Genomic DNA, 87,995 nt, shown 5'->3' with positions numbered 1-87,995 from the left:
GGCCCCGACGCACCCATCATCACCACCGACGCCCGCCACCGCGCCGACGCCAAGAGCGCCCTCATCACGCTCGTCGAACACGCCCTCATGGCACGCCTGCGGTAGGCGACGACGCCTCCTCGGACAAGGCCCCCGTACGCGCGCAGCGTGCGGGGGCCTTTCCCGTACCGCCGCGGGGGTCTCTCCCGGACCGCCGCTCCGGGATCGCCGGGACGGCCGCGGCCGGACATGCGTGAGGCCCCGCACCCGGGTCGGGTGCGGGGCCTCATGTCGAGAGCCGTGGCGGGACTCAGCCCTGCCAGCTGTGCGGCGCGCGGAAGCCGGGCGTGCGCTCCAGGCGGCGCCAGCCGGCCGTGGAACGGGCCCCGCGGGCGGCCGGGACCTCCGGGGTGGAGGCGGCGCGGGCCAGGAGGATCGCGGTGATCGCGGCCAGCTCCTCGGGCTCGGCGTTGCCCTTCTCGACGCGCAGCAGCATGTCGGTGCTCATCGGTGGCTTCTCTCCCTTACTGCGGCGGGTTGCCGTGCTTGCGGGACGGCAGGTCGGCGTGCTTGTTGCGGAGCATCGCGAGGGCGCTGATCAGCGTCCCGCGGGTGTCCGCCGGGTCGATGACGTCGTCGACGAGGCCGCGCTCGGCCGCGTAGTACGGGTGCATCAGCTCGGCCTTGTACTCCTTGACCATGCGGGCGCGCATGGCCTCGGGGTCCTCGGCGTCGGAGATCTGCTTGCGGAAGATGACGTTGGCCGCGCCCTCGGCGCCCATGACCGCGATCTCGTTGGTCGGCCACGCGTACGTGATGTCGGCGCCGATGGACTGGGAGTCCATGACGATGTACGCGCCGCCGTAGGCCTTGCGCAGGATCAGCGAGATCCGCGGGACCGTGGCGTTGCAGTAGGCGTAGAGGAGCTTGGCTCCGTGGCGGATGATGCCGCCGTGCTCCTGGCTGACGCCCGGCAGGAAGCCGGGGACGTCCAGCAGCGTGATGATGGGGATGTTGAAAGCATCGCACATCTGGACGAACCGGGCGGCCTTCTCGGACGCCTCGATGTCCAGGACGCCGGCGAGGTGGCCGGGCTGGTTGGCGACGATGCCCACGACCTGGCCGTCCATCCGGGCCAGGGCGCAGATGATGTTGCGGGCCCAGCGCTCGTGGATCTCCAGGACGTCGCCGTCGTCGACGACCTCCTCGATGACCTTGAGCATGTCGTACGGGCGGTTGCCGTCGGCGGGAACGAGGTCCAGCAGGACGTCGGAGCGCCGGTCGGCGGGGTCGTCGGTCGGGTGCAGCGGCGGGTTCTCGCGGTTGTTCGACGGGAGCATCGTGATGAGGTAGCGGACCTCGGCGATGCAGGTCTCCTCGTCGTCGTACGCGAAGTGCGCGACGCCGGAGGTCTCGGCGTGCACGTCGGCGCCGCCGAGCCCGTTCTGGGTGATCTCCTCGCCGGTCACCGCGCGGACCACGTCCGGGCCGGTGATGAACATCTGCGAGGTCTCCCGCACCATGAACACGAAGTCCGTCAGCGCCGGGGAGTACGCCGCCCCGCCCGCGCACGGGCCCAGCATCACCGAGATCTGCGGGATGACCCCCGAGGCGCGGGTGTTGCGCTGGAAGATGCCGCCGTAGCCGGCGAGCGCGCTGACCCCCTCCTGGATCCGGGCGCCCGCACCGTCGTTCAACGACACCAGCGGGGCACCGGCCGCGATGGCCATGTCCATGATCTTGTGGATCTTCGTCGCGTGGGCCTCGCCCAGCGCACCGCCGAAGATCCGGAAGTCGTGCGCGTACACGAAGACCGTGCGGCCCTCGACCGTGCCCCAGCCGGTGATCACACCGTCCGTGTACGGCTTCTTCGCCTCCAGACCGAAGCCGGAGGCGCGGTGCCGGCGCAGCTGCTCGACCTCACGGAAGGAGCCCTCGTCCAGCAGCAGGGCGATGCGCTCGCGGGCGGTCAGCTTGCCCTTGGCGTGCTGCGCCTCGGTCGCCCGGTCACTGGGGCCGCGCCGCGCCTGCTCGCGCAGGTCGTACAGCTCGGCCACGCGCCCGCGGGCGTCCGTCGGCTCGCTCGGAGTCTGGTCCACAACGGTCATGTACTGACCTTACGAAGCCGACCAAGAAAAACCTTCCGTTGATTCCGCACAGTCTCGGGAGCTATCCGCTGTACGGCCCGGACAGTAGCCCGATGGGATGCATGGACATCACCAGTACGGACCAACGGCGGTTGTGGGCACCGCACAAAACGGCGTGTCGGCTCCTCGAAGGTTGAAATTTGAACGGAATGGGTCTAGCGTCATTCTCGTTGAAACTTCAACAACAACGGATCACCCCCACACCGAGGAGCACGTCATGGGTCTGTTCACCCGCCGCACCCAGCAGAACACCGCCGCCGTCGCCACCCTGGACGTCGACCCGGCCCTCGCCGCCCTCACCGGCGACTACGTCATCGACCCCGCCCACAGCAGCATCGGCTTCACCGTGCGCCACGCCATGGTGACCAACGTGCGGGGCACCTTCACCGGCCACGAGGGCAGCCTGCACCTCGACGGCGCGGACCCGTCCCGCTCCACGGCCTCGATCGACGTCACGATCGCCTCCGTGGACACCGGCATCGCGGACCGGGACACCCACCTGCGCAGCGCGGACTTCTTCGACGCCGAGACCTTCCCGCTGATGCGCTTCCGCTCCACCGGGGCGCAGCAGCTCGGCGGCGACCTGTACCGCATCACCGGTGAGCTCACCATCAAGGACGTTACGCGCCCGCTCTCCATCGACCTGGAGTTCAACGGCGCGGCCACCGACGTCTACGGCAGCGAGCGCGTCGGCTTCGAGGGCACGGCCGAGATCCTGCGCTCCGACTGGGGCCTGACGTGGAACGCCGCGCTGGAGGCCGGCGGTGTGATGGTCAGCGACAAGGTGAAGCTGACCTTCGACATCTCGGCGATCAAGCAGGCCTGACCCGGCACGAGGACGTAGCGGCGACCGGGGCGGCTGGAGACCGCCCCGGCCGGGGGCGGCTAGAACCCGCCCCCGCCGTCGAAGCCGCCGCCCCCGCCGAAGAAGTCGCCGCCGCCGAAGTCCGAGCCGTCGAAGTCGGCGCCGGAGTACTCCCCGCCCTCGAAGCCGCCGCCGTCGCCGTACCCGCCGCTCCAGTCGGAGGCGTACGCGGGGCTCGCCATCATCGAGCCGAGCAGGGTGCCGACCAGCATGCCGGGCAGGATGCCGCCGCCGAAGTAACCGCCGGCCCACGGCCCGTACGCCGGGCCCGCGTCGTAGTAGGGCCGCCGCCCCTGAGCCGTCTCGACCGTGCGGACCATCGGTTCGTCGCCCTCGCGCAGCCGGACCGCGTCCGCCGTGCAGACCGGCACCGTACGGGCGGCCCCGCCGGCCGGCGCCCACGCGGCGTCCTCGGTGCTGGGCCCGTGCCGCGGGTCGAAGAAGCAGGGCAGCCGGCGCTCGGGCAGCGCCCGGCCCTCCCGGCGGGCGGCGAGCACGGCCAGCGCGTGGCGGCCGTCCTCCAGGGCCTGCGTGACGCCGGTGACCTCCTGCGGATGCTGGACGCCGCCCATGATCTGCTTGGCCTTGTCGTAGGAGTCCAGGGCCCGCTCGTAGTCCCCGCGCATGGCGTCGTCCGCGCCGGGCTCCGAGGGGTGGAAGTCCAGCCGTTCGAGCTCCTCGCCGAAGGCCGTGATGTCCTCGTCGACCACGACGCGCAGCTTCTCGATGGCCGCGCGCTCGGCGGCTTCCTTCCTGCGGCGCTTGCTGCGGACCAGGGTGTACGCGCCGCCGCCACCGATCAGGGCCACCGCCCCGAGGCCGACCAGCGCGCCGGTGGACACGCCACCGCCGTCACCGGCGCCGGTGGCGCCCCAGGAAGCCGGTGCCCGGCCCTTGACCTGCGGCAGGGCCTGGTCGACGAAGTTGTTCAGCTCGGTGACGGCGTCCACGGGACCGCCGGCCTTCACCGCGTCGGTGAGGTTGCGGACGGCGTTGGTGGGCATGACCGAACGGTCGGCGCCCGCGTTGAACCCGTCGCCCAGCCGGATCGCGTACAGCCCGCTGATCCCGGTCTGTGTCCGGACGGTGCGCAGCACGCTGTCGGCCGGGAACTCGGTGGCGGTGGGCAGCACGGCGACGAACACCGGCTTGCCCGCGTCCTTGATCTTCCGCGCGAGCGCGTCCGCCTGCGCCGGGGGCAACTGCGCCTCGGCGCGTGGATCGACGTAGACCGGGCCCTCCTTGAAGGCCTCCGCGACGGCGGCGGGGCCGGTGGCCGCGGCCGCCTGCGGGGCCGCCGCGAGGGCCCCCGCCGACAGGGCCAGCAGCAGACCGGAGAGCACGGATATCAGCCTGGTCCTCATGCCTACGACGCTACCGGAACCGGGCCTTTCCTGTGTTAACGGGACATAAGGGCACCCGGTGCCGGTGAGCTGCGACGACGTCGGCGCGCGGGACCCCTACTCGGCCGGTTCGACCCCCGCGTGCAGGAGGCCGTAGGTGATGGCGTCCTCCAGGGCCTGCCAGGAGGCCGCGATCACGTTCGGGGCCACGCCCACGGTGTTCCACTCGCGCACGCCGTCCGTCGTGGCGATCAGGACGCGGGTCGTGGACTCCGTGCCGTGCTTGCCCTCCAGGATGCGGACCTTGTAGTCCACCAGCTCGAACTTGGCCAGCTGCGGGTAGAACCGCTCCAGGGCGACCCGCAGCGCGCGGTCCAGCGCGTTGACGGGGCCGTTGCCCTCGGCCGTCGCGACGATCCGCTCGCCCTTGGCCCACAGCTTCACCGTGGCCTCGTTGGCGTGCGTACCGTCCGGGCGGTCCTCGACGATCGCGCGCCAGGACTCCGTACGGAAGTACTTGCGGGCGCGGCCCTCGACCTCGGTGCGCAGCAGCAGCTCGAAGGAGGCGTCGGCGGCCTCGTAGGTGTAACCGGCGAGCTCGCGTTCCTTGACCCGCTCGACCACGCGGGAGACCAGCGCGCGGTCCCCGCCGAGGTCGACTCCGAGCTCCTTGCCCTTGAGCTCGATCGAGGCGCGGCCGGCCATGTCGGAGACCAGCATCCGCATGGTGTTGCCGACCCGCTCGGGGTCGATGTGCTGGTAGAGGTCGGGGTCGACCTTGATCGCGGAGGCGTGCAGGCCGGCCTTGTGCGCGAAGGCCGAGACACCGACGTAGGGCTGGTGCGTGGACGGGGTGAGGTTGACGACCTCGGCGATGGCGTGCGAGATGCGGGTCATCTCGGCCAGCGCGCCCTCGGGCAGGACCCGTCGGCCGTATTTGATCTCCAGCGCGGCGACCACCGGGAACAGGTTGGCGTTGCCGACCCGCTCGCCGTAGCCATTGGCGGTGCACTGCACGTGCGTGGCCCCGGCGTCGACGGCGGCGAGGGTGTTGGCGACCGCGCAGCCGGTGTCGTCCTGGGCGTGGATGCCCAGCCGGGCGCCGGTGTCGGCGAGCACGGTGGCGACCACGGCCGTGACCTGCGCCGGGAGCATGCCACCGTTGGTGTCGCAGAGGATGACCACGTCCGCGCCGGCCTCGTACGCGGTACGGACCACCGACTTGGCGTACTCGGCGTCGGCCCGGTAGCCGTCGAAGAAGTGCTCGCAGTCGACGAACACGCGCCGGCCCTGCTCGCGCAGGTAGGAGACGGTGTCGCGGACCATGGCGAGGTTCTCGTCGAGGGTCGTGCGCAGCGCGAGCTCGACGTGCCGGTCGTGGGACTTGGCGACCAGCGTGATGACCGGCGCGCCGGACTCCAGCAGGGCTCTGACCTGCGGGTCCTCGGCCGCCGAGCCGCCGGGGCGGCGGGTCGCGCCGAACGCGACGAGCTGAGCGTGCTTGAAGTCGAGCTCGCGGGCGCGGGCGAAGAACTCGGTGTCGCGGGGGTTGGCACCGGGCCAGCCGCCCTCGATGAAGCCCACGCCGAACTCGTCCAGGTGCCGGGCGATCGTCAGCTTGTCGGCGACCGTGAGGTTGATGCCCTCACGCTGGGCGCCGTCACGCAGGGTGGTGTCGAAGACGTGGAAGCTGTCGCCCGGGCCCCGGGTCGGCGTGGTCGCCTCTGTCGTCGTCATGCTGATCTGACTCCTGTCGGATGAGTGGCTCCGGATGCCCGCCCCAGGGGAGGCCGCCGCCACTGCCCCCATCATCGCGCGCACCCGTCGCCCCGGCCGGAATGGTGCCGGGAAACGAAAAGACCTCTCGCGGGTGCGAGAGGTCTGCGCGCGGGTCTGGGGCACGATGGCCGCCGCCGCGAAGTTCTTCCACGGTTCAGCGGCCACTGCGGACCGGCGCGCTGCTGCCGATAATCATGGACGGAGCAAGCACATCCGCAGTGTGGCACAGCGCCCGCCGCGCGCGGACATCGGTCTCACCATTCGGTCAGGCGTCCGGGGACCCGCCGGAGGCCCGGGGAGCGAGCGCGTCGGTGAGGTACGCGCGCACGTGGTCGAGGATGTCCTGGCGGGAGACCGTGGGCAGCCCGACCGCCAGCTGGATGCTGAACCCGTCGAGCAGCGCCCGGGTGCGCGCGGCGAAGCGGTCGGCGTCCACCGGCTGGAACTCGCCGCGCGAGATGCCCTCGGCGAGCAGCGCGACCAGGTCGCGGTGCCAGGCGCCCTCGATGGCGGCCTGGCGGTCGCGCTCCTCGGGGCCGGCGTTCTGCGAGCGGTTCCAGACCTCCAGCCACAGGGTCCAGTGCGGGTCGCGGGCCCCCTCGGGGACGTACAGGTCGACGTACGCCTCCAGGCGCTCGCGCACCGGGCCGCGCCGGGCGAGCAGGGCGCGGCGCTCGTCGCCGAGCGCGGCCTCGCTCCACTCCAGGGTCTGCAGCAGGAGCTCGTCCTTGCTGCGGAAGTAGTAGAGGAGGTGGCCGCTGCTCATACCGACCTGGCGGCCGAGCCCCGCCATGGTCAGGCCTTCCAGGCCGCGCTCGGCGATCGTGGCCATGGCGGCGACGAGGACGTCCTCGCGAGGCGGCGCGTTCTTCCGCGCGCGTACTCCACCCGCCGCCATGGGCCACTCCTTGCCGTTCCGCCTCCGGTGCTTCTCAGACCTTCGGCTGCTGCTGGGTGATGCAGTGGATACCGCCACCCCCGGCGAAAATCGTACGTGCGTCGACCAGGGTGACGGTGCGGTCGGGGAAGAGACCGCGGAAGATCTCGGCGGCCTCCTCGTCGCGCGGGTCGTCGAAGGAGCAGAGCACCACGCCGTCGTTGCACAGGAAGTGGTTGATGTAGGAGTAGTCGACCCATTCGCCGTCCTCCTCCAGCACGGTGGGCGCCGGGATCTCCACGACCTCCAGCTGCCGCCCACGGGCGTCGGTGGACGCGCGCAGGATGGCCGCGATGGTCGTGCAGCGCTCGTGGTCGGGGTGGGCCGGGTCGGGCTGGGTGTGCACCATCACCACGCCGGGGCGGGCGAAGGCGGCGACGATGTCCACGTGCCCCTGGGTGCCGTAGGTGCCGTAGTCGCCGGCGAGGCCGTACGGCAGCCAGATGGCCTTGGTGGTGCCGAGGTGGGCGTGGATCTCGGCCTCGACCTGCTCGCGGGTCCAGCCGGGGTTGCGGCCCTGGCCCAGCTGCACGGTGTCCGTGAGCAGGACGGTGCCCTCGCCGTCCACGTGGATGGCGCCGCCCTCGTTGACGAGCGGGGTGCTGTACGTCCGGGTGCCGGCCAGGTCGGAGACATGCCGGGCGATCTTGGAGTCGTGCTCCCAGCGGGCCCACTCCTGGGCGCCCCAGCCGTTGAACGTCCAGTCCACGGCGGCGAGGCGGCCTGCGCCGTCGGTGACGAAGGTGGGCCCGATGTCGCGCATCCAGGCGTCGTCGAGCTCGCGCTCGACGAGGGTGACCGGGTGCCGGTCGCCGTCGCCGACCACGGCGCGGGCGCTCTCGGCGTCACCGGGCGAGACGACCAGGGTGACGGGCTCGTAGGCGCTCACCGCACGGGCGACGGCGGCCCAGGCGCGGCGGGCCTCGTCGAGCTCCTGGTCGTTGGTGAAGGTCGGGTTGGGGCTGGGCCAGGCCATCCAGGTGCGCTCGTGCGGGGCCCACTCGGGGGGCATGGAGAATCCGTCGGCGGCGGGGGTGGTCGGCTGGGTCATGGCGGGAATCCTTGGAGGAGGGCTGAGCCGGTGTGCGGGCGGGGCCGGCGGCTCAGAGGAAGTACAGGCGGTTGAGGGTGACCGACTCGGCGGCCTCGGAGCGCAGCGGGTCACCGTCGAGCGTGACCAGTCCGCTGCGCGCGTCCACATCGACCGCGCCCACCCGGGAGTTGAGCAGGAGGTCCGCGGGGCCGATGCCGCGGGTGCCGCGGACGGCGACCCGGCGGCGCCGGGTCGGCATCCGGTCGCAGTCGAGGGCCGCGGCCGCGGCGGAGACGAAGGCGACGGAGATGTCGGCGGCCGTCGCCCCGTACGCGCCGAACTGCGGCCCGAGGACGAGCGGCTCGCAGGTGTCGGTGGCGGCGTTGGGGTCGCCGGTGACGCCGTACGCCGGGAAGCCGGACTTCAGCACCAGCTGCGGCTTGGCGCCGAAGAACTGCGGGCGCCACAGCACGATGTCGGCGAGCTTGCCGACCTCGATGGAGCCGATCTCGTGGGCGAGGCCGTGGGCGATGGCCGGGTTGATGGTCAGCTTGGCCATGTAGCGCAGGACGCGGGCGTTGTCGTCGCCCTCGCCGTCGCCGGCCTCCCCGTCACGGGGAAGAAGGGGACCGAGCTCGGCCTTCATCTTGGCGGCCATGGCGAAGGTGCGCCGGACGGTCTCGCCCGCGCGGCCCATGCCCTGGGCGTCGGAGGAGGTGATGCCGATCGCGCCCAGGTCGTGCAGCACGTCCTCGGCGCCCATCGTCCCGGCGCGGATCCGGTCGCGGGCCATGGCGGCGTCACCGGGCAGGTCCGGCTTGAGGTCGTGGACGGAGACGATCATGCCGTAGTGCTCGGCGACCGCGTCCCGGCCGAAGGGCAGGGTGGGGTTGGTGGAGGAGCCGATGACGTTCGGCACCCCCGCCATCTTGAGCACGTTGGGCACGTGTCCGCCGCCGCAGCCCTCGATGTGGAAGGCGTGGATGGTACGGCCCTCCAGCACCCGCAGGGTGTCCTCGACGGAGAGGCACTCGTTGAGGCCGTCCGAATGCAGCGCGACCTGGACGTCGTGCTCCTCGGCCACCCGCAGGGCGGTGTCCAGGGCGCGGGTGTGGGCTCCCATGTCCTCGTGGACCTTGAAGCCGGAGGCGCCGCCCTCGGCGAGGGCCTCGACCAGGGGCGCGGCGTCCGAGGAGGAGCCGCGGGCGAGGAAGCCGATGTTGACGGGCCAGGCGTCGAAGGCGTTGAAGGCGTGCTTCAGGGCCCACGGGGAGTTGACGCCGACGCCCCAGACGGGGCCGAACTCCTGGCCGATGATCGTGGTGACGCCCGCGGCGAGCGAGGCCTCCATGACGCGCGGCGAGAGCAGGTGGACGTGGGTGTCGACGGCGCCGGCGGTGGCGATCAGGCCCTCGCCGGAGACGATCGACGTACCCGTGCCGACGACGACGTCGACCCCGTCGAGGGTGTCGGGGTTGCCGGCCCGGCCGATGGCGTGGATGCGGCCCTCACGGATGCCGATGGAGACCTTGCGGATACCGAGGACGGCGTCGATGACCAGCACGTTGCTGATCACGACGTCGCAGGTCTCGCGGACGGCGGCGGCCTTGAGGTGCAGGCCGTCGCGGGCGGTCTTGCCGAAGCCGGCGAGGAACTCGTCACCGGGCTTCTGGGCGTCGTGCTCGACCCGTACGGTCAGCCCGGAGTCGCCGAGGCGGACCCGGTCCCCGGCCCGGGGTCCGAAGACGGAGGCGTACTCGTGGGGGTCGATGTGCCGGCTGCCCGGCGCGCAGTGGTCGCTGTGTCGGGTCTGCTTGCTCATCGACGCTCTCCTTCCGCGCCCAGGTAGCCGCAGGCCGCGGCCTTGCGCAGGGCTTCCTCCCGGGCCCCCGGGGCGTCGAGGGGGCCGTCGACCAGTCCGGCGAAGCCGATGGCGACGCGGTCGCCGCCGATGGGGACCAGGCCGATCTCGGCCTCGCCGCCGGCGTCGAAGCGGACCGAGGAGCCCGCGGGGACGCACAGCCGCATGCCGTAGGCGGCCGCGCGGTCGAAGTCCAGGCGCGGGTTGGCCTCGAAGAAGTGGAAGTGCGAGGTCACGCTGACCGGGACGGTCGCGGTGTTGCGCACGGTCAGCCGGACCTCGGGTTCAGGGGCCGGGGTGTCCGGGCCGGGGACGACCGCGCCGGGGGCGTCGTCACCGAGGCCCGCCGCGCCCCGGATCGGGGAGGACACCACGGCGAGCCGGGAGCCGTCGTCGAAGACGGCCTCCACGTGCACCTCGGTGACCACGTCGGCGACGCCGGGCAGGACGTCGTCGGGGCCCAGCACACTGCGGGCCGCCTCGATCGCCTCGGCCAGGCGCCGGCCGTCGCGGGCCGCCTCGCAGACCGTGTCCGCGATCAGCGCGGTGGCCTCCGGGACATTGAGCCTGAGGCCGCGGGCGCGACGGGCCCGGGCCAGTTCCGCCGCTCCGAAGAGCAGGAGCCGGTCGCGCTCCGTAGGGGTCAGCCGCACGACGTACACCTCCAAGGTCCAACGTTTAGAGCATCACTCTAACTCTTCACTTCTCCGCAGGGAACCATTGACCGGGCACCAGGCCTTAGGTCACATTGAGTGTCACTCAAAGCCTGCGTCAAAGCCTGCCGCACACCCCCCGCCGTCCGCCCGTCCTCTGCACCGGGAGTCCCCCCATGCCCATCGAACAGCGCGGAGTCGACACCGTCCCCGAGGAGGAACGGACCAGCGGTCCTCGCGACCTCGTCTCGATCCTGCTGGGCTCGAACCTCTGCCTCGGTGTGATCGTGTTCGGCTGGCTGCCGCCCTCCTTCGGGCTGGGCCTGTGGCCCTCGGTCACCGCCATCGTCACCGGCACCCTGATCGGCATCGCGTTCACCGCGCCGCTCGCACTGGTGTCCCTGCGTACGGCGACCAACCTGTCGACCTCCAGCGGCGCCCAGTTCGGCGTCCGCGGCCGCCTCGTCGGCTCCGTCGTCGGCCTGCTCCTCTCCCTCGGGTACACCGCGCTCACGCTGTGGATCGGCGGCGACGTGATGGTGGGCGTGCTCTCCCGGCTCACCGGCCTGCCGGACACCGGCCCGACACGGGCCGCGATGTACGGCGTCCTGGCCGCGTGCACGGTCGTCGGGGCCGTCTTCGGCTACCGGCTGCTGCTGCGGATGAGCAAGCTGCTCTCCGTCGCCATGATCGTGCTGCTCGCCGTCGGCGTCCTCGCCTACGCCGGCGACTTCACCACCGCCGCGCCGCCCGGCACCGACTACCTGCTGGGCTCCTTCTGGCCGACCTGGGTCCTGGCCGCCGTCGCCGCCGGGCTGAGCGGGCCGGTCGCCTTCATCACCCTGCTCGGCGACTACACGCGCTACATCTCCCCGCGCCGGCACAGCTCCCGCAAGGTCTTCCGGGCCACCTGCGCGGGGCTGCTCGCCGGCCTGCTGATCCCGCAGCTCTTCGGTACGTACACCGCTCTGGCCGCCCGCGCCGGCACCGACTACGCCGGCCCCCTGGTGGACGCCGCGCCGTACTGGTACCTGCTGCCGCTGCTGGCGGCCGCCGCGGGCGGCTCGGTGGGCAACGCCGGGCTGATGCTCTACTCCATGGGCCTGGACCTGGACGCGATCGTGCCGAGGGCCACCCGCACCACCGCCACCCTGGTGGCCGCGGCCGTCGCGACCGCCTTCGTCTTCGTCGGCTCCTTCGAGTGGAACGCGCAGGCCGCGATGACCTCGTTCGTGCTGCTGCTGACCGCCCTCGGCACCCCGTGGGCGGTGATCACCCTGATCGGGTACGTACGCTGCCAGGGCCGGTACGACGCCGACGCCCTCCAGGTGTTCAACCGGCGCTCGGTCGGCGGCGCCTACTGGTACCGCGGCGGCTGGAACGTCGCGGCCACCGTCTCCTGGGCGGCGGGCGCCCTGGTCGGCCTGCTCGCCGTGTCCACCCCGGTCTACGAGGGGCCGCTGCTGGCCCTGACCGGCGGTGTGGACTGCTCCTTCGTCCTGTCGGGCCTGGCCGGCGCGGTGCTCTACTCACTGCTGACCGCGTGGACCGCCCCGGCGGCCGTCCTCGCGCCCGCGGCCGCGGACCCCGAGGGGGCCGCCCCCGGATCCGCGGCCGTCTGAGCCACGCCACGCACCTGCGGCGAAGGGCCCGCCTCCCCGAGGGGAGGCGGGCCCTTCGCCCGTGCTGCGCGGCGCGCGGCCGGCTCAGCCGAGCGGGTGCATCCAGCCGTGCGCGTCGGCGGTGCGGCCGGTCTGGAGGTCCAGCAGCGCCTTGCGGAGCTTCATGGTGACCTCGCCGGGCTCGCCATCGCCCTGGGTGAAGTTGGCGCGCTCGGACTTGACCGAGCCGACCGGGGTGATGACGGCGGCGGTGCCGCAGGCGAACACCTCGGTGAGGGTGCCGTTCTCGTTGTCGCGGATCCAGTCCTCGGTGGAGATGCGTCCCTCCTCGGCGGTGTAGCCGAGGTCGCGGGCGATGGTGAGGAGCGAGTCACGCGTGATGCCCGGCAGCAGCGAGCCGGTGAGCTCGGGGGTGACGATGCGGTCGCCGTACACGAAGTACAGGTTCATGCCCCCCATCTCCTCGATCCAGCGGTGCTCGACCGCGTCCAGCCAGACCACCTGGTCGCAGCCGTGCGCGGCGGCCTGGGCCTGGGCGACGAGGGAGGCCGCGTAGTTGCCGCCGGTCTTGGCCGCGCCGGTGCCGCCCTTGACGGCGCGGACGTACTCCTCGGAGAGCCAGACGGACACCGGCTTGACGCCACCGGGGAAGTACGCGCCGGCGGGCGAGGCGATGACCATGAAGAGGAACTCGTTGGCCGGGCGGACGCCGAGGCCGACCTCGCTGGCGAACATGAACGGCCGCAGGTACAGCGAGGCCTCGCCGGAGTCCGGCACCCAGGCGCGGTCCTGCTGGATGAGCGCGTCGCAGGCGGCGATGAACAGCTCGGTGGGCAGCTCCGGCATGGCCATGCGGCGGGCGGAGGCCTGGAACCGCTCGGCGTTGGCCTGCGGGCGGAAGGTGGCGACGGTGCCGTCGGGCTGCTTGTAAGCCTTGAGGCCCTCGAAGATCGTCTGCGCGTAGTGCAGGGTCATGTTGGCCGGGTCGATCGACAGCGGCGCGTACGGGACCAGCTCCGCGTCGTGCCAGCCGCGCCCCTCGGTCCACTTGACCGTGACCATGTGGTCGGTGAAGTGGCGGCCGAATCCGGGGCTGGCCAGGATCGCCTCGCGCTCCGCGTCGGACAGCGGGTTCGAGGAGGGCTTGAGCTCGATCGTGGGCGTCGTCATGAGTGCTTGTCCTTCACCGTTTCGTAGGGCGGACCGCGCTCACGGCGTACTAGGACGTCCGAGCTTCCCCGTATTCCGCGGCCTCGCGTTCGATTATCGCCCGCGGGGTGGCTTCGGAGAAACGGGGCGTAGCGGCCCAGGGGAGATGGTGGCACCCGGGGCCGCACAGGGAAAGCCGCCGGGTGATGGTGCTGCCCGGCGGCTTCCTTGCGGGTGGAGCGGCCGGGGTCAGCCGGCTACTCGGGCGGCGAGGGCGTCGCCGATCCGGTCGGTGGAGCGGAAGGTGCCGTCGCGCTCGGCCAGGTCGGCGCTGACCGCGTCCTCGATGCGGGCGGCCTCGGCCTCGAAGCCGAGGTGGCGCAGCAGGAGGGCGACGGAGAGGATCGTCGCGGTCGGGTCGGCCTTGCCGGTGCCGGCGATGTCCGGGGCCGAGCCGTGGACGGGCTCGAACATGGACGGGAACGCCCCGGTGGGGTTGATGTTCCCGGAGGCGGCGAGCCCGATGCCCCCGGTGACGGCGGCGGCCAGGTCGGTGAGGATGTCACCGAAGAGGTTGTCCGTGACGATGACGTCGAAGCGCTCGGGCTGGGTGACGAAGAAGATCGTCGCGGCGTCGACGTGCAGGTAGTCGGTGGTGACCTCGGGGTACTCCTGGCCGACCTTGTCGAAGATGTTCTTCCACAGGTGGCCCGCGTACACGAGGACGTTGTTCTTGTGGACCAGCGTCAGCTTCTTGCGGGGGCGCGAGTCGGCCCGCTCGTACGCGTCGCGCACGACGCGCTCCACGCCGTAGGCGGTGTTGACGCTGACCTCGGTGGCCACCTCGGCGGGGGTGCCGGTGCGCAGCGAGCCGCCGTTGCCGGTGTACGGGCCCTCGGTGCCCTCGCGGACAACCACGAAGTCGATGTCCGGACGGCCGGCCAGCGGGGTGGCGGTGTTCGGGAACAGCTTCGAGGGCCGCAGGTTGATGAAGTGGTCGAAGGCGAAGCGCAGCTTCAGCAGCAGCCCGCGCTCCAGGACCCCGGACGGGACCGACGGGTCGCCGATGGCGCCGAGCAGGATCGCGTCGTGGTGCCGCAGGGCTTCCAGCTCCGCGTCCGGGAGGGTCTCACCGGTGCGGTGCCAGCGCTGGGCGCCGAGGTCGTATTCCTTGGTCTCCAGCTTCACGTCCTGCGGCAGGACCGCGGTGAGGACCTTCAGGCCCTGCGCCACCACTTCCTGACCGATGCCGTCACCGGGGATCACTGCGAGATTGATGCTGTGCGCCATGACGGCACCGTACTCCCTGTCCCAGCCCCTGACACGTCATGTCCAGCATGTGGAACCACGTGTCAAGGGCGCACGCCGTGCGGGGCCGTCGGGTCAGTGGCCGGTGGAGCCGCCGTTGTCCCGGCGGTCGAGGGCGCGCTGGAGGGCGGCAGCGGCGTTCTTGCGGTCGGTGTCGGCGGCGGCGGAGCGGCGCAGGCGGCGGGAGGCGGAGGGGGTGGTGGTGTGCATGGGTGATCGACTCCTTGAGATCACGGCGTGGCGGGGCCACGGATGAGGGGTTCCTTCAAGGCGCCGGAAGGGGCGGGGAGCGGGGCGCCGCAGGGGTTGCCTGCCAGGGGCGCGCTCCGGACCGCCCTTCGCTGGATCAGCGAGACGTTCGGCTTCTACCAAGCTAGGGCACCTCGCGCTGTATGTCTCCGCAATTACTCGGACTTCCTACTATCTGAGACGCCGCACCCCTCGTACGGCGGTCGCGGGGCCCGCTCGCGCGTCCCGGCACCCGGGCCGGGAAGGGCTCGTTCAGGACCGCCGAAAGGCGCATTGGTTCGAAACCGCACCAATCTCCAGCACGGCACAACGTCGGAAACCGGAAGTTCATCCAGGGATTACTGCACGGATCTAGACCTTTGAGCTCCGGACCCCCACCCTTGCCTCGATGTGCCGCCGGGGCACGTCGTGACACGAGGGACTGGGTATGACTCCCATCAGCCGCAGGGGATTCGTCGGCATCGGGGCGGGGCTGGTCGCGGGGGCGACCCTGTCCGGGGCCTCGGCGGCGGCGGCCGCGTCGGCGGCGGCCCGCAGCGCCACCGGCACGATCACGGACGTGAAGCACGTGGTGATCCTGATGCAGGAGAACCGCAGCTTCGACCACTACTTCGGCCGTCTCAAGGGCGTCCGCGGCTTCGGCGACCGCGCCGCGGGCAACATCCCCGGCGGCTGGGGCATGTTCAACCAGCCCAACTGGGGCGGCCGCCAGTACCCCTGGAAGCTCTCCGCCACCCCGCCGGCGGGCGGCGTCGACGGCGAGACCCTCGCCCAGTGCAACGGCGACCTGCCGCACAGCTGGACCTCGCAGCACGCCGCCTGGAACAAGGGCCGGATGGACAACTGGGTCCTGGGCGTCGGCAACACCCGCACCCTCGGTTACCTGGACCGCGGCGACATCCCCTTCCACTACGGGCTCGCCGACCACTACACGATCTGCGACGCGTACTTCTGCTCCACGCTCAGCGCCACCGGCCCCAACCGCACCTTCCTGTGGAGCGGGAAGATCGACGCCTCCAGCAAGGACGGCGGCGACGAGTCCGGGCTGACCTGGGAGACGTACGCGGAGGCCCTCCAGCGGGCCGGGATGACCTGGAAGGTCTACCAGAACGCCCAGGACAACTACGGCGACAACGGGCTCGCCTACTTCAAGCGGTTCACCGACGCCCGGCCCGGCGACCCGCTGTGGGACCGGGGCATGGGCTCGGTGCCCAAGGTCACCGGCTCCACCCCCGACGACATCGCGGCCGCCATCCGCGCGGACGTCGTCGCCGGCACCCTCCCCCAGGTCTCCTGGGTCGTCGCCAACGAGGCGTTCTCCGAGCACCCCTACGCCCCGCCGGGCGACGGCGCGCACTTCGTGGACCTGGTCTACCGGGCGCTGGCGGCGAATCCGGAGGTCTTCGACTCCACGGTCCTCTTCCTCAACTACGACGAGAACGACGGCTTCTTCGACCACGTCCCGCCGCCCGTCGCCCCGCCCGGGACGCCCGGCGAGTACCTCGACGGCACCCCGATCGGCCTCGGCTTCCGCGTGCCCATGCTGGTGATGTCCCCCTGGACCCGTGGCGGCTGGGTGAGCTCGGAGGTCTTCGACCACACCTCGGTGCTGCGCTTCATGGAGACCTGGACGGCGGCCCTGGGCACCCCGGCCACCTGCCCGAACATCAGCGCCTGGCGCCGCAGGGTGGTCGGCGACCTGACCGGCGTGTTCGACTTCGGGAACCCGGTGTACGGCGTCCCGGCGAACCTGCCGTCCACCGCCAAGGTGATCGGGCAGGCGACCTGCGCCCCGCTGCCCAACCCGGTGCCGCAGAACAACGCCCTGCCGGCGCAGGAGCCGGGCACCCGCCCGGCGCGGGCCCTGCCCTACCAGGTCAACGGCAACCTGGACCGCTTCGAGTTCGGCGCGGCCGGCAAGATCCTGGCCTGGTTCTCGATGACCAACCAGGGCGCGCAGGCGACCCGTCCGGCGCACTTCTCCATCCACCCGCACCAGCACCGCAACACCGAGGCCTGGCAGTACACGGTGGACGCGGGCGGCACGGCCACCGACTACTTCAACATCGGCCTCGGCCACGGCTCCGGCAAGTACGACATCTCCATGCACGGGCCGAACCGCTTCCTGCGCCGCTTCATCGGCGACACCACCAAGGCCGGCAAGGCGATCGAGGTGGCGGCCCGCTTCGCGGTGGAGCCGGGCACCGGCAAGACGGCGATCTGGTTCAAGATGACCAACACCTCGGGCGCGCCGGTCACCTTCACCATCCGCTCCAACGCCTACCGCACGGACGGCCCGTGGACGTACACGGTCCCGGCGAACTCCACGCGCGAGGACTACTTCAACGCGGTGGCCTACCACAACGGCTGGTACGACTTCACGGTCCTGGCGGACGTCGACGGCACCTGGTCGCGCCGCTACACGGGCCACATAGAGACGGGCGCACCGAGCGTGTCGGGCTCGTAGTACTCAGAGCACGTCCCCGTCCCGCCAGTCGAAGTCGAGCCGCCCGGTGGGGTCCGGCCGGACCCCACCGGGCGGCGTCCACACGTACGTGGAGCCCTCCTCCTCCGGCAGCCGCAGCGGTCCGCCGGGCGAGAGCGCTCCGATCTCCCCGCCCCACACCCGCCAGCCGCGGCCGGCGTACAGCGCGGCGCCCTCGTCGGAGGCGGACAGCGCCCCGAGCACATAGGCCCGCGCGATCACCCCTTCGAGCCCGCCCATGACCGCGTTCCCCAGCCCCCGGCGCCGGTACCCCTCCCGTACGGCGACGGCCTCGACGTACCCCGTGCGCAGGGCGGCTCCGCCGTGGACCACCCGCCGCTGCACGACGCTGCCGTGGGCGACCAGCTCCCCGTCCTGGTGCACCAGGGCGTGCATCCCGCCGAGCCCGTGCTCGAAGTCCTCGTCGGAGAAGTCGCCGTCGAAGGCGGCGTCGAGCAGGGACCGGATCTCCTCCAGCGCTCGGTCGCCCAGTTGCGACGTATGCGCGAGCCGTGTCCGTGTCCGTGTATCGGTCATACAACCAGTGTCCACCCGCCAGGAATCGGCTGGCACATTTCTAGCCGCCCGGTCCGCACCTGGGCAGACTCGGCCCATGTCGCCTACCACCGAGCAGTGGACGCCCACCCACGGCGAGCCCTACCGCCCCGTCGCCTACCGTCCCGACCGGATGCCGAGCAGCGAATCCCTGGTCCGCGCCGCCGAGTTGCGGGCCCGGATGGACGAACGCCGCACCGTGCGCCACTTCTCCCCCGACCCCGTGCCCGAGCAGGTCGTCCGCGACGCGATCGCCTGCGCGGCCACCGCCCCCTCCGGCGCGCACCAGCAGCCATGGACGTTCGTCCTGGTCAAGGACCCCGCCATCCGCCGGCAGATCCGGGCGGCGGCCGAGCAGGAGGAGCAGATCTCCTACGACGGCCGGCTCGGCGACGAGTGGCTCGCGGCGCTGCGCCCGCTGGGCACGGACGCGGTCAAGACCCACCTGACGGACGCCCCGGCGCTGATCGTGGTGTTCCAGCAGCGGTACTGGCTCGGCCCGGACGGCACCAAGCGCAAGCACTACTACGTGGACGAGTCGGTCGGCATCGCGGTGGGCATGCTCCTGACCGCCCTGCACCTGAGCGGTCTGGCGGCGCTGACCCACACCCCGAGCCCGATGCGTTTCCTCTCCCACGTCCTGAACCGGCCCGAGAACGAGAAGGCCTTCGCCGTCATCCCGGTGGGCTACCCCGCGGACGACTGCGAGGTCCCGGACCTGACCCGCAAGTCCCTGGACCAGGTCCTGACCGAGATCTAGGGACTTCGGGGAAGGCCCGGACATGGAGACCGCCCCCGCTCCGGACTTGGGGGTACCGGAACGGGGGCGGGGTCATGCGCAGGGCGTGGTCAGCCCATGTGGGGGTAGCCGTACTCGGTCGGCGGGACCAGCGTCTCCTTGATGGAGCGGGTCGAGGTCCAGCGCAGCAGGTTGGAGGCGGCGCCCGCCTTGTCGTTGGTGCCCGAGGCACGGCCGCCGCCGAAGGGCTGCTGGCCGACGACGGCGCCCGTCGACTTGTCGTTGATGTAGAAGTTGCCCGCGGCGAAGCGCAGCTTCTCCATCGCGTCCGCGGCCGCGTAGCGGTCGGCGGCGATGACCGAGCCGGTCAGGGCGTACGCCGAGACGGACTCCATCTGGGCCAGCATCGCGTCGAAGTCGGCGTCCTCGTAGACGTACACGGCCAGGATCGGGCCGAAGTACTCGGTCGTGAAGACCTCGTTCTCCGGGTCCGTGCACACGATCACGGTCGGGCGCACGAAGTAGCCCTCGGAGTCGTCGTACGTGCCGCCGGCCACGATGGTGCAGGTCGGGTCGGCCTTCGCGCGGTCGATCGCGGCCTTGTTCTTGGCGAAGGAGCGCTCGTCGATGACCGCGCCGATGAAGTTCGACAGGTCGGTGACGGGGCCCATCGTGATGCCGTCGACCTCGGCCGCGAACTGCTCCTTGAAGCCGTCGTTCCAGATGGAGGCCGGGATGTAGGCGCGCGAGGACGCCGAGCACTTCTGGCCCTGGAACTCGAAGGAGCCGCGGGTCAGCGCGGTCTTGAGGATCGCGCGGTCCGCGGACGGGTGCGCGACGACGAAGTCCTTGCCGCCGGTCTCGCCGACCAGGCGCGGGTAGGACTTGTACGTCTCGATGTTGTTGCCGACCGTCTTCCACAGGTACTGGAAGGTCTTGGTCGAGCCGGTGAAGTGGATGCCGGCCAGCTCCGGGTGGGCCAGGGCGACCTCGGAGACGGCGATGCCGTCGCCGGTGACCAGGTTGATGACGCCCTTGGGCAGGCCCGCCTCCTCCAGGAGCTCCATCAGGAGGACCGCGGAGTGGGTCTGCGTCGGGGACGGCTTCCAGACGACCACGTTGCCCATCAGCGCCGGAGCGGTGGGCAGGTTGCCCGCGATGGCCGTGAAGTTGAACGGCGTGATCGCGTAGACGAAGCCCTCCAGCGGGCGGTGGTCGCTGCGGTTCCACACGCCGGCGGAGTTGGCGACCGGCTGCTCGGCGAGGATCTGCCGGGCGAAGTGCACGTTGAAGCGCCAGAAGTCGACGAGCTCGCACGGGGTGTCGATCTCGGCCTGCTGGGCGGTCTTGGACTGGCCGAGCATGGTGGAGGCGGCCAGCTTCTCGCGCCACGGGCCGGCGAGCAGCTCGGCGGCGCGCAGGATGATCGCGGCGCGGTCGTCGAAGGAGGTCGCGCGCCAGGCCGGGGCGGCGGCGAGGGCGGCCTCGATCGCGTCGCGGGCGTCGTCCTGGGTGGCGTTGGCGTACGTACCGAGCACCGACTTGTGGTCGTGCGGCTGGACCACGTCGAAGCGCTCGCCGGCGCCCATCCGCTTGACGCCGCCGATGGTCATCGGGAGGTCGATCGGGTTCTCGGCCAGCTGCTTGAGCTGGGCTTCGAGGCGCGCGCGCTCCGCGCTGCCGGGGGCGTACGAGTGGACCGGCTCGTTGACCGGCGCGGGGACCTGGGTCACAGCATCCATGGGTCTGGTAACTCCTTGACCTAGTTCTTGGTGATCATCGAGCGGACGAAGAAGAGCAGGTTGGCCGGCTTCTCGGCCAGGCGGCGCATGAAATAGCCGTACCAGTCCGTGCCGTACGCCGTGTAGACGCGCATCCGGTGGCCTTCGGCGGCCAGCCGCAGGTGCTCCTCGCTGCGGATGCCGTACAGCATCTGGAACTCGTACTCGTCCAGCTTGCGCCCGGCCTTGCGGGCCAGCTCCTGGGTGATGGCGATCAGACGCGGGTCGTGCGACCCGATCATCGGGTAGCCCTCGCCCTCCATGAGGATCTTCAGGATGCGGACGTACGCCTTGTCGATCTCCGCCTTGTCCTGGTACGCGACCTCGGCCGGCTCCTTGTAGGCGCCCTTGACGATGCGGACGCGGCTGCCGGCGGCGGCCAGGCGGCGGGCGTCGGCCTCGGTGCGGAAGAGGTAGGCCTGGATGACGCATCCGGTCTGCGGGAAGTCCTTCCGCAGCTCCTCGTGGATCGCGAACATCGAGTCGAGGGTGGTGTGGTCCTCGGCGTCCAGGGTGACGGTGGTGCCGATGGCGGCGGCGGCCTCGACGACCGGGCGGACGTTGGCGAGCGCCAGCTCGTGGCCGCCCTCCAGGGCCTGGCCGAACATGGACAGCTTGACCGACATCTCGGCCCGCTCGCCCAGCTCCAGGTGCGCCAGCTCCGCGATGAGCTCCAGGTAGGCGTCACGGGCCGCGTGGGACTGCTCCACGGTCGTGATGTCCTCGCCCACCACGTCGAGGGTCACCTCCAGGCCCTTGCCCGTGAGGTCCATGACGATCGGGATGACCTGGTCGACCGTCTCGCCGGGGATGAAACGGTTCACCACGGGCTTGGTCACCGGAGCGGCAGAGACGATTCGGCGCATCTTGTCGCTGCGGGACGCGGCGAGGATCGCGGGACCCAGCACGGGGCACCTCCAACGGGTGGCGGAAAGCGAATGCCGGACACCGCCAGTGAAGGCGGAGGCCGTAAAAGGAACGCAAGTAGAACCACCGTGAAACCTAAGGATCGCCTCGATCGTCGGCCATCGACAGCTGTCACGCATCCGTGTCCGCGATCTCATACAGATGTCTGAGGACACCGCCGAGGGGTGGGAGAATGTCCGGGTGAAGGGCGATTACCAGGACCTGGTGGACGAGATCTCGGCGCTGCTGGGCGCCCCCGCGACGCTGGAGAACCGGGATTTCCGCCTCATCGCCTTCGGCGCCCACGACAGCGACGACGACCTCGCGATGGACCCGGTCCGCACCCGCTCGATCCTGACCCGCCAGTCCACACCGGCCGTGCGCACCTGGTTCGAGGCCTTCGGCATCGCCCGGGCGAGCGGGCCGGTACGGATCCCGGCCGCCCCCGACGCGGGGGTCTTCCGGGGGCGGATCTGCCTGCCGGCCCGCTTCCGGGGCATCGTCCAGGGGTACGTGTGGCTGCTCGACGCCGAGCCGGGGCCGGACCCCGGCCAGCTGGACGCGGCCATGGAGGTGGCCGCCCGCATCGGGGTGCTGCTGGCCGAGGAGGCCAAGGCCGGGGCGGACCTCTCGCGCGAGTTCCGGGCCGTGCTGACCGCCGGCCGGGGCTGGCAGCGGGACATGGCGGTGGCCGCGCTGCGGGTGGCGCTGGGACCGGGGGCGGACGGACTGCACGCGATGGTGTGCGTGGCGCCGTGGCCGGGGGACGCGCCCCCGACGGTGCCCGGCGCGGCGGCGGTGTGCGTGGCCCCCTGGCGGGCGGGGCCGCACGGTGAGGACGCCGACCCCGGCACGCAGGGCGGCGGGGCACTGGCCGTGCTCGTCCGGCTGCGCTCGTCCGACGCCCTGGGCCCGGCGCTGACGGCGGCCACCCGGCTGCTGCCCGAGGGGGCCGCCGCGGGTGTCGCGGAGCCCTCCCGGGGACCGGCGGAGCTGGGGACGGCCTGGGAACAGGCGGTCGCGGCGGCCCGGGCGGCGGTGGCGCAGCCCAGGCTCGGACCGGTGGCCCAGTGGTCGCGGATCGGGGCGTACCGGATGCTGGCGGCGCTCGCGGGGAACGCCCCCGGTGACCCGGCGACCCGGGCGCTGCTGGGCCCGGCGCACCGGGAACTGGCCCGCACCGCGGAGGTGTTCCTGGACTGCGCGGGGCAGGCGGGGCGCGCGGCGGCGGCCCTGGGCATCCACCGTCAGACGCTGTACTACCGGCTCTCCCGTGTGGAGCAGCTGACCGGTCTCGACCTGGACGAGGGCGAGGACCGGCTGCTGCTCCACATGGCCCTCAAGGCGGCCCGGCTGCAGGGCTGACGGCCGGCCGACCCGTGGATCCGGTTCTTACGGAATCGGGAATTCTCGCCGTCGGGCGCGCGCGGGCGGGCCGGAGATGATCTGCTGGTCCCCGGGGGCCGTAGCCGTTCCCGGGCATGTCCTGACACGACTGACGTGGAGCCGTCATGACCACACCGCGGGACCTGATGACCATCACGCTGGACGTACCGTCCGACCGGCAGGTGGAACGGGGCGACCTCGCCCTGGCGCTGGCGGGGGCCGAGCTGATCGACCTCCTGGCCGCCGGGGCGGTCTCCCTGGACGGCGACCGGATCGCGCCGGGCGACCGGCCGGCCCCGGCCGACGCCCTGCTGGAGGCGGCCGCGGCCGCGGTCGTCGCCGCGCCGCCGTACGAGCCGGTCGCGGACTGGCTGTGGCGCCGGGGTGACGGCCTGGCCGCGGCCTACCGGACGGCGTTCGAGTCCGAGGGGCTGCTCGCCCGCCGGCGCTCCCGCGGCCTGGGTCTGCGCGGCGGCCGTACGGAGCTGTCCGATACGCCCGGCCGTCGCCGTGCGGCCGAGCGCCTGGCCACGGGCGAGCCGGTCCTCGCCGCCTTCGCGGCGGCCCTCGGCGTCGGCGCGCAGGAGGGCACGGACGCGCCGGAGGTGACCGACGACACGGTCGCGGCCGTCCTGGCCGCCGTCCACGACGCGCTGCTGGAGCTGGAGGGCGTCCGCCGGCGCCGCGCCGTCGAGGACGCCGCCTTCGACAACATCTGGCGGGCCCAGTAACACCGCGCGGCATCCCCGACAGCCTCCCTAGGGTCCTTCCCCGATGCCCGCGCGCGGGTCCTTCCCCTACCGTCAGGCGTAGGGCCGATTCCGGCCGACCGGGGCCGAGTTCGGGCCGTCGTACGCGCAGGTTACGGAGACCCATGCGCTCCGGAGCACCTGGTGGAGCGCACACCCGACCGGCTGACGTTCGAACAGGCGGCCGCGCTGCCACTGGCGGGGAACACCGCCCTCATGGGGCTGCGCGACCTGGGGCGGGTGCAGCCGGGACAGCGCGTCCTGGTCAACGGGGCGTCCGGCGACATCACGCCCCGCGTCGACCGCACCTACCCGCTGGCCGAAGCGTCCGAGGCCATCCGGTACGTCGAGGTGGAGCACGCCCGCGCGAAGGTCGTGATCACCGTCTGACGCCGTGGCGCAGGGCAAGCGAAAGGGCCCGGGGAGACCCCCGGGCCCTGTCCGCGCTCAGGTGGGCCGTGCCGTTCAGCCCAGGTTGACCGAGCGGGCCGACGACGCGCCGATCTCGGTGGCGATGTCCGCGAGGACGTTGACCGGGACGGCCGCGTCCACGGTCAGCACGACCACGGCCTCGCCGCCCTCCTCGGCACGGGCGACCTGCATGCCCGCGATGTTCAGACCGGCCTCGCCGAGGTGGCGGCCGACGGTGCCGACGACGCCGGGGCGGTCGGTGTAGCGCAGCACGATCATGTGGTCGGCGAGCGCCAGGTCCACGTCGTAGTCGCCGATGCCGACGATCTTCTGCAGGTGCTTCGGACCGGCGAGGGTGCCGGAGACCGAGACCTCCTGACCGTCCGACAGGGTGCCGCGCACGATGACCACGTTGCGGTGGTCCGGGGACTCCGAGCTGGTGGTCAGGCGGACCTCGACGCCGCGCTCCTGCGCGAACAGCGGGGCGTTGACGTAGGAGACCGTCTCGTCGACGACGTCCTCGAAGACACCCTTGAGCGCGGAGAGTTCGAGCACCTTGACGTCGTGCTGGGTGATCTCGCCGCAGACCTCGACGTCGAGCCGGACCGCGACCTCGCCCGCGAGGGCGGTGAAGATCCGGCCGAGCTTCTCGGCGAGCGGCAGGCCCGGACGGACGTCCTCGGCGATGACGCCGCCCTGGACGTTGACCGCGTCCGGCACGAGTTCACCGGCGAGGGCGAGGCGTACCGACGTGGCGACCGAGACACCGGCCTTCTCCTGGGCCTCGTCCGTGGACGCGCCGAGGTGCGGGGTGCAGACGACCTGGTCGAGCTCGAAGAGCGGGGAGTCCGTGCAGGGCTCCTTCGCGTACACGTCGAGGCCGGCGCCCGCGACGCGGCCCTCCTTGATCGCCGAGTACAGCGCGGCCTCGTCCACGATCCCGCCGCGGGCGGCGTTGACGATCCGGACGGAGGGCTTCACCTTGTGCAGGGCCTCGTCGCCGATGAGACCGAGGGTCTCGGGCGTCTTGGGCAGGTGCACGGTGATGAAGTCGGCGGCCTCCAGCAGCTCGTCCAGCGTCAGCATCTTGACGCCCATCTGGGCGGCGCGCGCGGGCTGCACGTAGGGGTCGTAGGCGACGACCTTCATGCCGAAGGCGGACATGCGCTGGGCGACCAGCACACCGATGCGGCCGAGGCCGACGACACCGAGGGTCTTCTCGCTGAGCTCGACACCCGTGTACTTGTTCCGCTTCCACTCACCGTTCTTCAGGGCGGTGTTGGCCTGCGGGATGTTGCGGGCGGTGGCGATCAGCAGACCGCAGGCGAGCTCGGCGGCGGTGACGATGTTGGAGGTCGGGGCGTTCACGACCATCACGCCGGCCTTGGTGGCGGCGGAGACGTCGACGTTGTCCAGGCCGACGCCCGCGCGGGCGATGACCCTGAGCTTCTTGGCGGCGGCGATCGCCTCGGCGTCGACCTTGGTGGCGGAGCGCACCAGGATGGCGTCCACGTCCACGATCGCGGGGAGCAGCTCCGCGCGGTCCGCGCCGTTGCAGTGCCGGATCTCGAAGTCGGGGCCGAGCGCCTCGACGGTCGCGGGCGACAGCTCTTCGGCGATGAGTACGACAGGTTTCGAGCTCACGTGGGTCCTCACAAGTCCAGTGCGGACGGCCGTCCCGAGGCCGCAGGCGGTGGAGGGGGTAACCGCGTGGAAGACGCACGACACTGTGGGCCTGACGCGTATGTGTTGAGCAGTGTAGTGGCGGCGGGGGGCGGGTTTTCCGCCTGTCCGGAAGGATCACCCGTCCGGGGTTGGCCGGGGTGGACAAGCTGCACTACGGAAGGGCCGTATTCCGGCCGGAGCCGGTGTGCGGCGGGGCCGGGACGCGTACGTGCCGGCCCCGCCGCCGAGGATCAGTTCTCCTCGCTGTCCACCCAGCTCATCAGCTTGCGCAGCTTCTTGCCGGTGGTCTCCAGCAGGTGCTCCTCGTCGGCCTTCTTGTACTCGTTGTACTTCGGCAGACCGGCCTGGTACTCGGCCATCCAGGTCTTGGCGAAGGTGCCGTCCTGGATCTCGGCGAGGACCTTCTTCATCTCGGCCTTGGTGGCGTCGGTGATGATGCGGGGGCCGGTGACGTAGTCGCCCCACTCGGCGGTCTCGGAGACCGACCAGCGCATCTTCTCCAGGCCGCCCTCGTACATGAGGTCCACGATGAGCTTCAGCTCGTGCAGGCACTCGAAGTACGCGATCTCCGGCTGGTAGCCGGCCTCGGTCAGGGTCTCGAAACCGGCCTTGACCAGAGCGGAGGCACCACCGCAGAGGACGGCCTGCTCACCGAACAGGTCGGTCTCGGTCTCCTCGGTGAAGGTGGTCTTGATGACGCCGGCGCGGGTGCCGCCGATGCCGGCCGCGTAGGAGAGCGCCAGCTTGAAGGCCTCGCCGGTGTAGTCCTGCTCGACGGCGGCGATGCAGGGCACGCCGCGGCCCTCCTCGTACTGACGGCGGACCAGGTGGCCCGGGCCCTTGGGGGCGACGAGGGCGACGTCCACGTTGGCCGGGGGCTTGATGAAGCCGTAGCGGACGTTGAAGCCGTGGCCGAAGAACAGCGCGTCGCCGTCCTTGAGGTTGTCCTTGATGGACTCCTCGTAGACCTTCGCCTGGATCGGGTCCGGCGTCAGGATCATGATGACGTCGGCCTCGGCCGCGGCCTCGGCCACGGAAACGACGCGCAGACCCTGCTCCTCGGCCTTGGCCTTGGACTTCGAGCCCTCCTGGAGGCCGACACGGACGTCGACGCCGGAGTCACGCAGCGACAGCGCGTGGGCGTGGCCCTGGCTGCCGTAGCCGATGACCGCGACCTTGCGGCCCTGGATGATGGACAGGTCGGCGTCGTTCTCGTAGAACAGCTCGGCCACTGGGATATCTCCTTGGTGCGCTGGTGTTGCTCCCACCGTACGGCGGGGAACGTGAGGAAGGGTTTCAGGTCTCGCGATGCGAGCGGGTCAGGCGCTGCGGTCCAGGGCCCGCAGGCTGCGGTCCGTGATGGACCGGCCGCCACGCCCTATGGCGATCGTGCCGGACTGCACGAGTTCCTTGATGCCGAAGGGCTCCAGCATCTTGAGCATCGCGCCGAGCTTGTCGGCGCCGCCGGTGGCCTCGATGGTGACGGCCTCCGGGGAGACGTCGACGGTCTTGGCGCGGAACAGCTGGACGATCTCGACGATCTGCGAGCGGGTCTCGTTGTCGGCGCGGACCTTCACCAGGACGAGCTCGCGCTCGATCGCGGAGGAGGGCTCCAGCTCGACGATCTTGAGGACGTTGACCAGCTTGTTGAGCTGCTTGGTCACCTGCTCCAGCGGGAGGTCCTCGACGTTGACCACGATCGTGATGCGGGAGATGTCGGGGTGCTCGGTGACACCGACCGCGAGGGAGTCGATGTTGAAGCCGCGGCGGGAGAACAGCGCGGCGATCCGGGCGAGGATGCCGGGGGTGTTCTCGACCAGGACCGAGAGCGTGTGCTTGGACATGTGAGTCGTTCTCTCTCTTTCGGCTCTCGGCTCAGTCGTCTTCGTTGTCGCCGAAGTCGGGACGGACGCCCCGGGCTGCCATGACCTCGTCGTTGGAGGTGCCGGCGGCGACCATCGGCCACACCATGGCGTCCTCGTGGACGATGAAGTCGACGACCACCGTGCGGTCGTTGATCGCGTTGGCCTCGGCGATGACCTTGTCCAGGTCGGCCGGGTCCTCGCAGCGCAGCGCCACACAGCCCATGGCCTCGGAGAGCTTGACGAAGTCCGGGACGCGGGTGCCCTTGCGGGGGGCGCTGGACTCGCCCAGCTGGGAGCCGACCGTGTCGTGGCCGGTCTCGTCGGCGTGCAGGACGGTGTTGGAGTACCGCTGGTTGTAGAAGAGGGTCTGCCACTGGCGGACCATGCCCAGCGCACCGTTGTTGATGATCGCGACCTTGATCGGGATGTTGTTCAGTGCGCAGGTGACCAGTTCCTGATTGGTCATCTGGAAGCAGCCGTCGCCGTCGATCGCCCAGACCGTACGGTCCGGCTCGCCGACCTTGGCGCCCATCGCGGCGGGGACCGCGTAGCCCATGGTTCCGGCGCCACCGGAGTTCAGCCAGGTGCGGGGCTCCTCGTAGTTGACGAAGTGCGAGGCCCACATCTGGTGCTGGCCGACGCCGGCCGCGAAGATGGTGCCCTGCGGCGCCAGCTGGCCGATGCGCTCGATGACCTGCTGCGGCGAGAGCATGCCGTCGTCGGGCAGGTCGTAGCCCAGCGGGTAGGTGTCGCGCCAGCGGTTGAGGTCGTTCCACCAGGCGGTGTAGTCGCCGGTGTTGCCCTCGGTGTGCTCGGCCTGAACGGCCTGGATCAGGTCGGCGATCACCTCGCGGGCGTCACCGACGATCGGGACGTCGACCGCACGGTTCTTGCCGATCTCGGCGGGGTCGATGTCCGCGTGGATGACCTTGGCGAACGGGGCGAAGCTGTCGAGCTTGCCGGTGACGCGGTCGTCGAAGCGGGTGCCCAGGGCGATCAGCAGGTCGGACTTCTGCAGGGCGGTGACGGCGGTGACGGCACCGTGCATGCCCGGCATGCCGACGTGCAGCGGGTGGCTGTCGGGGAAGGAGCCCAGCGCCATCAGCGTGGTGGTGACCGGGACGCCGGTGAGCTCGGCGAGGACCTTCAGCTCGGCGGTGGCGCCGGACTTCATCACGCCGCCGCCGACGTACAGGACCGGACGCTTGGCCTGGCAGATGAGCTTGGCGGCCTCGCGGATCTGCTTGGCGTGCGGCTTGGTGACCGGCCGGTAACCGGGGAGGTCCTGGCTGGGCGGCCAGCTGAAGGTGGTCCGGGCCTGGAGGGCGTCCTTGGCGATGTCGACAAGGACCGGGCCGGGGCGGCCGGTCGAGGCGATGTGGAACGCCTCGGCGATCGTCCTGGGGATGTCCTCGGCCCTGGTGACCAGGAAGTTGTGCTTGGTGATCGGCATGGTGATGCCGACGATGTCCGCCTCCTGGAAGGCGTCGGTGCCGATCGCCTTGGAGGAGACCTGGCCGGTGATCGCGACGAGCGGGACGGAGTCCATGTGCGCGTCGGCGATCGGGGTGACCAGGTTGGTGGCGCCCGGGCCGGAGGTGGCCATGCAGACACCGACCTTGCCGGTGGCCTGCGCGTAGCCGGTGGCGGCGTGGCCGGCCCCCTGCTCGTGGCGGACCAGGATGTGACGGACCTTCTTCGAGTCCATCATCGGGTCGTACGCGGGGAGGATGGCGCCGCCCGGGATGCCGAAGACGGTGTCGCACCCCACCTCTTCGAGAGAGCGGATGAGGGACTGCGCACCCGTGACGTGCTCAACTGCGGGGGACTGCTGTCCGCCGGTACGGGCCCGCGGCTGCGGATGGTGGGCCCCGGTGGCCTGCTCGGTCATCGGCATTCTCTTCTCGAAGCTGAGGGTTTTACGGGGAATCGACGTGTGCCACGTATGCGACGTGTGCCAGTGCAACAAAAAACCCCTCGTGCCGGCAGGCAAGCGAGGGGAGCGCGTCGGGTGTGTTGAGCGGGGACATCTGGGTCCCAGCTTCAGCCGACGCGCTTTCCAAGTACGAGAATTCGGGTGCGCATGGCACTGACCCTCCCTCTGCCGGGAGGTTGATGTCAAGTGGGTGGGACGGGCGTCTCATTATGTGAGCCCCTCCGGATGGCCAGGGAGCCCCCCAGGGAACCGCCGGCCAAGGCAGGCTGGGCCGCCCCGCCCGGTACTGGAAACGTACTCCTGCCCAGGGCGCGGCGCAGCCGGTATTCGTCCAGGGGGCCGGAAAACGCCATTCCCTGGCCATGGCTGCACCCCATGGCGCGCAGGGCCGTCACCTGTTCGGGCAGGTCCACGCCGTCGGCGACCGACTGCATGCCCAGATCATTTGCAATACGCAACAATCCAGCCGTGATCTTGTGCAGCCGGGTCGATTCGACCACGCCCTCGACCAGGCCCCGGTCGAGCTTGAGCACGTCCACGGGGAGCCGGCGCAGGGCGCTGATCGCCGCGTAGCCGCTGCCGAATCCGTCCAGGGCGATCCGTACCCCGAGCCGCCGCAGGGCCGCCAGTCGGCGCTCCAGGTCGTCGAAGGGCACTCTGGGGTCGGAGACGGCCAGCTCCAGGACCAGGGCGCCCGAGGGCAGCCCGTGGCGGGTCAGGAGGGCCTCGAGGGAGCCGTGGGGCATGGCCCGGTCCAGCAGCCGCTCGGCGGTCATACGGACGGACACCGGGATGTCGTGCCCGGCCCGGTGCCGCTCGGCGGCCTGCGTCACGGCCTCCTCCAGCAGCCAGCGGCCGAGCTCCGCCGTGCGCCCTCCGGCGCCGGCGGCGGGACCGGCGGGCGCGACGGGGCCGTCGGGGCCCTCGTTGTGCTCGGCGACGCGCAGGAACTCGGCCGGGGTGAAGAGGATCCCCTGGGTGGAGCGCCAGCGGGCCTGGGCCGCCACCGCCGTGATCTCGCCGGTGGCCAGCGAGACGACGGGCTGGTGGAGCAGGGCGAACTCGCCGTCGTGGAGCGCGCTGCGCAGCCGGCCCGCGAGCTCGGCCTTGCGGACGACCTCGGCCTGCATCTGGGGCGCGTACAGCTCGACGCGGTCCTTGCCGCCCGCCTTGGCCCGGTACATCGCGAGATCCGCGTTGCGCATCAGGTCCGAAGGGGTGATGCCGGGGTCGGCGAAGGCCACACCGATGCTGGCGGCCACCCGGACCTCGCTGCCCGCGATGCGGTACGGCTGGGAGAGGGTGGTGCGCAGCCGGTCGGCGATCTCGTGGACCTGGTACTCGCGGGCGCTGCGGTCACGGCTGCCGTCGCCCTGGATCAGAGCGGCGAACTCGTCGCCGCCGAGGCGGGCGGCGGTGTCCCCGGCCCGTACCGAGTCCTGCAGGCGCCGGGCGGCCTCGACGAGCAGCTCGTCGCCGGCCTGGTGGCCGATGGTGTCGTTGACGGCCTTGAAGCCGTCGAGGTCGATGAAGAGCACCGCGGTGCTGTGGTCGCCGGCCCGGCGGCCGGTCAGCGCCTGGCGTACACGCCGGGTGAACAGGGCCCGGTTGGGCAGGTCGGTCAGCGGATCGTGCTCGGCGCTGTGCTGGAGCTGGGCCTGGAGACGGACCCGCTCGGTGACGTCCCGGCTGTTGAGGATGAGCCCGCCGTGGTGCCGGTTGACGGTGGATTCCACGTTGAGCCACTCGCCGCTGCCGGACTTGAAGCGGCACTCGATGCGGGTGGTGGGTTCCTCGGCGGGCGGCGCGGCCAGGAAGCGCCGGACCTCGTGGACGACCCGGCCGAGGTCGTCGGGGTGGATCAGGGCGGAGAGCTGGGAGCCGACGAGCTCCTCCGCCTCGCGGCCGTAGACCCCGGCGGCGGCGGGGCTGACGTAGCGCAGCGTCCCGCTGGGCGCGGCGATCATGATGACGTCGCTGGAGCCCTGGACCAGGGAGCGGAAGTGGTTCTCCTGCTGGGCCAGTTCCTGGGTGAGGGCGATGTTGTCGAGCAGCATGATGCCCTGACGGACCACGAGGGCGAGCACGACCGTGCACCCGGTGAAGACGACGACCCGGTCGACCTTCCGGCCGTCCACCACGTTGTAGAGGATGCCCAGCGTGCACACGGCCGCGGCCAGGTAGGGCGTGAGCGCGGGCAGCGAGCCGGTGATCGGCCGGCTGACCGGGCGGGCCCCGCGCGGGCGCCCGGCGCCCTGCGGCACGTGGTGGAACCGGCGGGCCCCCCAGGGCGCGTACGCGAGCAGCAGCGAGCCGGCGAACCAGCCGGCGTCGAGCAGCTGCCCGGACTGGTAGCTGGCGCGCAGCAGGGGCGAGGTGAACAGCGCGTCGCTGAGGACGGTGAGCGCGAGGGCGGCGATGGCGGTGTTCACCGCGGAGCGGTTCCCGGCGGAGCGCCGGAAGTGCAGCACGAGGACCATCGAGACGAGCGCGATGTCCAGGAGCGGGTAGGCGAGCGAGAGCGCGGCGCGCGGGACGCTGCCCGGGGCGCCGGACTGGGCGGTCTGCGCGGTGTGCGCGAGCGCCAGGCTCCAGGACAGGGTCAGCAGCGAGCCGCCGATGAGCCAGGAGTCCAGGGCCAGGCAGACCCAGCCGGCCCGGGTGACCGGGCGCTTGGCGAGGACGAGCAGGCCGACGATGGCGGGCGGCGCGAAGCAGAGGAAGGCGAAGTCGGCGACGGACGGCTCGGGGACCGGGCGGCCCAGGACGACCTCGTACCAGCCCCAGACCGCGTTGCCGCCGGCGCCCATGAGCGAGGAGAACGCGAACAGCAGCCAGGCGGGGCGCTCACGGCTGTCGTTGGTCCGCGCGTAGTGGTAGCAGGAGACGGCCGCCAGCAGGCCGGCGGCGCACAGCCCGAAGTCGCCCATGATCAGGGCGACTTGCTCGGAACCCCAGCCGAAGGCGGCGCCGACGGCATAGCCGCCGCAGATCAGCGCGAGCGTCAGCTGCGCCGCCAGACCCTTGCCGCCGCTCTGGACCGGCGGCTGGGCCAGGAGCGCCCCGGGGGCGCTCACCGGCCCCCCTCGGTGGCCGGTTTCGGCGCGCCGGAGCGTCGCCCGCGGCGGCTCCGCCGCGTCGGATCCTTCGTCCATTGGCCGTGCATCGCCCGTCGCCCCCCAAAGTGTCCGATCACTCCCCAGCGCCAGACCGTTCGTGGCGCATCCCCCTGTTCCGGACGATACACCACTTTCGTCACTCAGGGATATAGACTGTCTACTCTCCGTTACCATGCGGGGGGTTGTGGACACAGTACGCACGCGAACGGATCCGGAGCGTGCACATTCGGACTCATTCCGTGATCATTACGGTGTGTTCGACCGGCTCCCCCGCCGCGAACCGGGTGAGCTGGCGGGCCAGCAGACGCTTGGCCCGGGGCTCGAACGCCGAGCTGCTGCCGCCGACGTGCGGCGTGATCAGGACATGCGGGGCGTGCCACAGCGGGTGCCCGGCGGGCAGCGGCTCGGGGTCGGTGACGTCGAGCGCCGCGCGCAGCCGCCCCGACTCCAGCTCCGCCAGCAGGGCCCCGGTGTCCACCACCGGACCGCGCGCGATGTTCACCAGCAGGGCGCCGTCCTTCATGCGGGCGAGGAAAGCGGCGTCGGCCAGCCCCCGGGTCGCGTCGGTCAGCGGCGTCGACAGGATCACCACGTCCGCCTCGGGGAGCAGCCCGGGCAGGTCGGCGAGGGCGTGTACGGGCCCGCGCGCGGTGGTGCGCGCCGAGCGCGCGACGCGCGTGATCCGCGCGCACTCGAAGGGCGCGAGCCGGTCCTCGACGGCCGCGCCGACGGCGCCGTACCCGACGATCAGCACGGCCTTGTCGGCGAGCGCCTCGTAGAACCCGAAGTGCCACTCCTCGCGGTCCTGGCCGCGCACCATGCCGGGGACGCCGCGCAGGGAGGCGAGGGTGAGGGTGAGGGCCAGTTCGGCCGTGCTCGCGTCGTGGACGCCGCGGGCGTTGCACAGCCGTACGCCGGGGGGCAGGTCCTCGATGCCGCCCAGCACGTGGTCCGTGCCGGCGGTCAGGGTCTGCAGCACGCGCAGCTTCGGCATGAGGGGCAGCGGGCGCAGGACCACCTCCGGCGGCTTCATGTAGGGGGTGACGTAGAAGACGCAGTCGGCGGGGTCCGCCGGGAACTGCTCCTCGCCGTCCCACTGTCGGTACTGGAAGGAAGCGGGCAGGCCGTCGATCTCCCGGGCCGGAAAGGGAAGCCAGACGTCCGCGGTCGTTGAGGTCATGATCACGAGGCTATGCGAAGGCATCGCGATCAAGCCGTTAGTTTGGGTCCGGGAGACGGAGGGGGACGCGGGCGTGGAGCGCAGGTCAATCGGGGCGTCGGCGCTGACAGTGGGCGCGATCGGGCTCGGCTGCATGCCGATGAGCTGGGCGTACGCGGCCTCCCGGCGGCAGGGCACGGAGTCGCTGCGGACCGTGCACACGGCGCTGGACCTGGGGGCGAACCTGCTGGACACGGCCGACATGTACGGGCCGTTCACCAACGAGCTGCTGGTCGGCCGGGCCCTGCGGGGGCGGCGCGCGCAGGCGTTCGTGTCGACCAAGGTCGGGCTGATGGTGGGCGACCAGCACGTGGTGGCCAACGGGCGGCCGAGCCATGTGCGGCGGGCCTGCGACGCGTCGCTGCGGCGGCTGCAGACCGATGTGATCGACCTCTACCAGCTGCACCGGGTGGATCCGGAGGTGCCGGTCGAGGAGACCTGGGGCGCGATGGCGGAGCTGGTGGGCGCGGGGAAGGTGCGGGCGCTGGGGTTCTGCGCGGTGGGCGCGGGCGCCGGGCCCGGTGCGGGGCGGCGCGGGGACCGGGCGTACGGGGTGACGCTGCGGCACCTGGAGCGGGCGCAGCAGGTGTTCCCGGTGAGCGCGGTGCAGGCGGAGCTGTCGGTGTGGTCGCCGCAGGCGGCGTGGCAGCTGCTGCCGTGGTGCGCGGCGCGCGGCGTGGGGTTCCTGGCGGCGATGCCACTGGGCAGCGGCTTCCTGACCGGGACGCTCACGCCGGGCCAGGGGTTCGAGGAGAGCGACGCGCGGGCCCGGCACCCGCGGTTCACCGCCGAGGCGATGGCGTCCAACCAGGTGCTGGTGGCGGGCCTGCGTCGGGTGGCGAAACGTCACGGCGACGGGGTGACGGCGGCCCAGGTGGCGCTGGCCTGGGTGCTGGCCCAGGGGCCGCAGGTGGTGCCGGTGCCGGGAGCCGAGCGGGCGGCGCTGGCCGCGGAGAACGCGGAGGCCGCGGCCGTGCTGCTCACCGCGGCCGACCTGGCCGAGATCGCGGCCCTGCCGGTGGCGGTGGGAGCCTGGGACTGAGGGCCGTTCCCCGGTCCCGGCCCGCTCACACCACTCGATCGGGTGTACGAGCGGCGGAACTTCGTGGGCGGCCAGGTCTGTTGAGTCGGGTGTGAGGCGGTGTTCGCGGGACCGAAGGGAGCGGGACCATGCGGTACGGACCGATGCGGCTGACGGCGGTGGCACTGGTGGGGTGCGGGGCGCTGCTCGCGACCGGATGCTCGTCGGGGAGCGGGGCGGGCGCCCCGGCCACGGCGACCGGCACGGCCGGTACGAGCCCCGCACGGGGGCCGAGCACACCACCGGGGGCGCCGCCCCCGCCGGCGAAGGGCTCGGTCACGGTGACCGGGGAGATCGCCAAGGGGCTGGAGTCGCCGTGGGGTGTGGCCCCGCTGCCCCAGGGGGACCTGCTGGTGGCCTCCCGGGACCGGGGGACGATCAGCAGGGTCGACGCGGCGACGGGCGCGGTGACGCCGATCGGTGAGGTCCCCGGGGTGGCGCCGGGCGGCGAGGGCGGCCTGCTGGGCCTCGCGCTCTCGCCGTCGTACGCCTCGGACAAGCTGGTGTACGCCTACTTCACGACGGAGTCCGACAACCGCATCGCCCGGATGCGGTACGACGAGCAGAGACCGCCCGGACAGCAGCTGGGGGCGCCCGACACGGTCTTCCGCGGCATCCCCAAGGGCCTGGTGCACAACGGCGGCCGGATCGCCTTCGGCCCGGACAAGATGCTGTACGTGGGGACCGGTGAGACCGGGGACACGGGCCTGGCGCAGGACAGGGCGTCGCTGGGCGGCAAGATCCTGCGGATGACCCCGGACGGGAAGCCGGTGCACGGCAATCCGGAGGCCGACTCGGTCGTCTACTCCTGGGGGCACCGCAATGTGCAGGGGCTCGCCTGGGACAAGGACAAACGGCTGTGGGCGGCGGAGTTCGGGCAGAACACCTGGGACGAGCTCAACCTGATCGAGCCCGGCGGCAACTACGGCTGGCCGGCCGCCGAGGGCACGGCGGGCCGCGCCGGGTACAAGGACCCGGTGGCCCAGTGGAAGACCGAGGAGGCCTCCCCCAGCGGGATCGCCTGGGCCGCGGGCTCGGTGTGGATGGCCGGGCTCAGGGGCCAACGGCTGTGGCGGATCCCGCTGGACGGGACGAGACCGGTGGCGCAGCCGGAGGCCTTCCTGGACGGCAGGTACGGGCGGCTGCGCACGGTGATCTCCCTCGGCGGGGACAAGCTGCTGCTCGTCACCAGCGAGACGGACCGGCGCGGCAGCCCGGAGGCGGGCGACGACCGGATCCTGACACTGACGGTGACCTGACCCCGTCTCCGCTCTCCCCTCTCTCCTCTCCCCCGGCTCCGCCTTTCCCGCGGGGCTAGGCGCGGGCTAGGCGGTCGGGGCGAAGAGGCGGAGGCGGTGGGCGAGGGCGGCCGCCTCGCCGCGGCCCGCGACGCCGAGCTTGGCCAGGATGTTCGAGACATGCACGCTGGCGGTCTTCGGTGAGATGAAGAGCTCCTCGGCTATCCGGCGGTTGCTGAACCCGGCGGCGACCAGGCGCAGGACGTCCCGTTCCCGGCTGGTCAGGCCCAGCTCCTCCACGGGGTCGGTGTGCGTCTCGGCCTCGACCGGCAGGGTGGCGTCCTCGCCGAGCGGCAGACGGGCCCGCCGGGCGAGCAGCTCCAGGTCCTCGCGCAGCCGGCGCGAGCCCAGTCGGCAGGCGGCCTCGTGGGCGTGGCGCAGCTGCGCCACGGCCCCGTCCCGGTCGGCGCCGGCGGCCAGCAGGGCTTCGGCGAGCCGGTGGCGGGCACGGGCCAGCAGGTAGGGGCGCTCCAGCGGGCGGATGGCGGCCTCGACGGCGCTCCAGTCGTCGACGGTGTCCTTGCCCTCGGCCCGCCGGAGTTCGGCGTGGACGTATTCGGCGTGGGCCTCCCACACCGGTACCGGCGTCGCCAGGGTGCGGGCGGCGGAGCGCAGCGCGCTCACGGCGGCCTCCCGGCCGGCGTCCGCGGCCGGCAGGCCCCGGGAGTCGGCCTCCGCGGTGGCGGCGGCCAGCAGCAGCGGCCAGGCGTAGCGGTGGTGGCCGAGGGGGAATCCGTCGGCGATCGCGGCGGCGGTCTCGGCCCGTACGTCGGCGATGCGGCCCTCGCCGGCCGCCACGCCGACGCCCAGGCGGTAGAGCGGGATGCGGTGCTGGGGCTGGGTGTCGTGGGTGCCGAAGTGCTCGTGGGCGGCGGCGAGCCGGGCAGCCGCCTCGGTCAGTTCACCGCGGGCCAGGGCCAGGTAGGCCAGGCGCGCGGAGGCGGAGCCGCGGGGGGCCGCGCTCTGGCCGACGCGCAGGGTGCGCCGGGCCGCGTCGGCGGCCTCGTCCCAGCGGCCGAGGCTGTACAGGCTCTCCGCCATGTTGCCGCTGATCCACGCCTCGGTGTCCAGCAGCCGTGACTTGCTGACCAGTTGTACCCCCTGTTCGGCCAGTTCCACCGCTTCCCGGGACCGGCCCATGCTTTCCAGCTGAGAGGTGAGATTGATATGCGCACGACCCGCGAGCATCGCGTATCCGCGCTCGGCGGCCCGGTTCTTGACCTCGAACATGGCGGCCAGGCCCGCCTGGGGATCACCGGCGTCGGTGAGCAGGCTGCCCACCGTGACCCGGGCGTTGAGTTCGACCTCCTCCGCGCCGACCATCCGCGCGTACTCGACGGCGCGTTCGGCCGCCGCCAGGTTGTCGGGGCCGGGGTTGTGCAGCATGCCCCAGCCCGCGACGCGCATGAGGACCTCGGCGTGCACGTGGGACGGGGGCAGCCCCCGGACCAGTTCCTGGGCGGTGCCCAGTTCCTGCCAGCCGTCGCCGCGGGCCAGGCTGGAGACCAGCCGGGAGCGCTCGGTCCAGAACCAGGCGGCGCGCAGCGGGTCGTGGTCGTCCTCCAGCAGGCGCAGCGCCAGTTTGGTGAACTTCAGGGCGCGTTCGCGCTCCCCGCCGAAGCGGGCGGCGACGGTGGCCTCGGCCAGCAGGTCCAGCCGCACCAGCGGGGTGGTCGCCGGGGCGCAGCCGCACGGCGGATACACCTCGGTGTAGTCCACGGGGCGCAGCGCCTGGCGCACCTCCTGCGGCGCGCCGTCCCACAGTTCCATCGCCCGTTCCAGCAGGCGCAGCTGTTCGGAGTAGGCGTGCCGGCGGCGGGCGGCCACCGAGGCGTCGAGGACGGCGGGCAGGGCCTTGGCAGGGTCGTTGGCCCAGTACCAGTAGCTGGCCAGCCGGATGACCCGCTCCTCGGCGCGCACCAGCGAGTCGTCGGCCTCCAGGGCCTCGGCGTAGCGGCGGTTGACGCGGGCGCGCTCGCCGGGCAGCAGGTCGTCGCTGACGGCCTCGCGGACCAGCGAGTGCCGGAAGCGGTAGCCGTCGCCGTCGGGGCTGGCGAGCAGGATGTTGGCGCCGACGGCGGCGCGCAGGGCCTCGATCAGCTCGTCCTCGGTGAGCCGGCAGACGGCCAGGAGCAGCGGGTACTCGACGGTGGAGCCGCCCTCGGCGACGACGCGCACCACCCGCTGGGCGGCTTCGGACAGCACCTCGACGCGGACGAGCAGCAGGTCGCGCAGGGATTCGGTGAGCCCGGTGCGGCAGCCCCGGTCCAGGGCCGCGACGAGTTCCTCGACGAAGAAGGCGTTGCCGTCGGAGCGGTCGAAGACCGAGTCGACCAGGGACTCCTCGGGCTGGGAGGCGAGGATCCCGGCCAGCTGGCGGCGGACCTCGGCCCGGTTGAAGCGGGCCAGCTCGATCCGCTGGACGGTGCGCAGCCGGTCCAGTTCGGCGAGGAGGGGGCGCAGCGGGTGGCGCCGGTGGATGTCGTCCGCGCGGTAGGTGGCGACGATGACGAGGCGCCCGCTGCCCAGGGTGCGCACGAGGTAGGCGAGCAGGTGGCGGGTGGAGGTGTCCGCCCAGTGCAGGTCCTCCAGGACGAGGACCACGGTGCGGTCGGCGGCGAGCCGCTCCAGCAGCCGGGCGGTCAGTTCGAAGAGCCGGGCCGTGCTCTCCTCGTCGTGCGGGCCCCGGGGGGTCTCGCCGAGTTCGGGGAGGATCCGGGCCAGTTCGTCCTCCTGGCCCGCGGCCGCGGCGGCCAGTTCCTCGGGGAGCCCGCGGCGCAGCGCGCGCAGGGCAGTGGAAAACGGGGCGAAGGGAAGTCCCTCCGCCCCTATCTCCACACAGCCGCCGACGGCGACGACGGCTCCGCGCCGGGTGGCCTCGCCGAGGAACTCCTCGGTGAGGCGGGTCTTGCCGACCCCGGCCTCGCCGCCGATGAGGAGGGCCTGAGGCTCCTGGCCGGCGGCGCGGCCCAGGGCGTCGGTGAGTATCGCCAGTTCGTCGGCTCGGCCGACGAACACCGGGCTGACAGATCTGCTCTCCACGCCGCCGAGCATCGCACACGGATCCGGGGCGCCGCCGCCCCTTATCGACACGGCCGTCCTCACGCGGTGGGGAGGAAGCGGCTCCTGCTCCGCCTCACCCGCCCCTCGCTCTCGTTGCCGCGCGAGCGGCGGGCCCGCTTGGCCTGGCGGACCAGACGGTATTCGGCGGCCTCGCGGAGCAGGTCGGCGCGGCGGCTGGAGGCGATCTCGTGCTCGAACATGTCGTTCTCCCTGGTCGGTTCTCTCGGGCACCTCGTTCGGTGTGATCCAAGATTCGCGTCCCAGAGGGTGCCGGCGCATCGGGCTCATGCCGCATCCCGGCGGGGCAGGGGGCCTTAGTCCGGTGGCGGGTGTCCCCATTGCGGACTAAGGCGGCCGGGGCGGAAGGCCTGGGAACCTAAGGGGTCCTCAGGGTCCTAGGGAGCGCTCGGCAGGGGGAGGGCGTAGATGACGCCGAAGACCAGCAGGCCCAGGACGCCGAAGCCGATACCGGCCCAGGCGACGGCCTTGACCCAGGTGGGGTGGACCCGGCCGGGGGCGCCGAAGGCGGGGCTCAGCAGCACGAAGACGGCGAGCAGCAGGGCGAGCGCGGAGACGACACCGTTGACCAGGGCGGTGAGGTGCCAGGCGTCTCCGTACAGCGCCTCGATCTTGGCCTCGGTGCTGGCGGCCTCCGACGCGTGGATCTGTCCGACGAGGGTCTGGCGTTCGGCGAGGACCCGGGAGACCCAGCTGCCGCTGAGGGCGAGGAGACCGAGGCCGGCCGCGAAGACGGCGCAGGCGGCGGCGCCGACTCCGGTGGGGGTCTGCTCGGTCTCGTCGAGTTCGTCGAGCTCCTCCAGCTCGTCCGCGTCGTCGAGTTCGGCCCTGGTGTCCTGGCCGTCCTCGCCGGCCGGCTTCTCGGATACGGCCGGGGCCGCGGCCTCGGCGTCCGTCGCCGGCTCGGTACGGGACTCCGCGTCGGCCGGCTGGTCGGCGGGGCTGTCGGTCTTCGTGAGGTTCATGCGGGGCACGGTAGGCGGCCCGCATGAGAGCTCTCTGAGAAACCGGGCCGCCGAACCGTGCGGTCGGCCCCGCGGGGGATCGGCTAGCGGGAGAGGGCGGCCGGTTCGGTGTCCTGGGCGGCCGGCCGGGGTGCGGGCAGCGCCGGGTGGGCGTCGCGGCCGGGCGGTTCGATGCTGATCCTGGGCAGCCGGCGCTCCAGCCAGCCGGGCAGCCACCAGTTGGCGCCGCCCAGCATGTGCATGAGGGCCGGGACGAGGAGGGTGCGCAGGACGAAGGCGTCGAGGGCGACGGCGACGGCGAGCGCGATGCCGAACATCGCGATGATCCGGTCGCCGCTGAGCACGAAGGCGAGGAAGACGGAGATCATGATGACCGCGGCCGAGTTGATCACGCGGCTGGTCTCGGCGAGCCCGACGCGTACGGCCCGCCGGTTGTCGCCGGTCTCCAGCCACTCCTCGTACATCCGGCTGACCAGGAAGACCTGGTAGTCCATGGACAGTCCGAAGAGCACGGACACCATGATCACCGGGAGGAAGGGTTCGATCGGACCCGCGCTGCCCAGGCCCAGAAGCTCGGCGCCCCAGCCCCACTGGAAGATCGCGACGACGACACCGAAGGAGGCGGCGACGGCGGCGACGTTCATGACGGCGGCCTTGACCGGGATGCCCAGCGAGCGGAAGGCGAGCAGCAGGAGCACGCAGCCGAGGGTGATGACGACGCCGACGAAGAGCGGCAGCTTGCCGATAATCACCTCGGCGAAGTCGTCGTAGCCGGCGGTCGCCCCGCCGACGTGGACCCGCATCGTGCTGCCCTGCTCGGCGCGCGGGATGACGTCGTGGCGCAGCCGGTCGACGAGTTCGCTGGTGGCCCGGGACTGCGGGGAGGTCTCGGGGACCACGGTCAGGACGGCGGTGTCGCCGGCGCGGTTGACGGTGGCGGGTGAGGCGCCGGCGACCCCGTCGGTGTCGCGCAGGCGCTCGCCGAGCCGGTCCAGGGCGGCCCGGTCGCCCGGGCCCTGGAGGCGGGCGACGAGCGTGAGCGGGCCGTTGGTGCCGGGCCCGAAGCCCGCGCCGGAGCCACCGTCGCGGGTGGTGTCGGCGGCGAGCAGGTCGTAGGCCTTGCGCGTGGTGGAGTGCGCGGGGTTGTTGCCCTGGTCGGAGGTGCCCAGGTGGAGGGCGAGGGTGGGCAGGGCGAGGACCACCATGACGAGGGTGGCGAGGACGCCGAGCAGCTTGGGGTGGCGTTCGACGAAGGCGGACCAGCGGGCGGCGAACCCGGTGGGCCGCTCGGGCAGCGGGCCCTCCTCCTCCAGCCTGCGGCGCTCGCGGCGGGAGAGGGCGCGCATGCCGATGAAGGACAGGAGGGCGGGGAGCAGGGTCACCGAGGCGGCGACCGTGAGGACCACGGTGAGGCAGGCGGCCAGCGCCACGCCGTCCAGGAAGTCCAGCCGCAGCACCAGCATGCCGAGCAGGGCGATGCAGACCGTCGCGCCGGCGAAGACGACGGCGCGGCCGGTGGTGGCGACGGCGTTCCCGGCGGCGTCCTCGACCGTCAGGCCCTGTTTGAGGCCGGTGCGGTGCCGGGTGACGATGAACAGCGCGTAGTCGATGCCCACGCCGAGGCCGATGAGCGTGCCGAGCATGGGCGCGAAGTCGGCGACCGGCATGGCGTGGCCGAGCAGGGTGATGCCGGCGTAGGCGGTGCCCACGCTGACCAGGGCGGTGGCGATCGGCAGCAGGCTCGCGGCGAGCGAGCCGAAGGCGAGGAAGAGGACGACGGCGGCCACGACCACGCCGATGGCCTCGGCGAGGTGGGCGCCGGGCGCCTCGGTGAGGCCGATGGCGCGCCCGCCGAGTTCGACCTGGAGGCCGCCCTGCTCGGTGGCGGCGTTCTTGGCGGCGTCGACGACCGCCCGGGCCTGCTCCTTGGGCACGGCGTCGGCCGGCCGGTCGAAGGTGACGACGGCGTACGCGGTGCGTCCGTCGCCGCTGATCTGGGCGGCGCCCTCAGGGCCGTAGGGGCTGACGACCGAGGCGACGCCGGGAAGTCCGGCGATGGTGTCCAGGGCCCGGCTCATGCGCTGCTCCACCGCGGGGGTGCGGGCGCTCTCGTGGGCGGGGGTGCGCCACACGACGGTGCCGCTGTCGCCGCCCTGCCCGGGGAAGCCCTCGCGCAGGAGCGCGTGCGCCCGGCCGGACTCGGTGCCGGGGACCTCGTAGTCGTTGGAGAACGCGGTGCCGGCCGTGGCGGCCGCGGCGGCGGTCGCGCCGAGGGCGAGCAGCCAGATCAGGACGGCGACGAGACGGTGCCGCAGGCACCACCGTGCGATTGCTGCCAACGGACGAGCTCCCTGGTGGTTCGGATCTTCACCGGGATACGGCCCGACGCAAAGAACGCATGAACGCTTGACCGTCGCCTGAGGGGGTCGCCCCGGGATGGTCCACAGGGTCACCCTTGCAGCGTTTCGTGATCGTTGGCCCGTTTCGTGGGCACTGTCACAGGGTTTCGGGCCCCTCGGGGACTTTCGTCCCTCACTCGACGCGGTAGCCCGGGACGGAGGGCCAGCGGACCGTGAGGACCACGGTCTCCTCCTCCGCCTCCCAGGAGTGGTCCACTCCGCGTCCCCAGATCACGTAGTCGCCCTGTTCGGCGAGGACGACGTCGCGGCCCGGGAACTCCATCCGGAAGCGGCCGCTGATCAGCACCAGCAGCGCGGTGCGGTCCTCGCCGCGCACCCACTGCGCGCGCCGCTCCCCCTTGGGGTGGACCCCCCACTTGATCTCGACGTCCTCGCTGTGCCGGGGATCGTCCGGCTCCTTGAAGTGGCCGAGCAGCCAGCCGCGGTCGACGGCGGCCTCGGGACCGGCCTTGCCGACGTACACGCCGTCGCTCGCGGCGGGAGCGCCGGCGGTGGTCACGTTCTCGTTCATACGGCGGCAGATTAATGCAGTTGCGGCGCCGCACGACGCCTGCTGAGCTGCGGCAATGACAGATGCAGTGAACGTACGGGACGTGTACGACGCCCAGGAGCGCCGCGGGGCCGTCGCGGACGCACCGGGGGCCCTGGTCGAACGGGTGGGGGACGTCGTACGGCAGACCGCGCCCGCCGACGGCTGGAACGGTGTGCTCTGGTCGCGGCTGACGGCGGACACGGCGGACGCCGAGATCGCGGCGCAGGTGGCGCACTTCGCGGGGGCGGGGGCCGAGGACTTCGAGTGGAAGCTGTACGACCACGACGGTCCGGCTGACCTCGCCGCCCGGCTGACGGCGGCCGGGTTCGTCCCGGAGCCGCCGGAGACCCTGATGGTGGCGCGGGTGGCGGAGGTGGCGGCGGAGCCGGTCGTACCGGAGGGGATCACGCTGGTTCCGGTCACGGACGAGGCGGGCGTGGACCTGATGATGGAGGTCCACCGCCAGGCGTTCGAGGTGACGCGGCCGCGCATCCGGGCCCAGCTGCTGACCCGACTGACCGAGGCCCCCGAGACGATCACGGCCGTCGTGGCGATGGCGGGCGACCGCCCGGTGAGCGCGGCCCGGATGGAGATGCGCGCGGGCAGCTCGTTCGCGGGCCTGTGGGGCGGTGGCACCGTCGAGGAGTGGCGGGGCAAGGGCATCTACCGGTCGCTGATCTCGCACCGCGCGCGCGAGGCGGCCGCCCGGGGCATCCCGTACCTCCAGGTGGACGCCTCCGACAACAGCCGGCCGATCCTGGAGCGGCTGGGCTTCGAGGTCCTGGGCGTCACGACGCCGTACATCTGGTCCGCGGGCCGGTAAGGGGACACGGAGGGTGCTGCTGGCCTGGATAGCGGAGATCGGGGACGCGCCGGTCGTACTGGATCCCGCCGACCGGTTGGCCGAGGCCGCCAACACCTGGTGGCTGAGCGCGGATCTGGCGGACCGGGGGTCGCGGTCCGTCCGCGAGGTGGTGACCGCCTTCGAGCGCACGGCGGACGCGGTACGGGCCCGGGTGCGGGAGCAGGGCTTCGAGGGCCCCGCGACGTTCTACGTGTGGCACGACGAACAGGCCGGCCAGCTGCGCTGCTCGACCCGCTCGGTGGGCGCGGAGGCGCTGCCGTTCAGCGGGGCGTACGCGGCCACGGACGAGCTGGGGCCGATCGTCGAGGCCTTCCTCGGGGCCGGGGGCAGGGATGGGAGCGGGGACGGGGACGGCGACGGCCGCGGGCCGCGCCGCCGCCGCGGGCCGTTCCCGGTCTGGGTCAGCCGGGTCGGGTGAGGCAGGATCGGCCCATGGACGGACGCATCGGACCACCGCTGACCGGCGACGAGCGAGCGACCCTGCGCGGGTACCTCGACTACCACCGCGCCACGCTCGCCATGAAGTGCGAGGGACTGACGGACGAACAACTGCGGCGCCGGTCGATGCCGCCGTCGACGCTGTCCCTGCTGGGCCTGGTCCGGCACATGGCCGAGGTCGAACGCCACTGGTTCCGCCGGGTCGTCGGCGGCGAGGACCTGCCGCACCTCTGGTCCGACAGCTCGGACTTCCAGGCTGCGTACGACGCTTCGGAATCGACCCGCGCGCAGGCCTTCCCGGCCTGGGAGGCGGAGGTCGCCCGCGCCCGCCGCATCGAGGAGCGGGCCCCGTCCCTGGAGGTGACGGCGTACGTCCCGAAGTGGGAGGCGGAGGTCTCGCTGCGCCTGGTGATGCTGCACCTGATCCACGAGTACGCCCGCCACAACGGCCACGCCGACTTCCTGCGCGAGGGCATCGACGGCGTGGTGGGTGCCTGAGGAGGCGTTCCGGTGGGGCCGCTCCCGGGACGGGGCGGCCCCACCGGAACTCCCTGGCGTCTAGGCCGCGCGCCAGTACCCCAGCGCGTTCACCCGCTGCTTGGGCAGGGCCAGGTCCTTGCGCAGGTACGACGTCAGCGTGCGCGTCGTCGCCGCGTCGCAGGCCAGCCAGACGTACGCCGACGCCGGGTCCGTGACCAGGGCCGGCAGCTGGGCCTTGACCTGCTCGACCAGGGCCGCGCCGCCGCCGGCGCGGCCGACGCGGCGGATGTCGTGGCGCGCGCCGTCGGTGCGCAGCGGAAGGTCGGCGTCCGCGTCGTGCTGGGTCTCGAACCAGATCGTCGCCGGGGTCTCGGGGTAGGCGTCCAGCAGCGAGTTGATGGCCGGCAGCGACGCCGGGTCACCGATCACCAGCAGCCGCTCGGGCGTCGGCGCGGGCGCCGTGAAGCCCGTCCCCTGGACGGTGGCCTCGATCGTGTCGCCCGCCTCGGCGCCCCGCGCCCAGTCGCTCGCGACCCCGTCGTGCAGCGCGAACTCCAGGGAGAAGGTGCCGGCGGCCGGGTCCGGGTCGACGAGGGTGTAGGCGCGCTGGTGCGGCTTGCCGTCGTCCTCGAACCACAGGCGCACCCACATCGTCGGGTGCAGCGAGTCCCCCGCCGCCGCCAGCAGGCCACCGTCCTCCAGGTGCACGCGACGGTAGTTCTCCGTCACGTCCTGCGCACCCGTCACCGTGAACGTGAAGTCCTTGCCCCGCAGCAGTTTGAGGACCACGCCTTCCCAGCCCTTGACCGCGGCCATGTCCACCCCTTTCCCATCAACCTCTATAGTTAGGCCAGCCTAACCTAATGCACCTGGGGAGCAGTGTGACCAGCACAGTCAACGATGCGCGTACCGCGGAGCACGAGGTCTACCGGGACGCCTGGGGTGTCCCCCATCTTCGCGCATCCGGCCACCTGCCGCTCTCGTACGCCCAGGGCCGGACCACCGCCCGGGACCGGGCCTGGCAGTTGGAGGTGGAGCGGCACCGCTCGCAGGGCTCCACCGCCGCCTTCCTCGGCCCCGACGCCGTGGCATGGGACCGCTTCGCCCGCCAGGTCCGCCTCGACGACACCGCCCGCCGCTGCTTCGAGGCGCTCGACGCCGACACCGCGGCCTGGGTCCGGGCGTACGTCGACGGGGTCAACGACGGGCTCGCCGCCGGCGAAGCGCGCGACGCGCGCTTCGCCGCCGCGGGGCTCGTCCCCACCCCCTGGGAGCCCTGGGTGCCGCTGGGCATCTGGCTCTCGACCCACATCCTCTTCGCCGGCTTCCCCACGAAGCTGTGGCGCGACCGGGTCGCCGACGCCCTCGGCGACGAGGCCATCACCCTCTTCGCCACCGATGGCCCGGGCACCTCCGGCAGCAACGGCTGGCTGGTCCCCGGCGACCGGACGGCCTCCGGTGCGGCGATCATCGCGGGCGACCCGCACCGGTTCATCGAGGACCCGGGCGTGTACCAGCAGATCCGGCTGGCCTGCCCCGAGTACGACGTCGTCGGCCTCGCCGTCCCCGGCGTCCCGGGCCTGGCGCACTTCGGCCACACCGGCACCGCCGCCTGGGCCATCACCAACGCGATGGCCGACTACCAGGACCTGTACGTCGAGCGGATCCGCCGGGACGAGGCCACGGACGAGGCCACGGACGAGGCCACGGCAGAGAAGGACGGGAAGGGCGGGAAGGACGGGAAGGGCGGGACCACCGCCCTCGGTCCCGACGGCCACTGGCACCCGGTCCGCCGCCACACCGAGACCATCGCGGTCGCCGGCGCCGACGACGTCACCGTCGAGGTCCTGGAGACCGACCGCGGTCCGGTCATCATCGACACCCCTGAGCGGACCATCAGCCTCCGCTACCCGCCCCGGGTCCGCTCCGAACTCGGTTTCGCCGTCCTGCCCGCCCTGCTGCGCGCCCGTACGGTCGCCGACATCGACCGGGCCGTCGACGGCTGGGCCGAGCCGGTCAACGTCGTCCACGCCGCCGACACCGAGGGCGGCCTGCTGCACCGGGTCGCGGGCGCCGTACCCGAACGCGACCGCGCCAACCGGCTGCGCCCGGTGCCCGCCTGGGAGGAGCGGTACGCCTGGCGGGGCTGGGCGCCGACCCCCACGGAGCCGGTACAGGGCTTCGCCGTCATGGCCAACGCCCGCGGCATCGCCTCCCCGCTGGGCGTGGAGTTCGCGCCCCCGCACCGCGCCGACCGGATCCGCGCGCTGCTCAGCGGCTCCGCGGACTGGACGCCCGGGCGGATGGCCGAGGTCCACACCGACACCCATCTGGCCTCCGCCGAGCCGGTCCTGGCCCTCCTGGCCACCCTCGACGGCCTCTCCCCCGCCGCCTCCGCACTGCGCACCCGGCTGCTGGCCTGGGACCGCCGCATGGACGCGGACAGCACCGACGCCGCCGCGTTCGCCGCCCTGCGCACCGCGCTCGCCCGCCGCCTGGCCGCCGACCCGGCCTTCGCGGCGCTCGGCGACGCGCCCACCGGCCCCGAGGTGTTCCACCCCTGGCTCCACCTGCTGCCGCGCGTCGGCTACGCCATCGAAGGCCTGCTCACCACCGCGCTGCTGCCCGGCCTGGACCGCGCGGCCCATCTGCGGACGGCCCTGGAGGACGTCGCCGGAGAGGCGCACGACACCCCGTGGGCGGCGCTCCACCGGCTGGCCCCCTGGCAGGCGGTCCCCGACCCCGACGCCACCTGGCCGGGGCTGGCGGGCGACCACGACTGCGTGAACGCCTCCTCCTCCGTGCCCGGGGTCACCGACCTCTGCGCCCGCGGCTCTGCCGCCCGGTACGTCTGGGACCTGGCCCGCCGCGAGGACAGCCTGTGGGTCGTCCCGCTCGGCGTGGACGGCGTGACCGGCACCCCGCACCACCACGACCAGCTCCCGCTCTGGACGCGGGGCGACCTCGTCCCCGTGGTCACCGACTGGACCGAGCTCACCAGGGAGTCGATATGACCGCCCCCGTGTCCGCCGGTACGCCGGTCCACACCCGGGACGTCGACGGCTTCGGCACCGTCACCCTCACCCCCCTCGACCCGGCGGTCGACGCGCCCCTGCTGCACGGCTGGGTCAGCCAGGAGCGGGCCCGCTTCTGGGGGATGAACGGCGCGAGCCGTGAACTGGTCCAGGAGATCTACGAGGACGTGGACCGCCGCACCACCCACCACGCCTACCTGGTACGGCTCGACGGCGCACCGGCGGCGCTCTTCCAGACGTACGACTGCGCCGAGGACCGGGTCTGCGAGGTCTACGAGGTCCGCCCCGGCGACATCGGCGCCCATCTGTTCATCGCGCCCTGCGAGGGCGAGCCGCGGCCCGGCTTCAGCGGCGCGCTGATGGAGGTGTTCATCGGCTACGTCTTCTCCCTGCCGGGCACCCGCCGGGTGGTCGCCGAACCGGACGCCGCCAACGCCAAGGCCATCGCCCGGCTGGAGCGCTCCGGGTTCGTCCTCGGCCCGGAGGTCGTCCTCCCCGAGATCGACCTGCCCGAGGTCCAGCTGCCGGCCAAGCGCGCCCGCCTGGCCTTCCTCGACGCCCCGGGGACCGCGGCCGCGAGCCGCTGAACACGACGACGGACCCGTCCGGCCGGAGGTTCCGGCCGGACGGGTCCGTCGCGTGTGCGCCCGTGTCGTACGGACGGGCGCGGGGCGCCGTCAGGCGGCTTGCAGGTGTTCCGGGGGCGGCAGGACGGCGGGGCGGTCGAGGAAGGCGAGCACCGCCCGCTTCTCGGGCAGGTACACCTCCGGCAGGTCGATCTCGGGCAGGGTGATCTCCCCCTGCACGACGAAGCCGAGGCGGTTCAGCATGGCGAGGGCCTTGTCGTTGCGGGCGTCGGGCTCACCGACGGCGCGCAGGACGGCCGGGTCGCGGAAGGTGAAGCGGATCAGGGACCCGGCCAGGGTGCGGCTGAACCCCGGACGCGGCCGCCCGGCGATCGGGGCCAGCATCAGGTGGACACCGATGTCGCCGTCCCGGACCTCGTAGCACTCGCTGACGCGGTCCTCGGCCGGCTGGTACGTCTGGAAGAGCGCCACCGGCTCGTCGTCGAGCCGCACCATGAAGGCGTGGTGGGTGTCGCGGCGGTCCACGTCCTCGTAGATCTCCTGGACCAGTTCACGGCTGGCGCCGTTCATGCCCCAGAACTCCGCCCGCTCCTCGACGACCCAGGCGTGCAGCACGGCGGAGTCCGTGGCGGGGTCGACGGGGGTGAAGCGGAGGGTGCCGAAACCTTCGACGGTCTCGGTGAAGACGTCCGCCCGCGGGGAAGCGAGGTCGGTGGAGTCGGGTCTCATGCGCTTCTGCACTCCTCAACTTAGGTATGGCTTGCCTAACTATAGAGCCTTGCTGGCTCTTTCCGGCCAGAAGTACAGGTGAATTCAGGCCGGTTCGGGCTCCTGGGCAGCACAGCGGCCCCGCACCACCCGTCGGGCGGTGCGGGGCCGCGAGCAGGAGCCGCCGGCGTTACTCCGAGACGCCCAGCTTCTCCAGGATGAGCTCCTTGACGCGGGCCGCGTCGGCCTGGCCGCGCGTGGTCTTCATGACCGCGCCGACCAGCGCGCCGACCGCGGCCACCTTGCCGCCGCGGATCTTGTCCGCGATGGCGGCGTTGCCCGCGATGGCCTCGTCCACGGCCGCGCCCAGCGCGCCCTCGTCCGAGACGACCTTCAGACCGCGCTGGTCGACGACCTCGTCCGGGGTGCCCTCGCCCGCGAGGACGCCCTCCAGGACCTGGCGCGCCAGCTTGTCGTTGAGCGAGCCCTCCGCGACCAGGGCCGCGACCCGGGCGACCTGCGCCGGGGTGATGCCCAGCTCGTCCAGGCCCTTGCCCTGCTCGTTGGCGCTGCGCGCCAGCTCGCCCATCCACCACTTGCGGGCGGCCGCCGTGTCGGCGCCCTCCTCGATCGTGGCGACGATGAGGTCGACGGCGCCCGCGTTGAGGATCGACTGCATGTCGTGCTCGCTGACGCCCCACTCCTCGCGCAGGCGGTTGCGGCGCACGCGCGGCATCTCGGGCAGGCCGGCGCGCAGCTCCTCGACCCACGCGCGCGCGGGGGCGACGGGGACCAGGTCGGGCTCCGGGAAGTACCGGTAGTCCTCGGCGTTGTCCTTGATGCGGCCGGAGGTGGTGGAGCCGTCGTCCTCGTGGAAGTGACGGGTCTCCTGCACGATCGTGCCGCCGGACTGCAGGACGGCCGCGTGGCGCTGGATCTCGAAGCGGGCGGCACGCTCGACGGAACGCAGCGAGTTGACGTTCTTGGTCTCGCTGCGGGTGCCGAACGTCTTCGTGCCGTGCGGGCGCAGCGACAGGTTCACGTCGCAGCGCATCTGGCCCTTGTCCATCCGGGCCTCGGACACACCGAGGGCCTTGATGACCTCGCGCAGCTCGGCGACGTACGCCTTGGCGACCTCGGGGGCCCGCTCGCCCGCGCCCTCGATCGGCTTGGTGACGATCTCGATGAGCGGGATGCCGGCGCGGTTGTAGTCCAGCAGGGAGTGGGACGCGCCGTGGATACGGCCGGTGGCGCCGCCGACGTGGGTCGACTTGCCGGTGTCCTCCTCCATGTGGGCGCGCTCGATCTCGACGCGGAAGACCTCGCCGTCCTCCAGCTGGACGTCCAGGTAGCCGTTGAAGGCGATCGGCTCGTCGTACTGGGAGGTCTGGAAGTTCTTCGGCATGTCCGGATAGAAGTAGTTCTTCCGGGCGAAGCGGCACCACTCGGCGATCTCGCAGTTCAGCGCGAGACCGATCTTGACGGCCGACTCGACGCCGATCGCGTTGACGACCGGGAGCGAGCCGGGCAGACCGAGACAGGTGGGGCAGGTCTGCGAGTTGGGCTCGGCGCCCAGCTCGGTGGAGCAGCCGCAGAACATCTTGGTCCGGGTACCGAGCTCGACATGGACCTCGAGGCCCATGACGGGGTCGTACGTCGCGAGAGCCGCGTCGTACGACAGGAGTTCAGTGACGGTCACGGTGAAACTTTCCCTCTCAGCCCAGCAGGACGTCGTCGTCGCCCAGGCGCTTCAGCTCGCGGTACAGGATCGCGAGGCCGGTGACGATGGCGGCGGCGGACACAACGGCGTCGACCAGCTGCAGCGTGTCGTGCTCCGTGCGGGCCTTGCGGGCCTGCTTGATCACGCTGATGGCACCGAACGCGGTGGTGCCGATCGACAGGTAGGTACCGGACTTGGACTTCTTGAAGCCCTTGGCCTTGGACAGTGCACTCACAGCGACGGTGCCTCCTCGAGCAGCGGGTGACCCCAGCGGGCGACGAAGGCGGCCTCGACGGCGGCGCCGACCTTGTACAGGCGGTCGTCCTTCATCGCGGGGGCGATGATCTGCAGACCGACCGGCAGGCCGTCCTCCGGGGCCAGGCCGCAGGGCAGCGACATGGCGGAGTTGCCGGCCAGGTTGGTCGGGATGGTGCACAGGTCCGCGAGGTACATCGCCATCGGGTCGTCGGCGCGCTCGCCGATCGGGAAGGCGGTGGTGGGCGTCGTCGGGGAGACGATGACGTCGACCTGCTCGAAGGCCTTCTCGAAGTCCTTCGTGATGAGCGTGCGGACCTTCTGGGCGGAGCCGTAGTACGCGTCGTAGTAGCCGGAGCTGAGCGCGTACGTGCCGAGGATGATGCGGCGCTTGACCTCGTCGCCGAAGCCGGCCTCACGGGTCAGGGCGGTGACGTCCTCGGCGGACTTGGTGCCGTCGTCGCCGACCCGCAGGCCGTAGCGCATGGCGTCGAAGCGGGCCAGGTTCGAGGAGCACTCGGACGGCGCGATCAGGTAGTACGCGGCGAGCGCCAGGTCGAAGGACGGGCAGTCCAGCTCGACGATCTCGGCGCCCAGCTCCTTGAGGAGCTCGACGGACTCGTCGAAGCGCTGCACGACGCCGGCCTGGTAGCCCTCGCCGCGGAACTGCTTGACCACGCCGACGCGCATGCCGGCGACCGAGCCGTTGCGGGCGGCCTCGACGACCGGCGGGACCGGGGCGTCGATGGAGGTGGAGTCCAGCGGGTCGTGGCCGCCGATGACCTCGTGCAGCAGGGCCGCGTCCAGGACCGTACGGGCGCACGGGCCGCCCTGGTCGAGGCTGGAGGAGAAGGCCACCATGCCGTAGCGGGAGACACCGCCGTAGGTGGGCTTGACACCGACGGTCGCGGTGACGGCGGCGGGCTGGCGGATGGAACCGCCGGTGTCCGTGCCGATGGCGAGCGGGGCCTCGTACGCGGCGAGGGCCGCGGAGGAACCGCCGCCGGAGCCGCCGGGGATCCGGGTGAGGTCCCAGGGGTTGCCGGTGGGGCCGTAGGCGCTGTTCTCGGTGGAGGACCCCATGGCGAACTCGTCCATGTTGGTCTTGCCGAGGATGACGACGTCGGCTTCCTTGAGCTTGCGCGTCAGGGTGGCGTCGTACGGCGGGATCCAGCCCTCGAGGATCTTCGATCCGACGGTGGTGGGGATGCCCTTGGTGGTGAAGATGTCCTTCAGCGCGAGCGGTACGCCGGCCAGCGGGCCGAGCTTCTCGCCGGCGGCACGCTTGGCGTCCACGGCGCGGGCCTGGGCGAGCGCGCCCTCGCGGTCCACGTGCAGGAAGGCGTGGACCTTCTCGTCCACGGCGTCGATGCGGGCCAGGTGGGCTTCGGTGACCTCGACGGCCGTGAGCTCGCCGGAGGCGATCTTCTCGGCGATCTCGGCGGCGGTGAGCTTGATGATGTTGCTCATGGTGATTAGTCCTCCCCCAGGATCTGCGGCACCTTGAAACGCTGCTGCTCCTGTGCCGGGGCGCCGGAGAGCGCCTGCTCGGGGGTGAGCGACGGTCGGACCTCGTCCGCGCGCATGACGTTGGTCAGCGGCAGCGGGTGGGAGGTCGGCGGGACGTCTTGGTCGGCGACCTCGGCGACGCGGGCGACCGCGCCGATGATGTCGTCGAGCTGTCCGGCGAAGTGCACGAGCTCTTCGTCGGCGAGTTCCAGACGCGCCAGCCGAGCGAGGTGGGCGACCTCCTCGCGCGTGATGCCAGGCATGCAGCGATCCTCTGGGGGTGGTGAGTGTGTAGTTTCGGGCCCAATCCTATGGGGCTGGCCCCACGCACCACGAAACGGATAACACCCCGGGCCCCGTCGGGGCTCCGCTCGAAAAGCCCGCGCGGCATTCGAGCGCACGGGGTACGGGGCGGAGCCCCGGGGAGGGGCCCCGGGGAGGGGCCCTACGTCACCGGGGCGTCGGCTTCGGCTGCCGCCAGGTCTGCCGGGCGGCGCCAGCCGCGTTCGCCGCGGGCCAGGAGCCAGGCGGTGGCCTCCTGCGGCGGCATCGCGGCGGCGACCAGCCAGCCCTGGACGGCGTCGCAGCCCAGGTCCCGCAGGCGCTCCCAGGTCTCGTCGTCCTCCACGCCCTCGGCGACGACCAGCAGGCCGAGGGAGTGGGCCAGGTCGACGGTGCAGCGGACGATCTCCGCGTCCTGCGCGTCCACCGCCAGCCGGGCCACGAACGAGCGGTCGATCTTCAGCTCGCTGACCGGCAGCCGCCGCAGGTGGACCAGGGAGGAGTAGCCCGTGCCGAAGTCGTCCAGCGACATCTTCACGCCGTGGCCCGTCAGGCCCGCCATGGTGTCGGCCGCCCGCTGCGGGTCCTCCAGCAGCACGTGTTCCGTTATCTCCAGCTGCAGGCCGCTCGCCGGGACCCCGTGCCGGGCCAGCCGCGCGGCGACCGCGCCCGCGAACCCGGGGGTGTGCACGTCGCGCGGCGAGACGTTCACGGCGACCGGCACCTTCAGCCCCTGCGCGCGCCACCGGGCGACCTGCGCCAGGGCGGTCTCCAGGACGTACTCGGTCAGGTGCGGCATCAGGCCCGAGGTCTCGGCGATCGCGATGAACTCGTCCGGCGAGACCCGCCCCCGCTCCGGGTGGACCCAGCGGACCAGGGCCTCCAGTCCCGCCACGTGTCCGTCGAAGCGCACCTTCGGCTGGTAGTGGAGCTCGACCTCGCCCGCGTCCAGCGCCCGCCGCAGGTCGCCGAGGAGCCCCAGCCGGTCGGGGGTGTTGCTGTCGCGCTTGGACTCGTAGACCTCGACGCCCGTGCGGTCCCGCTTCGCCTGGTACATGGCGACATCGGCCCGCCGCAGCAGGCCCTCCGCGTCCAGGGCGTGATCGGGGAAGACCGCCAGGCCCGCGCTGGCCTCCAGGACCAGGGTCAGGCCGTCGAGGTCGAGGGGCGAGCTGAGCTCGGCCACCAGGTTGCGGGCCACCCGCTGGGCACTGGTCTGCGAGTCGGCGACGGGCAGCAGGACGGCGAACTCGTCGCCGCCGAGCCGGGCGGCCTCGGCGTCCTCGGGCAGGGCCTGGCGCAGCCGGTCGGCGATCTGGAGCAGCAGGCGGTCGCCCGCCAGATGGCCCAGCGTGTCGTTGACGGCGCGGAACCGGTCCAGGTCGATCAGCACAAGAGCTGACCGGGTGCCCAAACGTTCAGCCTCGTCCAGCGCGGTCCACGCCCGCTCCAGCAGCCACTGCCGGTTCGGCAGCCCGGTCAGCGGGTCGCGCAGCTGTTCCTCGGCCCGCGCCCGGGCGATCCACAGCGTGGAGTCGAGGGCGATGAGGGGGACGGCGAACAGCGGCAGCAGGACGGGCACGGTGACGGCGACGACGCAGATCAGGGGGGCGATGCCCAGCAGGGCGACGGCGACCAGGCCCTGCCGCAGCAGGGCCGTGCGGGCCACCGTCGGCAGGCCGCCGCCCCGCGGGGACAGCGCCAGCCACAGCAGCACCCGGGTGACCGCCAGGTACGTGACCGCCACCAGCGCGACCTGGGGGGCCGCCTCCAGCGTCCAGCCGGTCGGCCTCCAGGGGGTCTCCACCGAGGGGCTCTCGCCGAGCGCGGCGAGCAGCAGCGCCGCCGCCCCGATGCCGAGGATGTCGACGGAGCCGTGCAGCAGCCCCTGTCGCCAGCGGTGCCGGCGGGCGGCCCCGACCAGGGAGACCACCGCCAGCGAGACCAGGCCGGCGGGCAGCCAGCCGTACAGGAGCAGAACCCCGAGGGTGAGGGCGGCGCCCGAGCCGGTGCCGCCCCACCAGCGGTCGCGGCCGAGCGCGACGAGGTGGCCGACGATGATGCCGGTGAGCAGGGCCAGCGCCCAGCCCACGCTGCCGCCGGGGAACAGGGCCTGACGCTCGCTCAGCGCACGGACGAGACCGAAGGCGAGGACGAGGACGGACAGGCCGACGACGACCAGGGGCAGCACGGGGCGCGGTCCCGCTCCCTGCGCCCCCGTGCCGGTGTCGAGCGGGTGCGCCTGCGGAGCTCTGGTGCCCAGAATCCCGAACCGGCCCGTCCGCGACGACGGAACGTCCCCGCCGACATCAGGTGACGGGTCGGCGCTTTCGGTGGGTTTCATGCCCGTCCCTCTCACAGCCGGCGATGCCGATGTCACGCGATGGCCCCGATGTCATGCCACCACGACTCCGAAGCGCATCACGCAGCCGTGCACGACAGGCGCACCCCTCAACAGTAGGCCGCAGGAGGCTCCCAGGGGCAGCGGTCGGCGGCGGTTGCCCGAATGTGCCCCAGCCATCGTCATCAGTACGGTATCCGCCGAACGGGTGAGTTCGGACCGGGACCCCCCTGTCACCCGTCCGATGATCCGACAGCTCACCGCCCTGCGGCTAGCCCCCGGCCGGCCCTTTGCGACCGGATGCCGCGCCGGGCGTGCGCCCGCCCGTACGGCCGCACGCCACGCATCCGTTCGCCTTCGTTACTCCCCCGCGGGCGCCTTCGGCTCCCCCTCGGCCGCGCCCTCCACCGGAAGGGCGGCCGCGCGCGCCGCGTCCGGGCCCTGCTCCAGCAGCACCTCGAATCCGGCGTCGTCGAGGATGGCCAGCTTCAGCTGCATGGCCTTGTCGTACTTGGAACCGGGGTTGTCGCCGACCACGACGAAGGAGGTCTTCTTGGACACGGAGCCGGTGACCTTCGCGCCGCGGCTCTGCAGGGCGTCCTTGGCTCCGTCCCGGGTGTGGTTCTGCAAAGTGCCGGTGACGACCACGGTCAGCCCCTCCAGCGGGCGCGGACCGGCCTCCTCGCCGGAACCCTCCTCCTCCATCCGGACCCCGGCCGCGCGCCACTTGCGGAGGATCTCCTGGTGCCACTCGACGGCGAACCACTCCTTGAGCGAGGCGGCGATGATCGCGCCGACGCCCTCGGTGGCGGTGAGTTCCTCCTCGCTCGCCTGCTCGATGCGCTCGATGGACCGGAACTCGCGGGCCAGCGCCTCCGCGGCCACCGGGCCGACATGACGGATCGACAGACCGTTGATGACGCGGGCGAGCGGGCGGTCCTTGGCGGCCTCGATGTTCGCGAGCATGGACAGCGTGTTCTTCTTCGGCTCGCCGTCCTGGTTGGCGAAGACGGTGACGACCTTCTCCTCGCCGGTCTTCGGGTCGCGCTTGGGCAGGCCGCTGTCGGCGTCGCGGACGTACGCCTTGATGGGCAGCAGCTGCTCGACGGTCAGCGAGAACAGGTCGCCCTCGTCGAGCATCGGCGGCCGGGCGGGCTCCAGCGGGTTGGTGAGCGCGGCCGCGGCCACCGCGCCGAAGTTCTCGATGTCCAGGCACTGCCGGCCGGCCAGGTAGAACAGCCGCTCGCGCAACTGCGCCGGGCAGGTCTGGCCGTTGGGGCAGCGCAGGTCGATGTCGCCCTCCTTCATCGCCCGCAGCGGGGTCCCGCACTCGGGGCACTCGGCGGGCATCACGAACTCCCGCTCGCTGCCGTCGCGCAGGTCCACGACCGGGCCGAGGATCTCGGGGATGACGTCGCCCGCCTTGCGCAGCACCACGGTGTCGCCGATGAGCACGCCCTTGGCCTTGACCACCTCCTGGTTGTGCAGGGTGGCGAACTCCACCTCGGAACCGGCCACCTTCACCGGCTCCACCTGCGCGTACGGGGTGACCCGACCGGTGCGCCCGACGCCGACCTTGATGTCGACGAGCTTGGTGTTGACCTCCTCCGGCGCGTACTTCCAGGCGATGGCCCAGCGCGGGGCGCGCGCGGTGGAGCCGAGCCGGCCCTGCAGCGGGATCTCGTCCAGTTTGACGACCACGCCGTCGATCTCGTGCTCGACGGAGTGCCGCTGGTCACCGAAGTGGCTGATGAACCGGCGGACTTCGTCGAGCGTGGAGACCACCTTGTTGTGCTGGGCGGTGGGCAGGCCCCACTGGCGCAGCAGCTCGTAGGCCTGCGAGAGGCGGTCGGTCTCCAGGCCCTCGCGGGCGCCGATGCCGTGCACCACCATGTGCAGCGGGCGGGTGGCGGTGACCTTCGGGTCCTTCTGGCGCAGCGAACCGGCGGCCGCGTTGCGCGGGTTGGCGAAGGGCTTGTCGCCCGCCTCGACGAGGCGGGCGTTGAGCTCCTCGAACTTCTCCATCGGGAAGAAGACCTCGCCGCGGATCTCCACGAGCGCGGGGACGTCCGGCCCCGCCAGCCGGTCGGGGATCTCGGCGATGGTGCGCACGTTGGGCGTGATGTCCTCGCCGGTGCGCCCGTCGCCGCGGGTGGCGGCGCGGGTGAGGCGGCCGTGCTCGTAGGTGAGGTTGACGGCGAGGCCGTCCACCTTGAGCTCGCACAGGTAGTGGTACGCGGCGGTGCCGGTGTCCCGGGCCACCCGCTCGGCCCAGGCCGCCAGCTCCTCGTCGTCGAAGGCGTTGTCGAGCGACATCATGCGCTCGCGGTGCTCGACGGAGGCGAAGTCCGTCTCGTACGCCCCGGCGACCTTCTGGGTGGGCGAATCGGGCGTGCGCAGCTCCGGGTACTGCTCCTCCAGCGCCTCCAGCGAGCGCAGCAGCTGGTCGAACTCGGCGTCGCTGACGACCGGCTGGTCGTTGACGTAGTACCGGAAGCGGTGCTCCTCGACCTGCTCGGCGAGCAGGGCGTGCTGCTCACGCGCCGCCGTCGGTACTGCCGTGTCCTGCTGTTCGGCTGCCATGCCGTGTCCTCCCGTGGCCCGTCCGGTCCGTCACTCAGGGTTGTCGGCGAGCGACTTCGCCGCCCTGACGCAGTGCGCCTGCACCGCGCGGGCGTAGCCGGGCGAAGCGCCCGCCAGTCCGCACGACGGGGTGACCACGACGGACTCTTCCAGAGCCCCCGGGGCCAGCCCCAGCCTGCGCCAGAGCTTCCTGACACCCATGACGCTACCGGCCGGGTCCGACAACGGACCGTCGGTGCCCGCCACCACTCCGGTGAAGAGCTTCGTACCCCCCTCGACGGCCTCGCCCAGGGCGTCGTCCTCGCGCTCCGTGAGCAGCGAGAAATCGAACGACACTCCCGTGGCGCCGGCCCGGCGCAGCAGGGCGAAGGGGACGGCGGGCGCGCAGGAGTGCACGATCACGTCCCCGTCGTGGACGGCGAACAGCTCGCGCAGGGCGGCCTCCACGACCTGGCGGTCCACGGCCCGGTAGGTGCGGTAGCCGCTGGCGGTCCGCACCCGTCCGCTGAGGACGGCGGTCAGCGACGGCTCGTCGAACTGGAGCACGACCTCGGCGCCGGGGATCCGTTTGCGCACGTCGGCCAGGTGCGCGCGCAGTCCCTCGGCGAGCGATCCGGCCAGGTCCCGGCAGGCGCCGGGGTCCTGGAGCAGCGCCTCGCCGCCGCGCAGCTCCAGGGCGGCGGCCAGCGTCCACGGGCCGACGGCCTGGACCTTCAGCTTCCCCTCGTACCCCTGGGTGAACTCCTCCAGCGCGTCGAGGTCCTCCCCGAGCCAGGAGCGGGCCCGCTTGGTGTCGCGGCCCGGCCGGTCGCTGATCCGCCAGCCGCTGGGCTCCACGTGCGCGTACATGTCGACGAGCAGGCCGAGCGAGCGGCCGATCATGTCGGCGCCGGGGCCGCGGGCGGGCAGCTCGGGCAGGTAGGGGAAGTCCTCGAAGGTGCCGGTGACGACCTTCGCGGCCTCCCGGGCGTCGCCGCCGGGCAGGGAGCCGACTCCGGTCGCGGTCATCGGCCCGGCCGCACGGTCAGGTCGTTGACCTCGGCGTCGCGCGGCAGGTCGACGGCCATCAGGACGGTCGCGGCGACGGAGGCGGGGTCGATCCAGGCGGCGGGGTCGTACTCCTTGCCCTCCTGGGAGTGCACCTTGGCCTGCATGGGGGTGGCGGTACGGCCGGGGTAGACGGAGGTCACGCGGATCCCGTTCGGCTTCTCCTCCGCCCGCAGGGAGTCGGCGAGGGCCTTGAGACCGTGCTTGGAGGCGGCGTACGCGCCCCACTCGGCGTGGGCGGTCAGGCCGGCGCCGGAGTTGACGAAGACGACCTGGCCCTGGGCGGCGCGCAGCGAGGGCAGCAGCAGCCGGGTGATCTCGGCGGGCGCGATCAGGTTCACGTTGAGCTGCTGGTGCCAGGTCCTGGGGCGCAGTTCGCCGACGGGACCGAGGTCGACGATCCCGGCGACGTGCAGCAGGGAGTCGAGGCGGTCGGGCAGCGCCTGGTGGGAGAAGGCCCAGGAGATCCGGTCGGGGTCGGCGAGGTCGGCGACGAGCGCGCGCGAACCGGGGTAGCGGGAGGTGAGCTCCTTGCCCCGGGCGGCGTCCCGGGCCAGCAGGACGAGGTCGTCGCCGCGGGCGTGGAGGCGGTCGGCGACGGCGGCGCCGATGCCGGACCCGGCACCGGTGATGAGGTGAGTAGCCATGCCGACCATGCTCGCACCCCGCCCGGGCCCGGCCGTGGCGAACCCCGGCGCGGAGCCGGCAGCCTCGCTCGTGACCCCGGCCGGTGTCCCCGGCCCGCGCGGGCCGGGGACACCGGTGGTCCGTCAGAGGCCGGCCTCGGTGCGCAGCCGGGCGGCGGTCTTCCCGGCGTCGTACCCGGCCGGGACGCCCTCGACGAGGACGACCTCGCCCTCCATGTGGCGGGTGCGCAGCGGCAGGATGGCCTGGTAGGCCTCGGAGGTGTACCAGGCGCGGGCGCCCTCCATGCCGGGGAAGGCGATCATCACCACCGTGCCGGGGAAGGGCCCTTCGAGGACCTCGACCTCGGCACCGTGGACGAGGAACCTGCCGCCGAACGGGTCCAGAGTCGCCTGGATGGCCTCGATGTACGTGAGGATGTCCTCGTTCAGCTGCGTGGGGCGGATGTGGGCGACGGCGTACGCGGTCATGGCGAGTGCTCCTCGGAGTACGTGGACTGCTTCGCGGAAACGATCCTGCCGGGCCGTGGCCCCGGAGGCGATGACCTCCGGGGTCATGGACCGTCCCTCAGTCCGTGAGGTACGCGCGGATCACGCTCACCTCCGAGCGGTTGCCCGCCGTGTCGGTCACGACGCCGCGCAGCGAGACCGCGCCGCCCCGCGCCGGGTTCTTCACCTGCGCCGCGCCGTCCTTCACGGTCAGCGGCAGCCACGTGTAGCCGTCGTCGTACGACGCGTACACGCTCAGCGAGCGCACCCCCGTGTCCGCCGCCGGCCCCTGGACGGTGACCGGGACCCGCACCGTGCGGCCCGCCGGAAGGGTGCCGGACAGGGAGGTCCGCGGTGTGAAGCGGACCGTGGAGGCGGGCAGCCGGGTGCGCTCCGCGCTCTCCTGCGAGCGGAAGGTCCAGCTCGCCAGGATCCGCGTGGAGGTCCCGCCCAGCGCCGGGTCGTGGTCCATCCGTGTCGTCAGCCGGTACGTCGCGGACGTCCCCGGGTCCGGCGGGACGGCCAGGGAGCCGCTGAGCGGCAGCGGGCGGTCGGTGCGCGCGGCCACGACACCGTTGCGGTAGAGGACGGTGTCACCGGTGACGCCGTACAGCTCGCCGATGTGGCCCTCGCCGTCGGCCAGCAGCGGCAGACCGGCGCCCGTGATCGTGTTCCCGGTCCGGTAGAGACCGAGGGCGCCGTCGGACCGCGGACCGAAGACGGCCGTGTTGAACCGCTCGCGGTAGTGGCGGCCGCCCTCGAAGCTGCGCGGGGCGTCCAGGGCGTAGAGGCTGCGGATCCGCGGGAAGCCGTTCTCGTCCACGCCGTCGGCCTGCTCGAAGGTCATCTCCCAGCGCGCCCGGTCCACGGTGGACAGCCGCAGCGTCGCCGTCGTGGGCAGCGGCCGCGGCGCCCAGGACCCGCTGGCGCCGTCCTCGGAGGGCAGCCAGCCCAGGACCGTCAGGATGCCCTGCTGGCCGGCGGCCGAACTGCCCTGCTCCACGGCCACGGTGGCCAGGTCGCGCGGGCGCAGGTGGCGGGTGTAGCCGGTGCCGAGGCGGTCCACGGGGCCGCCGAGGGCCACGTGGTACTCCTCATCCGGGCCGTCCGACCAGTGGGCGTCCCACTGCTGGGTGAGCGTGCCGGGAGCGGCGTCGGGGCCCAGGTGCCGGGTGCGCAGGGCGGCGTAGGAGTCCAGGAGCCAGGAGAAGCCCTGGCGCAGGCCTGCGGTGCGCAGGGTGTAGCTGGGGACGGCGAAGCCCTGGACGGCGGTGGCCGAGGGGACGGTGATGTCCACCGGCCGCGTGGTGCGCGCGTCCACGGTCACCGTGGTGTCGCCGGTGATCTCCAGGCGGGGCTGGGCGATCCAGTCGACGCCCTTGTTCTGGTCGGCGGGGTCCGCGGCAAGGTTGGCGTTGAGCAGGTAGCCGCCGCGCGGGACGCGCACGGTGACGGTGCCGGAGGCGTCGTAGGGCTGGAAGCGGCGGCCGGTGGCGGCGCCCTCGGTGCCCTGGACGGTGGTCCGGTAGGCGGCGGGCGGGGCCCCGTCGCGGCCGAGGTGGCGGATCGTCAGGTCGTACGACTCGGGCTCACGGTCGGCGACGACGGCCGTCCGCACGCTCTGCCCGCCGCCGGTCGCGACGACGTACGCGTGGTAGGTGCCGTCCTCGGTGCCGCCGATCCGGGTGTCCACGGTGAGCCCGACGCTCGCGCTGCCGCCCGCCGGTACGGTCACCCGCGCGGCGTCGAGCCCGAAGAAGCCGGCCGGGGCGGGCGAGCCGCCGGGCGCGGTGCCCTCGACGGCGAGGTCGAGGGTGACGGGGGTGTCGCCCAGGTTGCGGTAGGTGACCTGCCGGGTCTGCGGGGTGTCGTCGTGGTGCGGCCACGGCTGGACGCCGAACACCGCCGACACCGGCTCGGCCACGACGCTCTGGCCGAGCGCCCGGTCCACGGCGATGCGGCCGCTGCCCTGCTGGAACGGCGAGTGGGAGCCGGCGCGGGCGGAACCGGTGAGGACCCCCTTGAGGTCGGCGCCCGTCCACCGCGGGTGCCGCTGCTTGAGCAGCGCGGCGGCGCCGGCGGCGTGCGGGGCGGCCATGGAGGTGCCGGAGATGGTCAGGTACCCGGGCGGGTTCTGGCCGACCTCGCGGTCGATGACGCTGCCGGGGGCGGCGGCCGCGGTGGTGTCCACGCCGGGGGCGGTGACGTCGGGCTTGACCGCGCCGTCGCCGGTGCGCGGGCCGCGGCTGGAGAAGGGGGCGAGGACGTCGGCGTCGTCGACGGCCCCGACGGTGAGGGCGGCGTCGGCGCTGCCGGGCGAGGAGATGGTGCCCGCGCCCCGGGCTCCGCTGTTGCCGGCGGAGACGGCGAAGAGGATGCCGCGCTCGGCGGAGAGCCTGTTCACGGCCGCTTCGAGCGGGTCGGTCTGCGGGGTGTCGGGACCGCCGAGGCTGAGGTTGACGATGTCGGCGCCCTGGGCGGCGGCCCATTCCATACCGGCGAGGATGCCGGACTCGTAGCCGCCGCCGGCCTGGTTGAGCACCTTGCCGCTGAGGAGCGTGGCGCCGGGTGCGACGCCCTTGAACGCGCCGCCGGAGCGGGCGCCGCTGCCCGCGGCGATGGACGCGACGTGCGTGCCGTGGCCGACGTGGTCGAGGGTGTCGGCGTCGGTGGAGAAGTTCTGGGCGGCAGCGACCTTGCTGGCCAGGTCGGCGTGGGTGGCGTCGATCCCGGTGTCGAGGACCGCGATCTTCACGCCGGTGCCGTCGTACCCGGCGGCCCAGGCCCGGTCGGCGCCGATCTGCCGGGTGCTGCGGTCCAGCCGGGCGGTGCGGACGCCGTCCAGCCAGACGGTGGCGATGCCGGGGGCGGTGGTGCGCCGGCCCGGGCCTCCCGCGGCGGACGGGGTGAGGTCGGTGAGGGCTTCCCAGACGGCGGCCGCGTCGCGCGGGGCCGCGCTGACGGCGTCGGCGGCCAGGGTGTCGTACGTACGGGAGACCCGCAGGCCCGGGGTGGCGCGTACGCCGGCCCGGGCGGACGGGCCGGCCTGCGCGGCCGGGGCGGCGCTCTCGTAGCCGATGATCAGCCGGAGGTCGTCGCCGCGCCGGAGGTGCTCGGGGCGCCGCAGCTCCGTGAGGTCGAAGAGGCGGGCGTCGAGGCGGCCCTCGGCGATCAGGCGCTGGGCGTCGAGCGGGACGACGCTGATGCGGTCGCCGTGCCGCTCGGTGACGAACGGGACGTGTTCGCGGCCCCTGGCGCGTTCGATGCCGACGGGCCGGCCCGCGGCGTCGGTCGTCACCCGGTCCCCGGTGACGAGGGTGATGCGGGCCGGTCCCTGGCCCGCATCCTGGCCGGCGGCCTGGCCCGTGGTCTGCCCGGCGGTCTGCCCGGCGGTCTGCCCGCCGGCCGGTAACGGGCGGGGCGGGGCGGCGCCGGCCGGGGTGGTCAGCCCCGCCAGCAGTGCCGCGGCGGCCGCGGCGGCGATGACCGCCGCACCCGCCCTGTTCGCTGTTCTGCGCACGGTTTCCCCCTGGGTGAGAGGTGGTCGTGTGCAGTATGAACACAGGGCTGACGGTTGCTCAACTATGCGTCACAAGAAGAGAGTTGGGTCGACCTGGCTGAAAGGTGCGGCGATAGGCGACCGGTGACACGCCGATGGCCGCCCGCATGTGCTGGCGCAGCGAGTTCGCGGAGCCGAACCCGGCGCGGTGCGCGACCAGGTCCACGGACAGATCGGTGGTCTCCAGCAACTGGCGGGCCAGCTCCAGGCGTTGCGCGGTCAGCCACTGGACCGGGGTCATGCCGACCTCGTCACGGAAGCGGCGGGTGAAGGTCCGCAGGCTCATCCGGGCGTGCGCGGCGAGCTCGCCCAGCGAGATCGGCTGGTCGAGGCGCTCCTGGGCCCAGGCGCGGGTGGCGGTGGTGGTGGCGACGGTGGGTTCGGGCACCGGGCGGTCGATGTACTGCGCCTGGCCGCCGTCGCGCCAGGGCGGCACGACGCACAGCCGGGCGACGCGGTTGGCGGCGGCGCTGCCGTGGTCCTGGCGTACGAGGTAGAGACAGAGGTCGACGCCGGCGGCCACGCCCGCGGAGGTGAGGATGTCGCCGTCGTCGACGAACAGGACGTCCTCGTCGAGCTGCACGCGGGGGAAGGCGCGGCGGAACTCCAGGGCGCTCTGCCAGTGGGTGGTGGCGGGGCGGCCGTCGAGCATCCCGGCCGCGGCGAGCACGTACGACCCGGTGCAGATGGACACCAGCCGGGTGCCCGGCCGGATCCGGGCGATCGCGGCGGCGAGGTCCGGCGGGAGCGGGGCGCCCTGGGCCAGCTCGGCCATGGCGTGGGTGGGCGGGATGATCACCGTGTCGGCGCCGTCGAGCGCCTCGGGGCCCGCGGTGACGGCCACCTGGAACCCCGCGTCGCTGGTCACGGGTTGCCCGTCGGCCGTGCAGACGGTGACCTCGTACAGCGGGCGGCCCTCGTCGTCGAGGGCGTTGCCGAAGACCCGGGAGGGGATCCCGAGCTCGAACGGGGGCACGCCTTCGAGGGCGAGGACGGCGACGCGGTGGACGGACCGGCTGGAGGGCATGGCCAGATTCTGTCACATGGTGGCCGTCTGGCCATCGCCGTGCGGTGGCGTCCACGTCGATGCTGGTCACAGCCCGCCGGTCAGGTCCGGCGGCGTACGTGAGTCAACGTCGATCAAGAGGAGATCCCGATATGCGTGCCGTCGTCGTCAGCCGGTGGGGCGGTCCCGAGGTGCTCGTCGAGCGCGAGATCGAGCGCCCGGAGCCGGGTCTGACCGAGATCCTGGTACGGGTGCACGCGGCCGGCGTGAACCCGGTGGACTGGAAGACCCGGGCCAGCGGCGCCTTCATCCCGTGGCAGGAGGTCCCGGTGGTGGGCTGGGACGTCTCGGGCGTGGTGGAGGCCGTCGGCGGGGGCGTGACGCTGTTCGAGCCGGGCGACGAGGTCTTCGGCATGCCGCGCTTCCCGCACCAGGCGAGCGGGTACGCCGAGTACGTCACCGGGCCCGCCCGGCACTTCGCCCGCAAGCCGGCGGACATCGACCACGTGGCGGCCGCGGCCCTGCCGCTGGCGGCGCTCACGGCCTGGCAGGCGCTGGTGGACACGGCGGACGTACGGCCGGGTCAGCGGGTGCTGGTGCACGCGGCGGCGGGCGGGGTCGGCCACCTGGCCGTCCAGATCGCCAAGGCGCGCGGTGCGTACGTGATCGGCACCGCGAGCGCGGGCAAGCACGAGCTGCTGCGCTCCCTGGGCGCGGACGAGCTGATCGACTACCGGGAGCAGGACTTCTCGGAGGCCCTCTCCGGCGTGGACGTCGTCCTGGACGGCATCGGCGGCGACTACGGGCGGCGCTCGCTGAAGGTCCTGCGGCCCGGCGGCCACCTGGTGTCCCTGCTCGGCCTGGACGACGTCCCTGCGGACGCGGCGGGCTTCCGCACCGACTGGCTGATCGTGGAGCCGGACCACCAGGGCATGAAGGAGATCGCGGCGCTGGTGGAGCGGGGGCTGCTGAAGGCCGAGATCGACACGGTGCTGCCGCTGTCGGACGCGGCGAAGGCGCACGAGATCGGCGAGCGCAACCGGACGACGGGAAAGATCGTCCTGACGGTCGTGTGAGCGGTCGTACGAAACGGACGCATAAACACCGCATAAACCGGAATCCGACCCTCCAAACCGGAAATCGAGCATGGAATCGGAAGCTCCGGCACTCACATGCGAAATATGGCCGTTCACCCTCATAAACCCCTTTTTATGGGGACCGCGACTCTGTAGGGTGAGCACACGTTCGAGATCCACTCGAATGTTCGACACGACAATGGGGGGGGCCGGTGCGTAGTCGCCGACTCATGTTTTCCGCTGCCGCGATCGTGATCGCGGCCGGCGCCGGGATCATGCCGGGGGGCATGGCCCAGGCCGCGGGACCGTCCACCGACGGTGTCCACGGTGTGACCTCGTCCAAGGACCTGCGCAAGGCCGCCGCGAACGAGTTCACCTTCAGCAGCCCTGCCGACCGTTCGGCGCGGCAGACCCTGCCGGCCGCCAGGAACAAGGCGGCGGGCGCTCCGCAGGAAGGCGGCGCCACGGCCGGCGCCGAGCTCAAGGTCGGCCTCAGCGGCAAGGGCCTCACCGCCCACGCGATCGAGCTGAAGTCCGAGATCACCAGCAACGTGGCCACGCCGCTCACGGTCGTGATCGCCTGGGGCGACGGCACGACCAGCACCGAGTACGCGAACGGCACCGAGGCCAAGGTCTCGCAGCACACCTACGCCGAGGTCGGCAGCTACACGGTCAAGGTCACCGTGACGGACACCGCCGGCGGCACCTCGGCGACCAACGAGCTGGCGGTCGTCACCCCGGGCTCCGAGTTCACCCCGCACGGCCCGAGCCGCATGCTGGACACCCGGGACGGCACGGGCGCCGCGCAGGCCGCGCAGGTCCCGGCGTGGGGCGAGGCCCGCGTGAAGATCGCCGAGAACAACGGCATCCCGGCCGGCGTCACCGCGGTGGTCCTCAACCTCACGGTCACCAACACCAAGACCGCCGGCCACGTCCGTGCCTACGCCGACGGCACCGAGCGTCCGACCACGTCGAACGTGAACTACGCGGCCGGCGACTCGGTGCCGAACCTGGTGATCGTGCCGGTCGGCAAGAACGGCTACGTGAACCTGTACAACCACGGCGGTCAGGGCGTCGACCTGATCGCGGACGTCACCGGCTACTTCACCCGGTCCGCGGCCAACGGCTACACGCCGATGGACCCGGTCCGCTTCGTCGACACCCGCGAGGGCCTCGGCACCGCGAAGGCCATGGTCCCCGGGCGCGGCCAGTTCGGCGTCCAGATCGCCGGCACCCGCGGCGTCCCGGCCGGCGTCAAGGCCGTGGCGCTCAACGTGACCGTCACCAACCCGTGGAACGCCGGCCACCTGACGGTGTTCCCGAGCGGCCAGATCACGCCGAACACGTCCAACGTGAACTTCAGCAGCGGCCAGACCATCGCCAACTCGGTGATCGTGCCGGTCGGTGCCGACGGCAAGATCATGGTCCGCAACGGCAGCGCGGCCCCGGCCGACGTGATCGTCGACGTCGTGGGCTACTACAGCCCCCAGAGCCCGAGCGCCTACGTCCCGGTACGCCCGACCCGGGACCTCGACACCCGCGAGTGGGGCAGGGGTCCGCTGCACGGCGACGGCTACATCTACTCGGCGTACGGGCCGGGCGACCCCGCGCTCACCGGCATGGTGCTGAACACCACGGTCACCAACACCAAGAGCGCCGGGCACCTGAAGGTCTTCCCGGACCCCAACGCCCTGTGGCAGTACGAGAACGACACGGCGATCTGGCCGACCCCGCCGAACTCCTCGACCCTGAACTGGACGGCCGGCAAGACCGTGCCGAACCTGGTCCAGGCGAGCACCGGCGTCAACGGCATCGTCGACTTCTGGAACCGCAGCGGCCAGGACGCCGACCTCGTCGTCGACGTCTTCGGCTACTACGACAAGGGCTGACCGGCGCACGACGCCGCGAACCACAGCGCCCCGGGTACGGCCTTCACGGCCGCGCCCGGGGCGCTCGTCGTACAGGGGTACGGCGCTAGACGGCCGCCGTCGCCCGGACCGTCGAGGCGATGGTGGCCGAGCCGACGACGCGGGTGCCGTCGTACAGGACGATCGCCTGGCCCGGAGCGACGCCGCGGACCGGCTCGGTGAAGGTGACCTTCACCTCGCCGTCCACGACCTCCGCGAAGACCTCGGTCTCGCCGCCGTGGGCGCGCAGCTGCGCGGTGTACGTCGCCGGGCCCGCCGGGGGCGTACCGCACCAGCGGGGCTTGATCGCGGTGAGGCCGGTGACGTCGAGGGACGCGGCCGGGCCCACCGTGACCGTGTTGTTCACCGGGGAGATGTCCAGGACGTAGCGCGGCTTGCCGTCGGCGGCGGGGTGGCCGATCCGCAGGCCCTTGCGCTGGCCGATGGTGAAGCCGTAGGCGCCCTCGTGGGTGCCGAGCTTCGCGCCGGACTCGTCGACGATGTCGCCCTCGGCCTTGCCCAGCCGCTGGGCGAGGAAGCCCTGGGTGTCGCCGTCGGCGATGAAGCAGATGTCGTGGCTGTCGGGCTTCTTGGCGACCGCCAGGCCACGGGCCTCCGCCTCGGCGCGGATCTCCTCCTTGGTGGTGATCGTGTCACCGAGGGGGAACAGCGCGTGGGCGAGCTGCTTCTCGTCGAGGACGCCGAGGACGTAGCTCTGGTCCTTGGCCATGTCGCTGGCGCGGTGCAGCTCGCGGGTGCCGTCCTCGTTCACCACGACCGTGGCGTAGTGGCCGGTGCAGACGGCGTCGAAGCCGAGCGCGAGCGCCTTGTCCAGCAGCGCCGCGAACTTGATCTTCTCGTTGCAGCGCAGGCAGGGGTTCGGGGTGCGGCCGGCCTCGTACTCGGCGATGAAGTCCTCGACGACGTCCTCGCGGAAGCGGTCGGCGAGGTCCCAGCAGTAGAAGGGGATGCCGATGACGTCCGCGGCGCGGCGGGCGTCACGGGAGTCCTCGATGGTGCAGCAGCCCCGGGCGCCGGTGCGGAACGACTGCGGGTTCGCGGAGAGCGCGAGGTGGACGCCGGTCACGTCGTGCCCGGCTTCGACGGCGCGGGCGGCGGCGACGGCGGAGTCGACGCCGCCGGACATGGCGGCCAGGACGCGAAGCGGGCGGGTGCGCGGCAGGTTCTCAGTCATAGCGCCTTCCAGGGTACGGGGAACCGGGCGGGGTCACAGCGCGTTATCGGCAGCAGGGGGTGATCCACGTGATAGGCACGGGGGACGGCGGCAGTACGGCGGCCAAGGGCGACGCGTCCGGCAAGGCGGGCAGGACCGGCAAGGCGGGCAAGCGCGGCAGAACGCGCCGGGCGGTGCTGTTCACGGGGCTCGGGGTGTTCGCGGCGGCCGCGGTGATCGGCCGCGAGGAGATCGCGCGCGGCTGGTGGCTGCTGCCGGGGGTGCGCAAGCCGCGCAAGGAGGGCGAGATCGACCACGTGGGGGCGAGCTGGACGGCCGCCTCCCCGGCGAACTGGCGGATGGCGGACCGGCCCGACGACTACCGGGTGGACCGGATCGTGGTCCATGTCACACAGGGTGGCTTCCAGTCGTCGGTGGACGCGTTCAAGAACCCCTGGCACAAGGCGTCGGCGCACTACATCGTGCGCCAGGACGGCCACATCGAGCAGATGGTGCGCGAGCTCGACGTGGCCTTCCACGCGGCCAACCGCGACATGAACGAGCGCAGTATCGGTATCGAGCACGTGGGCTTCGTGCACCGGCCGCAGGACTTCACGGACGCGATGTACGCGGCGTCGGCGCGACTGGCGGCCGACATATGCAAGCGGTACGGGATACCCGTCGACCGCCGGCACTTCCTGGGCCACTCCGAGATCCCGGGCGCCGACCACACCGACCCCGGGGAGCACTGGGACTGGGACCGCTACCTGAGCCTGGTCCGCGAGGCCCTCAAGGCCGCGGGTTAGGTCCCCCTCCCGGGCCGCCGGGGCCGCCCCTCCCTAGACGAGTCCGGCGGTACGGGCGCGCTCGACGGCGGGGCCGATGGCGGCCGCGACCGCGGCCACGTCCTCGTGCGTGGAGGTGTGCCCCAGGGAGAAGCGCAGGGTGCCGCGGGCGAGATCGGGGTCGGTGCCGGTGGCGAGCACCACGTGGCTGGGCTGGGCGACGCCGGCGGTGCAGGCGGAGCCGGTGGAGCACTCGATGCCCTGGGCGTCCAGCAGCAGGAGCAGCGAGTCGCCCTCGCAGCCGGGGAAGCTGAAGTGGGCGTTGGCGGGCAGCCGGTCGTCGGGGTCGCCGCCGAGGACGGCGTCGGGCACGGCCGACCGGACGGCCGTGATCAGCTCGTCGCGCAGGGCGCCGATGTCGCGGGCGAAGGCCTCGCGCCGCTCGGCGGCGAGCTGCGCGGCGACCGCGAAGGCGGCGACGGCGGGCACGTCGAGGGTGCCGGAGCGCACGTGCCGCTCCTGTCCGCCGCCGTGCAGGACGGGCACGGGGCTCTGGTCGCGGCCGAGCAGCAGCGCGCCGATGCCGTACGGGCCGCCGATCTTGTGACCGCTGACGGTCATGGCGGCGAGGCGGGAGTCGGCGAAGGAGACGTCGAGCTGGCCGACGGCCTGGACCGCGTCGGCGTGCAGGGGCACCTCGAACTCGCGGGCGACATCGGCGAGTTCACGCACCGGCATGACGGTGCCGATCTCGTTGTTCGCCCACATGACGGTGGCGAGGGCCACGTCGGCGGGGTTGCGGGAGAGGGCTTCGCGGAACGCCTCGGGGTGCACGCGGCCGTAGCGGTCGACGGGCAGGTACTCGACGGTGGCGCCCTCGTGCTCGGCGAGCCAGTGGACCGCGTCGAGGACCGCGTGGTGTTCGACGGGGCTGGCGAGGATCCGGGTACGGGCGGGGTCGGCGTCCCGCCGGGCCCAGTAGAGGCCCTTGACGGCGAGGTTGTCGGCCTCGGTGCCGCCGGCGGTGAACACCACCTCGCTCGGCCGGGCCCCCAGCGCGTCGGCGAGGGCCTCACGGGCCTCCTCGACGGTGCGTCGGGCCCGCCGTCCGGCGGCGTGCAGGGAGGACGCGTTGCCCGTCGTGGCGAACTGCGCGGTCATCGCCGCGACGGCCTCCGGGAGCATCGGAGTGGTTGCGGCGTGGTCGAGGTAGGCCATGGTGAGCCGATTCTATGGGGCCCCCGTCCTCCCGCTGCCGCCGCGTCTCCCCATCCGGCCGCGACGCCCGGACGGCGGGCCCCGAAGGCCGGAACCAACCGGGAGGCCGGAACCGGCCCGGAGGCTGCGACCGGCCTGCCGGTTACGTGCGGGGGGACCGGGCGAGCTGGCGGGACTGGGCCACCAGGCGGTCGGCGCTGTCCCAGACCTCGGCGTCCTCCTCCAGGAAGCCGCCCGCCAGGTTGCGCGTGGTGATCGAGACCCGCAGCGGGCCCGGGGCCGGGCGGTGGCGGATGTGGGTGGTGAGTTCCACGGTCGGGGCCCAGCCGATCAGGCCGAGGTCGAACGCGGTCGGCGGCAGCGCGTCCACCGCGAGCAGCAGGGACAGCGGGTCCGCGTCCCGGCCGTCGGCCAGTTCGAACCAGGCCCGCATCTCGCCCTTGCCGGAGGGCGCGCCCAGCGCCCAGCCGGCGGTGGCGGGGTCCAGGCGCAGCCGCAGCCGGTCGACGATCTCGGAGCTGCCCGGGATCGGGGCGGGGCCGGCGTCGGCGCCGATGCAGTCCTCGTACGCGGGCATGGCGGGGACCGTGGCCGTGGTGCGGACGTCGTCCGGCAGGGCGGACAGGTCGCCGTAGGAGGCCAGCACCCGGATCCGCTCGACCTCGGTCCCGTGCTCGTCGTACTGCAGGAGCGAGGCCTGCCCGGTGGAGAGGGTGCGGCCGATCCGGACCACCTCCGTGCGGATCACGGCGGGGCCGGGAACCGAGGCGCTCAGGTAGTGCGCGGAGACGGTGAAGGGGTCCGGGTGCGGCAGGGCCGCCGACAGGGCCCGGCCGACCAGGGCCAGCAGGTAGCCGCCGTTGACGGCGGTGATGATCGTCCAGCCGGCGGAGAGCTCCGCGTCGTACACCCCGGGCTCCCCCGCGCGCGGGGTGACGGTGGTGTCGCGGTCGAACTCGCTGTCGCCGATGGGTGCCTTGGCTGCTGCGTGTGACATGGCTCGAAACTACACCCCGTAGCTACTAAGCGGTAGCTTTTTCGAGCTGCAGCGCCCCACCCGGAGCCCTACGGCTCCTCGGCCACCGAGGAGCGCCGGTTCCAGGCCAGCGGCGCCCGCAGGTGGTACCGGATCGCCAGCAGCCGCAGCACGAAGGCCGTGGCCACCGCGAATCCGCTGGTCATCGGGTTGAGCACGCCCAGGCCGATGAAGACGGCCACCATGGAGGCGCCGACCATCGCGGGTACGGCGTACATCTCGCGGTCGCGCAGCAGCGAGGGCACCTCGTTGGCGAGGACGTCGCGCAGCACACCGCCGCCGACCGCCGTCACCACGCCGAGGGCGGCGGACGCGGTCAGGCCGAGCCCGTACTCGTAGGCCTTGGTCGTGCCGGTGACGCAGAACAGGCCGAGCCCGGCCGCGTCGAAGATGTTGATCGCGCGGTTGATCCGCTGCACCTCGGGGTGGAGGAAGAAGACGATCGCGGCGGCGATCAGCGGGGTGAGGAAGAAGCTCAGCTCGCCGAAGGCGGCCGGCGGGACCGCGCCGATGACCAGGTCACGGAAGAGTCCGCCCCCGAGGGCGGTGGCCAGCGCGAGCACCGCGATGCCGAAGACGTCGAAGTTCTTGCGTACGGCGAGCAGCGCGCCGGCCGTGGCGAAGACGAAGATGCCCGCGAGGTCCAGCGCGTGCTGGATTTCGGGCAGGAAGAGATCGTGGAGCACCCGGCCATTGTGACCGGTCACGCCCGGCGCACCCGCACGGGCGTGCGGGCGTGCACCCGCGCGGGTACCCGTCCACGGCTGCCGACGGACGCGGACGGACGCTGACACCGACCGGCGCGGCCACCGGCGGCCGCGCATGCCGGCGGGCGCGGACGCCGCCCGGCGACCACGCCCGCTCCCGGCCCGCACGGACCCGTGAACCCACCCGGGTCCGCCGGCCCGTGATGCGCAGCCCTAGTCGGTGACCACCGCCGCCGCCTGCGCGGCCTCCGGCAGCGCCGGGTCCCCCGGCGCCTGGTCGGGCGCGTTCTCCGGGTGGTGGCAGGCCACCTGGTGGCCCGTCTTCAGTTCCAGCATCGGCGGCTCCTGCGTGGTGCAGATCCGCGTGGCCTTCCAGCACCGCGTGTGGAAGCGGCAGCCGCTGGGCGGCGAGATCGGCGAGGGCACGTCGCCCTTGAGCAGGATCCGGCCGCTCTTGGCACCGCGCCGGCGCGGGTCCGGCACCGGTACGGCCGAGAGCAGCGCCTTGGTGTACGGGTGCATGGGCGTCGAGTAGAGCGACGTACGGTCGGTCAGCTCGACGATCTTCCCGAGGTACATGACCGCGATCCGGTCCGACACGTGCCGGATGACCGACAGGTCGTGCGCGATGATCACGTACGTAAGGCCGAGCTCCTCCTGCAGGTCGTCGAGCAGGTTGACCACCTGCGCCTGGATGGAGACGTCCAGCGCCGAGACCGGCTCGTCGGCGACGACCAGCTTCGGCTTGAGCGCGAGCGCGCGGGCGATGCCGATGCGCTGGCGCTGGCCGCCGGAGAACTCGTGCGGGTAGCGGTTGTAGTGCTCGGGGTTGAGGCCCACGAGCGACAGCAGCCGCTGCACCTCGGCCTTCAGGCCGCCCTCCGGGGTGACCCCCTGGAGCTTGAACGGGGCGCTGACGATCGCGCCGACCGTGTGCCGCGGGTTCAGGGAGCCGTACGGGTCCTGGAAGATCATCTGTACGTCGCGGCGCAGCGGACGCATGCCCGAGACGCCCAGGTGCGTGATGTCCCGGCCCTCGAACTCGACGGTGCCGCCCGTCGGTTCGAGCAGCCGCGTGATCAGCCGGCCCATGGTCGACTTGCCGCAGCCGGACTCGCCGACGACGCCGAGGGTCTCACCGCGGCGGACGTCGAAGTCGATGCCGTCGACGGCCTTGACCGCCCCGGCCTGGCGCCGGAACAGCCCCTTGTTGATGGGGAAGTGCTTGACCAGGCCGGTGACCTTGAGCAGCGGTTCGGCGGTGCGGTCCGCCTGTGCGGGGACGGCCGCGGCCGTCTTGTTCATGTCGGTCACAGCTTCGGCGCAATCTCTTCGGTCCAGATCCGGGTCCGCTCCTCCTGCGACATGTGGCACGCGGACCAGTGCTTCGCACCGCCCCGCCCCTCGTCCACGAGCGTGAGCTCGGGCCGCTGGGTGCGGGTGATGCCGCCCTTGGGGACGTCGGCGTACGGGCAGCGCGGGTGGAAGGCACAGCCGCCGGGGATGTTGATGAGGCTGGGCGGCGAGCCCTTGACCGGGATGAGGCGGTCGGTCTGCTCGCGGTCGATGCGGGGCATCGAGCCGAGCAGGCCCCAGGTGTACGGGTGGCGGGGTTCGTAGAAGACCTTCTCGGCCGAGCCGCGCTCGACGCACCGGCCGCCGTACATCACCAGGATGTCGTCGGCCATCTCCGCGACGACCCCGAGGTCGTGCGTGATCATGATGACCGCCGAGCCGAACTCCTTCTGCAGGTCGCGGATCAGGTCGAGGATCTGCGCCTGGACGGTGACGTCGAGGGCGGTCGTCGGCTCGTCCGCGATGAGCAGCTCGGGGTTGTTGACCAGGGCCATCGCGATCATCGCGCGCTGGCGCATACCGCCGGAGAACTCGTGCGGGTAGGCGTCGACGCGCTTGGCGGGCTCGGGGATGCCGACCCGGTCGAGCATCTCGACGGCCCGGACGCGGGCCTTCTTCTTGTCGACGTCCTGGTGGTTGCGGTAGGCCTCGATGATCTGGTGGCCGACCGTGTAGTAGGGGTGCATCGCCGAGAGCGGGTCCTGGAAGACCATGGCCATCTTGCGGCCGCGCAGCTTGCGCACGTCGTCGGCGTCGGCGCGGACGAGGTCCTCGCCGTCGAGCACCACCTCGCCGCTGATCCGCGGGCGGCTGCGGGTGTGACCGGTGCGGTGCAGGCCCATGATGGCGAGCGAGGTGACGGACTTGCCCGAGCCGGACTCGCCGACGATGCCGAGCGTCCTGCCGCGCTCGAGGTCGAAGGAGAGCCCGTCCACGGACTTGACGACGCCGTCGTCGGTCGGGAAGTGCACCTTGAGGTCGCGCACGGAGAGGAAGGCCTCGGACCGCGGTGCCCCGGCCTGCTCGGGTACGAAGGTGGGGGTGTCGGTCACGTCAGCCTCACGCGCGGGTCGATGACGGCGTACAGCATGTCCACGATCAGGTTGGCCATGACCACGAAGAGCGCGGCCAGCAGGGTGATGCCCATGATCACGGGGAGGTCGCCGGCGCTGATCGCCGCCACCGCCGCCGAGCCCAGGCCCTGGAAGCTGAAGGTGGTCTCGGTCAGCACCGCACCGCCCAGGAGGCCGCCGAAGTCCAGACCGAGCATGGTGACGAGCGGGGTCAGGGTGGAGCGCAGCGCGTGCTTGCGGATGACCACGCGCTCGGTGAGTCCCTTGGCGCGGGCGGTGCGGATGTAGTCCTCCCCCATGACCTCCAGCATCGTGGCGCGGGTGATGCGGGCGTAGGTGGCGGCGAAGAGGAAGGCCAGTGTGATCCACGGCAGGAGCATGGCGTTGAACCAGGCCCCGGGATCCTCGGTCAGGGGTTTGTAGTTGGAGACGTCCAGCCAGCCCAGGCCGTAGACGAAGACCGCCGGGGCGACCATGCCGGTGAAGAAGATGGGGAGGGAGACGCCGGCGAGCGCGCCGATCATCACGGTGCGGTCGATGGCCGTACGTCTCTTGAGGGCGGAGACCACACCGGTGGCCACGCCCGCGATGACCCAGATGACGGCGGCGCCCAGGGCGAGCGAGAGCGTGACGGGAAGACGCTCCGTCATCAGCTCCCACACCGGCTTCTCGCTCTTGAACGAGTAGCCGAAGCACGGGGCCGGGCAGTGGGTCTTGTCGACGCCGGTTTCGTAGTCGCGGCCCGCGACGATGCCCTTGACGAAGATCAGGTACTGCTCGGATATGGGCTTGTCGAAGCCCATCTTCACGCGGATGCCCGCCAGGGCGGTCTCATTGGTCTCGCGGCCGGCGTACATCAGCGCGGGATCGGCCCCGGTGATCTTCGGCACGGCGAAGAAGATGCCGAAGGTGACCACGGAGACCACCAGCAGCGTGGCGACGACGTTGAACAGCCGCCGGATGAGGTAGACGAGCACTGCAGTCGGCCGCTCGGGCGGGCGGCCGCCGCCCCTCGTGGGGACGGCAGCCGCCGCCTGCGGCCTTCACCTGCCCTTCGGACTAGCGCATGTGCGGTGAAGGCGTATGCCTGCTGTTACTTCTCGACACCCACGGTGGCGAGGTCGATCTTGCCCATGGAGTCGTTGAAGTAGACGTTCGTCAGCCGCGGGTTGCGGTAGACGAAGGCCTTGTCGAAGTTGATCGGCAGGTAGAGCGCCTTCTCCATGACCTTCTTGTTGATGTCCGTGTAGAACGGCGCGGCGGCCTCGGGCGTGGCGGCGTTGGCGGCCTTGTCGAACAGCCCGTTGATCTCCGGGTCGTTGACCTCGGTGTAGTTGTTGTTGCCGTTCGGCAGGATGAACGAGCCGTCCACCAGCGGCTGCAGGAAGCCCGAGCCGGAGTTGTAGTCGGCGCCCCAGCCCATGACGATGATTCCGTAGCCCTTCTTCTTCACGTTCTCGGGCGAACCGATCGTGGAGGAGGAGAGCTTGCCGTCGTACTGGTCGATCTTGGCCTTGATGCCGACCTTGTCGAGCGCCGCCTGGAGCGACTCGGCGGTCTTCACCTCGGGGGCGCGGTTGTTGCGCACCGCGATGGTGGTCTCGAAGCCCTCCGGCTTGCCACAGGCCGCCAGCGCCGCCTTGGCCTTGTCGATCTGCGGCTCGCCCTTGGTCAGGCCGAACGGGTCGAAGGACTTGTCGGAGCCGGGGATGCCGGGCGGCAGCATGTTGGCGCCGAGGTCACCGCTGGTCGGGCCGCCGCGGGCGGTCTGCAGGGACTTCGGGTCGGCCGCGTAGATGACGGCCTTGCGGCACTCGATGTTGTCGAACGGCGCGACCGTCTGCGGGAAGGCGAAGTAGCGGATGTAGCCCGTGAAGGGGTTGTCCGCGTTCTTCTTGAGGTTCTCGTCCTTGAGGACCTTGTTCTTCGCGGCCTGCTGCAGGCCGGTGCCGTCCACCGCGAGGTCGATGTCGCCGGACAGCAGACGGGCGTCCATGTCGTCGGCGTTGGTGGTCACGGTGAAGGAGACCTTGTCCGGCAGACCCTTGCGGATCGTGTCGGTCTTCGGGTCCCAGTTCTCGTTGCGGACGAAGGTGGCGCCCTTGCCGGCGGAGAAGCTCTCGACCTTGTACGGGCCCGAGGCGACCGGCTTGTTGGTGTACGTGGCGCCGGTGTCCTTGCCCTGCGGGACCGGCGAGGAGGACGGCATCGCCAGCAGGTAGGAGAAGTCCGAGTTGGCGCTGGCCAGGTTGAAGACGATCGTCTTGTCGTCCGGGGTCTCGACGGACTTCAGACCCATCTTGTTCGGGTCGGTGTCCTTGTACGGGCCGGGGTACTTCTGGCCCTGGTCGAGCAGGTCGATCAGGTACGTCGGGCCACCGGACAGCACGTCCTGCGCGAAGACGCGCTCGATGCCGTACTTGACGTCCTTCGACGTGATCGGCGTGCCGTCCTCGAACTTGACGCCGTCCTTGAGCTTGAGCGTGTAGGTCTTGCCGTCGTTGCTGAGCACCGGCAGGGCCTCGGCGAGGTCCGGGACCAGCTTGGTGCCCGCCTCGCCCGGCTTGCTGTCGTACGCGAGCAGCTGACGCACGAACAGGCGGTGCATGTTCCACACGAAGCCGTAGTAGGCACGCGCCGGGTCGAGGTAGTCGACGTCCTGCGGCGACCAGAGCTTGAGCTCGCCGCCCTTCTTGTCCGACGGGTTGACGACGCCCTTGGTGGCGGCGTTGAACTCCGCGGCGGAGCCCGAACCGCCCTTCGCGTCGTCGCCCTTGTCACCGCACGCGGCGGTCAGGGACAGGGCGGCGATCACGGCGGTGATCGCGAGGGCCTGCTTTCTGCGGATCACGTTGGTCCAACCTCCAGAGTGATAGCGGTGAAACGGTTCAGCTGCCCTTGGGGTCGAGTGCGTCGCGCAGCCCGTCCCCGAAGAGGTTGAACGCCAGGACGGTGATGAAGATCGCGAGACCGGGAACCACCATGTACATGGGGTCGTCCTGGTAGATGGGGACGGCGTCGGACAGCATCTTTCCCCAGGAGGCGGTCGGCGGCTTGACGCCGGCACCGAGGAAGCTGAGGGCTGCCTCCGTGAGGATGTTGGTCGGGATGATGAGGGTCGCGTAGACGAGGATCGGCGCGATCAGGTTGGGCAGCAGTTCCTTGATCAGGATGTAGCCGCGGCCGGCCCCGAGGCTGCGCGCGGCCTCGACGTACTCGCGCTCGCGCAGGGAGATGGTCTGGCCGCGCACGATCCGGCCGATGTACGGCCAGCCGAAGAAGCCGATCACGAGGACCAGTACGCCCATCCGGACACCCGTGCCCTCGAACCCCCACAGGGAGTCCGGGACCACCGAGACCAGCGCGATGGTGAACAGCAGCTGCGGGAACGCCAGCAGCAGGTCCATCGTGCGGCTGATCAGGCCGTCGACCCAGCCGCCGAGGAAGCCGGCCAGGGCGCCGAGCAGGCTGCCGAGGACGACCGAGACGAAGGCGGCGAGGAAGGCCACGGTCAGGGAGATGCGGGCGCCGTAGACGATCCGGCTGAACACGTCGCGTCCGTTGGTCGGTTCGACGCCCAGCAGGAAGTCGGAGCTGATGCCGCCGAAGGAGCCGATCGGCGTGCCGAGGTCCGGGTCGATCAGCTCTTCGTGGAACTCGTTGGGCGGGTGGCCCAGCAGGCTCACGATCTGCGGTGCGAAGACGGCCACCAGGATCAGGAAGATCACGACGATGCCGCCGGTCAGTGCGACCTTGTCACGCTTGAGCCGCATCCAGGCGATACGGCCTGGCGAGCGGCCTTCGATGGCCTTGGCAGGGACGTCGGCCGTGACAACGGGTGCGGGTGTCTCCGCGCTCGTGTCATGCAGTGGTGCCGTCATCGTGGTGGGGACCCCTCTCGGCCGACCGGTCGGTCGGCCCATGCCCGCCGCTGTGGCGGCGTTGGTGCGGAGTGGCGCTGGTAAATGCGGTTGACGAACCGGTGATGGGCAGGGACTGACCTGCTCTTGGTGGGGGAGTCTTCATCGGTCGCTCGATCAGCCGCCAGCCCCGCAGATGAATGGATGCGCAACCGTGATGTGACGGTCCGGTTCCCGTTATCCGGACTGTGTTGACGGCTCAGCGGAGCACAACCGTCCGTTCGGTGCGGAACCGGACATCATGCCCAAGTGCCGTTACCCGCATGCACTTTGGGCATCCGAGACGGGTTAAATCCGGACAACGCAAAGGCCGCACGGAACAGTTGTTCCGTGCGGCCTCGTCCGCGATGCGGTCGGTCCGTCCCGCTCCGTGGTCAGTAGGCGGGGGCGTGTCCCTCGCGGTCGTAGAACGGGCGCGTCTGGGCGCGCAGCCACATCGCGACGGGGTCGTGCTCGTCCGCCAGCGCGACGGTGCACACCGGGACGCCCTCGGGCACCGTGCCCACCGACTGGCGCATCATCTCGCGCACCGCCTCCAGCGCGGCGGGCGAGGTGTCGTACAGGTCGAGGCCGACCGCGAGGTACGGCGTCCCGACGGCCGGCTGCACCCAGCAGCGGCGCAGCGAGCGGACCGCGGGGGTGCGGTGGGCGTGCTGGGTGAGCAGTCCGTAGAACTGCGGCAGCTCCAGGGCCGGCTCGGACAGCCGCAGCGGACCGGCCGGCATCCGGTCCAGACCGGTGGCGATCCGGCGCAGGTCGGCCCAGGGGATGCCCAGTCCCCCGCCCTGGGCGTGCGGGTTGAGCCACAGGCCCCAGCGGTCGGGGTAGAGGGCGCGGGCGACGTCCCGGCCCGTGACGACCTCGTACCCCCGGTTCCAGCCACTGGCGGCGAGCTCCTGCGGGGAGGTCACGCAGGGCGCGTACCCGAGGCCGTCGACCTCCATGCCGCCGTACTGGGCGTCGGGGGACCCCGGCTGCCCGTGCCAGAGCAGCATCCACAGCCGGCCCTCGGCGAGCGAGTGCAGCAAGGACTCGTAACTGTCGTAGCGCCCGGGGGTCACCTGGCGCATCATGTGCTCGACCTGCCCGGCCGCGGCCGTGCCTGACGCACTCACCCGGAACCCCTCTTCGCCTCTTCGTCCGCCCTCGCCACGCAATGAAACCAGCTTAAGCCGAGCTAGGGAGTGTAGAAGGGGCGCACGCGTGTTTGGAGGTAGTCGACGACCGGGTCGTCGGCCGCGTCGAGCAGGATCAACTGCACCGGCCAGGGCGGGCGGACGCGGCCGAGGGCGCGGCCGAGGGCTTCCAGCGGCGCGTTGCGCGTGTCGGGATCCCAGCCCAGCATGCGGACACCGATGTAGAGCTCGGGCTCCCCGCCCTCGACGCTGGCCAGGCAGCGGTACGCGCCGGCCACCACGCCGCTGGCGCGGAACTCCTCGGCGGCGGCGGCCAGGAAGTCCACCGGGTCCTCCTGCCAGTCGGGCTCGAAGAGCCGTACCCGGCCACCGGTGGCCGGCCCGTCCAGCGGGGTCCGGCCGCCGCGGCACAGCTCCGCGACGGCGGGCGGGGGCAGCGGGACCCCGACGGCGCCCTCGGGATTGACGGCGATGCCCAGTTGCGGGGGCAGGCCCCGCGCGAACTCGACGGCGGGGGCGACCGCGAAGTCCATGGCGGCGGCGACGCAGATCTGGAACTGCGCCTGGGAGCTGTAGACGGGCACGTACGCGGCGCCGCCGATGTCCATCGTCGGCAGGGTCAGGTCGGGGCTGTCCGGACCACCGCCCGCGGGCAGCGGGATCCACAGCCGGCTGCGGCCGAGCACCTCCAGGATCCGCCCGCCGGCGTCCGGGACGCCGAGCGAGGCGCCGAGCACCTCTTCCAGCTCGTTGGCCGGCCAGCCGTTGCCCTGCCCGTGCATCGCGTTGCCCTCCGTGCGCCCGTCCGCCTGTCCGTGTCCCTGCCACGGTCCCTGCCAGGCCGAGATTAGTGGGTACGCGCCGCCTCCCGCGCCGCGGGGACGGGGCGGCCCGCTCCCGCCCGCCGCGCCGCGCGGCCCGTACAGCCCAGCCCAGCTCAGCGCTCAGCGCTCAGCGCTCAGCGCTCAGCGCTCCGGGGCGAACGCGATCCGGTCGATACGGGACGCGGCCGCCCGGTCCAGCAGGACCGCCGAGGCGCAGCCGGCCGGGAGCCGGCCCGATTCCGCCGCGCGCAGCAGCCGGGTGGCCGCCCCGCGGTGCCGGGCGAAGGCGTACGCCGAGACGCCCCGGCCCCGGGCGGCCTGCCCGGCGAGGGCCTCCTCGGGCGTGGCGTCGAGCAGCAGCAGGTGCAGGGCGCGGGCGCGGCGCCGCGCGGCCCGGGTGAGCAGGGCCCGGACCCATGCCTGGGTCCCGCAGTCGTGGACCACGACCGAGGCGCCGGAGCGGACCGCCCGCCACAGGCCCGCGTAGTGCGCGACGCGGACCGCGGGGCGGTAGACGGCGTACGGCAGGAAGGCGGGCATCCGGGCCTCCCAGCGCTCCCGGACGTCCTGGGAGTCGATGCCGCCGCCGGGGACCGCCCGCTTGATCAGCGTGCTCTTGCCGCCGCCGGGCAGCCCGGAGACCACGACGATGTCGCCACCGGCGAAGGTGAGCCGCGCGGGCCCGCGGGCGCCGCGGCCGTGACCGTGCCCGCGCAGGTCGCGCACGGCCGGACGGACGCCGGCGGCGGCACCGGCGGCACCGGCCGTGGCGGCATGACCGGCGGCCCCGGCCGCACCGGCCGTGGCGGCGGCTCCGGCGGCGACGGCGCGCGCACGGGCGCCGGGCGGCAGCGCCCGGAGCGCTTCGCGCTCACCGCGCGCGGGCTGCACGGGCACGCCGCCGGCGGCCGCGACGGGCCTTCCGCGCAGCTCCGCGAGTCCGAATCTCCACACAGTGATCGCCTCCCCGGGTCGGGTCCCTGGACCCCATGCCCACTGAGTGTAAAGAGACGGTAATCCGGACCGTCCCGGTTCCGGACGGGAGCGTACGGATCCGCGACGGCGGACCGTACTCCTTTTCGGACCCGGACCCCCATTCCCACCCGGCCCGTGCAATGATGTGCGCCATCTGGACACCCAACTGCATACAGGCCGCTTGAATCCGCGCGGGAGAGTCCCGTCGGCCGTACGGCAGGCGGGCGCCGAAGGAGCAAGAACCTCCCTTGAATCTCTCAGGCCCCGTACCGCGTGGATGAGGCAGATCTGAAAAGCGGGCCACGCCGTCGCCGGACGGTCAAGGCCCCACCCAAGGTGCAAGCCGGGAAATCCGCCACGCGCGGATTCCGGCGAACCTCTCAGGTTCCGATGACAGATGGGGAGGATCGTCCTCGTCATGTCATGTCGATGTCCTGTCGATGCCCCCCTGGGACCCTGGGAGCCGTACCGATGAGCAATGCCCCCCGTCTGACCGCCCTCGATGCGCTGCACCGCTCGCTCGGTGCGACCATGACCGACTTCGCGGGCTGGGACATGCCGCTGCGGTACGGGAGCGAGCGCGACGAGCACACGGCCGTCCGCACCAAGGCCGGCCTCTTCGACCTCTCGCACATGGGCGAGATCACCCTGACCGGCCCGGAGGCCGTCAAGGCCCTCGACCACGCGCTGGTGGGCAACATCTCCACCGTGGGCGTCGGCCGAGCCCGCTACACGCACATCTGCCAGGAGGACGGCGGCATCCTGGACGACCTGATCGTCTACCGCCTGGCCGAGACCGAGTACATGGTCGTCGCCAACGCCTCCAACGCCCAGGTGGTCCTCGACGCGCTGACCGAGCGGGCGGCGGGCTTCGACACCGAGGTCCGCGACGACCGCGACGCGTACGCGCTGATCGCGGTGCAGGGCCCGGAGTCCCCCGGCATCCTGGCCTCGCTCACCGACGCCGACCTGGACGGCCTGAAGTACTACGCCGGCCTGCCCGGCACCGTCGCCGGCGTGCCCGCGCTGATCGCGCGCACCGGCTACACCGGCGAGGACGGCTTTGAGCTGTTCGTCTCCCCCGAGCACGCGGTGGAGCTGTGGCAGGCGCTGACCAAGGCGGGCGAGGGCGTGGGCCTGGTGCCGTGCGGGCTGTCCTGCCGCGACACGCTGCGCCTGGAGGCCGGCATGCCGCTGTACGGCCACGAGCTGACCACCGCGCTGACCCCCTTCGACGCGGGTCTGGGCCGGGTCGTGAAGTTCGAGAAGGAGGGCGACTTCGTCGGGCGCGCCGCCCTGGAGGCCGCCGCCGAGCGCGCGGCGTCCACGGCCCCCCGCAAGCTGGTCGGCCTGATCGCCGAGGGCCGCCGGGTCCCGCGCGCCGGCTTCCCGGTCGTCGTCGGCGGCGAGGTCGTCGGCGAGGTCACCTCGGGCGCCCCCTCCCCGACCCTGGGCAAGCCGATCGCGATGGCGTACGTGGACGCGGAGCACGCCGCGCCCGGCACCTCCGGCGTCGGCGTGGACATTCGCGGTACGCATGAGCCGTACGAGGTCGTGGCTCTGCCCTTCTACAAGCGGCAGAAGTGACGATTTCCCCGCCGGGATCCGTCCGTCACTCCGTCTCACTCCGCAAGACCACTGTTCATCAGCACTCCCCCGCATCCAGGAGAATCAGGTCATGAGCAACCCCCAGCAGCTGCGTTACAGCAAGGAGCACGAGTGGCTGTCGGCCGCCGAGGACGGCGTCGCGACGGTCGGCATCACCGAGTTCGCGGCCACCGCGCTCGGTGACGTCGTCTACGCCCAGCTCCCCGAAGTCGGCGACACCGTGACCGCGGGCGAGACCTGTGGCGAGCTGGAGTCGACCAAGTCGGTCAGCGACCTGTACTCCCCGGTCACCGGCGAGGTCGTCGAGTCCAACCAGGACGTCGTGGACGACCCGGCGCTGGTGAACTCCGCCCCGTTCGAGGGCGGCTGGCTGTTCAAGGTGCGTATCGCGGAGGAGCCGGCCGACCTGCTCTCCGCCGAGGAGTACGCCGACCTGACCAAGTCCGGCAACTGACCCCAGGGGACCGAAGATGTCTGTACTGAACACCCCTCTCCACGAGCTCGACCCGGACGTCGCCGCCGCCGTCGACGCCGAACTCGTGCGCCAGCAGTCGACCCTGGAAATGATCGCGTCGGAGAACTTCGCTCCGGTCGCCGTCATGGAGGCCCAGGGCTCGGTCCTGACGAACAAGTACGCCGAGGGCTACCCCGGCCGCCGCTACTACGGCGGCTGCGAGCACGTCGACGTGGTCGAGCAGATCGCGATCGACCGCATCAAGGCGCTGTTCGGCGCCGAGGCCGCCAACGTGCAGCCCCACTCGGGCGCGCAGGCGAACGCCGCCGCGATGTTCGCGCTGCTCAAGCCGGGCGACACGATCATGGGCCTGAACCTGGCCCACGGTGGTCACCTGACCCACGGCATGAAGATCAACTTCTCCGGCAAGCTCTACAACGTGGTCCCGTACCACGTCGACGAGACCGGCCAGGTGGACATGGCCGAGGTCGAGCGCCTGGCCAAGGAGTCCAAGCCGCAGCTGATCGTCGCCGGCTGGTCGGCGTACCCGCGCCAGCTGGACTTCGCCGCCTTCCGCCGCATCGCGGACGAGGTCGGCGCGTACCTGATGGTCGACATGGCGCACTTCGCCGGCCTGGTCGCCGCGGGCCTGCACCCGAACCCGGTGCCGCACGCCCACGTCGTGACCACCACCACGCACAAGACCCTCGGCGGTCCGCGCGGCGGTGTGATCCTGTCCACGCAGGAGCTCGCCAAGAAGATCAACTCGGCGGTCTTCCCGGGTCAGCAGGGCGGTCCGCTGGAGCACGTGATCGCGGCCAAGGCCGTCTCCTTCAAGGTCGCGGCCTCGCCGGAGTTCAAGGAGCGCCAGGAGCGCACCCTGGCCGGCGCGAAGATCATCGCCGAGCGCCTGGTCCAGGACGACGTCAAGGCCGTGGGCGTGGACGTCCTCTCCGGCGGCACCGACGTGCACCTGGTCCTGGTCGACCTGCGCAACTCCGAGCTGGACGGGCAGCAGGCCGAGGACCGCCTCCACGAGGTCGGCATCACGGTCAACCGCAACGCCATCCCGAACGACCCGCGGCCGCCGATGGTCACCTCTGGTCTGCGGATCGGTACGCCGGCGCTGGCCACCCGCGGGTTCCAGGCGGAGGACTTCACCGAGGTCGCCGACATCATCGCGGAGGCGCTGAAGCCGTCGTACGACAGCGAGTCGCTGAAGGCCCGCGTCTCGGCGCTGGCGGCGAAGCACCCGCTGTACCCGTCGCTGTAGGCACCGCCGCCGGCGGCCGCGCCGGTGCCCGCACGGGCACCGGCGCGGGTGCCGCCGCGCGCGGGGCCGGCCGACGGCACCCCGCGCCCGCACCCGAGAAAGGCCCGGCCTTCCCTTCCGCAGGCCGGGCCTTTCTCATGCCCGACCTCCCTGGGTCACCTTTCGGCGGCAATGGTGTTCACGCGGCCGCGATAAGCTCGTCTGTCGGACAAAATCCGTACTAATCACCCTCATAAGATCACTCCCGCTCCTCCTGCCCCTCCCGCACCGCCTCCCACCCCTCTGCCGCACCGCGCCCCGTCCTCCTCCCACCCACGAGCAGACATAGGAGTCCGCAACCGTGGCCATCTCCGTCTTCGACCTCTTCTCCATCGGCATCGGCCCGTCCTCCTCCCACACCGTCGGTCCGATGCGGGCCGCCCGTATGTTCGTGAACCGGCTGAAGAAGGACGGTGTGCTCGCGCAGACCGCCTCCGTGCGGGCCGAGCTGTACGGCTCCCTCGGCGCGACCGGCCACGGCCACGGCACGCCCAAGGCCGTCCTGCTGGGCCTGGAGGGCCACTCACCGCGCACGGTGAACGTGGAGACGGCCGACGACGAGGTGGAGCGCATCCGGAAGAGCGGCCGCCTGCGGCTGCTCGGGACCGAGATAGGCGATGTCCACGAGATCGCGTTCGACGAGCCGAGCCAGCTGATCCTGCACCGCCGCCGGTCGCTGCCGTACCACGCCAACGGCATGACCCTCTTCGCGTACGACGAGAGCGGCGCGCCGCTGCTGGAGAAGACCTACTACTCGGTCGGCGGCGGCTTCGTCGTCGACGAGGACGCGGTCGGCGAGGACCGGATCAAGCTCGACGACACGGTGCTGAAGTACCCCTTCCGCAGCGGTGACGAGATGCTCCGCCTGGCGAAGGAGACCGGCCTGTCGATCTCCTCCCTGATGCTGGAGAACGAGAAGGCCTGGCGCACGGAGGAGGAGATCCGCGAGGGCCTGCTGGAGATCTGGCGGGTCATGCAGGCCTGTGTCGCGCGCGGCATGTCGCGCGAGGGCATCCTGCCGGGCGGCCTGCGCGTCAAGCGGCGGGCCGCGTCCACGGCGCGCCAGCTGCGCACCGAGGGCGACCCGATGATGCACCGCAGCGAGTGGACGACGATCTACGCGATGGCGGTCAACGAGGAGAACGCGGCGGGCGGCCGCGTCGTCACCGCGCCCACGAACGGCGCGGCGGGCGTCCTGCCGGCGGTCCTGCACTACTACATGAACTTCGTGCCCGGCGCGGACGAGGACGGCGTGGTCCGCTTCCTCCTCGCCGCGGGCGCGATCGGCATGCTCTTCAAGGAGAACGCCTCGATCTCCGGCGCCGAGGTCGGCTGCCAGGGCGAGGTCGGCTCGGCCTGCTCGATGGCGGCGGGCGCGCTCGCCGAGGTGCTGGGCGGCACCCCGGAGCAGGTGGAGAACGCGGCCGAGATCGGCATGGAGCACAACCTGGGCCTGACCTGCGACCCGGTCGGCGGCCTGGTGCAGATCCCGTGCATCGAGCGCAACGGCATGGCGGCGGTCAAGGCCGTGACGGCGGCGAAGATGGCGATGCGCGGCGACGGCAGCCACAAGGTGTCCCTGGACAAGGTCATCAAGACCATGAAGGAGACGGGCGCCGACATGAAGATCAAATACAAGGAGACCGCCCGTGGCGGTCTCGCGGTGAACGTCATCGAGTGCTGACGGCCACGGCCGGCGCCTGACGCCGGCCGCCCCCGCCCCCCGCGGCCCGGACCCGACCCCGTCGGCTCCGGGCCGTGTCGCGTCGCCACGCCTGCGGGGCCGGGGCGTGCCGGTCAGGGACCGGGCTGGACTCGGGGCCGGCCCCGGCTCAGGCCGCGGCGATCCAGCCGCGGATCCGCGCCTGCCGCCGCAGTTCGACCAGCTCGGCCGAGCAGTGCCCGGGCTGCCGCCAGTACGGATGCCCGTACAGCGCCCGCAGCACCTCCACCAGCTCCCGCCGCAGCCGGGTCGCCCCGGCCCCGGCGGGCAGCCGGTCGAGCGCGGCGTAGATCCGGATCACGCGGATCTGCAGGTCGAGCAGGTCTTCGGGAAACTCGGTTCGCGCCATGCCCCGATTAGCCCACGTGTTCGATTTCCGGCGCAACTCGCACCGCCCGCGATCCCCCGTGAGGGTGAGGGTGGGCCCGCGCGGCCACCGGGCCCAGCCGTGACCCGGAGGAATCACCCGCGCACCGTGCGTGCAAGATCGGGTCTGCTGGGGAAGAGTGGGTACGTCGGCTTCGATCGAGCCGGTGCGAGCGGCACCCCGTGCCGAGATCTGGTGAAGGATTCGCGCAGATGGCAACAGGCAAAGTGAAGTGGTTCAACGCGGACAAGGGTTTCGGGTTCATCGCCCAGGACGACGGCGGGCCGGACGTGTTCGTCCACTTCTCCGCCATCCAGACCACCGGCTTCAAGGAGCTGCACGAGGAGGACCGCGTCTCGTACGACGTCACGCAGGGTCCCAAGGGCCCGCAGGCGGAAAACGTGGTGGTGGAGCGCTAGGCCCTGGCGGCTCCCCCGCAGGCCCCCGCCCTTCCGGGCCGGGGCCTGCCGGCCGCCCCGCCGCCGCCGCCGAAAATGCTTCGCGCGGGCCGCGGGAGCGTCGTTACGATCACCGCGATGACCACACATTCCTCTGACAGTTGGGGGGTCCCGTTCGCGCAAGGTGAGTGCTGATGCTCACCGACACCGCGACGGGGGATCCCCGCCTTTCCTTCTGGCGGCGGGTGCGCGAGTACGC

72 protein-coding genes, 3 pseudogenes and 1 riboswitch (1 of these 76 only partly in view) are annotated in these 87,995 nt (G+C 72.3%); of the genes and pseudogenes, 24 read left to right on the top strand and 51 right to left on the bottom strand.

Annotated features, from left to right (window positions below):
• Positions 1–105, top strand: a pseudogene (locus tag ACIPXB_RS23110) (ATP-binding protein); the annotation flags it as partial.
• Between the two features lie 184 nt (positions 106–289).
• Here ACIPXB_RS23110 and ACIPXB_RS23105 read toward each other — a convergent pair.
• Positions 290–487, bottom strand: a complete 198-nt coding sequence (locus ACIPXB_RS23105; RefSeq protein WP_401452795.1) for an acyl-CoA carboxylase subunit epsilon — start codon at positions 485–487, stop codon at positions 290–292.
• A 16-nt stretch (positions 488–503) separates the two neighbouring features.
• The gene (locus ACIPXB_RS23100) at positions 504–2,087 is read right to left on the bottom strand and encodes an acyl-CoA carboxylase subunit beta (protein ID WP_401452793.1); all 1,584 of its coding nucleotides are present in this window, start codon (positions 2,085–2,087) and stop codon (positions 504–506) included.
• A gap of 256 nt (positions 2,088–2,343) precedes the next feature.
• On the opposite strand from ACIPXB_RS23100, the gene ACIPXB_RS23095 reads away from it, so the two are divergent.
• Positions 2,344–2,952, top strand: a complete 609-nt coding sequence (locus ACIPXB_RS23095) for a YceI family protein (RefSeq protein ID WP_401452791.1) — start codon at positions 2,344–2,346, stop codon at positions 2,950–2,952.
• 59 nt (positions 2,953–3,011) lie between these two features.
• On the opposite strand, the gene ACIPXB_RS23090 is transcribed toward ACIPXB_RS23095, so the two are convergent.
• The 6 genes from ACIPXB_RS23090 to ureA all read right to left on the bottom strand — a co-directional run bounded on the left by ACIPXB_RS23090 (position 3,012) and on the right by ureA (position 10,597).
• Complete coding sequence (locus tag ACIPXB_RS23090; protein ID WP_401452789.1) at positions 3,012–4,355, bottom strand: hypothetical protein; 1,344 nt, start codon at positions 4,353–4,355, stop codon at positions 3,012–3,014.
• A 96-nt stretch (positions 4,356–4,451) separates the two neighbouring features.
• Entirely contained in the window at positions 4,452–6,071 is a 1,620-nt protein-coding gene (gene cimA, locus ACIPXB_RS23085; protein WP_401452787.1) for a citramalate synthase, read from the bottom strand.
• Between the two features lie 307 nt (positions 6,072–6,378).
• On the bottom strand, positions 6,379–7,011 hold the full coding sequence (locus tag ACIPXB_RS23080) for a TetR family transcriptional regulator C-terminal domain-containing protein (RefSeq protein WP_401452785.1): 633 nt from the start codon (positions 7,009–7,011) through the stop codon (positions 6,379–6,381).
• Between the two features lie 34 nt (positions 7,012–7,045).
• Positions 7,046–8,101, bottom strand: coding sequence for an agmatine/peptidylarginine deiminase (locus ACIPXB_RS23075; RefSeq protein ID WP_401452783.1), 1,056 nt, complete (start codon positions 8,099–8,101; stop codon positions 7,046–7,048).
• Positions 8,102–8,153: 52 nt separating this feature from the next.
• Complete coding sequence (locus tag ACIPXB_RS23070; RefSeq protein WP_401452781.1) at positions 8,154–9,905, bottom strand: urease subunit alpha; 1,752 nt, start codon at positions 9,903–9,905, stop codon at positions 8,154–8,156.
• The gene (gene ureA / locus ACIPXB_RS23065; protein ID WP_401452779.1) at positions 9,902–10,597 is read right to left on the bottom strand and encodes an urease subunit gamma; all 696 of its coding nucleotides are present in this window, start codon (positions 10,595–10,597) and stop codon (positions 9,902–9,904) included. Before ureA ends, ACIPXB_RS23070 begins: the two co-directional genes overlap by 4 nt.
• A gap of 176 nt (positions 10,598–10,773) precedes the next feature.
• Between ureA and ACIPXB_RS23060 the strand changes: the two genes are divergently transcribed.
• Positions 10,774–12,219: a cytosine permease gene (locus tag ACIPXB_RS23060; protein WP_401452777.1), complete on the top strand. Its 1,446-nt coding sequence runs from the start codon at positions 10,774–10,776 to the stop codon at positions 12,217–12,219.
• Positions 12,220–12,303: 84 nt separating this feature from the next.
• On the opposite strand, the gene ACIPXB_RS23055 is transcribed toward ACIPXB_RS23060, so the two are convergent.
• The 3 genes from ACIPXB_RS23055 to ACIPXB_RS23045 form a co-directional block, all read right to left on the bottom strand.
• Complete coding sequence (locus ACIPXB_RS23055; RefSeq protein WP_401452775.1) at positions 12,304–13,389, bottom strand: branched-chain amino acid aminotransferase; 1,086 nt, start codon at positions 13,387–13,389, stop codon at positions 12,304–12,306.
• Between the two features lie 228 nt (positions 13,390–13,617).
• Complete coding sequence (locus ACIPXB_RS23050) at positions 13,618–14,658, bottom strand: 3-isopropylmalate dehydrogenase (protein WP_401452773.1); 1,041 nt, start codon at positions 14,656–14,658, stop codon at positions 13,618–13,620.
• A gap of 93 nt (positions 14,659–14,751) precedes the next feature.
• Complete coding sequence (locus ACIPXB_RS23045) at positions 14,752–14,886, bottom strand: hypothetical protein (RefSeq protein ID WP_401452771.1); 135 nt, start codon at positions 14,884–14,886, stop codon at positions 14,752–14,754.
• Between the two features lie 466 nt (positions 14,887–15,352).
• Between ACIPXB_RS23045 and ACIPXB_RS23040 the strand changes: the two genes are divergently transcribed.
• On the top strand, positions 15,353–17,392 hold the full coding sequence (locus ACIPXB_RS23040; RefSeq protein WP_401452769.1) for a phosphocholine-specific phospholipase C: 2,040 nt from the start codon (positions 15,353–15,355) through the stop codon (positions 17,390–17,392).
• A 3-nt stretch (positions 17,393–17,395) separates the two neighbouring features.
• Here the strand turns inward: ACIPXB_RS23040 and ACIPXB_RS23035 are convergent, their stop codons facing one another.
• A complete protein-coding gene (locus ACIPXB_RS23035) occupies positions 17,396–17,947 on the bottom strand; it encodes a GNAT family N-acetyltransferase (protein ID WP_401452767.1) in 552 nt (183 codons plus the stop codon).
• A 76-nt stretch (positions 17,948–18,023) separates the two neighbouring features.
• On the opposite strand from ACIPXB_RS23035, the gene ACIPXB_RS23030 reads away from it, so the two are divergent.
• Positions 18,024–18,725 (top strand): nitroreductase family protein, encoded by a 702-nt coding sequence (locus ACIPXB_RS23030; RefSeq protein ID WP_401452765.1) that lies wholly within the window; start codon positions 18,024–18,026, stop codon positions 18,723–18,725.
• 89 nt (positions 18,726–18,814) lie between these two features.
• On the opposite strand, the gene pruA is transcribed toward ACIPXB_RS23030, so the two are convergent.
• Together pruA and ACIPXB_RS23020 are read right to left on the bottom strand one after the other, a co-directional pair.
• Positions 18,815–20,446, bottom strand: a complete 1,632-nt coding sequence (pruA, locus tag ACIPXB_RS23025; protein WP_401452763.1) for an L-glutamate gamma-semialdehyde dehydrogenase — start codon at positions 20,444–20,446, stop codon at positions 18,815–18,817.
• 20 nt (positions 20,447–20,466) lie between these two features.
• Positions 20,467–21,393 carry a proline dehydrogenase family protein gene (locus tag ACIPXB_RS23020; RefSeq protein WP_401452761.1) on the bottom strand — a complete coding sequence of 309 codons (927 nt, stop codon included), beginning with the start codon at positions 21,391–21,393 and terminating at the stop codon, positions 20,467–20,469.
• A gap of 199 nt (positions 21,394–21,592) precedes the next feature.
• Here ACIPXB_RS23020 and ACIPXB_RS23015 point away from each other — a divergent pair, with 199 nt between their 5' ends.
• The 3 genes and pseudogenes from ACIPXB_RS23015 to ACIPXB_RS23005 form a co-directional block, all read left to right on the top strand.
• Positions 21,593–22,756, top strand: a complete 1,164-nt coding sequence (locus tag ACIPXB_RS23015; RefSeq protein ID WP_401452759.1) for a PucR family transcriptional regulator — start codon at positions 21,593–21,595, stop codon at positions 22,754–22,756.
• Positions 22,757–22,902: 146 nt separating this feature from the next.
• Positions 22,903–23,508, top strand: a complete 606-nt coding sequence (locus tag ACIPXB_RS23010; protein ID WP_401452757.1) for a GPP34 family phosphoprotein — start codon at positions 22,903–22,905, stop codon at positions 23,506–23,508.
• Between the two features lie 174 nt (positions 23,509–23,682).
• A pseudogene (locus ACIPXB_RS23005) lies at positions 23,683–23,916 on the top strand (zinc-binding dehydrogenase); the annotation flags it as partial.
• 75 nt (positions 23,917–23,991) lie between these two features.
• On the opposite strand, the gene serA reads toward ACIPXB_RS23005, so the two are convergent.
• From serA to ACIPXB_RS22975, 6 genes are all read right to left on the bottom strand, one after another.
• Entirely contained in the window at positions 23,992–25,581 is a 1,590-nt protein-coding gene (gene serA / locus ACIPXB_RS23000; RefSeq protein WP_401452755.1) for a phosphoglycerate dehydrogenase, read from the bottom strand.
• A 272-nt stretch (positions 25,582–25,853) separates the two neighbouring features.
• Complete coding sequence (gene ilvC / locus ACIPXB_RS22995) at positions 25,854–26,855, bottom strand: ketol-acid reductoisomerase (protein WP_401452753.1); 1,002 nt, start codon at positions 26,853–26,855, stop codon at positions 25,854–25,856.
• Between the two features lie 87 nt (positions 26,856–26,942).
• Positions 26,943–27,467, bottom strand: coding sequence for an acetolactate synthase small subunit (ilvN, locus tag ACIPXB_RS22990; RefSeq protein ID WP_389475631.1), 525 nt, complete (start codon positions 27,465–27,467; stop codon positions 26,943–26,945).
• Positions 27,468–27,498: 31 nt separating this feature from the next.
• The gene (locus ACIPXB_RS22985; RefSeq protein WP_401452751.1) at positions 27,499–29,385 is read right to left on the bottom strand and encodes an acetolactate synthase large subunit; all 1,887 of its coding nucleotides are present in this window, start codon (positions 29,383–29,385) and stop codon (positions 27,499–27,501) included.
• A 221-nt stretch (positions 29,386–29,606) separates the two neighbouring features.
• Positions 29,607–32,501 (bottom strand): putative bifunctional diguanylate cyclase/phosphodiesterase, encoded by a 2,895-nt coding sequence (locus tag ACIPXB_RS22980; RefSeq protein ID WP_401452749.1) that lies wholly within the window; start codon positions 32,499–32,501, stop codon positions 29,607–29,609.
• A gap of 274 nt (positions 32,502–32,775) precedes the next feature.
• Positions 32,776–33,723, bottom strand: coding sequence for a 2-hydroxyacid dehydrogenase (locus ACIPXB_RS22975; RefSeq protein WP_401452748.1), 948 nt, complete (start codon positions 33,721–33,723; stop codon positions 32,776–32,778).
• Positions 33,724–33,796: 73 nt separating this feature from the next.
• On the opposite strand from ACIPXB_RS22975, the gene ACIPXB_RS22970 reads away from it, so the two are divergent.
• Both ACIPXB_RS22970 and ACIPXB_RS22965 read left to right on the top strand, forming a co-directional pair.
• Complete coding sequence (locus tag ACIPXB_RS22970; RefSeq protein WP_401452815.1) at positions 33,797–34,804, top strand: aldo/keto reductase; 1,008 nt, start codon at positions 33,797–33,799, stop codon at positions 34,802–34,804.
• Between the two features lie 128 nt (positions 34,805–34,932).
• A complete protein-coding gene (locus tag ACIPXB_RS22965) occupies positions 34,933–36,102 on the top strand; it encodes a PQQ-dependent sugar dehydrogenase (RefSeq protein ID WP_401452746.1) in 1,170 nt (389 codons plus the stop codon).
• Between the two features lie 66 nt (positions 36,103–36,168).
• Here ACIPXB_RS22965 and ACIPXB_RS22960 read toward each other — a convergent pair whose 3' ends face one another.
• The 5 genes from ACIPXB_RS22960 to ACIPXB_RS22940 form a co-directional block, all read right to left on the bottom strand.
• Positions 36,169–39,195, bottom strand: a complete 3,027-nt coding sequence (locus tag ACIPXB_RS22960) for an AAA family ATPase (protein ID WP_401452813.1) — start codon at positions 39,193–39,195, stop codon at positions 36,169–36,171.
• 47 nt (positions 39,196–39,242) lie between these two features.
• A complete protein-coding gene (locus tag ACIPXB_RS22955) occupies positions 39,243–39,404 on the bottom strand; it encodes a hypothetical protein (protein WP_401452744.1) in 162 nt (53 codons plus the stop codon).
• 195 nt (positions 39,405–39,599) lie between these two features.
• A complete protein-coding gene (locus ACIPXB_RS22950) occupies positions 39,600–40,187 on the bottom strand; it encodes a hypothetical protein (RefSeq protein WP_401452742.1) in 588 nt (195 codons plus the stop codon).
• A gap of 83 nt (positions 40,188–40,270) precedes the next feature.
• The gene (locus tag ACIPXB_RS22945) at positions 40,271–42,526 is read right to left on the bottom strand and encodes an MMPL family transporter (protein WP_401452740.1); all 2,256 of its coding nucleotides are present in this window, start codon (positions 42,524–42,526) and stop codon (positions 40,271–40,273) included.
• Positions 42,527–42,719: 193 nt separating this feature from the next.
• Complete coding sequence (locus ACIPXB_RS22940) at positions 42,720–43,118, bottom strand: signal peptidase I (RefSeq protein WP_401452738.1); 399 nt, start codon at positions 43,116–43,118, stop codon at positions 42,720–42,722.
• A gap of 55 nt (positions 43,119–43,173) precedes the next feature.
• Between ACIPXB_RS22940 and ACIPXB_RS22935 the strand changes: the two genes are divergently transcribed.
• Genes ACIPXB_RS22935 through ACIPXB_RS22925 form a run of 3 tightly spaced genes read left to right on the top strand, consistent with a single transcriptional unit; the run spans position 43,174 to position 44,940 of the window.
• Positions 43,174–43,962 carry a GNAT family N-acetyltransferase gene (locus tag ACIPXB_RS22935; RefSeq protein WP_401452736.1) on the top strand — a complete coding sequence of 263 codons (789 nt, stop codon included), beginning with the start codon at positions 43,174–43,176 and terminating at the stop codon, positions 43,960–43,962.
• Between the two features lie 13 nt (positions 43,963–43,975).
• Positions 43,976–44,422: a hypothetical protein gene (locus ACIPXB_RS22930; protein WP_401452734.1), complete on the top strand. Its 447-nt coding sequence runs from the start codon at positions 43,976–43,978 to the stop codon at positions 44,420–44,422.
• A gap of 14 nt (positions 44,423–44,436) precedes the next feature.
• On the top strand, positions 44,437–44,940 hold the full coding sequence (locus ACIPXB_RS22925) for a DinB family protein (RefSeq protein WP_401452732.1): 504 nt from the start codon (positions 44,437–44,439) through the stop codon (positions 44,938–44,940).
• A gap of 60 nt (positions 44,941–45,000) precedes the next feature.
• Here ACIPXB_RS22925 and ACIPXB_RS22920 read toward each other — a convergent pair whose 3' ends face one another.
• Complete coding sequence (locus ACIPXB_RS22920) at positions 45,001–45,738, bottom strand: siderophore-interacting protein (RefSeq protein WP_401452730.1); 738 nt, start codon at positions 45,736–45,738, stop codon at positions 45,001–45,003.
• Between the two features lie 65 nt (positions 45,739–45,803).
• Here ACIPXB_RS22920 and ACIPXB_RS22915 point away from each other — a divergent pair, with 65 nt between their 5' ends.
• Positions 45,804–47,936, top strand: coding sequence for a penicillin acylase family protein (locus ACIPXB_RS22915; protein WP_401452728.1), 2,133 nt, complete (start codon positions 45,804–45,806; stop codon positions 47,934–47,936).
• Positions 47,933–48,544, top strand: coding sequence for a GNAT family N-acetyltransferase (locus tag ACIPXB_RS22910; protein WP_401452726.1), 612 nt, complete (start codon positions 47,933–47,935; stop codon positions 48,542–48,544). The genes ACIPXB_RS22915 and ACIPXB_RS22910 overlap by 4 nt, the downstream gene beginning before the upstream one ends.
• A gap of 90 nt (positions 48,545–48,634) precedes the next feature.
• Here ACIPXB_RS22910 and ACIPXB_RS22905 read toward each other — a convergent pair whose 3' ends face one another.
• The 12 genes from ACIPXB_RS22905 to ACIPXB_RS22850 all read right to left on the bottom strand — a co-directional run bounded on the left by ACIPXB_RS22905 (position 48,635) and on the right by ACIPXB_RS22850 (position 64,708).
• Positions 48,635–49,273: a GNAT family N-acetyltransferase gene (locus ACIPXB_RS22905; protein WP_401452724.1), complete on the bottom strand. Its 639-nt coding sequence runs from the start codon at positions 49,271–49,273 to the stop codon at positions 48,635–48,637.
• Between the two features lie 169 nt (positions 49,274–49,442).
• Entirely contained in the window at positions 49,443–50,951 is a 1,509-nt protein-coding gene (gene gatB, locus ACIPXB_RS22900; protein ID WP_401452722.1) for an Asp-tRNA(Asn)/Glu-tRNA(Gln) amidotransferase subunit GatB, read from the bottom strand.
• 16 nt (positions 50,952–50,967) lie between these two features.
• A complete protein-coding gene (locus tag ACIPXB_RS22895; protein WP_401452720.1) occupies positions 50,968–51,207 on the bottom strand; it encodes a hypothetical protein in 240 nt (79 codons plus the stop codon).
• A complete protein-coding gene (gene gatA, locus ACIPXB_RS22890) occupies positions 51,204–52,697 on the bottom strand; it encodes an Asp-tRNA(Asn)/Glu-tRNA(Gln) amidotransferase subunit GatA (protein WP_401452718.1) in 1,494 nt (497 codons plus the stop codon). Before gatA ends, ACIPXB_RS22895 begins: the two co-directional genes overlap by 4 nt.
• A 5-nt stretch (positions 52,698–52,702) precedes the next feature.
• Positions 52,703–52,999 carry an Asp-tRNA(Asn)/Glu-tRNA(Gln) amidotransferase subunit GatC gene (gatC, locus tag ACIPXB_RS22885; protein WP_401452716.1) on the bottom strand — a complete coding sequence of 99 codons (297 nt, stop codon included), beginning with the start codon at positions 52,997–52,999 and terminating at the stop codon, positions 52,703–52,705.
• A gap of 182 nt (positions 53,000–53,181) precedes the next feature.
• Positions 53,182–55,362 (bottom strand): putative bifunctional diguanylate cyclase/phosphodiesterase, encoded by a 2,181-nt coding sequence (locus tag ACIPXB_RS22880; RefSeq protein ID WP_401452714.1) that lies wholly within the window; start codon positions 55,360–55,362, stop codon positions 53,182–53,184.
• A 357-nt stretch (positions 55,363–55,719) separates the two neighbouring features.
• Positions 55,720–57,942, bottom strand: a complete 2,223-nt coding sequence (gene ligA, locus ACIPXB_RS22875; RefSeq protein ID WP_401452712.1) for an NAD-dependent DNA ligase LigA — start codon at positions 57,940–57,942, stop codon at positions 55,720–55,722.
• Between the two features lie 30 nt (positions 57,943–57,972).
• Positions 57,973–58,950: a methionine synthase gene (locus ACIPXB_RS22870; RefSeq protein ID WP_401452710.1), complete on the bottom strand. Its 978-nt coding sequence runs from the start codon at positions 58,948–58,950 to the stop codon at positions 57,973–57,975.
• Positions 58,947–59,636, bottom strand: a complete 690-nt coding sequence (locus tag ACIPXB_RS22865; RefSeq protein WP_401452708.1) for an SDR family oxidoreductase — start codon at positions 59,634–59,636, stop codon at positions 58,947–58,949. Before ACIPXB_RS22865 ends, ACIPXB_RS22870 begins: the two co-directional genes overlap by 4 nt.
• Positions 59,637–59,759: 123 nt before the next feature.
• Positions 59,760–60,104, bottom strand: coding sequence for a DUF1330 domain-containing protein (locus ACIPXB_RS22860; RefSeq protein WP_401452706.1), 345 nt, complete (start codon positions 60,102–60,104; stop codon positions 59,760–59,762).
• A gap of 97 nt (positions 60,105–60,201) precedes the next feature.
• Positions 60,202–63,642, bottom strand: a complete 3,441-nt coding sequence (locus ACIPXB_RS22855; RefSeq protein WP_401452704.1) for a S8 family peptidase — start codon at positions 63,640–63,642, stop codon at positions 60,202–60,204.
• A gap of 58 nt (positions 63,643–63,700) precedes the next feature.
• Positions 63,701–64,708, bottom strand: a complete 1,008-nt coding sequence (locus ACIPXB_RS22850; protein WP_401452702.1) for a GlxA family transcriptional regulator — start codon at positions 64,706–64,708, stop codon at positions 63,701–63,703.
• A gap of 131 nt (positions 64,709–64,839) precedes the next feature.
• Here ACIPXB_RS22850 and ACIPXB_RS22845 point away from each other — a divergent pair, with 131 nt between their 5' ends.
• On the top strand, positions 64,840–65,763 hold the full coding sequence (locus ACIPXB_RS22845; RefSeq protein ID WP_401452700.1) for an NADP-dependent oxidoreductase: 924 nt from the start codon (positions 64,840–64,842) through the stop codon (positions 65,761–65,763).
• Between the two features lie 230 nt (positions 65,764–65,993).
• Entirely contained in the window at positions 65,994–67,652 is a 1,659-nt protein-coding gene (locus ACIPXB_RS22840) for a PKD domain-containing protein (protein ID WP_401452698.1), read from the top strand.
• An 85-nt stretch (positions 67,653–67,737) separates the two neighbouring features.
• On the opposite strand, the gene mnmA is transcribed toward ACIPXB_RS22840, so the two are convergent.
• On the bottom strand, positions 67,738–68,865 hold the full coding sequence (mnmA, locus tag ACIPXB_RS22835) for a tRNA 2-thiouridine(34) synthase MnmA (protein ID WP_401452696.1): 1,128 nt from the start codon (positions 68,863–68,865) through the stop codon (positions 67,738–67,740).
• Positions 68,866–68,936: 71 nt separating this feature from the next.
• Between mnmA and ACIPXB_RS22830 the strand changes: the two genes are divergently transcribed.
• A complete protein-coding gene (locus ACIPXB_RS22830; RefSeq protein WP_401452812.1) occupies positions 68,937–69,650 on the top strand; it encodes an N-acetylmuramoyl-L-alanine amidase in 714 nt (237 codons plus the stop codon).
• A gap of 33 nt (positions 69,651–69,683) precedes the next feature.
• Here the strand turns inward: ACIPXB_RS22830 and ACIPXB_RS22825 are convergent, their stop codons facing one another.
• The 11 genes from ACIPXB_RS22825 to ACIPXB_RS22775 form a co-directional block, all read right to left on the bottom strand.
• On the bottom strand, positions 69,684–70,847 hold the full coding sequence (locus ACIPXB_RS22825) for a cysteine desulfurase family protein (RefSeq protein WP_401452695.1): 1,164 nt from the start codon (positions 70,845–70,847) through the stop codon (positions 69,684–69,686).
• Positions 70,848–70,989: 142 nt separating this feature from the next.
• Positions 70,990–71,844: a thioesterase family protein gene (locus ACIPXB_RS22820; RefSeq protein ID WP_401452693.1), complete on the bottom strand. Its 855-nt coding sequence runs from the start codon at positions 71,842–71,844 to the stop codon at positions 70,990–70,992.
• Positions 71,845–71,912: 68 nt separating this feature from the next.
• A complete protein-coding gene (locus ACIPXB_RS22815; protein WP_401452691.1) occupies positions 71,913–72,569 on the bottom strand; it encodes a trimeric intracellular cation channel family protein in 657 nt (218 codons plus the stop codon).
• 234 nt (positions 72,570–72,803) lie between these two features.
• The gene (locus ACIPXB_RS22810; RefSeq protein ID WP_401452689.1) at positions 72,804–73,895 is read right to left on the bottom strand and encodes an ABC transporter ATP-binding protein; all 1,092 of its coding nucleotides are present in this window, start codon (positions 73,893–73,895) and stop codon (positions 72,804–72,806) included.
• A 5-nt stretch (positions 73,896–73,900) separates the two neighbouring features.
• Positions 73,901–74,998 (bottom strand): ABC transporter ATP-binding protein, encoded by a 1,098-nt coding sequence (locus ACIPXB_RS22805; RefSeq protein WP_401452687.1) that lies wholly within the window; start codon positions 74,996–74,998, stop codon positions 73,901–73,903.
• Positions 74,995–75,996: an ABC transporter permease gene (locus ACIPXB_RS22800; protein WP_401452685.1), complete on the bottom strand. Its 1,002-nt coding sequence runs from the start codon at positions 75,994–75,996 to the stop codon at positions 74,995–74,997. Before ACIPXB_RS22800 ends, ACIPXB_RS22805 begins: the two co-directional genes overlap by 4 nt.
• A gap of 116 nt (positions 75,997–76,112) precedes the next feature.
• Complete coding sequence (locus ACIPXB_RS22795) at positions 76,113–77,870, bottom strand: ABC transporter substrate-binding protein (RefSeq protein ID WP_401452683.1); 1,758 nt, start codon at positions 77,868–77,870, stop codon at positions 76,113–76,115.
• 37 nt (positions 77,871–77,907) lie between these two features.
• Positions 77,908–78,900, bottom strand: coding sequence for an ABC transporter permease (locus ACIPXB_RS22790; protein ID WP_401452681.1), 993 nt, complete (start codon positions 78,898–78,900; stop codon positions 77,908–77,910).
• Between the two features lie 413 nt (positions 78,901–79,313).
• The gene (locus ACIPXB_RS22785) at positions 79,314–80,054 is read right to left on the bottom strand and encodes an enhanced serine sensitivity protein SseB C-terminal domain-containing protein (RefSeq protein ID WP_401452679.1); all 741 of its coding nucleotides are present in this window, start codon (positions 80,052–80,054) and stop codon (positions 79,314–79,316) included.
• A 62-nt stretch (positions 80,055–80,116) separates the two neighbouring features.
• Positions 80,117–80,857 carry an enhanced serine sensitivity protein SseB gene (locus tag ACIPXB_RS22780; protein ID WP_401452678.1) on the bottom strand — a complete coding sequence of 247 codons (741 nt, stop codon included), beginning with the start codon at positions 80,855–80,857 and terminating at the stop codon, positions 80,117–80,119.
• 183 nt (positions 80,858–81,040) lie between these two features.
• Complete coding sequence (locus tag ACIPXB_RS22775; RefSeq protein WP_401452810.1) at positions 81,041–81,751, bottom strand: AAA family ATPase; 711 nt, start codon at positions 81,749–81,751, stop codon at positions 81,041–81,043.
• Between the two features lie 305 nt (positions 81,752–82,056).
• A riboswitch (glycine riboswitch) is annotated at positions 82,057–82,156 on the top strand.
• A gap of 189 nt (positions 82,157–82,345) precedes the next feature.
• Here ACIPXB_RS22775 and gcvT point away from each other — a divergent pair.
• The 4 genes from gcvT to ACIPXB_RS22755 all read left to right on the top strand — a co-directional run bounded on the left by gcvT (position 82,346) and on the right by ACIPXB_RS22755 (position 86,932).
• Positions 82,346–83,461: a glycine cleavage system aminomethyltransferase GcvT gene (gene gcvT, locus ACIPXB_RS22770; protein ID WP_401452676.1), complete on the top strand. Its 1,116-nt coding sequence runs from the start codon at positions 82,346–82,348 to the stop codon at positions 83,459–83,461.
• A gap of 91 nt (positions 83,462–83,552) precedes the next feature.
• Complete coding sequence (gcvH, locus tag ACIPXB_RS22765; RefSeq protein WP_401452674.1) at positions 83,553–83,936, top strand: glycine cleavage system protein GcvH; 384 nt, start codon at positions 83,553–83,555, stop codon at positions 83,934–83,936.
• Positions 83,937–83,952: 16 nt separating this feature from the next.
• A complete protein-coding gene (glyA, locus tag ACIPXB_RS22760; RefSeq protein ID WP_401452672.1) occupies positions 83,953–85,209 on the top strand; it encodes a serine hydroxymethyltransferase in 1,257 nt (418 codons plus the stop codon).
• A gap of 340 nt (positions 85,210–85,549) precedes the next feature.
• On the top strand, positions 85,550–86,932 hold the full coding sequence (locus ACIPXB_RS22755) for an L-serine ammonia-lyase (protein WP_401452670.1): 1,383 nt from the start codon (positions 85,550–85,552) through the stop codon (positions 86,930–86,932).
• A 148-nt stretch (positions 86,933–87,080) separates the two neighbouring features.
• Here ACIPXB_RS22755 and ACIPXB_RS22750 read toward each other — a convergent pair whose 3' ends face one another.
• A complete protein-coding gene (locus tag ACIPXB_RS22750; RefSeq protein ID WP_401452668.1) occupies positions 87,081–87,320 on the bottom strand; it encodes a hypothetical protein in 240 nt (79 codons plus the stop codon).
• Positions 87,321–87,550: 230 nt separating this feature from the next.
• On the opposite strand from ACIPXB_RS22750, the gene ACIPXB_RS22745 reads away from it, so the two are divergent.
• Together ACIPXB_RS22745 and ACIPXB_RS22740 are read left to right on the top strand one after the other, a co-directional pair.
• The gene (locus ACIPXB_RS22745) at positions 87,551–87,757 is read left to right on the top strand and encodes a cold-shock protein (protein WP_401452666.1); all 207 of its coding nucleotides are present in this window, start codon (positions 87,551–87,553) and stop codon (positions 87,755–87,757) included.
• A 173-nt stretch (positions 87,758–87,930) separates the two neighbouring features.
• A pseudogene (locus tag ACIPXB_RS22740) lies at positions 87,931–87,995 on the top strand (hypothetical protein) (its annotated part continues 853 nt past the right edge of the window); the annotation flags it as partial.

Source organism: Streptomyces sp. NPDC090022 (genome assembly GCF_044748145.1).
In the GTDB taxonomy this organism is placed as follows: Bacteria; Actinomycetota; Actinomycetes; order Streptomycetales; family Streptomycetaceae; genus Streptomyces.
The sequence above is the reverse complement of the archived record's forward strand: the minus strand, read 5'-3'. Positions and strand labels throughout refer to the sequence as shown.

What these genes read in the sequence shown, in the direction of transcription:
- ACIPXB_RS23105 (WP_401452795.1), bottom strand. Translation starts at nt 487, where the DNA reads ATGAGCACCGACATGCTGCTGCGCGTCGAGAAGGGCAACGCCGAGCCC.
- ACIPXB_RS23100 (WP_401452793.1), bottom strand. Translation starts at nt 2,087, where the DNA reads ATGACCGTTGTGGACCAGACTCCGAGCGAGCCGACGGACGCCCGCGGG.
- ACIPXB_RS23095 (WP_401452791.1), top strand. Translation starts at nt 2,344, where the DNA reads ATGGGTCTGTTCACCCGCCGCACCCAGCAGAACACCGCCGCCGTCGCC.
- ACIPXB_RS23090 (WP_401452789.1), bottom strand. Translation starts at nt 4,355, where the DNA reads ATGAGGACCAGGCTGATATCCGTGCTCTCCGGTCTGCTGCTGGCCCTG.
- cimA (WP_401452787.1), bottom strand. Translation starts at nt 6,071, where the DNA reads ATGACGACGACAGAGGCGACCACGCCGACCCGGGGCCCGGGCGACAGC.
- ACIPXB_RS23080 (WP_401452785.1), bottom strand. Translation starts at nt 7,011, where the DNA reads ATGGCGGCGGGTGGAGTACGCGCGCGGAAGAACGCGCCGCCTCGCGAG.
- ACIPXB_RS23075 (WP_401452783.1), bottom strand. Translation starts at nt 8,101, where the DNA reads ATGACCCAGCCGACCACCCCCGCCGCCGACGGATTCTCCATGCCCCCC.
- ACIPXB_RS23070 (WP_401452781.1), bottom strand. Translation starts at nt 9,905, where the DNA reads ATGAGCAAGCAGACCCGACACAGCGACCACTGCGCGCCGGGCAGCCGG.
- ACIPXB_RS23060 (WP_401452777.1), top strand. Translation starts at nt 10,774, where the DNA reads ATGCCCATCGAACAGCGCGGAGTCGACACCGTCCCCGAGGAGGAACGG.
- ACIPXB_RS23055 (WP_401452775.1), bottom strand. Translation starts at nt 13,389, where the DNA reads ATGACGACGCCCACGATCGAGCTCAAGCCCTCCTCGAACCCGCTGTCC.
- ACIPXB_RS23050 (WP_401452773.1), bottom strand. Translation starts at nt 14,658, where the DNA reads ATGGCGCACAGCATCAATCTCGCAGTGATCCCCGGTGACGGCATCGGT.
- ACIPXB_RS23045 (WP_401452771.1), bottom strand. Translation starts at nt 14,886, where the DNA reads ATGCACACCACCACCCCCTCCGCCTCCCGCCGCCTGCGCCGCTCCGCC.
- ACIPXB_RS23040 (WP_401452769.1), top strand. Translation starts at nt 15,353, where the DNA reads ATGACTCCCATCAGCCGCAGGGGATTCGTCGGCATCGGGGCGGGGCTG.
- ACIPXB_RS23035 (WP_401452767.1), bottom strand. Translation starts at nt 17,947, where the DNA reads ATGACCGATACACGGACACGGACACGGCTCGCGCATACGTCGCAACTG.
- ACIPXB_RS23030 (WP_401452765.1), top strand. Translation starts at nt 18,024, where the DNA reads ATGTCGCCTACCACCGAGCAGTGGACGCCCACCCACGGCGAGCCCTAC.
- pruA (WP_401452763.1), bottom strand. Translation starts at nt 20,446, where the DNA reads ATGGATGCTGTGACCCAGGTCCCCGCGCCGGTCAACGAGCCGGTCCAC.
- ACIPXB_RS23010 (WP_401452757.1), top strand. Translation starts at nt 22,903, where the DNA reads ATGACCACACCGCGGGACCTGATGACCATCACGCTGGACGTACCGTCC.
- ilvN (WP_389475631.1), bottom strand. Translation starts at nt 27,467, where the DNA reads ATGTCCAAGCACACGCTCTCGGTCCTGGTCGAGAACACCCCCGGCATC.
- ACIPXB_RS22985 (WP_401452751.1), bottom strand. Translation starts at nt 29,385, where the DNA reads ATGCCGATGACCGAGCAGGCCACCGGGGCCCACCATCCGCAGCCGCGG.
- ACIPXB_RS22975 (WP_401452748.1), bottom strand. Translation starts at nt 33,723, where the DNA reads ATGACCTCAACGACCGCGGACGTCTGGCTTCCCTTTCCGGCCCGGGAG.
- ACIPXB_RS22965 (WP_401452746.1), top strand. Translation starts at nt 34,933, where the DNA reads ATGCGGTACGGACCGATGCGGCTGACGGCGGTGGCACTGGTGGGGTGC.
- ACIPXB_RS22960 (WP_401452813.1), bottom strand. Translation starts at nt 39,195, where the DNA reads ATGCTCGGCGGCGTGGAGAGCAGATCTGTCAGCCCGGTGTTCGTCGGC.
- ACIPXB_RS22955 (WP_401452744.1), bottom strand. Translation starts at nt 39,404, where the DNA reads ATGTTCGAGCACGAGATCGCCTCCAGCCGCCGCGCCGACCTGCTCCGC.
- ACIPXB_RS22950 (WP_401452742.1), bottom strand. Translation starts at nt 40,187, where the DNA reads ATGAACCTCACGAAGACCGACAGCCCCGCCGACCAGCCGGCCGACGCG.
- ACIPXB_RS22940 (WP_401452738.1), bottom strand. Translation starts at nt 43,118, where the DNA reads ATGAACGAGAACGTGACCACCGCCGGCGCTCCCGCCGCGAGCGACGGC.
- ACIPXB_RS22935 (WP_401452736.1), top strand. Translation starts at nt 43,174, where the DNA reads ATGACAGATGCAGTGAACGTACGGGACGTGTACGACGCCCAGGAGCGC.
- ACIPXB_RS22925 (WP_401452732.1), top strand. Translation starts at nt 44,437, where the DNA reads ATGGACGGACGCATCGGACCACCGCTGACCGGCGACGAGCGAGCGACC.
- ACIPXB_RS22920 (WP_401452730.1), bottom strand. Translation starts at nt 45,738, where the DNA reads ATGGCCGCGGTCAAGGGCTGGGAAGGCGTGGTCCTCAAACTGCTGCGG.
- ACIPXB_RS22910 (WP_401452726.1), top strand. Translation starts at nt 47,933, where the DNA reads ATGACCGCCCCCGTGTCCGCCGGTACGCCGGTCCACACCCGGGACGTC.
- ACIPXB_RS22905 (WP_401452724.1), bottom strand. Translation starts at nt 49,273, where the DNA reads ATGAGACCCGACTCCACCGACCTCGCTTCCCCGCGGGCGGACGTCTTC.
- gatA (WP_401452718.1), bottom strand. Translation starts at nt 52,697, where the DNA reads ATGAGCAACATCATCAAGCTCACCGCCGCCGAGATCGCCGAGAAGATC.
- gatC (WP_401452716.1), bottom strand. Translation starts at nt 52,999, where the DNA reads ATGCCTGGCATCACGCGCGAGGAGGTCGCCCACCTCGCTCGGCTGGCG.
- ACIPXB_RS22880 (WP_401452714.1), bottom strand. Translation starts at nt 55,362, where the DNA reads ATGAAACCCACCGAAAGCGCCGACCCGTCACCTGATGTCGGCGGGGAC.
- ligA (WP_401452712.1), bottom strand. Translation starts at nt 57,942, where the DNA reads ATGGCAGCCGAACAGCAGGACACGGCAGTACCGACGGCGGCGCGTGAG.
- ACIPXB_RS22870 (WP_401452710.1), bottom strand. Translation starts at nt 58,950, where the DNA reads ATGACCGCGACCGGAGTCGGCTCCCTGCCCGGCGGCGACGCCCGGGAG.
- ACIPXB_RS22865 (WP_401452708.1), bottom strand. Translation starts at nt 59,636, where the DNA reads ATGGCTACTCACCTCATCACCGGTGCCGGGTCCGGCATCGGCGCCGCC.
- ACIPXB_RS22860 (WP_401452706.1), bottom strand. Translation starts at nt 60,104, where the DNA reads ATGACCGCGTACGCCGTCGCCCACATCCGCCCCACGCAGCTGAACGAG.
- ACIPXB_RS22850 (WP_401452702.1), bottom strand. Translation starts at nt 64,708, where the DNA reads ATGCCCTCCAGCCGGTCCGTCCACCGCGTCGCCGTCCTCGCCCTCGAA.
- ACIPXB_RS22845 (WP_401452700.1), top strand. Translation starts at nt 64,840, where the DNA reads ATGCGTGCCGTCGTCGTCAGCCGGTGGGGCGGTCCCGAGGTGCTCGTC.
- ACIPXB_RS22840 (WP_401452698.1), top strand. Translation starts at nt 65,994, where the DNA reads ATGTTTTCCGCTGCCGCGATCGTGATCGCGGCCGGCGCCGGGATCATG.
- mnmA (WP_401452696.1), bottom strand. Translation starts at nt 68,865, where the DNA reads ATGACTGAGAACCTGCCGCGCACCCGCCCGCTTCGCGTCCTGGCCGCC.
- ACIPXB_RS22825 (WP_401452695.1), bottom strand. Translation starts at nt 70,847, where the DNA reads ATGGCCTACCTCGACCACGCCGCAACCACTCCGATGCTCCCGGAGGCC.
- ACIPXB_RS22820 (WP_401452693.1), bottom strand. Translation starts at nt 71,844, where the DNA reads ATGTCACACGCAGCAGCCAAGGCACCCATCGGCGACAGCGAGTTCGAC.
- ACIPXB_RS22810 (WP_401452689.1), bottom strand. Translation starts at nt 73,895, where the DNA reads ATGAACAAGACGGCCGCGGCCGTCCCCGCACAGGCGGACCGCACCGCC.
- ACIPXB_RS22790 (WP_401452681.1), bottom strand. Translation starts at nt 78,900, where the DNA reads ATGACGGCACCACTGCATGACACGAGCGCGGAGACACCCGCACCCGTT.
- ACIPXB_RS22780 (WP_401452678.1), bottom strand. Translation starts at nt 80,857, where the DNA reads ATGCACGGGCAGGGCAACGGCTGGCCGGCCAACGAGCTGGAAGAGGTG.
- gcvT (WP_401452676.1), top strand. Translation starts at nt 82,346, where the DNA reads ATGAGCAATGCCCCCCGTCTGACCGCCCTCGATGCGCTGCACCGCTCG.
- gcvH (WP_401452674.1), top strand. Translation starts at nt 83,553, where the DNA reads ATGAGCAACCCCCAGCAGCTGCGTTACAGCAAGGAGCACGAGTGGCTG.
- glyA (WP_401452672.1), top strand. Translation starts at nt 83,953, where the DNA reads ATGTCTGTACTGAACACCCCTCTCCACGAGCTCGACCCGGACGTCGCC.
- ACIPXB_RS22750 (WP_401452668.1), bottom strand. Translation starts at nt 87,320, where the DNA reads ATGGCGCGAACCGAGTTTCCCGAAGACCTGCTCGACCTGCAGATCCGC.
- ACIPXB_RS22745 (WP_401452666.1), top strand. Translation starts at nt 87,551, where the DNA reads ATGGCAACAGGCAAAGTGAAGTGGTTCAACGCGGACAAGGGTTTCGGG.